Below are 114,760 nucleotides of genomic sequence, written 5' to 3' on the forward strand. Positions count from 1 at the left end.
GGATGATGAAGCGAATATGGTGACCCATATGAATGAGGATCACGCTGACGCTTGCGCGCTAATGCTGCAACACGTGAAAGACATTAGCAGTACACCGACTATGGTTGCTGTCTATGCCGACGGTTGTTACCTGCAAGCCGACCATAAGCTACACTTTATACCTTTTACTGCACTATGCCTGACCCCCACTGAGGTCAGAAAAACTCTGGCCCAGATGACAAAACAGGCACGGGTTGCAGTGGCGTAGACAGGTTTTGTGCAATTATTCGTTTTCAGCAGACCTCGGTGTTGTTGAGTCACTCTGACATGCCACTAGCCCAGATTGCCGTGGAGCTGGGGTATGCAGATCAAAGTCATATGACGCATCAGTTTTCGCGATTCTTTGGACAGCCTCCTGCACGTGCTCGTCAGCATGTCGCATTTTTACAAGATCAAAACCTAGCCAGCATCAATACTAGAGGTTCTTAGTCAAATCCCTGTTTAAGTTAATGAGGTGTGAATTATGAAATTCTGGTCGGGTGTAGTTACAGCAAAAGTGCAGGAGTCTAAAGACTTTTATGTCCGTTTATTTGGCTGCGAAGTCCTTTACGAAGGAGATGACGGTTGGTTTGTGTTGTTGCAGCTTGGCGACAGTGAACTCGGCTTTATGAAACCAGGTATGAGTTCACAGTCCAACAGATTTCGCGCTCCTTATCAGGGGGCTGGCATGTGGATCTCTGTTGATGTTGAAGATGTCGATGCAGAATATGCGCGTATTAAGAATCTTGGAGTGCCGGTAGAAGTTGAGCTTCGTGATGAGCCCTGGGGTGATCGGCACTTTGTTGTGGTCGATCCCAACGGCATAGGTGTGGATGTAGTTGAACACCGGCAGTGATCAGCTAGCAGGCGAGTGCCTGCTAGCTGATAGGTTTATTCGCCGATTACAACTTCCAGTGTCTGCCCTTGTTCTATGGTGACGTTCTGGGCGTGAATGAAGGTGAGTTCGGTTTCTTCTTCAGGATCATCGTTGGTGTCACAGGTCAGTCCGAGTGTGTACTGGCCGGCTTCGATGAAACCAATAGATAATGGATACTGAGAAACGCCATCGTAGAATACCGAGATGCTGGCATAAGGCGATACTTCATCGCTGTTACTGAACATATCTTCAATAGCGACATCCTGACCTTCGAACAGATAAACGGCTGCTACGGCTTCTTCGTTGTCAGCTGGTGCTACGCTGCATTCGTTTTCTATCAGCAGCATTTCTGCTATTTCGCCGTCCAGGTGACCTACCGAAGCGTTATCGACTAAGCGCAACCCACGAGGCTTGAGCAAGTAATTAGGGAGTCCTGGAGGAGCGACCAGGGCGCGCCGTAGATCAAATTCCAGAGTGTAATTAAATGACTGATTGGCGGTTAAAGTTACACCATCGAGACGTAGTTGATCTGAAGGAATATCAAGTGGCTGGCGACTACCATCAGTTAATTCAACGTAGCTGCCCTGGCTGACGAAGTTCAGGCGTAATTGACCGTAATTACCAGCGGGCACTTCAGCATTCTGCACTAAAGCTGCAGAATCGGCGCCTTGCAGGGTTAGCAGGTCGATACCTACAGTACCGGGAATGACATTGCCAGTTTCATCAAGACATAAGTCATTGGCGGGCACTGCAGAGTCACTATCACCGACATTGAAGTTTTGCGGCGGCAGACCGTTGCCTACGAGTTCAACACTGTCAAAACAAACAAGAACAGCATTGGCTGCATCTACGGGGGCATCACTGACATCGAATGAAACCTGTGCGGTATCGTTTGTTTCAGAGTCGCTGTTACATGCGCTTAACCCGAGGGCAATTGAAACGGCTAAAAGAGTGTATTTTTTCATGTTGTAATCCTCACCTTGTATTTAGATTCATATTGTTAACGTGCGAGGGTTTGCTTTTATTCCCTGTTATCTAAAAAAATTAATTAAATATATTTGGGAATATTATGCGCCGATGTTCCGTTATCTTCATGTCTTTTGTGGCAAAATGAGGAAACAACAATGTTCAAATTAACTACGCAACTTAAACAACTCACGCTGGTAACAGCAATTGGATTTACTTTTAGTGCCCCCGCGACGCTTGCGGCAACTGGCGATGTTGATATTGCTAATGACAGCCGGATTGCTGTGCAGGCAAGCACGGGTATAGAGACTGCGGAATCGGCGCGTGAACTGCAACAGCTGGGACGTGGTATTAGTGAAACAGCGCGCGGATCTGCGCAGGAAGCCCGACAGGCTATGGGTGCTCTGGTACGCCAGGAAGTAGGCGCTAATGTGGATGCTGCTGTAAATGCTGAAGTAGCTGGCCAGGTCGGTGCTTCGGTAAGTGAGAATGTAAGAAACACTGTGCGTGAAAATGTGCGTGGCAACGTTCGCGAGAGTGTTCGCGATGATGTTCGACCTGCTCCAGTTCGTGGTCGTGGTGGAAACTAAGCGTACAAATACCGGGCTGGAAACGGCCCGGTATTTTAATTAATGGGAACAGTATATGAAGCTTATTCTTTATAGTCTTTTGTTCGCTGGCGCTCTGCCTTTGTCGCTGTATGCTGAGGATTCTGGGGAAAGTCCGCTTTCCTGGTCTGGCAACCTGGGGGCCGGTGCTGAACAACATTCTAATGTCAGTGTCACCGAAATTGAGAGTACAACAGGTGAAGCCGACAGTGCTATTCTTTTTGAAGCAGGACTGGATGCCAGCTGGGCTCTGAGTGAGCGTTTCACACTGGATGCAGGTTACAGTTTCAGCGACCGTCGTTTTAATCAATTCAGTGAATTTGATTTGCGTATGCACCTGGCTTATTTAGATCTGAGCTATGAAGCGGGCGACTATAGCTTTGGCGCTAACCATTATTACGCGGATGCTCTTGTCGACAGCAATGATTTTCTAACACTCAACCAAAGCTCCCTGTATGTGGCACGCTTTATTGGCAGTCAGGTTTATCTGCGGGCGGCCTTGAATCAGGTTCGTAAGAATTTCAGTCAGCTGACTGAGCGCAGCGCCGATAGTCAGGGTTTAAGTACCAATATATTCTGGTTTTCCACCGATGTGCAGCGTTTTCTGTCACTGGGTTTAAGTTATACGGATGAGGACGCCAATAATAATGAGTTCAGTTACCAGGCCTGGGGCTCTCGCCTGCGCCTGTCACAGCGCTTCCAGTTGTTTTCACGGGATGCCCGGATGCAACTGAGTGGTAGCTGGGAGGAGCGCGATTACGAGGGGGTTACTACATTGCTCTCTGAAGCTCGCCAGGATACGCAGCTGTTGGCCGAAGCCAACTTTGAAGTTGCTTTAAATCAACGGTTGAGCCTGGTGGCCGAGTTGGAGCGGGGCCGTTTTCGCTCCAATCTGGCGATTGCCGATTATGCCGAAACACGGGCTGGATTAGGCTTGCGTCTGGATTTTTAATCAAGGGTGCAGTAAGCCATAACCGTAAATGGGATCCCGTCCTGGCTCCCCCAGATCACGGGTCAGCTGTTGCAAGTAGGTTTTAGTCTCATTGACTCCTGATTGACGAAAGCACCCTGCAAATGCGCTTACCACGGGCGCCGCCATCGAAGTACCTGACCGAAGAGAAAGTCCCCCATTTGCCATTAACGTTGGCATAGATACGCCCGGTGCAGCAAAGTCGACGTGCGACCCCTGAATGGCCCAGGGATAAACCTGACCACTTTGATCAACCGCAGTGACAGCTATCACCGATGAATATGCCGCCGGATACTGGGCTGGCGCATGGGGGCCGGGGTTGCCGACCGCTGCCACTATAGCCACATTATTATCCGCGGCGACTTGCACAGCTTGGCGCAGCAAATTGTTAGCGGGTCCCGCCAAGCTCATGTTAATCACAGCTACATCCTGACTCAGTAACCAGTCTATCGAGGTGAGCAGGTATTCTACTTTACTGCCTCGATGCGCACTTTGTTGTTGATAAAAAGCGCCGGCCTGAAATACATGCGCGGCGGGCAATAGTGGGTTTAAATCTGAGTATTCACCGACAAAAATGCCGCTAACGGCGGTTCCGTGTTCGGTGGGTAGATGGTCATACCCCTCCAACGCTGAAAATTCAGTTAAACGACCTTGCTCACGGGCTTTGCTCAGGCCCGGATGACCTGTTTGTAAGTGGGTATCTATAATGCCAATACGTAAATTTTCTTCGCATACGGCTGGCATGGGATACTGAAACAAAGGCGAGGCTGAAGCGCCTTCCTGTAACTGATAAACATGTTGTCGGTCCAGAGCCTGGTGCAGATGTGAGGGTAGCAAACGCTCTATACTCTGCTGATTATCCAGGCTATCCGGCACGCGGAAAGTAACTAAGTGCTGTTGCAGACTCTGCAGTTCCCGGGACTGATGTATATAGCTTAAAAGTTCACTGTCTGATTGGCGTAAGTTTTCCATATCAGCAGCGCTTGCTAACAAAACCCATTCGCGCTGAACAATACGGATATGAGGTTCAAGTTGTATTTCCCGAAAGCGGCTGGCTCCCTGAGCACTGGTTATATCCAGAGTTGCCGGAAGTGACGTACCAACATGCGATGGCACCTGCTCAGGAAGTTGATTGGCGCGACGTAACATGGCTTCGGTTATATTTGCCTGCACCCGCTCTTCCGCTCTTTCTGCGGCTTGCGGCAGTTGACGCTCAAGGCGTTCCAGCTGGCGCATAGCTTGCTCGGCACGGCGCTCCATAGCTTTCTCGACCGGTAAGGGAGGAACTGGAGGTCGCTCTGGGGGGCCTTGCTGAGCCAGCGAAACTGGAGTGATAAGGCAGGCACTGAGTAAATAGAGCCTGGTAAGGCCTCTCTGCATGATCATAACGGTACCCTGAATAGTGACTGGACGTTCGTGTATGCAATACTAACGGTTCAAAGGGGCAAAAAATTCCCTGATGGCAGGGAATAAATGACTACCTCTGTTCGTTAGTATACCAGAGTTCAGGTTTTAGCAGATAGCGAGGCATATATTGAAAACTGATAAAGCAGAACTGATGGCTACGTTACCAGCGTTACGGCGGTTTGCGTATTCGTTAACCCATTCCGTTCCGGATGCTGATGACTTAGTTCAGAATACAGTTGAACGGGTGTTGACCCGGGATATCCCAGCGGACGTGGAAATTGCTAAATGGGCATTTCGTATCTGCCGTAATTTATGGATTGATGAGTATCGGGCGCAGAAGGTTCGTGAAGCGGCTGTACATAATCCGGAGTTTCATCAACGCCAGACATTTGAAGGTGAGAAACAGGTTATGCAGGAAATGAACCTAAGCTCGGTAGGCAGTGCCATGCAGCAACTGCCTACCGAGCATTTGACGGTTTTAAGCATGGTCGCGGTGCAGGGTTGCAGTTATAAAGAGGTGGCCGAGGCACTCGATATTCCTTTGGGTACTGTAATGAGCCGTCTGGCGAGAGCGCGCACCGGGCTACATAAAATTATTCATGCACAGGATATTATGGATTCAGGTTTATCATCCCGGGAGGTGCACTGATATGCAGATTTCAGATCAAATACTGTCTGCCTTTTTAGATAATGAATTACCGGCTTCTGAGATGGAGGCGGTGCGCCAGGCAATGGTGGAAAACCCAGAATTAGCGGAACGTCTGGCTGAACTGGTGTTGGTGGATGAACAGGTACAGGCTCATGCATCCCAGATAGATAAACAACCCGTACCCGGCCGTACCCTGGAACTGCTCAATGCCAGCGAAGACACTACGGATAGCCGTTGGTGGCAGAGCGCCCGTCAGCGTTTTTCTAATGGAGTCTCTGAACATATGGCAGCGGCCGCAAGCGTATTGATACTGGTAGGTGGCTTTTCTGGATACTGGCTGGCAATGCCTGATCCCGAGGCAAGCCCCTGGCAACTGGTGCAACAACAGTTATCGACAGCAACCAGCGGCCAGACTGTTGAATTGGCGGATGGACAGGTTTTTTCCAGTCAGTTCAGCTTTAGTGGTGCGACTGGTGAGCTGTGCCGTGTGTATCAGTTGGGCGGGACTCAGGCATCCGAGAATATTGCCTGCTATCAGTCAGACTCCGGTTGGCAGAATATGCTGACGGTATATATAAATACCACAGGTGAAGGAGAGTATTCACTGGCCTCAGGCCCTGAAATACTGCGAGAACAGGTCAGTATGTTACAGGACGGGCCTGTCTATTCGCTGGAACAGGAACGTGAAGCACTGGAAGCGCTGGCCAGTGGAGATGAGTTATCAGGTGGCCGCCTCTCGTTTTAATTGCGCGATACAGGTGTATCGCGCTTATAGGTCGTTCATTTGGAGTCCTGGCTGCGCTGTTCTGGCGCTATCTGTTTGTCCGCTTGGTTGTGCGTGCCATGGGTTTGATCCGGGCGTCGGTGATCCTCGCGGCTTTGATTTTGCTTGTCCTGCTCCGACTGCTGTTTGCGGCGCTCCGCTTCTTTCTTAGACTCTTCATGTTGTGATTTTGGGTCGTTGCTGTTACTCATCGTAACCTCCTGTCTCACAGTGGGCTTACCTTTTAGCCTAGCTTAAACAGACACGACTTCCAGTGCTTTACGTGACGGCATTGCGCTGTTGTCAGGTGGTAACTGTTTTCAGGACATTGTTTTCAGAATTTAATACCCTCCTTATATTGATATAATAAGCTTTACTATGTAATGTTAAAATCTATGATGAAACATAAGAATGACAACGATCAGATTCTGAAAGGTCTGTTGGACACGCTCGTACTGAACGTGCTGCGTGATCAGCCAAACTATGGTTTTGGTATTAAAGAGGCCTTACAGGTACAGCTCGGTGACGATGCTGATGTGCTTAAAGAAGCTACTTTGTATCCGCTACTACATAGGCTTGAACGACGTGGCTTATTATTATCGTACCGGCAGCCCGGTGCGCGAGGCACGCCACGCAAATATTATCAGGTCACTCCAGAGGGTTTGACGTACCTGAAAGTGCGCACAAACGAATGGCGAAAAGTAATGAGCCTGCTGAAGCGCACTATTTTTTAAACACCACATAAAAAGAACTACAGGAGGGAATCTTCATGATGATGCACAAGTTAACACGCTTTCCGTCAGGGAAATTTCCACAACAGCTGCTAACCGGTGATCCTATTATTGATGCTTACTTAAAGTCACTTGACCTGGAGCTGGCTGGAAGTAAGAAAGTTAGGGCTGATACTCTGCAGGAAGTCAGTGAACACTTACTCGATCATAAAGCCAAATTAGAAAAACAAGGGCAGCATGAAGATAGCGCCGCGCATCAAGCGGTTTCGAGCTTCGGTGAGGTTGCTATGCATGGTCGTGAACAGCGCAGGGAGCTATCTCGGTCATTTTTTAAGAAGTTTTTTATCATGGGTTCTGGGTTTGCCACACTGATGTTTTTCATACAGGGTTTTAGCAATGAAGGTTTAGTCAGCGAGTGGCGAGTCTGGGCGGTAATGTTTGCTTTCAACTTTCTTCTTTTTGGCGCCTTGATGAGTTTCTGGTCTACCTTCATGCTAGCAGGTGACAGGTCTGATTCTAGCTGGTCATCGGCTAATAAAGCAGAAACTGAGCTGAAGGTGTATTCCGGAAGATCAAGTAAGTGGGCAGCTATATTTCTTGTGATTGTTATGTCGGCCCTGTCCGGACTTTTTCTTGCCGGGTTATTAGGGTACGGCTTAATGCAGAATACCTGGATTGGTGCCAGCCTGTTGCTGGTCATTGTCGGTATACGTAATGCCCTGGCAGCATTAACAGCCTGGACGAGGTATCGACTATCACCTTCATCTTTTTATATTTGTTCGGTTTGGGGTAAGACGGAAATTCCGCGCAGTCAAATAACTGATATTCGCCGTTTACCAATATGGATGAGCCTTGTAAGAATAAGCATGGGCTGGCAATACTTGCTTTGCTGGTGTGATGACAACGGCCAGAAAAAGCAAAAAGTAGTCGCAATCAACGATGAAATGAAGCATTCGAATCAATTGTTGGCTGTATTAAATGATGACGTCATAGTGAATAAATCGAATACGCCGGCAGAAAGCTAGTTGGCTTCATCTCCTGCGATGAAGCACCACATTAGGTAATTATCGAATACTTTGTAAACAGTTGGATTTATTGGTATAACAAAATTTAACTGGTAATTAGGGAAAGCGGTAATGATGAAAGGAAACATAGCGTTGAGCTGTATTGCACTGGCAATGTTAGCAGCCTGCGACAGCCATTCAAAAACCGATGATGAAGTTTTGGCTAGCGGCGGCTATATACTTGAGTATGAATTGGACGGCCAGAATTATGAAGTGCGCCAGGAAAATGCAGGTCAGTTTGAGATTAGTTGTCCCGTCAATGTAACTTGTGACGCGGACTTTAATTACCGGGCGCATACGTTTAGTGATGATAACCTGTCGATGTATATGTCTTTTTCGTCTGAGTTAGTGGGCAATTACTCGTATAGCAATATTGTAGAAAACTTCAGCTATACATATATGCGCATTGAAGTTCCTTCGCTTGATTCTGACAACAGCGAGGTCTACTTTCAGCCTTTGGAGGTGCTTCGTGATCTGAGCTTTGATGCCGATATCCATCGTACTTCCAGCTTCAGGTTGGACCTTCATGACTTTGAGGAGGGATACCTGAGTGGTACCTGGACAGGCATAATTACTGAGTTGACTGAGGAAACGGAAGACTTAAGCGATGATGACTGCCATGCGGATGACATTATGGGTGAGTGTTATGAAGTTATTCCTGTGACCATGCCATTTACGCTGCGTTTTAATTTTGAGGTTGTTCAGTAAGGCAGTTTCTGTCACCCAATACAGGGTGAAAAAGAGCTCGCATTTTCTAGGAGGATACGATGGAAATTTTCGGTATTTTAGGTATGGTTTTTGGGATTTTGGGTTTCTCGTTTGCGCTTTCGACTGCTGATAAAGTTAAGAAACTCGAAGCGCAGCTGAAATCCTCTGGAGTTCTTAGTGAAACGGAAAAGCAATAAGGGGTAGTTAAGGCGTGCCTTTTGTAAACAGTTTTGAACTTAAAATCCCGCCAGCCTTGCTGGTCATTATAGTGGCGGTTGGGATGTGGATTTTGGCTTTATTATTTCCACAATTGAATGTCCCCTTTACCGGTTCGGTCGGTGTAGCGACCGTTATTGCCTCCATAGGCATCGCAGTGGCAGTGCTGGGAGTTCTGGAATTCAGGAAGGCAGATACCACCGTTGATCCGCGCTTTCCCGATAGGTCCTCACAGTTGGTGGCGAGCGGCGTTTATCGTCTTAGCAGGAACCCGATGTACCTTGGATTTCTTCTTATATTGTTTGGATGGGCATGGTACCTGATGAGTTTGCTGGCATTTTTATGGCTGCCTTTATTTGTAGTCTATATGAACCGCTTTCAGATCCAGCCTGAAGAAAGGTATATGGTGCATAAATTCGGCGAAGAATTTCATGCTTATACCGCCCGGGTGCGGCGCTGGATATAAAAGCTGGCTGCTCATTGTCGATTTTGCTCTGCCTCAGTCGACTACCAGGTATGGGGCAAGTGCTCCATTATAAATAAACCTGGGTAATAGACCTTGAAGGGAGATATGCAATGACCGCGACCAGACAAAAGATAGTTCCGCACTTGTGGTTCGAGACCGAGGCAAAAGAGGCGGCGGATTTTTACTGTTCTGTTTTTCCGCAATCAACCATTACGAATACGACGACACTACACAACACGCCCTCAGGCGATTGCGATCTGGTGTCGTTTTCGTTGTCGGGATATTCATTTATGGCAATCAGTGCCGGACCTTTATTTAAGTTTAATCCCTCGGTATCTTTTATGGTCAACTTTGATCCGTTGCAGGATGCAAACGCGAAGCAACGAATTGACGAGGTATGGGAGAAACTTTCCGAGGGCGGCAAGGTTCTGATGCCAATAGACAAATATCCATTCAGCGAACGTTATGGCTGGATTCAGGACAAATATGGCTTGTCCTGGCAGTTGATTTTAACTAACCCTGACGGCGAAGTGCGGCCCTTCATTATTCCATCGCTGATGTTTGTTGGCGACCAGTACGCTAAGGTGGAAGAAGCTTCTGACTTCTATCTGGCTACCTTTAAGGACAGCAAGCGCGGTGAAATGGTGCGTTATCCTGCTGGTATGGAACCGGATAAAGAAGGCACTGTGATGTTCACTGACTTTATGCTTGAAGGACAGTGGTTTGCGGCTATGGATAGCGCACGCGAGCATGATTTCGCATTTAACGAAGCGGTTTCTTTTATGGTGAATTGCGATAACCAGGAAGAGATAGATTACTACTGGCAGAAACTCTCTGCGGTTGCCGAGGCAGAGCAATGTGGCTGGCTTAAAGATCAGTATGGCCTTTCCTGGCAGGTAGTTCCCAGAGTTTTGAACGAAATGCTGCAGGACCCTGAAAGGGTCGATCAGGTAACCCAGGCATTGCTTCAAATGAAGAAATTTAACCTTGCGGACTTGCATAAGATCTATGATGGTGAGCCTGCATAGCAGTCGCTGTTCAGTAGCCATTCTGCGAGATCAGCGATGCGGTGAGCCTGGGGATGCAAGCCTGACAGGTTAGAAAGCACGATCACGCCTTTAGGTTGTTCGGGTTGGATAAGCACTGCGGAAGTAAAACCTCCAGTGGCACCGGTTTGTTCAAGCCAGGTGTTAGTGCTTGTTTGTTGAATAGACCAGGCAAATCCGGAAGTCGGTTGATGGGGTTTCTGCATCAGGCTGGCTGCTAAATTTGAAGGCATTAACTGGGCTTGAACGAAGCGGACCACGTTATGCAGCGAGCTGTAAATACCCCCTGAACTCTGGAAAGCGGCGAAATCCCAGTACACAGTTTCGCTGCCATCCAGGTTCTGTCCGGTTACGAGATCAGGTTGTAACTTGCGGCGTTGTAAACTTGTGCGGTTAAGTGCGTAGGGTTGAATAATATGCTTTCGCAGCAGTTCCCCGTAGGTTTGTCCGCTGGTGTTTTCCAGAGCGAGCCCTAGCATGGCATAACCAAGATTGGAGTAGCGATAGCCGTCTTCGGGTTCGCTTCGTGTTACTTCATATTGAAGGTAATTAAGCAGGCGTTCGGCGGTATAATCCTGAAATGGGTTGCTGTTAATGACCGGCATGTCGGTCAGGTCTGAAGGTAAAAAGGGAAGGCCAGAGCTGTGGGTAAGTAACCCCTGGAAAGTGATGCTGGCAGTATCACTGCTGAGACCTTCGAGATAATTACCTACAGCATCGCTGAGTTCTAATTGCCCCTCTATCGCGAGGTGCGCGGCGATATAAGCGGTATAAAGCTTAGTGACCGAACCTATCTCAAACACCGCGTTTTCGTTTTGAATTGACTCCCAGTCATTAGAGGTTTTGACGAAACCACCCGTTACTTTTTGCTCGGCATTGAAGCAGGCAATAGCCAGTTCAGTACCCGTTGGAGCCTCAATAAGAGTAGAGGTGGTCCGCTGCTCCCAGCTGGGGGCAGCGCAGCCTGATAAAAACAGGGTAAGAAGTAGTGTGACGAGAAAACGCATCATACTCTGTAATATAGGCAATCAGGCATTCTGTGGTAAAGCTTCATGTCTTAGATATTGCCGCCGGGTGCCGCCTGGTTCACTCCTGTGGTTTGTGGATTTCAGAAGCAAGGCTAATACTTAAACCTTTGTTTAAGTCAAAAGGTAAATTAAGGTATGTTAATAGTTCAGCGTTAAATACTTAGGAGCCACTCATGCATGATGAAAATTATTACAAGGTTGAAGGTGCTGTATTAACTATCGGGCAAGTGGGAAAACGCAGTGGCGTAGCCGCTTCTGCATTGCGTTTCTACGAAAAAAAAGGGCTGATCAAAAGCATTCGTAATGCAGGGGGGCAACGGCGTTATTCTCGTGAGGTGTTGCGCCGGGTCGCTGTCATCAAAACAGCACAGCGTCTGGGCATGCCGTTAGGAGAAATCGCGGCTGCTTTCTCCGATTTACCAGAGCGGCGAACGGCCACTATGGAAGACTGGCTCCAGCTGTCGAGTAACTGGCGCAAAAACCTAGATGCGCGTATCGAACGCCTTTCATTGTTAAGAAACCAATTAGACGACTGCATAGGCTGTGGCTGCCTGTCACTTAAATGCTGCCCACTACGCAACCCCCATGACGTTGCAGCAGAGGAAGGACCCGGTGCATTATTATTTGAACAGCCGCCTGCTAAGGAAGATATTGCAACTTAACATTTCCAGTACTTACATTCCCTTTAATAAATTTACGCTGTGTTTTCTTTTTCTTGTCGGACAAAAATTAACCAGTCATTAATACTTAAGTTATATCCTGTTTAAGAGTAAAGAGTATGACTGACACACCGCAAGTTGAATTAGCAAAATTGCACGAAGAGTTTCCCATTCTCAATGATCTCGAAGGCACGCTGATTTTTCGTATCAATGAGGGAGAGTCGAAACCTGAAAAAATGGTATGGAATCTTGATGCAATGTTTCAGCGACACCTGGCCAGGCTTGGTATAACAGAACGTTTGCAACATTTTTTGGCGTATCTGGTCAGGTATCAGGAGGGTTCCAGCTGCGAAGGTAAAATTGAGTTTGAACGCGGCCGTTTCCGGGTGAGTTTCTGACGCTAACACCAGCATTTAGCTGGGGTGGTACCTTTGCTGAAACTGAAGACGGTTTGCCTTTTTTTGGTGAACATCCGCAGTATGGTTCACGAGTGCAGTTCGCAATGGCTTATGGTGGCAACGGTATCAGTTACAGCATGATAGGTGCGGGTTTATTGCGAGCTAATATTGAAGGCCGGCCGCATGCGCTGGCCGAGTTATTTAGCTTGACGGGCTGACAGTTGTTGTCGAAAAGAATGCTCGCCATCCGACTAAGGTATGGATGCCGTTTTCATGAGAAGGATCTGAATCATGGCGCATGTGATTTATTCGATAAACACGACTGTAAATGGCTTATGTCATCATCTGGATAGTGTGGTTGACGAGGCTCACCTTGAGTATGCTATCAACCTGACTTTATCCGCTGAAGCGTTAATACTTGGGCGCACTACTTTTGATTTGTTTATGGAGTTCTGGCCTGGTGCTGTGGAACGAAGTGAATTGCCAGTGATGACGCAGGCCTTAGCCAGAGCTTTTAACGCTATTGCAAAGTTTGTGGTTACAAGTCGGACCGCTGAATTATGCTGGAATAATTCCCGTCTGTTATCTGACCTGGACCAGGTGGCTTCATTGCTGCAAAAGTCGACAGGCAGGGTAGTTGTCTTCGGCAGCCCGGGCCTAGCTACCAGTATGCTTACTAAAGGGCTGGTGAACGAAATCCACATTTTGGCGCAACCCTTTATTGGGGTCGCCGGGCCTCAGGTTTTTAAAGGTCTGGCGAAACGAACGAACCTGAGCCTTCTAGGCTCAGACTCGCTGCCGGCAGGTTCCGTGTTGCTTCGTTATGGCGTTAATAACGGCTAACCCTGCAGCCATAGATTAATACTGGCTCTTAAATCCTTTCAGTCTTAAGGCATTGGTTAACACAAAAATACTGGATAAGGCCATAGCCGCTGCTGCGAGCATGGGGGATAGCAAAATGCCGTACCAGGGATACAGAATGCCAGCAGCGACCGGAATTAATGCCGTGTTGTAAGCAAAAGCCCAGAACAGGTTCTGGCGTATATTACGTAAGGTGGCGCGGCTGATAGCAAAGGCATTCACCACACCGCGTAAGTCGTCACGCATGAGCACCACATCTGCAGACTCAATAGCAATATCAGTGCCGGTACCTACGGCAATGCCGACATTGGCTTCGGCCAAAGCGGGTGCGTCGTTAATGCCATCACCAACAAATGTAATGTCCCCATATTGCTGACGAAGTGTTTTTACGGCTGCTACTTTGCCGTCGGGCATGACTTCGGCCATAACCTCATCTATGCCCAGGGTGTCTGCGATAGCTTCTGCAGTACGGCGGTTGTCACCAGTTACCATAGCGACTTTAAGGCCTAGTTTATGAAAAGCTTTGACCGCGTCAACGGAGCCTTCGCGCAGGGTGTCGGCGACGGTTATAATAGCGACGGTTTTACCATCCAGGGCTACATACAGGGGCGTTTTACCCTGGTCAGATAATTGTGCGGCGGTGTGCTTAAACTCGGCTAAATCGTAACCCAGCTTTTGCAGATAACGATCAGCCCCTATTTCCAGACGATGTCCCTGCGTGCTGGCCTGCACGCCCATACCCGCGTGAGCATTAAACTCAGTCACTTCAGGTAATTGCAGTTGGCGTGCTTTAGCCGCTTTGACGATGGCCTGGGCAATCGGGTGTTCGGAGTTATCTTCAACGGCTGCGACCATGGCCAACAACTCATTTTCATTAATACCCCCAGTCACCTGATAATCGGTCATTTCCGGTTTGCCTTTGGTCAGGGTGCCGGTTTTATCCAGGGCTATCACCGAAGCATTACGCAGGGTTTGCAGGGCTTCTCCTTTACGAAATAGCACGCCTTGTTCGGCAGCACGACCAGTCCCCACCATGATAGAAACCGGCGTTGCCAGCCCCATGGCGCAAGGGCAGGCGATAATCAATACGGCCACGGCGTTGACAACCGCGAAGGTAAGGGCTGGCACAGGTCCAAACCACAGCCAGACAGCAAAGGTCAGCAATGCCATTAGTATTACTACAGGAACAAATACGGCGGTGACTTTATCGACCAGTGCCTGTACGGGCAGACGTGCGCCCTGAGCCTGTTCTACCATGCGAATAATCTGTGCCAGCACACTATCAGCACCCACTTTACTGGCGGTAATGGTTAATAGGCCGTTTTTATTCACAGTGCCGCCCACCACGTCATCGCCTGGTTTTTTCTCAATCGGTATGGGTTCGCCGGTGAGCATGGACTCGTCTACCCAGGAGTTGCCGTCGGTAACCTTGCCATCGACGGCAATGCGTTCGCCGGGCTTGACCACTACCTGATCGTTTTCTACTACTTCGTCCAGAGAAATGTCCTGGGTTTTTCCATCGCGCCGTACTCGAGCGGTTTTTGCCTGCATGCCCATGAGTCGTTTAATGGCATCGCCGGTGCGGCCTTTTGCCCGGGCTTCAAGGTAACGCCCGAGCAATATCAGCGTGACAATAACGGCTGCGGCTTCAAAATAAACGTGTTGGGTGCCTGCGGGTAGAACCTGTGGCAAGAAGAGCGCGACAATCGAAAATAGCCAGGCAGCGGACGTGCCTAATGCCACCAGCGAATTCATATCGGGTGCGCCTTTAAAGAGTGCCGGGAAACCAATACGATAAAAGCGCCGTCCAGGGCCTGCTAAGACAGCAGTGGTTAAGACAAATTGCAGCGTCCAGCTCGCGGTCTGTCCAAGGTTTGCCATTAACCAGTGGTGCATGGGCGGAATAAAGTGACTGCCCATTTCAATAATGAAAACGGGTAAGGTTAATAAAGCGGCTAACCAGAAGGAACGCTTGAGATCCTGTTGCTCCTGCTCTTTGTGGTTGTCAGCTTCCTTTGTCGAACTGTCATGGGTTTTGGCGTCGTAACCGGCGCCACGTACCGCTGCAATCAGCTGCTGGGAAGTGATTGCGCCTTGAATGAACTCTACAGACGCCTGTTCGGACGCCAGGTTGACTGAGGCGTTAATTACGCCGTGTTGTTTTTGCAGGGATTTCTCTACCCGGCCAACGCAGGACGCGCAATTCATACCAAAAAGATCCAACCTGAGGGTGCGGGTCCGGGCCGGGTAGCCGGCTTTTTTGAGGGCATTCAGGGGCCCGTTCAGGTCGCCGCCTTCAGCCAGGGTGACAATGGCACTCTCGCTGGCCAGATTGACGCTGGCGCTCTGTACTCCCGCTGTTTCTCGCAGTGCTTTTTCAGCACGCCCGACGCAGGAAGCGCAATTCAAACCGCTGAGTGAAAGACGAACTTCTGTATTGGCTGACTGTTTACCCGACATTCTAACCTCCCGCAATGACTTCAGCCGTCAGTATCATCCTTACCATAGTGTCAGGGTCAAGCCATTATGGTGGAGGATTTTCCAGCGAGTGCAGAATAGGGCAGGCCGGGTCGTCATCGCCTTTGCAGGCTTCAATCATGGACTGCAGAGTGCTTTTCATTGCTTCCAGTTCGTGCAGCTTGTTATTCACTTCATGCAAATGCTGCTCCGCAACCTGTTTAACTTCACGGCTGGAACGGTTTGAATTCTGCCAAAGCTGCAACAACTCAGCAATTTGCGGAATTGAAAAGTCGAGCAGACGAGCCTGGCGAATAAAACAAAGCTGCTCAATATTATGCTCGTTGTATAGTCGGTAGCCCGCTTCACTGCGACCTGCTGGGCTAAATAACCCCTGCGCTTCGTAGTGGCGGATCATTTTACTGCTCAGCCCGGTACGCTGAGCTACTTCACCGATATTCATTGTGTGATTCCTTGTAGTCGCCGGGCGGTGCGAGCAACCCGCGAACCTAAATAGGCAGCGGTTTGCAAGTCAACAGTATGCAGACGGCCATCCTCAGACTGAGCTATGAGGCCTGACTGAGCGCCCAGCCGGTTAATGCTTTCGCCATTGAACTCGCCGGGCAGATCCAGGTTGACCCATAACATGCCATGCTGGCTGGCCAGGATCTGAAAATACTGCAGGGTATGCAGCTGGTCGCCGCTCAGGTTCAGGCCTATGGTAAAACCTGCTGCCAGTTTATCCGCCCAACTTTTTTGACTCCATTTTTCACTGCTGGCGTCGGCGAAAGCTTTAAACTGAGCGGATACACTGCCCATGTATGTGGGTGAACCCAGTATGATGGCATCGGCTTTATCCAGAGCATCAAGATGCTCTGGATTTCTGTAACGGCCTGCAATAATGTCAGCATCGGTGATTTCAATCCTGCTGACCTCAACGCCAGGCTGCGCGGTGGCACCTGCGATGACCTCGTCAGCCAGTTGCCGGGTGGTGCCTGTGGCGGAATGATAAACCACTGCGATCCTGACTGTAGCTGGCATTGATGGCTCCTTAGCTTGTGGCTGCCTGGCGATCACGGGCTATATACAGATAGACCGCTGGCAAGACAAAGAGGGTGAAGAGCGTGCCTATAGTCATACCGGCTGCGATGATGAGGCCCATGGCGAAACGTGACGCGCCACCTGGGCCACTGGCAACAAGTAGTGGGATCATGGCAAGCACGGTTGCAGCTGTGGTCATTAAGATGGGGCGCAAACGAATTGCTGAGGCCTCTTCAATAGCCTCTCGTTTGCTGCGTCCTTCTTCCTGCAACTTATTGGCAAACTCAACAATGAGAATCCCATGCTTGGCAATCAGACCTATCAGAGTGACCAGACCCACCTGAGTATAAATATTCAAAGTGGTAACCCCCAGGGACACAAAGATTAAGGCTCCGCATATGCTCATAGGCACAGTGACCAGTACAATAATGGAGTCGCGGAAGGACTCAAACTGGGCTGCCAGCACTAAAAAGATAATCAACAGCGCAAAGAAAAAGGTGACTAACAACTGTTGCCCCTCATTCATAAACTGACGTGATTCACCGGCGTAGTCGACTACGAATCCGGCTGGTAATACGTCAGCGGCAATATCTTCCAGTAAACCCAGGGCATCGCCCAGAGGTATGCCGGGACGCGGAATACCGGAAATAGTGACGGCATTGAGCTGTTGAAAGCGTTTTAGTTGCTGTGGCTGCACCGATTCCTCAAGGCTTACCAGTGTGGATAAGGGAACCAGTTCGCCATCACGGTTGCGGGTGTAAAACTCTTTGAGCTGGTCAGGGTTCAGGCGTTCGCTACGTTGTACCTGAGGAATCACCCGATAGGAGCGATTATCCATAGCAAAGCGTCCTGCATAAGCACCCGCCATCATCGCGGCCAGATCGGCAGAAAGCTGGTCCATAGCAACGCCCATTAACGCCGCTTTTTCGCGATCTATCTGTACGCTCTGACGCGGACGGTCAATACGCAAATCTGTATCCAGCATGATGAAACGACCGCTTTGCATAGCCTGATTCATGATTTCCCCCGCTACTTCCTGCAGGTTTTCCATGGGCTGGGTCGAACTTATAATGAACTGAACCGGCATGCCGCCGCCAGGAGAGGGCAAAGACGGCGGTATCAGCGCAAAGATTTGTAAGCCCGGGACTTCATCAATAAAAGGCTGTACAGATTGTTCCAGAACCTGTTGAGTTGAACGTTCACGCTCTCCCCAGGGCGCCAGTCCCAGACCTGTTCCGGCTGTGCCTGGCCCAAGCATACCGTTGATTACAAAGGCCATGTCAATCTCGTCAACCTCTTGCTGTAACTGGCTCAATCTGGCGGTATTGCGCTCCACATAATCTAGCGTGGCGTAGCTGTCCGCCTGACTGATAACAAAAACGAAACCGGAGTCTTCCTGTGGTTCCAGTTCGGAAGAACTGGTAATAAACAGAAAATAGCAGGAGACCAGTACGATTAAGCCAAAAACCAGCAACACCGAGCGGGTATCCAGCGCGCTGTGCAGGCGTTTCTGATAGGAGATGCGCAGATTGTGGAAGCGTTTGTCCAGCCAGGCTTCCAGCTTTGGACGTTTGTCGCCGTTAGTGCGCGAGCGCAGCATGCGGGAGCACATCATAGGCGATAAGGTGAGAGCTACCACACCGGATAAAATCACAGTACCGGCAAGGGTGAAGGCAAACTCAATGAACAGGGTGCCGGTCAAACCGCCAATGAAACCAATAGGAATAAATACCGCCACTAGTGTGGTCGACATCACTATGATGGGGCCTGCTAATTGCCGGGCTCCAAGCAGAGCCGCGTCCATCCGTGATTTTCCTTCCTCTACATGACGCTGAATGTTCTCCAGCATGATAATGGCGTCATCCACCACAATGCCTATGGCCAGTACCATGGCGAGCAGAGTTAGCAGGTTAATTGAAAAGCCCAGTATCAGCATCATCATAAAGGTGCCAATGAGCGACAAAGGCACGGCGACGGCCGGAATAATTACCGAGCGCAATGAGCCCAGAAATGCATAGATAACCGCAAGGACAATGACCAGTGCCAGCACTATGGTCATTACCACTTCGTCGATAGCATTCTCGATGTATTCGCTGGAGTCATAGGGAATATTGGCATGCAGTCCCTCAGGTAACTGCGGAATAATATCGGCATACCAGGTATCGCGAACCATTTGCAGCACGTCCAGTGCATTGGCATCCGGGGCGATCTCTACGCCAATAAAGGTTGCCTGCTGTCCGTTGAAAGTGGCTGAATTGTCGTAGCTTTCAGAACCCAACTCGATATCGGCTACATCCTGCAAGCGCACTATGGCACCGTCCTCTGAGTGCAGGATAAGTTGTTCGAATTCCTCAACGTTTTTAAGATCGGTATCGGCCGTTAAATCAACCGCTATCATCTGACCTTTAGTGCGACCGACCGCCGACAATACATTATTTGCTCTGAGTGAACGCATCACATCAGCGCCGGTTACGTCCAGAGCTGCCATACGTTCGGAATCCAGCCAGATGCGCATAGCAAAGGTTTGCGCACCGAGAATTTCAGCGCGCTGTACACCCGCTATGGTGGAAAGCTGTGGCTCAACCACACGGACGACATAGTCAGAGATCTGGTTGTTATCCAGAATATCGCTGTAGAAGGACAGATACATGGACGCTACATCCTGGCCGACGGACAGGCTGATGACTGGGTCCATGGCATCTTCTGGTAAGTCAGAGCGAAGCTTGTCGACCTGAGCAGCTATCTGGGTCAGCGCTTCGTTCGGATCATAGTCCATGCGCAAGAACGCCTGTACGGTGCTGACTCCTGCGGACGAGGTGGAAACTATATAGTCGATGCCTTCAGCGGCGGCGACCTCGCGTTCAAGCGGCGTGGTTATAAAGCCCTGAATCAGATCCGCGTCAGCACCTATGTAGGTCGTGGTCACTGTAACGGTCGCGTTTTTAATTTCCGGAAACTGGCGCACGTTGAGGTCAAAAGCTGCACGCAGGCCGATAAGCAGGATCAGCAGACTGATGACCGTGGCTAAAACCGGTTTGCGAATAAAAATATCAGTAAATTTCATAATCTGGATTCAACTTATTGTTTGTTAGCCGGTTACTGGTTAGCTGGGCGTGGCGCTGAATCTGCAGGAGGTTGCAGAGCCGGGTCCGTATTAATTTTCACGGCCGCTTCGTTACGCAGTTTCAACAGGCCGGAAGTGGCTATCTGTTCGCCCAGTTCTAGTCCTTCTGTCACTTCAATCAAATCGCCCTGAGTGCGTCCGGTGCGGATAAGTCGTTGTTGCACAAAAAGGCCGCCGTCGTCATTTTCATTAATGACGTAGACCAGGTTACCGTAAGGATTAAACTGCACTGCGGTCTGCGGAATAACTTTCACTGACTTGCTGTCGCCTAAGTCCATTTCGACACGACCAAACATGCCTGGCCGCAGATACTCGTCGTCATTGTCAAATAATCCCTGAATTTCAAAGGTCCGTGTTGACTGGCGCACGCTGGGTTCAATTGCGGTTATGCTGCCTTCAAAGACGCGATCCGGATAAGCATCTACCCGCACACGTAAAACATGGCCCAGGCGGATTTCTGACAAACGTTGTTCCGGCAGACTGAAGTTAAGATACACAGGGTCTAAGGATTGAATGGAGACCACCGCCTGGCCTGGCGACAGGTATTGCCCCAGATTGACTTGTCTGAGGCCTACCACACCATTAAAAGGCGCTTTTATCGTTTTTTTACGAATCTCTGCTTTGCGCGCATCGACAGCCGCTTTCGCTTGTAAAGCTTCGCTACGTGCCCGCTGCACTTCCGATTCGGAAATATTACGGTCGGTTTGTAGTCGTTCCAGACGCTCAGCGTCCAGCTCTGCTATATCTAGCATGGCTTTTAAACGCGCCAGCTCAGCTTCGTCAACTTCGGTGTCCAGTGACACCAAAGGTTGCCCTTCAGTGACCTGTTGTCCGTTTTCAAAGTGAATGGCCGTCACTATACCGCTTGCCTGACTGGTCAGTTCGGTTCCCTGGACGGCGACGAAACTACCTACAGCGCGTGTAGTGGGCGTCCAGTTGCTTTCAATAACTTCAGTAGCAGTAATAGATGCAGCGGGCATCGGCATATTGTCAAAAAACTCGTTCATAAAATGGTTGCCAATGGCTTTATAACCAAATATGAGTCCTAAAATCACAGTCACGGCAACCAACATCAGAATCATTCTTTTAATCATTTTGTCTTTTCTCTCAGCGCGGGGTTCATCTATGGGCAGTAGTCGTTTCAACAGGCAGGGAATCGACATGCTCAATCAAAGAACGAACTATAAAACTTAAACCTAAGTTCAGGTCAATAGTCAGTAAAGCTTTGTTACAAATATCTGTCGGGTTGCATGTTGCGAATGCGTGTTGGATATCGAATCGCAGCTTGTGCCAACTCAATATACTGTTGACGAATGAATTACTTATCAGTAAGTATCGGTTATGGGGTAACCCTGAATCGAGTAGTACAACTTATAATAATAGTGAAATGCAAAGGAGAAAATGCATGAATTGGTATCTTCAGGTTTTACAAAAGTATGCGGTATTCAGTGGGCGCGCGCGACGCAAAGAGTATTGGTTTTTTGTACTGTTCAATATTCTGGTAGGTCTGGTGCTGTTACTTCTGGACAACCTTACCGGAACATATAATGCGGAACTTGGGTTAGGTCTGCTGGGCGGGATATATAGCCTGGCTGTTATTATTCCTAGCCTTGCTGTCGCCGTGCGCCGTTTACATGACACCGGGCGAACTGGCTGGTGGATATTGATTGCGCTGATTCCAATTATCGGGGCTATAGTGCTACTTATCTTCCTGGTTCTGGAAGGTGAGCAGGGCGAAAATAAATACGGTTCTAATCCAAAGGCTTAAGAGCCTGGATATAACCTTTCTAAAAAATAGTTCCGACCATCAGTAAAGTTAGATAATAGCGCTCCGATATAACCGATATAAAGCATTAAGAATAAAAATACATATCAGGTTATTTGTGAGGGCAGATGAAGAAAACTTTACGTATCATGCTGGCAATCGTTCTGATTGCCAGCTGTTTTCCGCTTAACGCAGCGGATATACAAATCTATGGCCGCGCTCATTTGTCGCTGGATCGTTTAGGTGATGGAGAGAACACGGGTAATAACGTTTCCAGTAATTTAAGTCGTCTTGGTTTTCGTGCCACTACCCAGATCAATCATGATCTGGAGGCTTTTGTGCAACTGGAACAACTCATTCGTTATGGTCAGCGCGGCAGTGAATTTGCGTCGCGAGACTCATTTGCTGGTGTTCGGGGGAACTTTGGTTCTGTTCGTGTTGGTTACTTTGAGCCGCCGGGAACCGTATTAAGGGCGACGGTCGATTTATTCAATAGCCGGCTGGGAGACTCGCGAAATATAGGCAGTGGCAATGATATGGCTTTCGATGTGCGTTTTCGTAACGGCATCCATTACCAGAGCCCCAGGGTTAACGGCTTTACTTTCGACCTTCAGTATACACCTCACGATGACGTAGGCGCGACGACGACCAATGATCAGGAAGGCCTGGGTGCAGGTGTCAATTATCAGACCGGGCAATTTTTTATTGGTCTGGCCTATCAAAGTTATGAAACCGAATTTAACCGACCTGAGGCCTGGCGTTTAGGGACGACCTACTGGCTTACGGAGCATTGGATGCTGACTGGTTTCTTGCAACATGCTTCCGATTTAGTTGGGGGAGACCGCAGTGTAGCAGGAGCTGGCGCTTTGTATCGTTTTGGCGACTATTCAGCAAGAGGTCAGGTGTATCAGTCGAGTGCCAACGACATAGATGAAACCGGTGCCCGAATGCTGGTGCTGGGATTGGATAAAAAAATGGCACCAACCTTTACACTCTATGCCAGTTATGGCGTTACGGATAATGAAGAAGAGGCGAACTTTAGTGTTTCAGCCGGTGGCAGAGATACCGGACTGACGCCTTTGAGAGGACATTCAGCAACTGGGCTTTCAGTTGGCATGATTTACGATTTTTAAATAATAAAAAAAAACAGCATATGAGCACAGCAACCTGTGCAAGGGGATTAAGTATGAAAGCAATATGGCAGAACCTGGGGTTCGGCGCTCGTCTTACTCTGATGATTGTGTCACTAGTGGTCATTTCGGTGATAACAGTAGCAAGTATCGTTTATGTGGAATACCGCGCCGCTACCACTGAGGCTACGTTAAATCAGGTTGCAGGAACCAGTCAGTCGGGCACTCAGTCTTTTATGGATTGGTTATTGGCTCGTCAGGACGAAATGCGCTATCTGGCACAACTGGACGCTACCCGCGGTCGGGATGTTGACCAGGTGAATAATCTATTAGCAACGCTGGCTGACGGGCAAGGGTATTGGGATACTATTTATTTATTGGATACTTCGGGTGTGGGGCAGATTGGAGTGTCTTACGATGGTAACACCCAAGTGCTGTCATCTGGCGAGGCAGCTGAATTTCAGGTCCAGGATCGTACCTGGTATCAGCAGGCTTTGCGTGGCAATGATGTGTTCTCCGAACCACTAGTGTCACGTGCCAGTGGTAATCGTGTCAGCACTGTCGCCATTCCGGTGCGTACTAACGGCCAGATTACCGGGGTGATGCGCGGTGCGGTTATGCTGGATACCATTTTCGAGCGGGTGCAGCAACTGAGTGTTGACGGATCCGCTGAAATTTATCTGATTGATTCAGATCGCCGTTCTGTGACTACCGCAAACTCAGTGCCCGACGTGGAAACCCGGATTAATACACAGGCCGCCGAGGGTATTGCCAATCAAGACAATGGCGTTGGTATTTACCGTAATCACGCAGGTGTGGAAGTCGTTGGTAGCTACAACTATATTCCATTGCTCGGCTGGGGATTAACCATTGAAGTTCCGGTTAGTGAAGCACTGGCTAACGTTCGCGCTATGTTCTGGAGCCTGGTGCTTATTGTGAGCATTATTGTAGTGCTAAGTGTGCTTATCTGCCTGGCTATTATCCGTAACGTGGTCAAAACCATTGGTGGAGAACCTAAGTATGCTTCTGAAGTAGTGTCTAAGGTTGCTAGTGGTGATCTGACGTATTCGATTAAGCTGAAGCCCGGTGACAAAACCAGTTTGTTGTATTCAATTTCTGTCATGCAGAATCAGCTTAAAGAAATTATGAGCGATATCAGCAGTTATGCTGAACAGGTTGCTTCGGCGTCTACTGAATTGTCGCAAATTAATGGGTCGACTGAGCAGGGTATCCAGCAGCAGAATGAGCAACTCAGCAACGCGGCTACTGCGATCAACGAAATGAGTGCCAGTGCTGAAGAAGTTGCACGCAATACTCAGGATGCGGCGGATGCGGCGAAAAATACCAATGATGAAGCCGAAACTGGTCAGCGGGTTGTGAGCGAAGCGATACAGACTGTTGAGCAACTGGCCGATGAAATTAAGAAGGGCAGCGAAGTGATTGCCCAGCTTAAGTCGGATAGTGATCAGATTGGCAGTGTATTGGAAGTGATTGGCGGCATAGCCGATCAGACTAATTTACTGGCATTGAATGCCGCTATCGAAGCCGCTCGCGCTGGAGAAAGTGGTCGTGGTTTCTCAGTAGTGGCTGATGAAGTCAGAACCTTGGCCAGCCGAACTCAGGACTCAACTACTGAAATCCAAGGCGTAATTGAGAAATTGCAAAAGCGCGCAGATGAATCGGTAGCCGTGATGAATGGTAGTGCCGCTCGCGCTGATGAGACGGTGTATAAGGCGACTGAAGCCGGAAGTTCATTACAGAAGATAACGCTGGCAGCTACCAAAATTAATGAGATGGTGCAGCAGATTGCCAGTGCGACTGAAGAGCAGACCACAGCGGCCAAAGATATAAACCAGAGCATTCATCAGGTCAATGATATCGCCGCGCAGACTGCGACCAGTGTGGAAGAATCAACGCAAGCGAGCGACTCGCTGGCACGGTTGGCAGAGCATCTGCAAAGCATGGTGCGTAAATTTAAAGTATCGTGATTTTATAACTCCCATTGTTTGTTCTAAAACGGCCGTCGGCGCTTTGCAGCCCACGGCCGTTTTTTTACTCTAATGTCACAGATATGAATTAAATCCTTTAAAAAAACTTCATGGTTGTAATATAAGCGTCACAAAAGCTGGGTAGAGTGAGCATCCAGTAATTCAACTATTAACTTTTACTGGAGAAGGACTTTGAAAACCAAACCTTTATTACTGGCTGCTGTTATTGCCACTTCAATTGCGCTGCCAGCAATGGCGGCTGACCTGGAAGTATATGGACGAGCAAACCTTTCAATTGACGCCTTAGGTGACGGTGAAGATACCGGACTTAATGTGTCCAGTAACGCCAGTCGCCTTGGTTTTCGGGCGGTTACTGATATTGAAGGTGGGATGCAGGTCTTTGTCCAGTTGGAGCAAAATGTACGCTTTGATCAGCGCGGTGGTGACTTTGCAACCCGCAATTCTTTTGCGGGTATTCGGGGTGACTGGGGCCAGCTGCGTGTCGGTTCCTTCGATACGCCTGGTAAACTAGTGCGATCCCAGGTCGATGTTTTTAACGATCGACTGGCTGACGTGAGAAACATTGCCAGTGGCAACGATATGAGTTTTGACCCCAGATTCCGCAATGGTATCCACTACCGTGCTCCTAGTTTTAATAATGTAACTTTTGACGTGCACTACTCCCCTCATAACGACGTGGGTGCTACCACTACCAATGACCGGGAAGCTATCAGTACTTCCATTACTTATAACAATGGCGGCCTGTACCTGGGGGCTTCTTATGAAAGCTATGAGACAGAAATTGACAATATGGAATTGCAGCCTACTGCTGTTCGTCTGGGTGCCAGCTTTCCGCTGAACGATAACCTGACGTTGCTGGGTTTTTATCAGCACGCCAGCGACATTCCTGGTGGCGATCGTCATGTATACGGTCTGGGTTCGAAGTATCGTCTGAGCGACAACTACTCTCTGATGGGCCAGGTGTATCAGTCTTCTGATAACGACACCCCGGATACTGGCGCGACCATGTTCTCGTTGGGTATTGATCGTTATTTGGCTGAGTCCACGACCTTGTATGCAATTCTTGGTATTACTTCGAATGAAGATCAGGCAGATTTCAGTGTCTCTTCAAGTGGCCGTGATACCAGGTTAGTGCCGGTAGTAGGGAAAAATTCTACGGGTCTGTCGGTAGGTATTGTGCACAAATTTTAAGGAAAATAATGTGTTGTCATAAAGCTGTCATTTAGTGTCTTTAAGATGACATCGAGTTCTAAATTAAGTCCCACTACTTATCGGGCAACTGGAGAAATATGATGAAAAACCGTTTACTTACATTGTTTGGAGCTGCTGCTTTGACCTTGAGTGTACAGGCCTCAGCTGACGTAGACCCTAACCTGCCAGATTATGAGCGTGCTTCCGGTATTTCCGGCAATCTGAATTCAATAGGTTCAGATACCTTGAATAACCTGATGACGCTTTGGGCCGAAGAGTTTAATAAATTTTATCCGAATGTAAACGTGCAGATTCAGGGTGCGGGTTCTTCAACAGCACCACCGGCTATCACTGAGGGCACAGCCAGTTTTGCTCCGATGAGTCGTGAAATGCGCCAGTCTGAGATTCAGTCTTTTGAAGATCGTCATGGTTATCCTCCTTACGCGTTACCGGTAGCTGTGGACATGCTGGCGGTTTACGTAAACAAAGATAACCCGATTGAAGGCATGACTTTACCTCAGGTAGACGCGGTATTTTCAGCTACTCGCCGTGGTGGTTACCATGAAGATATCACGCGCTGGGGACAACTGGGTCTGACAGGCTCCTGGGCGAACCGTGATTTTGCTCTGTATAGCCGCAACGCCGTATCAGGTACTTATGGTTACTTTAAAGACAACGCGCTTTTTGGTGGTGACTTTAAATCCAGCATCAACGAACAGCCGGGTTCATCTTCAGTAGTGCAGGGTGTGACTGAATCTATCAACGGTATTGGTTATTCAGGCATTGGTTATGTGACTTCAGGCGTTCGCGCTGTGCCCCTGGCCCGTGATGAAGGCGATGAGTTCTTCGAAGCTTCTGCTGAGAATGCTGCATCTGGTGATTACCCTCTGGCGCGCTACCTGTATGTTTATATCAACAAACATCCAAACCGCCCCCTGGACCCTATGACTCGTGAGTTTGTCAAAATGCTTTACTCAAAAGTAGGTCAGGAAGTGGTTCATCGCGACGGCTACGTGCCTTTACCAGAGACCGTTGCATCCCGTGTTCGTTCTGAGCTGGGTGTAGATTAAAAATTTGCTTAGGCAAGGAAAAGAGACACTTCGGTGTCTCTTTTTTTACATTAAAATGACCGTTTAATGTCATCGTCACATTACTGTCATATTGCGACGCTAGAATGGCCCCACTAAATATCTGCGACTTTGAGTAAAAGGTATTATGACAGATTCACTAAACTTCAATAACGCCAGGCGTAATTCACGATTACCGAGTGCGGAACTGCGTGCAAAGCGACGCCGCATTCGCATGTTTAAGAATGGTCTATCACGTTTTGGCATTACTGCGGCTGGTTTTGGCGTAGTCTTTTCGCTAGCTCTTATTTTTATCTACTTGTTTTATGAAGTAATGCCGGTTTTTAAAGGCGCCAGCGTTACTGAACAAACCAGTTATCAAGCCCCTGGGGTAAGTCCTGATACGCAGGTTCTGCATCTGGTCATGGAGCGTTACGAAGAGCTTGGAGTTGTTTTTACGGATGACCGTCAGGTTACTTTTTTTGAGGCAGGCACAGGGCTTATACGTAATCACGAGGCTCTGCCACTGCCTGCAGATGTAGAAGTTACCAGCTTTGCCAAAGCAGAAGAAATCAATGGTCTGGTAAGTTATGGTTTGAGTGATGGCCGGGTTGTATTAACCAAGCCCGAATACCGTATTACCTATCCGGATGATGAGCGCCATATTGAGCCTTCTCTGGCGTTTCCTTTTGGCGCAGCTCCCGTTGAAGTGGATCCTGAAGGGCAGGCATTACGCCAACTCGCGGTGCAGCAAAGTGCTCGTGGTGGGCGCACTACCATGGTGGTGGCTCAGACTGATGACAACAGATTGGTGATGGCCGAGCTGAGCACGCGTGAAGATATGTTCAGTGGGGAGGTGCAAACCCGGGCGAACTTCAGCAAGTTGCCTGAACTGAATCAGGAGATTGTACAGATTCTGGTCGATAAAGAGCTACGCAGTGTTTTTATCGCGGATACTGCAGGTTATGTGCATTATTTTGATATACGTAATTTTCGCCAGCCAGAGCTGACATTCTCAGCTAACGTGGGGCAGGGCGAACCTGTTACCGCAATGGAATTTCTGGTCGGTGCGGAATCCCTGATAATGGGTACTGGGGACGGTCAACTGAGCCAGTGGTTTCTGGTACGGGATGAGCAGAATAACCGGGTGTTAGAGCGTATTCGTGACTTTCGTTCGCATGGCAGTGCGATTACCCGCATTGCTCCTGAATATACACGCAAAGGTTTTGTAGCAGGTGATAGCGCCGGCCAGATAGGTATTCACTATGGCACATCGGCGCGTACTCTGTTGTTACAACCTACCGTAGATACCGAAGTTACAACCCTGGCTATTTCTCCGGTAAACCGTCGCTTGTTTACCCTGGATGCGAATAATCAGTTGCATGTTGCCGAAGTCTGGAACCGCCACCCGCAAATATCCTGGAGTGCGCTTTGGAACAGGGTTTGGTATGAAGGTCGTTCTGACCCTGAATATATCTGGCAGTCTTCTTCAGCCAGCGATGAGTTTGAGTCCAAGTTCAGTCTGGTTCCTTTATCCATAGGTACGCTGAAAGCTGCTTTCTTTGCCATGTTGTTTGCGATGCCGTTGGCTATTATGGGCGCGGTATACACAGCTTACTTTATGACCCCTAAATTGCGCGGCGCTGTAAAACCCACCATAGAGATCATGGAGGCCCTGCCTACGGTTATTCTGGGTTTCCTGGCGGGTTTATGGCTGGCGCCTTTTATGGAAAATAACTTACCTGCTGTGTTCTCGCTATTGCTTGGTTTGCCATTGGTCATGTTGCTGACTGCTGTGGGCTGGAAGTTTTTACCTAAGGCCATACGTAACCGTGTACCGCCTGGTTGGGAAGCTGCGATTCTGTTACCTGTTGTATTGTTGTTCGGTTGGTGGATGGTCAACCTGAGCCCCTGGATCGAGATTGCTTTCTTTGACGGCAGCATGCGCCAGTGGTTTACCGAGATGGGCATTACTTACGATCAACGTAACGCTATGGTGGTGGGTGTCGCCATGGGCTTTGCCATTATTCCGACGATTTATTCGATTGCCGAAGATGCGGTTTTCAATGTGCCTCGCCATTTAACTCAGGGCTCACTGGCATTGGGTGCCACCCCCTGGCAAACCGTGCTGGGTGTAGTCATTCCAACGGCCAGTCCGGGAATCTTCTCTGCTGTCATGATCGGTTTTGGCCGTGCAGTAGGTGAGACCATGATCGTGCTGATGGCGACAGGTAATAGCCCGATAGTGAATTTCAATATCTTCGAAGGTATGCGTACGTTGTCTGCCAACATTGCGGTGGAATTGCCAGAGACAGCGGTCGGCAGTTCGCACTTCCGCATCCTGTTCCTGGCGGCACTGGTATTGCTTACGTTCACCTTTATTCTGAACACCATTGCTGAAATCGTACGGCAGCGCTTGCGCCGTCGATACAGCAGCCTGTAAATCGAGGGTTAGAGAAAATGAGACAATGGTTTCGTAGTGGTACTCCCTGGATCTGGTTAACCGGCGGTGCAGTTACTCTTAGCATCATCATGGTGATTGGGGTTCTGGGGCTGATAGCGGTGCGTGGATTAAGTCATTTCTGGCCAGCTGATATCGCTGAAGTACAGGTGCAGAACCTGGAAACAGGCATACCAGCAGTTGTCATGGGTGAGGTAGTTCGTGCTCAGACGATTACTGCAGCGGCTGCCGAAGAAGGCGGTAACCCTGTGCCTGAAGGTGCAGAGTTAATGACTCGTTACCTGTTTAAGCAGGGTAACCGCGATGTCTATGGCCGTGATTTTATCTGGCACTTTGGTAACCTGCTGGGAGAATTTGAATACCCGACCGGTGTTTATGCTATTGAACGCCGTGAGTGGGGCAATTTTTACGGCTACCCGGTAGCTCTGAGTAAAGATGGAGAGGCTTACCTGAATGCCGACAGTGCAGGTTTTCACGATGCAGTGCAGGAAGCGGTAGCCCGGGCTGTACGTTTAAATGATGAGGCCGAAGTAATTGAGCGTCGTGACATCGGGCGCATGAATACGGCTCTGGAGCGACTTCGTTTGCGTGAACGCGAACTGGACCTGAACGAAGTTACAGGCCAGGAGCGGGAAGTTGCTGAAGCTGAAATAGCTGAGACTCGGGCGCAGCTGGATGAAGACTACGCAGAACTGCGAGCTGAGTTGGATATTCTGCAATATGAACGTGGTCGGGATAGCCTGTTGATGCGCACTGCAGATGACCGGGAAGTGAATATTTCACTGGCACAAATCGTAGCTGTTACTCAGCCCAATGACATGTCGGTGTTGGCTAAGTTTGGCGAATACTTCTATCAGGTATGGATATTCCTGACGGGTGAACCGCGTGAAGCCAATACTGAGGGCGGCATATTTCCGGCTATCTTTGGCACCATAACCATGGTCTTTATTATGTCGATTATGGTGACGCCTTTTGGAGTGCTGGCAGCCATTTATCTGCGCGAATATGCTAAACAGGGCCCGGTTACCCGCATGATCCGGATCAGCGTTTATAACCTGGCTGGCGTGCCTTCAATTGTATTTGGTGTATTTGGCTTAGGTTTCTTTGTTTACTATCTGGGCGGCAATATTGATCGCATCTTTTATGAAGCGGCGTTGCCTTCACCTACCTTTGGTACCCCGGGCTTGTTTTGGGCCTCACTCACCCTGGCCTTGTTGACCTTACCTGTGGTGATAGTGTCTACAGAGGAAGGTCTGGCGCGTATCCCAAGTACGGTACGTCAGGGCTCGCTGGCGCTCGGTGCTACTAAGTCTGAGACCTTGTGGCGAGTCGTAGTGCCGTTGGCTACGCCAGGCATGATGACAGGTTTGATTCTGGCGATAGCACGAGCGGCCGGTGAAGTGGCGCCGCTGATGTTGGTCGGGGTAGTGAAATTAGCACCTAACTTGCCGGTGGACGGAGAGTTTCCGTTTATCCATTTAGAGCGCAAGATTATGCATCTGGGTTTTCATATTTTTGATGTTGGCTTCCAGAGCCCCAACGTGGAAGCGGCGCGACCTCTGGTTTATGCCACGGCGCTGACCCTGGTGTTATTGATTGTAATACTCAACCTGACCGCGATAGGCATTCGTAACCGCCTGCGTGAAAAATACCGCAGCGACTCGGATTAACAAAATGAATTCACAGCAGAGTAAAGAAGCAGAAACTATGCAAAATGACGCGAATAAACAAACTAACCCAGGTATTAAAACTCAGGTTAACCTGAATACGTCGGCGTCCGACACAGCGAGTGCGCGGACTAAACTTAAAGTTAATAATCTGCGCCTGGCTTATGGCAAAGATGAAGCTTTAAAAGGCATTGATCTGGTGATACCAGAAAAACGGGTCACGGCATTCATCGGACCCTCAGGTTGTGGTAAGTCGACCCTGTTACGCTGTTTTAACCGCATGAATGATCTGGTTGATAACTGCCATATCAAAGGAGAAATCCTGCTCGATGGCGAAAATATATATGCTCCTAAGGTGGATGTCGCTGAATTACGTCGCCAGATCGGCATGGTATTCCAGAAGCCCAACCCCTTCCCTAAGTCAATATACGAAAACGTGGCTTATGGATTACGACTACAAGGGGTTAATGACCGCCGTACGCTGGATGAAGTAGTGGAAAGTTCATTGCGTGGCGCTGCCCTGTGGGACGAGGTCAAAGATCGTTTGAAAGACAACGCTTTTGGTTTGTCCGGTGGTCAGCAACAGCGTTTGGTAATTGCCCGTGCCATAGCTATAGAGCCAGAGGTGTTGCTGCTGGATGAGCCGGCGTCGGCATTGGATCCAATTTCAACGTTGAAAATTGAAGAGCTAATTAACGATCTGAAAGAAGACTACACTATCGTTATTGTAACTCACAATATGCAACAGGCCGCGCGGGTTTCTGACCAGACGGCATTTTTGTACATGGGCGAATTGATAGAGTTTAGTGAAACCAATACGCTTTTCACGACCCCGGCGAAGAAACAGACCGAAGATTACATTACTGGGCGTTACGGTTAAACCGGCGCGTTAGCGGAGCAACAGAATGGAACATACAAATATTGGTAAGCACATTTCAGAGAAGTTCGATGAGGAGCTGGAGGGGGTGCGTAATGCCGTGTTGTCGATGGGCGGCATGGTCGAGCAACAACTGACGGATGCTCTGAAAGCTATTCAAACTACGGACGTTGAACTGGCTGAAAAAATACTCAGGAAAGATAGTCAGGTGAATGATCTGGAACTGGAAATTGACAGCGCCTGTACTCGTATTATTGCCAAACGCCAGCCCACTGCCAGTGATTTGCGTTTGATTGTAGCGACGTTAAAAACCATAGCTGATTTAGAACGCATTGGTGATGAAGTGAAACGTCTGGCACGGGTGGCACAGGAAACCTTTAACAGTGAGCAGCAGCACTTGCTGGTGAACCTGGAAAACCTGGGCCAGTTGGTGGTTAATATGTTACGTCAGGCGTTGAATGCTTTTGCCCGCATGGACGCAGAAGCAGCACTGGAAGTACACCGTACGGATTCGAGCATAGATCGCCAGTACGAAGCTTTGTTGCGCCAACTGATGACCTACATGATGGAAGACCCGCGCAGTATCCCGAAAATTATGGACGTAGTCTTTTCTGCACGTTCACTGGAGCGTATAGGTGACCGTTGCCAGAACATAGCGGAATACATTATTTTTAATGTACATGGTAAAGATGTCCGCCATACCTCTGCTGATTCGATGGAAGCGACCATCAAAAATAAGCGCTGATTGTGGTAAGGAAGCATGAAGGCCGGAATTTCCGGCCTTCATTCAATTACTGCTGCTTTTCGCTACTCCATGTTTTTTCAGGATCTTCCTCGACATCCAGTTCTTCGTCATGTTTCGCCATATCCCAGGGTAAGGTGCCTGGACTCACCTGCAGGAAAGCCAGATAGTTTTCAAACTGGTTTAATACATCGTCGATAACATCTTTCTCCGGGTAGCCGTAAATATCATAAGCCTGACCGCCCTGACGCAGAAATACTTCGGCAGTAGCAAATTTCTCGCGTGTTTTAGGGCTGCGATGCAGCACTGGATATGCATAATCCGGTAGTGGGTGTTCCCGTAATCTGACTTCGTAAAAGAAATCCAGCTGCCCTTCAAGCTTCACTTCAAGATAGGTGCGCTGGTTGTTCTCATCCCAGATAACGTCGGCAGGCCATTTTTTCTCGACCAGTTTGTCTTTAATTTTAAGCAGGATTGGATGCACCTCCTTTTCAATATACTGCTGGATCTGATCCTGGCGTGGAAAGTCAATCAGTCCAGACAGCCGGGTCTCCCAGGAACCCTTGCCCTGGCCGCTGTTTACGCGGGCTCCTTTAGTATGCGCTTTCAGGCTACCGTGTTGCAGACCCTCTATTCTTAACGCCTGCAGCATACCAAAAGCAGCTATGAGCAGAATCACTGCAAAGGGCAGGGCGCTGGTGACCGAGGCGGTTTGCAGTGCCTCCAGGCCGCCGGCTAACAGCAGTACGGACGCGACGACACCTTCGACAGAAGCCCAGAATACGCGTTGCCACACCGGCGTATTCATGACCCCCCCAGAGGCCAGGGAGTCAACCACGAGAGAGCCTGAATCAGAAGATGTTACGAAGAAAGTGATAATTAATAGCACAGTGAGCATGGAAATGATGGTACTGAATGGCAGCAGGTCATACATACGGAAAAGCGCCACGGCATGATCGGCCTGAACTTCATCAATTAACGAGGTATAACCTTCCACCATAATCAGGTTGAGCGCAGTATCACCAAAGACGCTGAACCATAAAAAAGTAAACATAGTGGGTACAAACATAACCCCAAAAACAAACTGGCGAATAGTACGGCCGCGGCTTATCTTGGCAATAAACAGACCGACAAAGGGTGCCCAGGAAATAGTCCAGCCAAAAATGAACAGGGTCCAGTCACCAATCCAGTCACTGCGCTCATAAGCCTGCAAACTGAAAGTCCGTTCGACGATATTATTCAGATAAGCGCCTGTGTTCTGAAGGAAGGTTTCCAGCAATAAAACACTGGGCCCCACGATAAATACAAAACCCAGCAAAAAAAGTACCAACGTCATGTTGATAATAGACAGGCGCTTAATGCCTTTATCCAGGCCCGCAACCACAGAGGCGATAGCCCCCAGCGTAATGCCGGCAATAAACATGATTTGCACGCCGGTATTTACCGGGACCCCCCATAATGAATTAACCCCAGCGTTGATTTGAGTAACCGACAGACCTAAGGTAGTGGCTATGCCAAACATAGTGCTGAGAATGGCGAAAGTGTCTATGGTATGCCCTAAGGGGCCGTATATTTTATCGCCAATTAACGGGTATAGGGCCGAGCGCATAGAAAGCGGCAAACCGTGACGGAAGGCAAAATAAGCCAGCACCAGACCGGTCAGGCCATAGATGGCCCAGATATGAAAGCCCCAGTGGAAAAAGGATATCTGCATAGCTTGCTGCGCTGAGTCTAATGTTTCAGCGGCTCCTGCCGGCGGGTCGGCATAATGCAGAACCGGCTCGGCGACGCCGAAAAAGAGTAAAGCAATGCCATAGCCAGCGGAGAAGAGCATGGCAAACCAGGCGGGGAAACTGTATTCGGCTTCTGCATGATCAGGCCCTAGTTTGATACGACCCCACTTGGTAAGAGCAATGCTGATAATGAAAACCAGAAAAATAGCCACGGAGAGCATGTAAAACCAACCAAAGGTATCGGTTATGAAGCTCAACGTATCAGCGAAAATTTCGCCGGCTAGTTCAGGGCTGCTGATGGTACCTATAATGATCAGGGCAATAACGGTGATGGCTGGCAGGAAAACAGGCAATAACAATGTAGACTTAGCAGCAGGGGATGCGCGGCTCATGGGCTAACTCCCTAATCATGAAAGAAAAATCAGATAACTTTACAGATGCTAGCAGCTGGCTGGCTGAATACAAGGCACTAAAACAAAGCTGACAATAAGGAAAAGGTACATGTTTCAACTGCGAGTGGTTGATCGTTTAAAGTATTATCTGGAGCGTCAGCTGGCTAAAGGGGCCCTGTATCAATTACTGGTGGTCTGGGTTCTGGTCGCTATTATTTCTGTAATTGGTGGATTGTTGGTGATGTGGGTCCGGGAGCCCGGGCAGACCGCCTCAGAGATTATCTGGTGGTCCTTTTTGCGCTTATCTGATCCCGGTTACCTGGGTGATGACGAAGGCATGTGGCGTCGCTTTATCTCCACTATTCTGACAGTCCTTGGCTATGTGCTTTTCATGGGTACGCTGGTGGCTATTATGACGCAGTGGTTGTTTCGCAAAATGCGCACACTGGAGCAAGGCCTGACCCCGGTTGCTTTGCAACAGCATCTGGTTATTCTTGGCTGGAACTCACGCACTTTGCCCATTGCGACTGAGTTGATGAGCACCCGGGGCGGCGCATATCTGGATATTAAAGGCAAAAAAACCAAACCCAAGCTAGCCATTCTGGCGGATGATATTACGCTGGGGCCGAGCGCTGAGTTATTCAGCAACCAACTGCTGTATAAGCAACGGCGTCGGGTGGTCATGCGTTCAGGATCCATACTGAATCCTGTGCACATGCATCGGGTAGCCGCTGGCAAGGCGCGGGCAGTCATTATTCCCTCGCGTAGTGACTTTGGCGGCAGCCTCTTAAGTGCTGATGCCGAAGTGGTGAAAATCTTGCTATCACTGAATATGCAGGAACATGAGGCGGGACGGCCTGCGGTGGTCGCCGAATTGCAAAGCGTGGACAAAATCCCATTGGCACTGCACTCCTATCATGGCCCTTTGCAACTGGTTGCCAGCGATATTGCGATTGCCCGCATGGTGACTCAAAGCCTGCTCCACCCCGGCGTAGCTGAAGTACTGAATAATCTGCTGGTCGATCCTAAAGGTTGTCAACTGCACCTTGCTCAGCCAGGAATGTTGCAGGGACGTACCTGGAAAGAGGTTGACGGGCATTTTGAGGCAGCGATTCCAATCGGTCTGGTACGCGCAGAAGAAGGGCATTGGGTACCTTTATTGAACCCGGCTCCAGAGACGCGCATTACCGCTCAGGATAAGCTGGTGCTGCTGGCTGATCATAGTCAGGACATTGTGCTGCTCCCACCTAAACATAAAGTTGAAAAGGCATTACCTGAGAGCCTGAAACTCACCAGAAAAGTAGCGAGAAGTGGTAAGCGTATACTGGTCTTAGGATGGAATAACAAAGTTCCGACTTTTGTGCATCAGCTGGCCAGTTTCCGGGAACATGATTTTGAGCTGACTCTGGTTTCTTCTTTGGCGGTGGAGGAGCGGCAATCTTTACTGGTAGACGCAGATATTCGTTATCAGCTGCAACAACTGGATTATACCATTCCTGGTAATATGCAAAAGCTGCAACCAGCAAGCTTCGATACGGTGATTTTATTTGGTAGTGACCGCTTACAGACCGGTGAAGAAGCGGATGCCCGCAGTATAGTGGCGAATCAGTTACTGGACTACTTACTTAAGTCCAGTTCACGTCGGCCGCAGATCCTGCTGGAACTTACCGATCCTAATAACGTGGGTTTCGTACACACAGCAGGTAGTGAAGTGTTACAAACTTCGTCTATGATCAGTCACGTACTGGCTCAGCTGGCGGTTTACCCAGAGTTACGTGCCGTTTACGATGAGTTATTGGCGGCTAACGGTAATAACATGATATTGCTACCTGTCCCTGATGAGTGGTTCGGCGTGCATAGCTTCCGTCAGTTACAGCGGGCAGTCAGTGAGCAGGGCGCTGTTTTACTCGGGCTGAAAGAGGAAAATCAGCCCTTGGCGCTTAATGTTGAACCTGCGAAGGTAATTGATATCGCTCAGGGTCTGCAGCTTGTGATTATGCAGAGTAACCTTGATGGATAGCTAATATATGCAGTGGGGTTATAAGTCAGGCAGAACCGTCGCATCTAAGAAGCCACTCATCGAAGGCGGCGCTGGAACTTCCGCAAAGGGCGCGACAATATGGTAAGCATAAGAATGGAACAAGGCTATAAGGGTTTTATCGAGTGATTAAATTATTGATGGTATCGCTATGTACAGCAATGCTGGCTGCCTGTAGCGGTGAACCAGAACATGATGAAGACGTTGGCGAAGAGCGACGTACCCCTATTGCCGCTTATGAAGTTGTGCCCCGGGACCTGTCACGGCAGGTAACTTTGTCAGCCACGGTAGAGCCACGCATTTTGATTCACCTGAATAGCCGTACTCAAGGCACAGTCCAGCATGTTCACGTTGAAGAAGGCGACGCTGTGGAAGCGGGTCAACTGTTGGCTGAGTTTGATGTTTCCGAACATGCAGTGGAATTACGTCGTGCTGAAGCCAGAGAGCAGGAAGCCCGGCTCGAATACGAGCGAGTGCAGCAGCTACGTGATAGCGACTCTATTAGTGTTGCAGAGCAACAACGTGCTGAAGCAGCGTTTAAAGTCGCTGAAGCAGAACGTGAATTGTGGCAGACACGAATGAATTTTGGACGAATTCTGGCGACTCAGGATGCGGTTGTTGTGGAACGGCATATCGAGCAAGGAGAATCGGTTGAAAACCAGGAGCCCTTATTTGAGCTCGCGGTTATGCGCGAGCTGGTCCTGCGGCCCGGTGTATCAGAACGTGATGTTCGCTATCTGACCGTTGGTCAGCGAGTACCTGTGAGGCTGGATGCCATGCCAGGTGAGTTTATCGAGGGCACGATCCGACGGATTTTTCCTATGGCAGACCGTTCCAGCCGGTTGGTTCAGGTTGAAATTTTACTGCCGGAGAATAGTTTTGAAGAAGGTATTCGACCCGGGTTTCTGGGCCGTATTCCTATGATCATTGATGCTCGACCGAATACTCTTGCAGTGCCCGCCGCAGCTATTGGTGATGGTGACGGCGAGCGTTACATATACCTGATACGGGATGAGCGACTGCATTATCAGTCAGTTGAAACGGGGATCACTCGTGGTCAGTGGACTGAAATTACAGCGGGCATTGAAGCCGAAGATGTGGTGCTGGCGACGAATCCAATAGATATGAGCGAAGGAACCGCCGTGCGCATTGTAAACTGGCGGGGTTGATATGAGTAAGGATAGCAGACGCGGTCTCGCAAGCCTGGCTATTCGCCGGCCCATAGGAACACTGTCAATTGCCTCTGTGATTATTGTACTGGGCCTGTTCTTTGTGCAGCGCTTACCTGTCGATCTGCTTCCGCATATTGAGTATCCGCAAATTACCATAACGGTCAATTACCCAGGGGTAGCACCTGAGGTCATGGAAGAGCAGGTTACCCGGGTGATTGAGCGCAACATGGCGGGCGCAGAGAACCTTGTGCTGCTGGATAGCCGTGCCTCTGAGGGGCGTACCAACGTTAATTTACACTTTGAACTGGGTACTAATCTGGATCTGGCCTTACAGGATGCGGGGCGTCTGCTTGAGTTAGCCCGCACTCAGTTACCTGCGGATATTGAACCGCCACGCCTTTATAAGCGTGACCCTTCGCAGGATCCAGTATGGCAGGCAGGCTTCAGTTCCAGTATACGTTCTGAGGTCGAGGTTCACGACTGGGTTATCAACCAGCTTACTCCACAATTAAATGCCATTAATGGGGTCGCTTCGGTAGAAGCCGCGGGTGGTCAGGAACGGGAAATACAGGTTGTTGTTGATCAGCATCGGCTGCGCGCTTTTGGCATTACCATGAATGATGTGAACGATTTACTGGCCGCAGAAAATGTAGATATAGCCGGTGGCTGGATGACTTCGGAAACTTTTGATGTGATGGCCAAAACAGACGGCATGCTGACTTCAGCTGAGGATGTTCGAAACCTGCTGTTGACGGTACCAGACAGCGAGCAGCGTATAAGATTAAGTGAAGTCGCAGAGGTTGAAGACGGTCATCGCGAGCAGCGTTTATTTGCGCGACTGAATGGTACCCCGGCGGTTCAAGTGTCGGTGACTAAGCAGCCTGAATCCAATACTGTGGATGTGGTAGAGCAGGTGCAGGCGGTCATGGCGCAGCTAGAACGTTCAGGTTTTTTACCGGAGGATATTGAATATCAGGCTATTGATGACCCTGCCTATTTCATTCGTGGCGCTATCACCAGTGTGGGTACGGCTGCTTTATTGGGTGGGTTGCTTGCCATGCTCATGGTGTTCTTATTCCTCGGGAGTCTGCGCAAAAGTTTTGTAATAGGGCTGTCTATTCCTATTGCGATTATGGCGACTTTTAGTCTGATGGGATTAAGTGGCCTGACATTGAATGTTATCAGTTTAGGGGGGCTGGCGTTAGGTGTGGGGCTGCTGCTGGATAACGCTATTGTCATGCTGGAAAATATATTCCGCCATAAAGAACAGCTGGGTAAAAGCGCGGATGAATCAGCACATGCGGGCGCGCGCGAGGTGACTTCGGCGATCACTGCCGGTACGTTGACTAACTTAGCGGCGGTGTTGCCTTTTCTGCTGATTACAGGTTACGCGGCAATGATATTCCGTGAACTGATTTTAACCATTTCATTCGCCATTCTTGCAACCCTGGCTGCGGCTTTGACCGTAGTGCCTATGCTGGCTGCGTTGCTAGCGCGTATTAAATGGCAAAGTGGGCTATCGGAGTCGCGGTTAATACGTGGCTTTGATCAGATTATTGATGTTGTTCGTCATGGTTATGTTAAAGCGCTTAAACCGGTATTACGCTTTCATTATATGACTATTCTGGTAGCTGCTTTGGCAGTGTTTGGCATTATTCGTATTGGTGGTGAGTTAGGTAACGAGTTTCTACCTCAGGTAGACGATGGTGGTGTTGGTGTTCGGCTTAGCCTGCCCAGCGGCACGCCTCCAGATGAGACTGACAGGGCCGCGCGGCAGATTGAAGAAGTGATTATGCAAATGCCTTATGTAGAATCTGTTTTCGCTCTGGTGGGAGGGCACCTGGGAGGTGGTATTGTCAATCCACGACCAGGCACCAGTAATTTGAGAATCCAATTGGAACCTGCCTCTCAGCGCCCTGATATGAGCGCAGGCAGATGGGTTAATGAAGCGCAGTCGCGTCTGGATGAGTTGGATTTACCTGGTGCCCGTATCAGCGTGCGGCCGCCGTCTATTTCCGGTCTGCAATTCAGTCCGGGTGGCAGCGATTTTTCAATCAGCATTGTCGGCGAAGATTTAATGGGATTACGTCATACCGCCAGGGACGTAGCGGCCAGGCTGCAGGGCATTGAAGGTCTGGAAGGCGTTGAAGTCGGGCGGGAAGATCAAAGCCCGCTGATGCGTATTTTGGTGGATCGTGAACGCGCGGCTGACCTGGGGTTACGGGTTTCTGAAGTAGGGCGAGCCGTTCGTGATGCTGTGGATGGCGCTGTGCCAACCCGCTTTATCGATGGTTCTTACGAGTATGACATTCGGGTACGTTTGCCGCGCGATCAGGTCGCCGACGAAGAAGTACTGGGTAATCTGATTCTGTTTCGGGTGCAGGGCGAACCTGTTTTGCTGCGCGATGTGGCCGAATTTCAACTGGGCGAGGGACCCGCTCATATTGAACGTGAAAATCAGAATCGGGTAGTGCGTATTAACGGCGATATTAATACGGAAGCTTCTGACGTCGGTACTATCATGGCGGAAGTGGAGCGGCGCATGGCCGATTTTGATTTACCAGAAGATTTCAGTCTCATTTATTCTGGCCAGTGGGAAACTATTCAGGAAACCAATCAGGAACTGCAAACCGTCGTTCTGTTGGCGCTGTTTCTGGTATTTGTGGTATTGGCAGTACAATACGAACGTCTGAGCAACCCACTGGTTATTCTGACCGCCGCGCCTCTGTCGCTGCTAGGTGTGGTGGGCATTCTGGGGTTAACCGGTACAGCCATGTCTGCGCCAGTACTAATAGGCGTCGTACTACTGATCGGCATAGTAGTCAACAACGCTATTTTACTGGTCGAGTACATAGAAGTGGGTCGTCGTGAACAGGGCCTGAGCGTTTATGACGCTGTATTAGGAGCCGCCAGTGTGCGTCTGCGGCCAATTTTGATGACTACATTAACCACCGTACTGGGCATGTTGCCATTGGCTATTGGGCTGGGTCAGGGGGCGGAAATTATGCACCCACTGGCACTGGCTGTGGTGGGCGGACTGAGCGTGTCTATGTTTTTGACCCTGTTCTTAGTCCCCGCGTTTTATATGATAGTCAGTGGCATTGCGGAACGCATTAAGGCCTTACTTACTGGGCAAAAAGATACTGGGCAAAAGGCATAAAAAAAGGTCGGTTTACACCGACCTTTTATGAATCTCTTAGCGTGCAAGCCAGAGTGTCCTTTAGATTATAAAGGAGTGACGTTCTCGGCTTGAGGGCCTTTTTGACCTTGAGTCACAGAGAACTGCACCTTTTGGCCTTCAGCTAGTGAACGGAAACCGTCCGCATTGATAGCGCTAAAGTGAACGAATACGTCCGGACCTTCTGCGCGCTCAAGAAAACCAAAACCTTTAGATTCGTTGAACCATTTTACGGTGCCAGTGATGACTTCAGACATAACTTATCCTGATTTTTAACTATTAAATTGCATAGCCTTTCGGCTGATTATCGCTGGAAGCAGCAAGGACTTATGTGGAACAGGACGAGATTCTACCAAACGGGGAAGGTCGTACGTGTCTATAAATTCGAGCTGATATTCAAGCTTCTATCAGTATACATCTGAATAGCAGGGGGTCAAATTAATTTGTATATCTATATGCAGATTCTTCAGGTGAAGCCTTTACTGAGCTGCTTTATACTGGACTCAATTATGTAGGCTATTAATTCCATCAGGAGTAAATAATGAGGCATTTGAGAAGCGCACAGCGGCAGGCTGATTTGATTGGGCAAACCGATATGTTACGGGTGCCTTCATTGTCTGCACTGAGTGGTTGCGATATTTTTCTGAAATGCGAATTTCAGAATCCTGGAGGTTCGATTAAGGATAGAGCGGCCTTGCAGATGGTTACCGACGCTATGCAGGATGGAGCTTTAAAGCCGGGCATGACGATTGTCGAGGGAACCGCCGGCAATACTGGCATCGGCCTGGCCGTGGTGGCCCGTTCACTGGGCCTGGATTTGCTGGTTGTTATGCCAAATGACCAGACGGCTGAGAAAACCCGCATGATAGAGATGCACGGAGCGCGCCTGAAGGCTGTTGATCCGGTGCCTTTTAAAAATGAAAACCACTTTTATCATACGGCGCGGCGACTGGCTGAGGAAAATGCTGCTTACTGGTGGGCTAATCAGTTTGAGAATACCAGCAATATGCGTGCGCATTACCTGCATACAGGGCCGGAAATCTGGCAACAGATGGAGCAGAATATCGACATTCTGGTATCGGTATCCGGCACTGGCGGCACCATCGCTGGCAACTCTCGTTTTTTGAAAGAGCAGAACCCTGAACTGGAAGTCTGGCTGGCAGACCCTGATGGCTCCGGTAGTTATCATTTTCTTAAAACCGGCGAATATAAAGCGGAAGGGGGTTCAATGACCGAGGGCATTGGCATCATGCGCCGGGTAGAGAATTTCCGTCAGGCAAAAATAGATTATGCGCTGAACCTGCCGGATCAGGATCTGGTGAGCATTGCTGAATATGTACGTAAGCAGGATGGCATTGTATTGGGGAGTAGTTCAGCTTTGAATCTGGCCGCCGCTTATTTTGCCGCGCTGCAGCGTGGTCCAGGCAAACGCATTGTTACTTTTGCCTGTGATCTGGGGGAGCGTTCGGCATCTAAATTGTATAATGACCAGTATTTAAAGAGTCGGGACTTAAATCCGGAAGCCGAAGCGATCGACAGTCTTAGTGCACGTTATCGTGCCGCTGAAGGGCAGGTGCTTCAGGTTACCCGAGACTACAGTAGTTAACAGACAGCAGCGGTGTCAAAACTGAGCTGCATTTTGTAACCATCACTGCCGTCTTCATAGTAGTTCGGCAGTAACTCGGTCACTTCAAATCCGTGTCGGTGGTAAAGTCTCACGGCGGCCTGGTTGTCGCACTTTACTTCAAGTCTGACGCCTGACTTACGCTCTTCTTGAGCCTTCCGCAAAATATGCCTGAGCAGTTGCTGGCCTATGCCTTGTCCGCGGCAGTTTTCGCTGATAGCCATAGAGTAGAGGCGCCAGTACTGGCTATTCTGACGATGCAGAACAATAGCATAACCAGCGAGTTGTTCGCCGTTCAGTGCCAGCAGGCAATAGGCAGACGGGCTTTTGAGGAGTCGGCGAAAGCTGCGCATACCTATCTGGTCATAACTAAAGCTTTGTTGTTCCAGCTGATGCAGAGCACTGGCGTCAGTCACCAGCGCTTCCCGTAGAGTGATCATTAACGTTCCAGTCGGCGCACAAAATCAGCCATGATAATACGATAAAGTTCGTCACTCAGGTGCTGATCTTCCACCCCTTCATCAATGGAAGGGTTGTCATTGATTTCGATAATAACAGGGCCTTTAGCGGTTTCTTTCATATCAACACCATAGAGGCCGTCCCCAATCAGGCGGGTAGCCTGCAGAGCGACTTTGATGACCTCTTTAGGTACCTGGTGCACGCCCATGCAGGCAAAGTCACCACTGCGATTTTTCACGCTTTCGCTGTGGTTATAAATCTGCCAATGATTGCGCGCCATGAAGTATTTACAGGCATATATAGCCCTGTTGTTAAGTACGCCGATACGCCAATCAAAATCAGTCGACAAAAATTCCTGCGCTAACAGAATAGTTGATGTCTGAAACAGCTTATTGGCGGTATCTTTCAGTTCGGTCTCGTTGCTGGCTTTTTCTACGCCAATAGAGAATGAGCCGTCTGGAATTTTGAGCACCACCGGATACCCCAGGCGTTCTCCAATAGCCGCGTAGTCAATGCTGTCACTACTGATGAGAAGCTCAGCACGGGGCATAGGCACGTTGTGTTTTTCCAGCAGTTCATGCAGAAACACTTTATTGGCACATTTTAAGATAGCGTCCGGGTCGTCTATGACTACCATGCCGTTGGCTTCTGCTTTTTTGGCAAAGCGGTAGGTATGATGATTAATGCGTGTGGTTTCACGAATAAAAAGCGCATCAAACTCAAGTAGCCGACTGTAATCTTTGGCAGTAATGAGTTCTGCGTCCATATCGTTGGCGCGTGCTGCCTGAATGAATTTTTGCAGCGCTTTTTTATCGCTGGTTGGAATGTGTTCGTCCGGATCATGCAAGATAGCCAGGTCATACCGGTATTCTTTGCGCGCGCGGGCTTTACGCCATACTCGTTTACTGAAATTATCCAGAGCGTTGGCGAACAGAGTTTGCTCGGCGTCATCGAGTTGTGGCAGTGCACGGTTTTGCAGGTCTTTGATCTGCCAGTCCTCATTGCGCTGGAAGGTCACCTGTAAAACTGGACAGGGATAAGCTTCAAAGAGCTGGCGCGCAAGCAGCGACAGTTCACTTTCCTGAGTCTGGCCGAAGCAAATCAGAATCTGCAACTCAGTTGCATCTGACTGGCCGATTTTAGCTGCATACTTGTTCAGCTGACGGGTCATGTCACGCAAAAACAGCTGGTAATGCGGTAAGTTGGTTAAGTCATTCATCGCGCTGGCGGCCGGCAGTGCCCGCTGACCACGGGCCTCAGCCAGCAAACTGACATAATAACCAGTAGACAAATAGGATAAATCAGCACACAGGTTGATAATAGTGCCGCGATGACGGGCACCAGATTGCTGCATATATTCCTGAGCACTCATCACTGCCTGGCTTGGGTGGTAGGGTTGCCAGTCAGATAAATCATCCAGAATAATTAGAGCGGTATTGCGCATTGGTGCCTCAGCTTGAAAGACTAAGCTTAGTTGAACTAAAAGGGGCGAAAACCCGTAGGTTACCCCCATACTAACCAGTATAATGGCGCACATTTCATTAAAAGGACAACAGAATAATGAAGTATCAGGGCAGAGATGATTTCAAGCATAGTGAAGTCGGTAAAATCGGGGTATTGATTACCAATCTGGGCACTCCACAAGCCCCTACAGCAAAGGCATTACGGACTTATCTGGCGCAGTTTCTGAGCGATCCCAGAGTCGTAGAAGTACCCCGTTTGTTGTGGCGTATCATCCTGCATGGAGTGATACTGCGTATACGTCCTGCGCGTTCGGCCGCGGCATATAAAACCGTGTGGACAGACAAGGGCTCGCCGCTGGCTTTTCATACCCAGGCTCAGTGTGAAGCCTTAGCGGAAAGTTTGCATAAACATTACGGTGATGACGTAGTGGTAGACTACGCAATGCGTTATGGTAAACCCGCGGTAAGCGATGCCATTGAGCGTCTGATGCAGGCTGGCGTACGTAAATTAGCGGTGTTGCCTCTGTATCCTCAGTATTCAGGTTCAACCAGCGGTTCTACTTTTGATGCCATAGCTGATGACTTTACTCAACGCCGCTGGCTACCAGATTTTCGTTTTATCAGTCATTACCATGATTACCCGGCTTATATTGCAGCTGTGGCTGAGAAAATAAAGGCGCATTGGGACAAGCACGGGCGCACCGATAAGCTGATGTTCTCTTATCATGGAGTACCCAAGAAGTATCTGCTTAAAGGCGACCCCTACCATTGCGAATGTTATAAAACGACCCGGCTGGTTGCAGAATATCTGAATTTAGCTAAAGATGAGTACATGACAACTTTTCAGTCGCGTTTTGGTCGTGAACCCTGGTTACAGCCCTACACCGATGAAACCCTGAAAAGCTTGCCTGGCAAAGGCGTGAAGTCAGTACAGATGGTCTGCCCTGGATTTTCCTCCGACTGTCTGGAGACCATTGAAGAAATTGGTGAAGAGAACCGTGAATACTTTATGGAAAGTGGCGGTGAAGATTATCAGTACATTGAGTGTCTGAATGCGGATGCAGCTCACATAGAAATGATGACCCAGCTATTGCTGGAAAATATGCAAGGCTGGCAGGCTCAGAAAGCGGCTGAAGCACAACAAACGGAAACCCTGGCTAAAGAGCTGGGGGCGAAGCAATAATAAGGGAAGGATCATGCTGACAATGCTGGCGCGCTTTTTAAAAGCGCTAAATTCTGAAGCAGGACCCTGGGCAATAGCCTGGGCTTTTGTGCTGGGTATGATTATGGGGTTAACGCCTTTAATCAGCCTGCATAATTTAATTATTCTGTTTTTGGCGCTTTCCCTGAGAATTAATTTTGCCGGTTTTTTACTGGCTTTCTTATTCTTCTCTGGCCTGGCTTATCTGTTTGATCCTATCGCTGATTATATCGGCGAGTCTTTGTTGCAGGCGGAAGCACTGGCGCCACTGTGGTACAGCCTCTATGAAATGCCGGTCGCCCGTTTGTTCCAGTTTAATCACACTATTACTTTAGGCAGCCTGGTCTTTGCGTTGCTGATTTCCCCTCTATGGCTGTATGCCAGTTATTATCTGGTGGTTAACTATCGTACGCGGGTTAAGGCCTGGTTTGTGAAGCTGAAAATTGTGCAGGGCCTGAAGGGCAGTAAGTTCTACGGCATTTACCAGCGTGTGGATGGTTTTCGTCGGGGGACCTCGCTATGAATAAGATTATTCGCTGGCCCGGCCTTATTACCTTCGTCGCCATTGTAGGCGGCCTGGTTGCTATTGTGTTGTTATTTACTGAACCCTTATTGCGTTGGGGGTTGGGTACTGGTTTGACTCGGGCGAATGGTGCTGAAGTTAATATTAATGAGCTGGATCTGCGTTGGTCGCCTTTTGCGATTGAATTGCGCGATGTGCAATTTACCGATCCGGATACTCCAGAGCTTAATCGCTTACAAGCAGATCGCATTAGTTTTGGCATGAGTCTGGGCGAAGCTATAGTCGGGCGTATTCATATCCATGAGCTGACAGCGACTGGAATTGCTATGGGCGTCGAACGGGACAGCCCGGGCCGGGTTCGGACGGACTATATTGCTGAGCGTGAAGCCGAGCGTGATGGGCCAGGCTGGCGCGAGCGCATCGCTGATTTGGATATCAGCTTACCGTCTACAGACGAATTACTGGCACGTAGTGAGATACGTACTCCCCAGGTCGTAGATGAAGTTACTGAACGCACCCGGACAACACGGGATGAGGTCAGTAACAGACGGGACGATTTGCCCAGCTCAGAGCGTGTGCAGGAATATGAAGAGCGGCTGCGCGAGTTACGTGAAAAACGCCCTCGCAGCCTGGAAGATTTTGAACTGGCACGACAGGAGCTAACGCAGCTGCGAGATGATATCCGCTCTGATCGCGATGCCGCGGTGGCGTTTCGCGATAGTGTAGATGAAGCGCAATCGCAGTTGCGCAGTGATTTGGACAACCTGCGCCAGGCACCGACCGATGATATTCAGAGGGTCAGCCGCTTGCTGGCAATGGACAGTGATGCTCTTAGTGATCTGACCGGCATATTTTTTGGTCCTCAGGTTCAGCAATGGACAGATTATATTCTGATCGCCTACGATTTTGTCGGCCCTATGCTGCAGCAGTTTGCCGAAGATGAAGAGCAGCCCAGCCGCTGGGAAGGTCGTTACATAGACTTTGACCGCGAGAATCGCCCCAGCTTTTTGATCGACCTGGCTCATACGGAAATCACCTTTGCTGAAACCAGCCTGGATATACGTTGGGACAATATTACCTGGCAGCATGAACGATTAGGCGAATCAACAACCTATCGGGTAGCGGCCAGTGCCAGTCCTTACTGGCAAAGCCTGAGTGCTGATGGCGACTTCTTTATTGATGAAGCGATCGAATTCAGTGGTAATCAGGAGTGGTCACTACAGGGCGCTGAACTGGCAGCACAGACTTTGCTTGAACAATCTGATCTGACAGCCCGTATGACGGGAGCCATGCTCAATAGTGAAGGCCGTATTTCTTTATCTGAAGGTGCTTTTAGTGGCGGTGGCGGCATTCAGCTCAGCGAAGTCGGACTGAGTGCTGAAGGCGACCGAACCTGGGTTCGTATGATGAATGATGCGTTAAGCCAGATTCAGTCTTTTGATATGGATGTTGGCATACGGGGTCGAATGGGTTCGCCGCGACTGAGTCTGAGTTCAGATTTGGATAATCAACTGTCGGCGGCTTTCAGTGGGGTTATGCAGGAAGCTGCTGATGAGCGCATGGCTGAAGTCCGGGCTCGTTTACAGAGTGAAGTGGATGCAGCGTTAACGGATGTGCAGCCACGCCTGGATCAGGTGAATGAGTGGCGCGAACTGGCGGAAAACCGTGAAGGTGCGCTGCAGAACCTGCTTGACGAGGAAGTTGAGAACCTGCAGGACAGCGCTCGGGAAGCATTGGAAAACCGTTTGCGTGATGCGATTCGTGGCCATTTAGGGCGAGGTTAATCAGGTAGAGGTCAAGCAGCAAATAGTGGAGCAATGTCCGCATGTTCAGAAGCGGACATTGCTTTAGTTAACAGTCGATATTTATTGCAGGAATTCTTTCAGCTCCTGTGCCCGGCTTTCAATGCTCATGATGCCATCCAGATGTCCCCAACTCCCTTCAATTTCCAGATATTGACTCTCTTTACCTAATTCCTGCAACAGCTCATGAGCTTTGCGTGCCATTGCCGGTCGCAATAGCAGGTCATTAGTGGCCGGCATGAAAAGGCTTCGGGCTTGAATAGGTTCCAGCCCGCTACGCAAGTCTTCTTGCATACCAGCGATAAATAACTGATTGGCACGTACCAGATAGAGAACATGGTTAGCATCCGCATATAGCGCGCGCTCTGCCGCCCGTTCGCGCAACCAGTTCACCTCACTGTGATAGCTCTGTATATTGTGCAGAGGCCCTTCAGCCAGGGTCTCGTGATCAGGGAAAGTAGCGTTGATAATATCCGGGTGCATGGCCTGCAAACTGATTTGCATCAGCGCTTGTTGCAAGCCATTAAGTGGTGTTTCGGCGTCATAATAGTCACCTTTATTCCAGTTGGGGTCGGCCAGAATCGGCTCAGCCCATTGCTGCAAATTGAGCACTGTCCAGGGGTCGGCCTGGGCCATGCCAATAACAGACACCATACGTTCCACTTTTTCCGGGTAGGCGGCCGCCCAGTCAATGGCCTGCAAGGAGCCCATGGAAGCGCCAATTACTGCATGCAGGTTTTCAATGCCCAGCTCATCCAGCAGTGCTTTCTGTACATTGACAAAATCACGAATGGTGACAACAGGGAAGTCCAGCCCATAGGGCGCGTTGGTTTCTGGGTTTATTGTGGCAGGCCCCGTAGTGATAACTTTAGGATTATGCGGTTCCTGATTGACCAGAGTGTCGACACTAATGACGTAGAATCGGTCAGTGTCGATAGCTTTTCCCGGACCTACAATAGCGTCCCAGTAACCAATAGCTCCGTCGGCTTCGTACTGACCGGCGACATGGCTGTTACCGGAAAAGAAATGGGTGATTAAAATGACATTGTCCCGCGCTTCGTTAAGTTCACCGTAGGCTTGCCAGCCAACTTTAACCTCGGCCAGTGTCTGACCATTAAATAACTCGAAATCCTGGGTGGTGAAGCTGCGTTTTTCTACCCATTCTGCATGGAGAGAAAAGCTCATGAAGAGCAACATAAGTCCTGCGGTTAAGCCGCTTTTCAAGTTGATAGTCATGTTGTTTTTCCTTGCTCGATTAAATAGTTGATGTACTGATCACGGAGCTTATTTTTGAGTAATTTGCCGGTGCCAGTGTGGGGTAACTGGTCGACAAATATAATGTCATCGGGGGTCCACCATTTGGCAATTTTGCCTTTGAGAAAGTCATACAGACTTTGCTTATCGGCTTCATAGCCGGGGTTGGTAATTATCAGTAGCAGAGGGCGTTCATCCCACTTGGGATGCTTCACACCAATGACACAGCTTTCGTTAACCATAGGATGCTGGCTGGCAAGGTCTTCGATTTCCAGCGAACTTATCCATTCACCGCCGCTTTTTATGACATCTTTTTTGCGATCGACAACGCGCATGTAGCCTTGTGGGTTGATCACGGCAATGTCACCAGTGGCAAGCCAGCCATCAGGAAAAGAGCTCAGGTCTTCGTGCTTGAAGTACTGACTGCAAATCCAGGGACCCCGTACGCGAAGTTCACCACTGCTTTCACCATCATGAGGCAGTGGCTGATTTTCAGCATCGAAAATGTCCATTTCGACACCAAAAGCGGCGCGGCCGGCTGTGGTTTGCAATTCAAAACGCTGTTCCAGAGGCAGTGCCATGATATCCGCTGTTGGTGGGGTAGAGGTTGCCAGAGGTCCGGTTTCTGTCATGCCCCAGATAGGTTGCCAGTACACGTTATAATATTCATGGTAAGCCCTCACCAACCCCATAGGCGAGGCAGCACCGCCAACACAGACTCTTTGCAACGGAACATCAGTAATCCCTTTATTCTGCAGGTAATTGTGCAATGTTAACCAAACGGTGGGTACGCCAAGGCCGATATCCACCTTATGCTCGCGTATTAACTCCCAGACCGCATCCCCCTGCATGCCACTACCGGGCAAGACCAATTTGCAGCCCGCCAGGGGTGCCGCATAAGGCGCACCCCAGGCGCCAGCATGGTACATAGCAACCATAGGCATAAGTACGCTGTGGCTACGCAGCCCAAGCAAACTCTCAGACACGGTCGCCTGGGCATGCAAGACCATAGCCCGGTGAGAATATAAAACCCCTTTTGGATTGCCGGTCGTCCCCGATGTATAGCAGAGCAGGGCCGCCTGGTTTTCGTCAAATTCTGGCCAGGCATAGGTGTCACTGTACCCCGCAATTAAATCTTCATAACAATGCACGTCAGGCAAGCTGGTTTCTGGCATGTGCTGACGATCGGTTAACACTATGTAGCCTTTGACGTGAGGCAATTGGGGGGCTATGTGTTCAAGCATACCTACGAAATCAAGGTCGACAAACACATAGCTGTCGTCTGCGTGTTGAATAATATATTCAATCTGTTCGCTGAAAAGTCGTGGATTCACTGTGTGCAGCACTGCACCGTAGCCGCTGACACCATAATAGAGTTCGACGTGACGGTAGGTGTTCCAGGCCAGACTGGCAATACAGTCGCCCTGGCGAACGCCTAAGTCCTGTAGAGCACGGGCAAGCTGCGCACTGCGCTTCCAGGTGGCGGCATAGGTAGTGCTGTGAATATCGCCTTCCTGCCGCCGACTGATAATTTGCTGTTGCGGATAGTTAGTCGCGGCATGGCGTAGTAAGTCGATAATACGCAAAGGGGTGTCCATCATGAGTGCTTGCATAATCGTCTCCTAAAACAGGTTAAATAAAGCAATGGCCATCGCCAGGCCGACCAGCGGCACGACCACAGTGACACAAGCTACAGGCCCATAGGCCGCACTGTGTTTTTCGCCACAGATAGCGCGAATAGTGGTTACTACGTAGCCGTTATGAGGCAAGGAGTCTAAGGCGCCTGAGGAGATGGAGACAATACGATGCAACTCATCGGGATGTACTCCCGCGTCCAGATAGTGAGGTCCGATTTCCGGCAGAGCAATGGCCTGGCCCCCAGAGGCAGAGCCTGTTAAACCGGCAATCACGCTAACGGCAATGGCAGCGCCCACAAGCTCGTTACCCGGAATAGAGGTCATCGCCAGTACGGCGGCTTCAAAACCCGGTGTCACCCTGGCGACTGAGCCAAAACCCACTACCGCAGCGGTATTGCCTATCGCAATCAGTGCCCCGGTAGTGGCTTCGCCCATGGCATTCTGGATATCGTTAAAGAATTTCCAGTTGATAATGCAAATGGTGAGTACCCCACCGAGTAAAGCGACTATCAATGCCATTTGCTGAAGCTGTTGATGAAAGGTGAAGGACAATCCAAGCACTACAAAAAGCGGAATAATACCTGTTATCGGATGCGGACGGCGGCGGTTAACCAGCACTGGGTCGCCTGCTCTTTCTTCAAAATGCTCACCACTGGCTACTGCCTTCAGGATCATTTTGCGCAGCCACCAGTAGCCCACAATCGCCATGAAAATAGCAACCACCAGGCTGACTTCCCAGGCAGCATAAGGTGAGGTGCCTAAATAGGCGATAGGTATCCAGTTCTGAATTTCAGGCGAACCGGCTGAGGTCATAGTGAAAGTAACAGAGCCAAACGCCAGTGCCGCGGGTATAAAACGGCGCGGTAAGTTAGCATCTTTAAACAGGCTCAGTGCCATTGGGTAAACCGAGAAGGCCACCACGAATACACTGACGCCCCCGTAAGTTAAGATGGCGCAGGCCATGACGACTGCCAGAACTGCGTTTTTCATACCAATACGTTTTACAATCCAGTCAGCCACGCTGTCAGCTGCCCCGGTATCTTCCATGAATTTACCGAACATAGAGCCCAGTAAGAACATAAAGAACCAGGCGGCGACAAAGCTGGCAAACCCGTCCATGTAGTTTTCTACAAAATTAATATCACCCTGAAATACCGGGATGCCACTGGTCAGAGCGACCAGCAAGGCACATACAGGGGCGCTGATAAATAAATTCCATCCGCGCAGTGTCATTACAATCAGCAACACCAGGCCACCGACCAGTCCTATTATGCTTATCATGCATTACCTCGTAAGCGCATTAAGTGATTAACTGTCCTGCCATGACGTTAAGAGCACCGAACTACATTGTGCGGCAAGCTTGAAAATGACCCTATAGTACTATCGTACAGATCACAAACTGATAACATTCCGCTACAGTGTGTTGGCCATGACTAATTAATTGAGTACCAGACAGCAGAATCTGGACATCTAATAATTTGAGGAACAACACATGAAAAAGCAGACTTTTAAACACTCACTCTGTGCGCTCGCCGTCAGTGCGGTGTGCGCAGGTCTAAGCACTTCCGCCCTGGCACAGCAAAACGATGAAGTTGAAGCTGAAGACGAGGGACGGTTGGAGCGGATTCAGGTAACAGCGCGACGTTCGGTCGAAAATCTGCAGGAAGTGCCGGTAGCCGTAAGTTCTTTCAGTGAAGACGACATGCAGCGCGTGGGCATGGATGATATTACTGAACTACAACAGCGGGTACCCAATACGACTTTGCAGGTGAGTCGGGGGACAAACTCAACCTTAACCGCCTACATCCGCGGTATAGGCCAGCAGGATCCGCTGTGGGGTTTTGAACCTGGTGTCGGTGTATATATTGATGATGTATATATCGCTCGCCCTCAGGGGGCGGTATTGGAAGTGTTTGATGTTGAACGGGTAGAAGTCCTGCGAGGACCCCAGGGGACCCTATACGGCAAGAACACCATTGGCGGCGCCATGAAATACGTCACTAAGCCGCTGTCAGGAATGAACGAGCTGAGCGTGCGGGGCGCTATTGGCTCCTATAATCAACGTGATCTTAAAGTGTCAGGACAAACTGCGCTAACCGATGATTTTTATGTTGGCGCTGCTTTTGCGACGATGAACCGGGACGGTTACGGCGAATTTATTAATACTGGCGATGATAATTACAACAAAGAACTAATGACCGGTCGGGTAAGTGCCCAATGGACACCAACTCAGGATCTGACATTCCGTTTTTCCGCCGATAAAACCGAAGACAGCTCCAATTCGCGTGGTGGTTACCGTTTGACCACCAGTCAGGTAACCGGAGAAGAACCTCTGGACAGTGTTTATGATTCGCAAACTGCGATGCCTGTGCGCAATCGGGTAGAAACCGAAGGTTTGTCTTTATCCGTAGACTGGGAGCTGGATGAAAGCTGGACGGTCCGTTCAATAACGGCTTATCGGGAAGGTTATACGGATACTAATATTGACTTTGATTCCACTGCTGAGCCTACGCTCAATGTGCCCGCTATTTATGAGGATGACCAGTTCACTCAGGAGTTCCAGCTCAATTACCGGAGTATGAACTTCGATTTCGTCAGTGGCCTTTATTTCTATGAAGGGGAAGCGTGCGGACTCTTTGGCACCATTCTGGGTGGCCTGGGGGTTACCGTTGAAAACAGTGGCTGTGTTGATACTTCAAGTCAGGCTGTGTTTGGGCAGGGTACCTATCGATTTACTGACCAGTGGTCTTTAACTCTGGGGGGACGTTATACCCAGGATGATAAAGACGCTAATGTTTATCGCGCACTCTATGCAGGTATAAAATACCCAGATGACGAAGCTCCGCTGTTGGCAGTGAACTCTGACTTCGAAACACAAGCGGACTGGAGTCGATTCTCTCCGCATGCCAGCGTGCAGTATAAAGCTACTCGTGATCTCATGTATTACGCCAGTTATAGCAATGGTTTTAAATCTGGCGGGGTCGACATGCGTGCGGATCAAAGCCTGAATCCGGATGCGGACCAGCCGTATGATCCTGAGATTGTTGACACCTTCGAAGTCGGTTTGAAAAGCGAACTCTTTGACCGCCGTGTGCGCTTGAATGCGGCGCTGTTTTATTCTGACTACCAGGATATGCAGGTTACCGTGCAACGGGCAGTGGACGCCGGGGTTGCTTCGCAGGTCCTGAATGCGGCAGATGCAACTATTCAGGGGTTTGAGATTGAGTCAATCCTGTCAGTTACTGACAGCCTGTCGTTGAATGCAACTGTGGGTTATGTGGATGCAGAATTTGATGAGGTGGCTTTTTTCAATCCGGAAACTGGCCAGGTAGAAGATGTTTCGGACCTCTGGTCATTTGCAAATACACCAAAATGGAGCGCTAATCTGGGTTTCACTCAGGAGCTTCGTTCAGCCTGGGGGGATCTGGTTTGGTCGGGTAACCTGTCGTACCGCAGTGCAACACAGATTTTCGAGGTGCCTTCTATGCTCGATATGGGCGGCTACAGTCTGGCCAATACCAGTCTGGTTTGGTACTCAGATGATGGCCATTGGAACGCCGGTCTGCACATAAAAAATCTGTTTGATAAAGAACATCGTCTTTCTGGTTATAACTTTGCTGCACCACGAGATGCTGATGGCAACGTGGTTGGAGCAGGCCTCGGCGGTGAAGATACTATTGTCGGCTACTACGGTGCGCCACGGACGATATCTCTGACTGTAGGTTATCGTTTTTAACTGACTCCGCGTATTGCTATTGGTGTTAGTTTAGCCACCTGTTGCAGCTATGCGCAGGTGGCTTTTTTTATCCGCTTAAGGTACAAACGATGGCAGGAATTAACGGGATGCAAAAAATGGCACGAGCAATTATAGCTGATGATCACCCTTTGTTTCGGGCTGCCTTACGCCAGGCTTTAAGCAGCAGTCTGGACAGTGGGATTTTAGAAGTTGCCAGTTTTTCGCAACTGGAAAGTTTGTTACATGAAGCCCCTCAGGTCGAGTTAGTTTTTCTGGATCTTAATATGCCAGGTAATCAGGGTTTGACCGGACTGACTGCAATTCGCAATCAGTTTCCTGACGTACTGGTGGTAGTGGTTTCGGCGAACGAACAGCTGGATGTTATCCAGCGCGCGCTGGATTTTGGTGCCAGTGCGTATATTCCGAAGTCTGTGCCGCTGGAGTCGCTAAAGCTGGCCGTGGAAACTGTGTTAGCTGGAGATACCTGGATTCCTCCTCACTTGACGGATGCGGTAAAGGCTGGGCAGCAGAGTGAGAAACAGAGTGAGGAACAGAATTTTGCACGTCAGCTGGAACAGCTGACACCGCAACAGTTTAAGGTTTTGCAATGTATTGCTGATGGTTTGTTGAATAAACAAATTGCCTATCAACTCAATGTTCAGGAAACCACCATTAAGCAGCATGTGTCTGCTATTTTGCGGAAATTGGGTGTTATTAACCGCACTCAGGCGGGCATTATATTCCGCCAGATGCTGCGTGCTGAAGAAGAGTGAAAAATTACAGATAACGTTTTAGCAGGCGTCGGAGTGCTGCCGTTTTTACCGGTTTAGGAATGAAGTGGGCTTGCTCGGCAATGACAGCCTCGCGTATTTTTTCACTGTGATCGGCCGAATTAATAATAGCCGGTATTGCTTTCTGCCATTGCTCACGCAACCTTTGAATTACCTGGATGCCGGTCTCACTATGGTCGAGATGATAATCGACCAACAGTAAATCTGCTATTTTTTCAATTTCAGTCGCTTGTTCGACCGAACTGACGGCGCTTACTTCAGCTCCCCATTCACGCAAAATCTGGCTGATGGCATTAAGTACCTGAGGATCGTTATCTACGGTAATAATATGTGTTCCCTGCAGGAATTTGTCGCCTTCGTTTTGTGCACGTATGCTCTTCTCGGGTTGAGTATTAAGCTCCCAGTCATATAGTGCTATTTGCAACGAAAAGCAGGTTCCCCGGTCGAGCTTTGATTGAATATGAACCGGAATACCGAGCAGACGTGTCATGCGGTCTACAATAGCCAACCCAAGTCCTAGTCCAGGGTTATCTCCATCATCCTCTAACTGCTGAAATTCATCAAAGATGATTTCTAATTTATCTTCGGGGATACCAGACCCCGTATCTATAACTTGCAACAGAATATGATCCTTTCGGCGTCGCACTCCACACAAGATACGACCATTGCGGGTATAACGAATAGCATTGGAAAGCAGATTTTGCAGTACACGCTGTAATAACCGGCGGTCACTTAATACGATTGCGCTGGTGGGCCGAATTTTGAGCGTCAGTCCTTTATCTTCCGCCATGACTGAGAAGGTGCTATCCAGGTTGTTGAAGATATCCTGTAGCGGCAGCGGGGCTATTTGTGCTTTTAAGTGACCGGATTCCAGTTTAGTCATTTCCAGCAACATAGTAAGCAGTTCTTCAGCATTATGGAGCGACTGTCGAATTTGATTGAGAAGTTGTTTCTGACTACTGTCTATTTGCTGTGCCAGCATGTCACAAAGCAGGGTGGCGGCATTAAATGGCTGCATCAAGTCGTGACTGGCTGCGGCGAAGAATTTGGTTTTGCTTTGATGCGCGTCTTCGGCAGCCAGTTTTGCATGGTTGAGTGCCTGGGTGCGTTCTTCTACTCTGGCTTCCAGCTCCTGATTAATACGTTGCAGCTCCTGCTGTGCGCTGACCAGTAAAGTTATATCGGTATAGGTGGTTACAAAACCACCTTCCGGCATGGGATTCCCCTGCAACTCAATAATGCTGTCAGCATGGGCCCGCTGATAACGATAGGCGCTGCCTTGTTTGAGGTACTCAAGGCGTTTATCGACCTCTTTCTGCAGCTCATTTTGCGCTTTGTTGCCAAATAAACCGCGCTCGGCGTTAAAGCGCAAGAGGTCAGCTACTGGCATGCCAGCGCTGATAAAACCGTCCGGGTAGTTGAATATTTCCAGGTAACGGCGGTTCCAGGCAACCAGCCGCAGGTTATCGTCGATAACGCTGATGCCCTGGGGGATATTTTCAACCGATGCCTGTAACAGTTCGCGATTAAATTTATACAGCCGGGAGGCTTCGGTTGCCCAGTTGACCACCTGTGCAATGGGTAAGTTAGGTTGATGCTCCAGACTTTCAAACATCAGCCGACTGGCGGCGCTGCCGATGGCACCCGCCAGCTCGCGTTCGACTTGTGCAATTAAACCTGATGGCGCCCATTCATCGGCAGGTTGGGTTAATAATGGTGTGTTGAGACGTTTTTCCAGTTGTTGAATATCATCCTGGTCGACAAAGCGTGCTAATAGCTCGCGCAAACGGCCCCAGGTTAGCTGGGCCTGGTGCGGGCCTTCATGGTAATGGCCTTCGGGGTCGGTAAAGCTGAGACTTTGTACTTGCTCACGCGGGCTGTGCCGGGTGAGCAGAGAGACCAGCACATAAAGGGCCAGGTTAACTCCCAGGCTAAGCAGTATGCCGTTGCTTAAACGGGCTTCCAGCTGGCCGCTGATGGAAGGCGCGGATTCCTGTAAGGAGGGTAGTAACAAGAAGATCACCCAGCATAGAGTGCCAGCGATAAGGCCAGCAATGACACCGCTGTGAGTGGCTCTTTTCCATAGCAACCCGCCAAGCATAGCTGGGGCTAACTGAACCAGCAGCGCCATGGCGATTAAACCATTACTGACCAGTGGTAAGCCAGCCTCAGTCAGCTGATGGTAGCCGTAAGCCAGTGCAATAATTGCGGCAATGGTGATACGACGGATGAGCAGGATTTTATCGGATGTCAGGGTGAGCAGAGGCTTTTTGGCCTGTTCTTTGCGTACCAGGAGCGGAGTAATGACATCATTTGCGATCATAATACTGAGTGCCAGAGTTGCCATAATAACCATGCTGGTCGCGGCACTTAAGCCACCAATAAAGGCAATCAGGCTTATTAGTGGTTGTTCTGCAGCAATGGGTAGCGCCAGCATAAATGTATCGGTACCACTGAACTCGGGAACCAGAAGACCGCCGGCAAGGGCGATGGGTAAAATGAAAAAGTTGATAGCAAAAAGGTACAGGGGAAATGCCCAGCGCGCGGTGCGGAGTTCGCTTTCATGGCTGTTTTCAATAAAGATAACCTGAAACTGGCGCGGTAAAACAAACATAGATAAAGCGCCCAGCAGCATATGGGTGATATAAACATAAGTACCATTGGGCACCCCTTCTAACATGATGCGGGTATCTGTCGATGAAGCGGCTTGAATAAACAAGTCATTCACGCCATCAAATAAAAAATAGGTGCAGAAAATACCCACGAGCAGAAAAGCAGCCAGCTTTACGATGGATTCAAAAGCAATGGCGTCCATTAACCCCGGATGTTGTTCCGACAGGCTTAATCGGCGAGCACCGAATAAAATAGCAAATCCCATCATAGTTAAGGCGACCAGCGTCGACACATCATTAAACCAGGGCAATTGCTGGGCATCGAAACCGGTGACAGCGGCGAAGCTGGCCGTAACAGCCCGCAGCTGTAATGCTATATATGGGATCAGTGCCAACAATGAAATGATAGCTGCCATAGCCGCGAGTGACTGCGACTTGCCGTAGCGGGCACCAATGAAGTCAGCAAGGGAAGTAAGGTTTTGTGCTTTAACAACGCGAAGCAATTTTATCTGCAGTTGGTGCGCGACAATGAACACCAGAATAGCCCCTGCATAGGTGGGGGCAAACCACCAACCATAATAGGCAGCCTGAGTAATGGTGCCGTAAAATGCCCAGGTGGTGCAGTGCACACCTAGTGCCAGCGTGTAACGCCAGGGCCGTGCCTGACCATGGCGGGGATTTCGTTCTCCCCGTGAGGCAATACTGAAAAGGAGCAACAGATAGAGACTGGCGACCAGAAGGACAGTACCTACCCCTAACATAAGATTATCTCGGTTCCTGATGGTCGCTGAACACCGGCAGTGACCATTTGTAACGAATGGCTCCCATCCGTAAACCGAAAGTAGTGACTAAGGCAGCGATCATGGCCAGCGTGTCGTGTATCGGATACAAAATAACGAAAACACTGGCGCCGGCAATGCACGTAGTGGCGTAGAGCTCACTTTTCAGCACCATAGGTATATCGCGTGCAAGAACATCCCGGATCATGCCGCCAAAAACTGCTGTCATGGTACCCAGAATGATAGCGGTAAAGCCGCTGACTCCGGCTTCGAGAGCCTTCTCGGCACCCAAGACGGTAAAAAAGGCGATACCCAGCGCATCGGCAAACAGCAGTCGGTTGACTGGAATGTAGGCACGGAAGCGAAGCCATACGATAGTAATAGTGGCGGCTGTAAGAATCACGATAAAATAGGTAGGGTCATGCAACCAGAATACCGGTAAGTCCAGTATTACATCGCGGGTTGTTCCTCCTCCGATGGCTGTGACTGAAGCGAGCACGACAACTCCAAAGCCATCCATTTGCTTGCGGAAAGCGAGCAAAGTGCCTGCAATAGCAAACACTGCAACACCTAGTAAATCAGTAATATAGAACCAGTCGAACATGAATTAGGCCGCACCTTGAAATAAATCCAGTCTGCCAGCAAATGGGCTGGTTTCCAATTACTTAACGTTTTACTATGTCAGTTATTACATTCGACACAAAAATAAAAGGAGCCGCCTGGTGAACAGTGAGTATGACGCTCCAACCCAACTTTACCCCAATTGGAGCGGTGATAGTGCTTTAGGTGATGAACCGATATTGTTGCCTGTGCTTATTATTGCCTGTCATCCAGATGCGAACCGCTTGGGTGAATATGCAGTGCTCGACAGCTTGTGGCAGCATGGCAGCCAGGAACTAAGTCGGCACTGGCCAGAATTTATTAATCCCCAGGATAGCTTTGGCAAAGGCCTTAGCATTGCTCATATCAGCCGCAAATCGCTACTTTTGGAACGTAGCGGAGCTATGCAGATAAAGCTGTCGCGGCAGCAGTATTCTGCTCCAGTGCGGGTAGACGGTAAAGCTCTGCAGGACAGCCTGCTGGTAGGCAAAAAAGAACTGCAACAGGGAGTGCAGCTGTGCCTGAGTGAGCGGGTGTTACTGATCCTTAAATACATTCCTGTGCCGGCATTGCACAACAATAGTTACGGGCTGCTGGGCTTAAGTCAGGATATAGAAGCGGTCCGTGAACGTATTCGTAAAGTCGATGGTCTTAATGAACCTGTATTGATCCGTGGAGCGACAGGAACGGGCAAGGAGCTGGTTGCTCAGGCTATTTATCAGAATAGCGCTCGTGTTGGTAAGCCTTTTATTAGTGTTAATCTGGCTGCGTTGCAGGAATCATTAGCGGCAGCAGAGCTCTTTGGTGCGCGCAAAGGCTCTTATACCGGCGCAGTGCAGGAGCGTCAGGGCTATTTTCAGGCAGCTAATGGTGGCACTCTGTTTCTGGATGAAATCGGCGAGGCATCGGTTGAAGTGCAGACCATGTTATTGCGTGTACTGGAGACCGGTGATGTCATGCCGGTGGGGGCGAATCAATCTGAAAAGGTTGATGTACGTATTATTGCGGCCACGGATGCTAACCTGGAAAAGCTGGGTGAAACCGATGCTTTTAAATTGCCCTTGCTGCATCGTTTGTCGAGTTATCAGATATTTTTATCGCCCTTGAAAGAACGTTGTGAAGATATTCCTTGCCTGTTGCTACATTTCTTTTTGCAGCAATGGGAGCAGGTTGAGAAACAGCAAGGCGCCGTTCGCTTACCTACTGATGATGACATCCCATGGTTATCACCAGACCTTGTTTCAGTATTGTTGAGCTGTGACTGGCCTGGCAATATTCGACAGTTACGTAATGTCGCACGACAGCTGGTTATTGATGGACGAGGACAAAAACAGTTAAGACTGGATGCCCAGCTACGCGATATGCTGCATAATCAGGTGGAGACTCCTGGTGTGGCTGAAAGCCGCGGGCAATATAAAGGGTCTGAAGTTTCGGTGAAGAGAAAGCCCAGTCAGGTAAGCCGTGAAGAGCTGGCTCAGGGACTTCGCCAACATCGTTTTGACTTACAGGCCACGGCTGATCATTTAGGCATTGCACGAGCTTCGGTGTACAAACTCATTGAGCGTCACCCGGAGATGAGACAGGTCGCGGATATCAGTGATGAAGAATTAATTGCCAGCTATGAAAAGCATGCGGGCGACCTGGAAAAAATGATGTGGCAACTGGAAGTATCCCAGCTTGGGCTCAGACGTCGGCTGCGTGCGATGGGTTTTGACGCATGAACGTTTAGATTTGTAGCGGCTTTAGGTACAATGCGGCGCTATTTTTAAGATATTTTACAAAAACGCTTGTCTCAGCGGTAGATTAGCCCAATAACAGGTTAATGCTTTTTTGCTGAACTTATACCAATTATACCAAAGAGGAACATTGTATGGATTTTTTAATTGCCAATGCACACGCTCAGGACGCCGGCGCTGAAGGTGGTGGAGCTTTTTCACTGATCATTATGCTGGTGCTGTTTGGCCTGATCTTTTACTTCATGATTTATCGTCCACAGGCAAAACGGGTAAAAGAGCATAAGAACCTGGTTACGGCACTGGGCAAAGGCGATGAAATCCTGACTCAGGGTGGCCTGGTAGGCAAAATCGTGAAAGTAACTGAAGATAACGATTTTATGGTTGTGGCTGTGGCTGACAACGTAGAGATGACAGTACAAAAAGGCTCGGTGGCTGCCGTCTTGCCAAAAGGTACTATTAAAACTCTGTAACGCCTGAGTTGGAAGGACGTACTTGTGTTAAATAAATATCCTCTATGGAAAAACCTGATGGTGATCTTAGTGATCGCCATCGGTGCTTTATATGCCTTACCTAATCTGTATGGTGAAGACCCGGCGATTCAGGTGTCGGCAACGCGCAGTGGTGAAGTAACCACAAGTACGCTGGAACAGGTAGAGCGTGCTTTAAATGCAGGAGGGTTAGCACCGCGAGGTATAACTCTTGAGAACGATCAGATTCTGGTACGCCTGAATAGCGATGACGAGCAGTTGCGGGCCCAGGATATACTGACTAGTGAACTGGGTCGAAACTATATTGTTGCGCTTAACTTAGCTCCTGCGCAGCCAGCATGGCTGGCAAGCATCGGCGGTGAACCGCTGAAGCTGGGACTTGATTTACGTGGCGGTGTGCATTTCCTGATGGAAGTAAATATGGACGAAGCCATAGATACTATCCGTGAGCAGATGGCTACTGAAGTTCGTAGTCAGTTGCGTGAAGAGGGTGTGCGCTACCGGAGCGTCGAGGAAGACGGCTCTGATATTCTGGTCACATTGCGTAATAGCGATGATCTGCAGGCTGCAAACAGCGCCTTGCGCAATACTTATGAAGGCTATCGAACAAGTACCAGCGCTGACACTAATCAGCTGCGTTTGTCGATGACGGACCAGCACTTGCAGGAAACCCAGGCTAATGCGATTTCACAGAATATTACGATTTTGCGTAACCGGGTCGATGAGCTGGGTGTTGCTGAACCCCTGATTCAGCGTCAGGGTCAGGATCGCATCGTAGTTGAATTGCCAGGTGTTCAGGACACGGCTCGTGCGAAAGAAATTCTGGGCGCTACGGCGACGCTGGAGTTTCGTTTTGTCGATACTGAAAACGATTTACGGGACGCCCAGCAGGGTCGTGTGCCTTTTGGTAGCCGTTTGTATGACCGACGTGGTGGCGGACAGGTATTGCTTGAAAACCGCGTTATTCTGACCGGTGACCATATAGTTAATGCGAATGCCGGTTTTGATGAGAATAACCGTCCTCAGGTTTCTATCAGCCTCGATTCGGCGGGTGGTAGCATGATGTCCCTGGCCACCCGTGACCGCATTGGCGATCCTATGGCAACTGTTTTCATTGAATTCATTGCTACGGGTGAACAAACCGAAGACGGTAGCGTTGAATTTGAACGGGTAGAAGAAGTTGTTAGTGAAGCGACCATTCAGGCGCGTTTAGGTTCTAGCTTCCGTATTACCGGTGTTGGTGGTATGCAGGAAGCCCAGAATCTAGCGCTATTGCTGCGCGCTGGTGCTTTGATAGCACCTATTCAGATTGTCGAAGAGCGTACCGTAGGTCCGAGTTTAGGGGCTGAGAACGTGCGTTCAGGTATGACCGCTATTCTGGCCGGTTTTGTGCTGATTCTTATTTTCATGGCTATCTATTATCGTAAGTTTGGCCTGATCGCCAATATGGCACTGGCAACCAACCTCATTATGATAGTGGGTGTTATGTCGATGATTCCAGGGGCTACCTTAACCATGCCTGGTATGGCCGGTATTCTGCTGACTGTAGGTATGGCGGTAGATGCCAACGTGCTTATATTTGAGCGCATACGGGAAGAGTTAAAGGATGGACGAAGTCCGCAGCAGGCGATTTCCAGGGGCTATGATAATGCTCTGTCATCGATTGCGGATGCCAACATCACTACACTGATTGCAGCTTTCATACTCTTTGCAGTGGGTACGGGTTCTATCAAAGGCTTTGCGATTACGCTGGGCATAGGTATCGCAACCTCCATGTTTACCGCCATTATTGGTACACGCATGATAGTTAACCTGGCCTGGGGTCGTAACAAACGACTCAAGAAGCTGTCAATTTAGGGGATAGGCAATGTTTGAACTGACTAAAGTAGACGAAAATCGTCCCCTTGAATTTATGTCCATTCGTAAGTGGACGAACTGGTTGAGCGCAGTGCTCATTGTGTTGTCGTTGGCTACGCTAATGACCAATAAGCTGAACTGGGGACTGGACTTTACCGGGGGCACGCTGATTGAAGTGGGCTTCACAGAGCCTGCAGATTTAGCTGAAATCCGCAGCCTGTTAGAAGCCCGTGAATACGGTGATGCAGTGGTACAGAACTTCGGCTCGTCGCGGGACGTGCTAGTTCGTATTCCGCCGCGCGGCGAAGCCGATGCTGAGTCCATAGGCAACAATATGTTTAACCTGCTACGTACCGAGCTGGATGAAAATCTGGACATGCGTCGGGTTGAATTTGTCGGGCCTAATGTTGGCGAAGAGCTGGCGGAAGCAGGTGGCCTGGCCATGATAGTGGCCATTATCTGTATCCTTATCTATGTCTCTTTCCGCTTTGAGTGGCGGATGGCGTTGAGTGCGGTAGCTGGTTTGGCGCAGGATATAATTCTGGTACTGGGTCTCTTTTCTATTCTGAGGCTGCAGGTTGACCTGACCATTCTGGCGGCACTGCTGGCGGTGATTGGTTACTCCCTGAATGACAGTATTGTGGTTTCGGACAGGATACGGGAAAACTTCCGTAAATTACGCAAAGAGCTACCGGAAGCCGTTATTAATATTTCACTGAGCCAGACCCTGAGCCGGACCTTGGTGACCTCATTAACGACCTTAATGGTGCTACTGACGCTGCTTTTCTTTGGCGGTCAGATGGTACAGGGTTTTGCTATTGCGATGTTGACAGGTGTGATTGTGGGTACTTACTCATCTATCTTCCTGCGTAGCTCCCTGATGCTTGCTCTGGGCATTAACCGAGAATCCCTGATGCCACCTGAAGTTGAAAAAGAAGGTGAGGATCAGGATCCCGTGATGTAACCCTTTGCACATTTACAAAAGCTCCGGCGCCTGGCGTACGGAGCTTTTTTTATGGCTGCGAAAAGGCTAAAACTAGGGTACAGTGATGGAGTTGACGGAACCATAGGTCCGTATTCAGACTCATAATGAAAGCTATGATTAGTAAGCAATAATCAGACGATTTTAAGTAGAAGGATTTCAGATGTTATTTGTGGTTTCTCCGGCCAAAAACCTGGATTACGAAACACCTGCGCCAACGGACACCTATACCCAGCCGTCCATGTTGGATCAGGCTCAGTTACTGGTAGAGCGTTGCCGGGAATTATCGCCGCAGCAGTTAGGTTCGTTAATGAAAATCAGCGATAAGCTGGCGGGCCTCAATGCCGCCCGTTTTAGTGAGTGGGAGCGGCCTTTTACGCAGGATAATGCCAAACAGGCAGTGTTTGCATTTAACGGTGATGTTTATACCGGGCTGGATGCACAAAATCTGGAAAATGATGATTTGCAATATGGCCAAAAGCACATGCGTATCTTGTCTGGCTTGTATGGTGTGTTGAAACCGCTAGACTTAATGCAGCCGTATCGTTTAGAAATGGGCTCAAAACTCGATAATCAGCGCGGTAAAGACCTGTATCAGTTTTGGGGAGACCGCATTACTGAAGTGTTAAATGAGGATTTAGCTGGGCTGAAGTCAAAGACTTTGATCAACCTGGCTTCCAATGAGTATTTTAAAGCCGTCAATAAAAAAGCTTTAAACGCTGACATTGTGACTCCGGTCTTCAAAGATACTAAAAACGGTCAGCTTAAAGTGATTAGTTTTTATGCAAAAAAAGCGCGTGGCATGATGGCGCGTTTTATATTGACGCAGAAACCGGCTTCGTTAGATGCATTGAAGAAATTTGATGAAGCAGGTTACCAGTATGACGACAAGTTATCATCAGCCGGCGAGCTGGTGTTTTGTCGGGCAGAGCAGTAGTAATTTGAGGATCCAAGCATGAGTCAACGTAACGCAGTAAATGAAGATGAAATCGCAGCGCAACAACGTCGGGCGACTACTAGCATAGTCATTGCTATTGTAGTTATTCTGATACTAGCGGTGTTGGCCTGGTTGTGGTTACGCGAAGCGGACGAACCTCAGGCACCGATTGCACCTGAAACACCGGTGGTAGAAGACGCTCGTGAACAAGTAGAGCGAGAACCTGACGTCGATACAGAGCCCCGTGCTGAACCTGAGCCTGAGCGTGAAGCGGAGCCAACAGATGAACCGCCCGAAGTACTGGTGCCAGAGCGCGAAGAAGAGGTAGAAGCGGAACCATTACCTGACCTGAACGAAAGCACTTCGCCATTATTGTCGGAACTTTCAGAGCAGAATATTAATACCCGTCCGGTACGGAGTTCCCATGTTATTCGTGACCTGGTGATTTTTGTTAAGAACCTGAGTGAAGGTGATGTAATTCGTGAAAGTGCCACTATTGGCGGGCCTGACGCGCGTTTTCAAACTCAGCGTATTGACGAGCAGCTGTATATTGATGAGCGCAGTTATGCACGATATGACGAGCTGGTCGACTGGTTTGTGAACATGGATACGGCAGTTCTGGTGGATACTTTTGAACGTTATTCGCCGTTATTTGAGCAAGCCCATGCTGAAATAGCGCGTCCAGACAGTAACTTTCATGACCAGGTTATGCAGGCAATTGAACTGCTACTAGAAACGCCTGAACCCGAGGGGCTACTGGCGTTAAGCGATGACCGCGTGATGTATACGTATGCGGATCCTGAATTGGAAGAATTGCCCGCGGCGCAAAAACAAATGCTGCGTATGGGCCCGGATAATCAGCGTCGGGTAAAAGAGAAGCTACGTGATATTCGCGAGGCTTTAGCAGAGCGCACAAATTAAGTTTATGGCAGAGCAGGACAGTTTAATCTTACCGCGAAGAGGGAATGGTTTGATGCGCGGTATAGGACAGTTAGGTATGCGGGTGTTGGGGGGCTGGCAAATTAATGGTCAGTTGCCGGAAGTTCCCAAAGCAATTATTGTGATCGCACCGCATACCTCTAACTGGGATTTTTTTGTGGGCTTGTTCGTAATGTTTAAATTACGTTTGAGATTGTCCTTTCTGGGCAAGGATTCTCTTTTTGTCTTTCCTGTTAACCGGCTATTGCGCTGGGTAGGCGGCATACCGATCAAACGTAACTCCAGTGCCGGATCGGTTGGGCAAATGGTTGAAGCCTTTCAAAGACATAAAGAGCTGGTACTGGTTATTACACCAGAAGGTACTCGTAAGAAAGTAAAAAAATGGAAAACGGGCTTCCTGCACATGGCGAAAGAGGCCAAAGTCCCGGTTATCCCCGTGGCGATGGATTACGCCAGACGTTGTGTTGATATCCTCCCCGCATTAACAATTGAGGGGGAAGTAGACGAGGAACTTAAACGGGTACAGTCGTGCGTATTTCACGCACAAGGAAAAAACCCGGAGAATACCTGATGCGCCTATTACTGATGACCAGCGTTACCTTACTAATATTCTGGCAAAATCCCCTTGCAGCTTCCTGGCAGGATATTCAGCCTGCTGACAGTTATCATAATGTCTGGTCTATTGAACCGTTACAGGAAAGACATAGTTATGCTTATTACAGTGCTTATCAAAGTTCACAGTCCATGTTGGAGAGCACGCTCGGCTGGGGTTGGCCGACGGCAAAAATATCCCGGGAAATGAATCAGGATACCGTACAGTATCACCGTGAACAGCATGTGAACGGAGCTACTTACAGTTATATTATTCGTGACTCCGAGCATGAGCAGATTATGGGTGCTGTGTTTGTTGCACCGGTGCAGAACCGTCGGGGGTTGCCAGACTTTGATGGCTCTTCTTATCAGGCGGAAGTCACTTTCTGGATGAATGAAGCGGGCCAGGAGCACGAGCAAGGTCCGGATTTTGTTGCTGATTTATTGCTTTGGCTGGAAGAGAACTGGGGATTCAGCCGTGTGTTATTACCTGCTTATGAGGATAATGACTTTGCGCGACAACAGTTTGAAGCCCATAATCTGGGACTGGTGATCAGAGATCCTGAGAGTCAGGAGTTGCTCTATCGCTTTCGTGCGCGTTAATCTTATTTATGCTACAATGCGCGCCATTTTCATAGTCGTCGGCTTTACGCTGAATCTGCTACAGTAGGATAAACACATGAAGACCATTGAAGGGGGCGTTGCAGCGCCAGGCAAGAAATTTGCTATTGTTGTTTCTCGTTTTAACAGCTTTATTGTGGAAAGACTTCTGGAAGGCGCGTTAGAAACCTTGCAGCGTATTGGTCAGGTTAGTTCTGACGACATAACAATAGTGCGGGTACCAGGTGCTTATGAGCTTCCTATTACCGCGAAAAAACTGGCCGCCAGCGGTGACTATGATGCGCTTATTGCTATTGGCGCCGTGATTCGTGGGGGCACGCCACATTTTGATTTTGTGGCTGGTGAATCGAACTCAGGGTTGGCTCAGGTAGCTATGCAAAGCGAGGTTCCGGTCGCCTTTGGCGTTATTACTACCGATACTGACGAACAGGCGATAGATCGAGCCGGCGTCAAGCATGGTAACAAAGGTTCGGAAGCCGCATTAAGTGCACTCGAGATGGTTAACGTTCTGCAACAGTTGTAAGGAATTCAAGTGAAACCAGCAGCACGCCGCAAGGCTCGTCGCCTTGCCATTCAGGCTATATATTCATGGCAGTTATCGAACAACAGTATCACTGATATTGAAGCCGAATTTCTGACCGACAATGATGTGGCTAAAACAGATGTTGAATATTTTCAGGATCTGGTCCGTGGTGTGGCCGCACAGGCTTCAGTACTGGATAATGCCTTGTCGCCATTTACCGACCGTCCTTTTGCAGATCTGGATCAGATTGAAAGAGCCATTTTGCGGGTTGCCGCTTATGAGCTTAAGCTGCGTATTGACGTGCCTTATAAAGTCGTCATGAACGAAGCTATCGAACTGGCTAAAGCCTTTGGTGCTGATGACAGCCATCGTTTCGTTAATGGTGTACTGGACAAAGCCGTTGATACTTTACGCGCGGCTCGTCAGTAAGTTTTCTTATGAGCAAACGGATGACAGAGTTTGAGGTAATAGCCTCTTATTTTAACGCCGGTCAACAGTCGCGTGGTGATGTCATTCTGGGACAGAGCGACGATTGCGCGATCGTTAGAACAACTCCACAAACACATATCGCGGTCACTACCGACACTATGGTGGCCGGTGTTCATTTCGATGAAAAAGTTCCTCCCCGAGCCCTTGGTCATAAACTGGTTGCTGTGAATTTAAGTGATTTGGCAGCTATGGGCGCTGAACCCGCCTGGCTCTCTCTGGCCATTACTATGCCTGAGGTGAATACCTCCTGGCTTGAGGAATTCAGCGCAGGTTTGCATGAGCTGGCTAATTATTATAATTGCCAGCTGATTGGTGGAGATACTACCCGGGGACCATTGACTCTGACCTTAACCGCGCAGGGATTATTGCCGGAAGATCAATTGCTGACCCGTCGCGGCGCTAATCCCGGAGACTGGATTTATGTTAGTGGCACGCTAGGGGACGCCGCCGCAGCACTGGCTGCTCAGCGTGGAGAAATTTCCGTTTGTCCGGTGCAGCAGCAACAGCTGGAAGAACGCTTATTTTATCCAACTCCCCGTATCACACTGGGGCAGGCACTGCGCCCTATTGCTACCAGTGCGATTGATATTTCTGATGGCCTGGCAGCGGATTTAAGTCACATCCTGAAACGCTCAGAAGTGGGCGCCCGTTTGCAAGTTAATAACCTGCCGTATTCTAATGCGTTAAACGGCAATATAGCGGTTGAACAGCAGCGTCACTTCGCCTTGCACGGGGGGGATGATTATGAACTCTGCTTTACCATTCCAGAAGCCAGCCGGGGCACCCTTGAAACGGCTCTTGCGCATATTGGTGTGGATGTAACCTGCGTTGGACAGATAGAGGCCAACGGGGGCCTTCGGCTGTTTGATGGCGATAACGAATTGCCATCTTCGATTGTCGGTTATCAGCACTTTGGAGTGAACTTATGAAATATGCACAGTTATTAAAAAATCCGATTCATTTTCTGGCTCTGGGTTTTGGTAGCGGCCTGTCGCCTAAAGCTCCGGGTACTATGGGTACTGTGGCTGCAATTCCGGTGGTCATACTGGCAGCGATGCTTGGTGATGCGGCTTTTGTTGTGCTGACAGCTGTTGCCTGCGTGCTAGGTGTCTATATTTGTGGTTATACGGCTAAGGCTATGGGTGAGCATGACCACCCGGCAATTGTCTGGGACGAGATAGCGGGTTATATGGTGGCTATGATTCTGGTACCAGTGACCTGGCAGACACTGCTCTTAGCGTTTGTGCTCTTTCGTTTCTTTGACGTGTTAAAACCCTGGCCGATTAGCTGGCTGGATAAACATGTCAGTGGCGGCTTCGGAATTATGATCGACGATATACTGGCAGGTTTGGCCTCGCTGGCTATTATCCACATCCTGCTACAGTTTTTCTAAACGACGCTCTATCTGAGCCTGAATACCGGCACTGTCTAAGCCTAGCTCGGCACGAATTTCCTGCTGGCTACCGTGCTTAATGAAACTATCCGGTAACCCAACCATTAGCAATGGTGTATACACCTGCTGTTGTTGTAGCGCTTCTGCAACACCGCTACCCGCACCGCCGGTAGTGACGTTCTCTTCCACACTGACCAGTAGTTCATGACTGCCCGCTGCTTTGATAAGAGCTTCGGTATCCAGAGGTTTAACAAAACGCATGTCGATAACAGTTGCGTTAAGGGCTTCAGCGACTGTCATGACCTCAGGCAGCAGAGTGCCAAAATTCAGAATAGCGACTTTTTTACCTTCACGTTTAACCTGACTGGTGCCTGGTTTTATAGCCTGCAAGGGCTCTAAATCGCAACCAGTGCCACTTCCGCGAGGATAACGGACAGCCGCAGGCTGATTCAGTTTATAACCCGTATACAGCATTTGACGGCATTGATCTTCATCGCTGGGTGTCATTATTACCAGATTAGGTATGCAACGCAGAAAGCTAAGATCATAGGCACCCTGGTGAGTGGCGCCATCTGCACCTACTACACCTGCGCGGTCGATAGCAAAAAGCACGGGCAGGTTTTGCAGGGCGACATCATGAATAAGCTGATCATAGGCGCGCTGTAAAAACGTCGAATAAATAGCGACCACAGGGTGGTAACCGGCAATGGCCAGGCCAGCGGCAAAGGTTACGGCGTGTTGTTCGGCAATAGCTACGTCATAATACTGTTCCGGAAAACGCTGCGAAAAACCGACCATGCCAGAACCTTCGCGCATAGCTGGCGTAATACCCACCAGTTTTTTATCCTGCGCCGCCATTTCGCACAACCAGTCACCAAAAATAGCCGAATAAGAGGGCAGTGAGGCTTTGCTGGCCGGAAGCGAATTTATCTTAGGGTCAAATTTAGGCACCCCATGGTAGCCGATAGGATCCTGCTCGGCAGGGGCGTAGCCTTTGCCTTTGCGGGTGATCACATGTAATAACTGGGGGCCTTTCAAAGAGCGCATATTTTCCAGCGTATCCACTAGAGTGTCAACATCGTGCCCATCGACCGGGCCGATGTAATTAAAGCCGAGCTCTTCAAAAATAGTGCCTGGCATCACCATGCCTTTGACATGTTCTTCAGCTTTACTGGCCAGCTCGCGTAATGGCGGTACGCTGCGTAGCAACTGCTTACTGCCTTCACGCAGTGAGGTATACATTTTACCTGATAACAAACGCGCGAAGTGGCTATTCAGTGCGCCCACATTCTCAGAAATGGACATATCATTGTCATTCAGAATAACCAGCATGTCGGGATCTATATCACCCGCATGGTTCAGGGCTTCAAAGGCCATGCCGGCGGTCATAGCGCCGTCGCCAATAACAGCGACTACTTTACGGTTGGCTTGTTCTTTTTTAGCTGCAACCGCCATGCCTAATGCCGCACTGATTGAGGTACTGGAGTGACCGACAGAGAGCACGTCGTATTCACTTTCTTCGCGCCACGGAAAAGGATGCAGGCCGTCTTTCTGGCGAATGCTGGAGAGCTGCTGGCGGCGGCCAGTTAATATTTTATGCGGATAAGCCTGATGGCCCACATCCCAGACCAGATGGTCGAAAGGGGTCTGGTAGACTTTATGTAAAGCGACGGTGAGTTCTACTGTGCCTAGACCGCTAGCCAGGTGGCCACTGCTTTGGCTGACAGATGTTAATAAATACTGGCGTAATTCGGTGCATACCTGACTCAGCTTCTGTCGTGGCAAGGCACGCAGATCGGCGGGTGAGTCAATCAGGCTCAACAAGGGAAACTGAGCTGAAGCAGAGCTTTGAGTCATGAATTATCGGTCTCGCGTAATCAGGTAATCAGTGAATTGTTCGAGTAGCTGAGTATTGTACGGGATAGCAGCCAGTGCTTGTAGTGCTTTTTGCTGCAAATCGTGCAGCAATTGCTGCGCTTGCGTTAACCCCAGTAAAGCTGGATAGGTCGATTTATGCAACTCCTGGTCAGAACCTTGTGGTTTGCCTAAGGCTTCAGTGGCACCGGTTTCGTCCAGAATGTCGTCCTGCACCTGAAACGCCAGACCTATGGTTTGCGCCCAGCTGAGCAGGGCCTGCTCGCTTTCCTGACTCACTTGAGGGCTGCACTGAATGGCCATTTGAACAGCTGCGACGATAAGCGCACCGGTTTTATGACGGTGGATTTGCTCCAGAGCTGAGAGCCCGATCTGGCGGTCAGTCGCGGCTAAATCTAATGCCTGACCACCGCACATACCGGCCTGACCACTGGCCTTAGCTAACGTGCGCACCATTTGTAATTGTTGCCTGTCGCTGACAGCCGTGTAAGGGTGGCTGGTCAGTATTTCAAAGGATAGAGTCTGCAAGGCATCACCAGCCAGAATTGCAGTGGCTTCATCAAACGCGATATGGCAGGTGGGCTGACCACGACGCAGGGAGTCATTATCCATCGCCGGTAAATCATCATGTACTAAAGAATAAGCGTGAATACATTCAATCGCTGCTGCTGGAGCGTCAAGGTCGTCTGCGGAGGCTCCCAGTAATTCACCTGTGGCGTAAACTAAAAAAGGGCGTATACGTTTGCCACCGAGTAAAACGGCATATTTCATTGCGTCTAACAATACGGGGGCGATCTGAGGCTGATTATCCAGTAACTGATGTAAAAAATCGGAATGACGCTGACGATGGCTGGTCAGTGCATGCTGCAAAGAAAGTTGCTTATCCACGTTTATTCCGTAGTCTGGGTAGGGCCGTTGTCGGCGAGTGGTTTGAGTTCTTCTTCCTGTCCCTGGCGTAGCAGCATACTGACTTTTTGTTCAGCCTGTTGCAGTTTCTGCTGGCTCAGGCGAGACAGCTCGATAGCTCGCTCAAACTGCTGCAATGATTGTTCTAGTGGAAGATCGCCCTGTTCCAGGTTACTGACGATTTTTTCCAACTCGTTCATTGCTTGCTCAAAGGTAGCTTCTGAAGTAGCTTGTTGGTCGCTCATGACGGTTCTCTCAGGGATCTTTGTGGCAACCTTACCGAACCTGCATGTGAAGATCAATTACTCAGATTAGATAAAGAAATATCGACAAAGGTCGATGTATAACAGGTAAAATAAAAAAACTGCGGTTGTCAGTCGTCTGCAGATAATGAAAAATAGCGATTCGCAAGTCGTCACACAAGAGCAACGGGGAGAACTGTGTGGATATAGCAACAATCATTGGCATCTTAGGTGCATTCGCATTTATTACTATGGCCATGCTCTTTAATGGGGACCTTGGTTTATACGTCAATGTGCCAGCGATCTTTATTGTTTTTGGCGGTTCTATGTTTGTCGCTTTAGCCAGTTACCCTCTGGGGCAATTTCTGGGCGCTGGTAAAGTTGCGGTAAAAGCCTTCATGTTTAAAATTGAACCACCACAGGACCTGATTGATAAAGCTGTTGAAATGGCTGATGCGGCGCGCAAAGGTGGCTTTCTGGCGCTGGAAGAAACTGAAGTTCCTAACCCGTTTTTTCGCAAAGGCATTGATATGCTGGTGGACGGACACGATGCGGAAGTTGTGCGTACGACGCTGCAAAAAGATATGGATTTAACGTACGAGCGACATGAGCGCGGTGCTAATATTTTTAGCACGATCGGAGACATTGCACCGGCAATGGGTATGATGGGCACACTGATTGGTCTGGTGGCCATGCTGGCAAACATGGACGATCCGCAGGCGATAGGGCCGGCCATGGCGGTTGCGCTTCTGACCACCTTGTATGGTACTTTCCTGGCGAATGTGGTCTGTATTCCTATTTCCAACAAGTTAAAATTGCGCATGGATCAGGAGAAAATGAACCATGATCTCATGCTGGATGCCATTCTGAGTATTCAGGACGGCCAGAACCCTCGTATTATCGAAGGTCTGTTGAAAAACTACCTGGCAGAATCCAAACGCGTTCCTGAGGACATCTGATCGATGAGTGAAAAGGCACTGGAACGGAAAATAAAAAGAAGACACAAGAAAGGTCTGGCGCCCTGGATGGCGACTTTTGCTGACCTGATGGCGTTATTGCTGTGCTTTTTTATATTGTTACTTTCTTTTTCCGAAATGGATGTTCTTAAATTCAAGCAAATTGCAGGCTCCATGCAGTATGCCTTTGGCGTGCAGAACCGCATAGAAGTGGAAGATATTCCACGCGGCACCAGTGTTATAGCTCAGGAATTCCGGCCGGGGCAGCCAACCCCAACACCGATTGAAACCATACAGCAACAGACCGCCGATATGACTCAGCAAACCCTGGATTTCCAGGCTGGTGAAGATGATTATGTGGGCGGTCCGGAAAGGGATGCTGGCGGCGAGACTGACGCGGCTGAGCAGGCTGCTGAACAGGCTATGGATTTGATGATGCAGGAGCAGATTGAGCAGGCAATGAATCGTATTCGCGAAGAAATGGAGCAGGAAATTGAAGACGGAGCTTTGGAGCTTGAGCAATTAGGGCAGCAAATTATTATTCGCGTGCGTGAACAAGGCACCTTCCCGGAAGGTTCTGCTTTCTTGCAGCCTCAGTTCCGCCCGGTTATTCGCCGTATTGCTGAAGTGCTTAATACTATTCCGGGTGAAGTGACTATTTCTGGCCACACTGACAACCGCCGTATTCGTTCTGAAATGCACAGCTCTAACTGGGATTTATCCAGTAGTCGTGCGGTATCGGTGGCTGAAGAAATGCTCGGTGTGGAAAATTTCAATGAATCACGGTTAACGGTGCGAGGCCTGTCAGATACCCGGCCTTTAGTACCTAACAATAGCGCTGACAACCGGCGCCGTAACCGTCGTGTAGAAATAGCTGTGATGCAGGGCAGTGCCCTCGAATCCTCACCAATAGAAGCTACTAACGGCGACTTAAACTAACCGCAGAGCTGGTTGCAGGCGTGCTTTTTTAGTATAATCGCGCGCTTTTACGGCTGTTGGTGGTGTTATGAAGTTTATTGTTCGATTACAGGCTGAAATCACGGTAAAGAGTAAATCCGTGCGTCGGCGTCACGGTAAACTTCTCACGGCTAATCTGCGTAACCAGCTGAAAGCTATAGATAGTCAGAATAAAGTTAAGTGGATGTGGGACCGGGTTGAGGTTCAGCTCGCTGAAACCCCTTCTGCTAAAGACGCTAAAGCTGCCATTGAATGCCTTCAGTCGACCCCCGGTGTAGCCCACTTTGAACGTGTTATTGAACACCCGCTAACGGATTTTGAAACGCTGCTGAACCTGGTTCTGGCTTATAAAGGTGATGAACTGACGGGGCAAAGCTTTGCCGTTCGGGTTAGGCGCAAGGGGCATCACGACTTCTCTTCTCAGGACTTAGCCAAATATATAGGTGCCGGTGTCCTCGCGCGCGTTGAAGACTGCCGGGTACAACTCAAAAAGCCGCAGCAGGAAGTGCAGCTGGTAGTCAGTGATAAACAGGTATTTTTAGTAGAGCGCCGCTTTCAGGGGCTGGGGGGCTTTCCTTTACCCAGCCAGGAAACTGTATTGTCGCTAATGTCGGGTGGCTTTGACTCCACAGTGTCTAGCTATCAGATGATTCGTCGCGGTGCCCGCACCCATTTCTGCTTTTTTAATTTAGGTGGTGATGCCCATGAAGCTGGGGTGCGTGAAATTTCTTATTACATATGGAAGCGCTTTTCATCAACACACCCGGTTAAGTTTATCAGTGTTGACTTTGCACCTGTCGTCGATCGCATTCTGGAAGACGTCGATAATGGTCTGATGGGCGTGGTACTTAAACGCACCATGCTGCGGGCAGCCGGTCTGGCAACCCGTTATGTAAATGCTCAGGCGCTGGTAACAGGCGAAGCTATGGGGCAGGTGTCCAGTCAGACACTTACCAATCTGGCGGTTATTGATAAAGCTTCAGAGCGTATCGTGCTACGACCCTTAATCGCTATGGATAAGCAGGATATTGTCAACATTGCACGGGCGATAGGTACCGAACCTTTAGCTGCAGTCATGCCTGAGTATTGTGGTGTTATCTCTAATAAACCGACGGTGAAAGCGGATCTGGCGGCGGTAGAGGCTGCCGAGCAGGTATTGACGGACGAACTGTTGGAAGAACTGGTCTATAATGCTCAGGTCATAGATATCAGAAATCTGCATGACGCCCGTATGCAGGTGGTTGATCTGGATATCAAAGATGAGCAGTCGTCGGATAAGGTTATTCTGGATATTCGTAGTCTGGAAGAGCAGGAAGAGGCTCCGTTGCCCGAACAGCCCTGGCCGATACAATCTTTACCATTTTTTAAGCTTGAATCACAGTTCCCGACTCTAGCCAGGAATAGCCATTATCTGCTCTACTGTGATCAGGGTGTAATGAGTCGCATGCAGGCGCTTCATCTTCGCGAAATGGGCTTCAGCAACGTCGGTGTGTATGAAGCAAAAGATAACTCAAAAGAAGGGTAGTTGCAGTGATCGCAAGACTGGCGTTTATTATTGTATTCCTGGCGGTATCGGCCTTATTTTTTACTCAGAACCCTCCGTCGGGACCATCAATTCAGCACCTGGATAAAGCCGTTCACTTTACCTTGTTTTTTGTCCTGGCCGCCAGTATGCATTATGCCTTTCGCCTGCACTGGAGCTGGTCGATGCTTCTGCTCACCGGGTACGGTATTGCCATTGAAGTTATTCAGCATCATCTGCCGGCGCGGGGCGCGGATGTCTGGGACGTGGTTGCCGATGTTGCAGGCGCTGCGACTTTTTATATTCTGCTGGGTTTATATAAGAAAAAGCGCCGGGGTTAACGGCGCTTTGCTTTTTTCGCTTTCTTCTTTTTAGTGCTTTTATGAGGATCCGGAAACTTAAACTGGGGACGTAAATCCTGCATTACCCGGCGCTCCAGTTTTTCTCCAGTATAACGTTCAATGCGACCCAGCATAGCGGCATCATGAGCTTCTACCAAAGCTACTGCATGGCCTTTACGGCCAGCGCGACCGGTACGGCCAATACGGTGAATATAGGTATCGGCATGGCGCGGCAGGTCATAATTGATAACCAGCTCGACATCTTCTACATCAATCCCCCGGGCAGCTACATCGGTGGCTACCAGTACTGCATTTTTACCCGATGAAAAAGCGGCCAGAGCCTGCTGCCGATCAAATTGTGGCATCTCTCCCTGCAGTGCTGAACAACGGATACCGGCGGCACGCAGCTGTTGGTTGATTTCCATTACGCGTTCCCGCGTTTTCACAAATACCAGTACCGATTTACTATGCTTGGCTAATAAAGCCAGCAATAATTTGTACTTATGTTCGGCATCGTCTGCTGTATACATCCACTGTGTGATTTTTCCGCGTTCGCGTTTCGGCGGTTGAGCGTCAATATAAGCGGGTTCATGCAGATGTTGCGTGGCAAAACGAGTCAGGTGCTGGCCTTCCATAGTCGCAGAAAAAAGCAGGCGCTGACGAACGTGTCGTGCTTCTGCAAGAATACTGCTAACGGCACTTGCAAAACCCATATCCAGCATGCGATCGGCTTCATCCAGAACCAGCACTTCAATGTCTTCAGCACTGAAATTTTCCTGCTCAAGATAATCCAGTAAACGTCCAGGGGTCGCCACAATCAGGTCAAGGCTGCTGTCCAGCACCGACAGGTGGCTACCGAAGTTGACGCCACCTGTGATCAGCAGTGAACTGTGCCCGGTCGACTTACAAATATGGGCGGCCTGTAAATGAATCTGCTCAGCCAGCTCACGGGTTGGCGCTAATACCAATACCCGGGCACTACCTGGTTCTCTGCGTGGAAAATCAAGTAGGTGCTGAAAGGCCGGTAACAGGTAAGCCAGCGTTTTGCCGGTACCCGTTGGCGATGACGCCAGGATATCCCGCTGCGCCATGGCTTCAGGAACCACCTGCTGTTGAATCAGGGTAGGTTTTTTATGACCGAGTGAGAGCATAGCTTCACTCAGTTGAGGGGCGATTTCGAGTTCTTCCCAGCTAGGTGTCATAGTGCCATAGTGTGTCGAGGTAAATGAGCGCCTAGTTTATCCTGTTTTTACAGGCGTCGCGATGCTTGCGTTACTGCTTATTTACAGACACACTATTATGTAAATTAAAAAAGGTCGACAGAGCATAGACTTATGACAAACGAGACGGAATTGTTCAGTCTGGTCGCTGATGAGATTGAAAACGATACCCTGGCATTGCCTGGCATGCCGGATATTGCTGTGCGTGTGCAGGAAGCCGTGGCAGACCCTTTAATGACGTTACCCCGACTAAGTCGGATTATCAGTCAGGACCCGGCATTAACGGGGCGCCTTATTAAGATCGCTAACAGTGCCTGGCTGGGCCGTGCGGTAAAGGCTGAGAACCTGCCCCAGGCATTAACACGCCTGGGCTTCTGGCAAATCCGCAATGTCGCCCTGGGGGTCGCTCTGGAAAGTTTATTTAAGGCAAAAAACAAACTGGTGCAGCAAGAGTTGCACCATAACTGGCGCAACAGCCTTGAACTGACAGCTGCCGCTGTGACTTTGCTTAATCATTATAAAGGTGAGCGTAAGTTGCATACTCATACGTTGGCGCTGGGTTGCATGACCAGCCGTATCGGTATGTTACCGATACTTTCGTTAGTCGAGCGTGAGCCTTCTACTTTTTGCGAACCTGAATTTTTACGTCAGGCGGAAAAGTCTCTGGCAAGCTCGTTAGGTGGTAAAGTTTTACGTAATTGGAACTTTAACAGTGAGTTAGTTGAGGTGCAGGAAAACTGGCGCTTGGGTATTGCCAGCTTTAAGCCAGGATATCTTAGCTTTATGCAGCTGGCAGCAGTACTACTGGGTCAAATCAAGGTCGCCCGGCCCGACGAAGTGATTAAAATGTTTGCCGACGCCGGTACTATTTCACGCGCGCGTTTCTGGCAGCAGCCGGCTGTACAGGCTGACTACCAGGATATTCTAAGTGCGTTAACTGACTGATTCTTCCCAGGTTGCCTGCAGGGCGTCGAGCAATTGATTGCACTCCAGGCTCATTAAGGCAAAGTCAGCGTCGATCTGTTCGGCTTTAGTGCTGGTAGCCATATCATCGTTCTGCTCTTTAATGATATCGCTGAACTTCAGGCGTTTAATAGCGAAGTCATCTTCCAGCACCAGACTCATGTGTTCTTCCCATTCCAGTCCCAGCTTGGTTGCGACCTTGTCATGTTCCAGGTGTGACTGAATCTCGGCGCTTACTAAGTCTTGCTGTTTCAGACGTACTACGGCGGCTTCTTCGCCCGTGCCTTTCAATTCAGCATCAGTGCCCAATACAAAAGGGGTTGGAGCTGATTTGTCCTGTAACCACTGAGTAAAGTACAGATCGCCAGGTTGAGGAGCTCCCCATGGCTTCACCGGTAAAGACCCCAGAGCGCCACGCAACAGTGCGGTGAAATCTTCGGCTTTACCACTAGCGGACGAGTCAACAATCAGGCGCTGGCCCTCAACATCAATATAAGCCCACATTTGACTAAAACGACTGAACGCCTGCGGTAACATCTGATGAATAATATCTTCTTTTAGTGCCTGTTTTTCCTTTTTCGGAAGCGGGCGCCCATGTTCTTCCGCATACTTTTCCGCATGCTCTTCAATTTGCGCCTGAATGGCGCTGGCCGGCAATACTTTTTCTTCTTTACGGGTGCAAAGCAGAATATTGCTGCCGGTTTTATGGTGCAGTACTTCACTGCCGTCGCCAAAAGGGGAAACGAAACCAAAGCTGGCTGACTGATGTCGCTGGCAGGGTGAAAACGCATAACTTGCGAGCTGGCTGTCAAAATCAGCAGGCGCGGTAAATGGCTGGGAAAAGGTATAAACGCGCAGGTTTTTAAACCACATGAGAAACTCCGGTAATTCAGTGAGCGGGCATTGTAGCTTAGTGGTTCAGCACTGCAACGGGAAAGTGGAAGTCATAACGTAAACCTTTGCCGGGAGCACTATTAGCGGTGATATCGCCTTGCAGTGTCTGAGTTACCAGGTTACGTATTATATGGGTTCCCAGCCCGCTGCCACCCTGATTTGCCTTGGTCGTAAAAAATGGGTTAAAGAGTTTATCCAGCGCTTCCTGTTCCAGTCCATTGCCGTCGTCCTGATAGGTAAAGTACAGGTGCTCATTCTGTAGATAAGCTCTGATATGAATATTACCTTGTTCAATACCCTCGAAAGCATGCAGCAGCGAGTTGAGGATCATATTAGTCAGAATCTGCGCAAGTGCCCCGGCCAGACAACGAAGTTGTATTTCTTTAGGGCAATCAATAATAATTTCATGCTGGGTGAACTTAAGTTTGGGCTGTAGGGACTGCACAACTCCTTCGATATAATCGCATAGCCAGATATCCCGCAACGCGTCTGATGTCTGGTCTACTGCAACCTGCTTGAAGCTTTCAATAAGATCTTTGGCGCGATTAAGGTTGCTGTCCAGCAAGTGAGTGCTTTCCCGGGTATCTTTTATAAATTGTTTTAGCTCACGTTGGGTAAGGCTTTTGTCATCCAGAGCAATCGCCAGCTGTTCAACCCGATCAGCAAGAAAAGAGCTTGCAGTTACACCAATGCCAATTGGCGTATTAACATCATGTGCAATGCCTGCCACTAAGCCACCCAACGACGCCATCTTTTCGGACTCTATCAACTGACTTTGCGCCCGCTGCAAGGTTTCTAAAGACTCTTTCAAGCGCTGATTGGTGCGCTTCAGTGTGCTTTCTGTAAGTTTGCGCTGGCGTATTTCCTGTTCCAGTTTGTACTGCCGTTGTTCAAGGTCCTGACGACGGCTTTCCAGGTCCATCATTAACTTGCTAAGGCGGGAGGTTTTGCGTGCGACTTCCTGTTCTAACAGATTATTCTGTTCGTCCAGCTGTTGGTTCGCATGACGTAACTTCTGTTCTGTTAAGCGCAGGTCGTCCTGATGCTCCTGTAAATTATCAATAAGGCGATTGTACGCCTCTTCTACCTGAGTGAATTCATTGTTGTCCTGATCGGCGAGGTGAATTCTGGAGTCATCCAGATCATCAATATGGAAACCGTCAATTTGTTTGCTGAGCTCACGAAAAGGCTGGGTTAGCATACGATTGAAAGCTACTGAAAACAGTAAAAACAGCAAGGTACTTTTGATAATGGCATTGCCCACTAAGAAGAACAGGCTGACTTTCAGACGCTCAATAGCAACATCCCGGTTAGAAAATACTGCAACATCACCGACTCGGGTGGACTGGCCGGAAAACTCAAATATTAAAGGGCTGTAATGACCAAATACGCCGCGTTGTTCGGATAAGGAAACCGAACTGTTGCTTTCTGGTAGCTCCTGAGGCAGAAAAGTTTCACCCATGTGAACCAGAACTTCGCCGTTATCATCCCGGATGATAACGCCGCCAATGGAAGGAATATTAATGAGCCCTTCAGCCAGGGCATTTATTTGCTGTGAGTTAAACTCCCAGAGTGCGCGCGTAAGACTGGCAGCAAAGGTGTGTTGCTGGTTTTCCAGTTCCGATACCAGGTAGCGTTTGGTATTAAAGTATTCTCCCGCGATGTGTACGCAGGTAACCATAAACGTCAGTAAAAAATAAACTGACAACACACGGGTAAGCAAAGAGCGGGAAATACGACTGGTTTGCACCGTCACTCCTGACTTTGTATACAGACTGGTGGAGTTAACATTGCTGGTCCCTTTGCCTATTATTATTTTGTTAATTTAGCGTTAACAATCTAACTCTACCAAGTTGCACAAGTCGCGCAACTGATTTTTACCGCTTTTTGGTGAATAGATCAAAGTACTGGGCTTGCGATGTGCAGGGAACAGGCTACGCCTTGTTTTGCTGAAAATGACGGAAAAGAATAATTTAGCACTTGATCCTGATACCCACAGGTTATAAATTGATACCCATAGGTATCAGTAATTACATTTAAATATCAAGGAACAGATATGAAACATTCATCCTCCTCAACCTCAAACCCTTATGACGCATGGACCCCTGATCTCCAGGTACAGGCACTGAAGCGAGTGGCGCAAAGTATCTTCATGCTGGCGGCAGGGGTGGCTTTCTTCGCCGTGTCCAGGTGGTTTAGTGCTCCTTTATTGATAATTATGCTGGGGTATATTGGGCTTATAGTTTCGACTGTTGTTGCACCTTTAGTATTTATGACAAGTGGCCTCATGGCAGGAGACCAACCTTACGCGAAGAGGCAGAGGTTCAGTGATGAGTTTTGTTTGTACGCCATTGCAAGCGGGTATAAAGCGGTTAGCTGGGTCCTGGTAATGAGTTCAGTAGCTTTATTTTTTTTCGCTGGCGGGTTTTCCGGAACTGCCCTTATTAACGAGATAAGTGTGCAGCACATAGGGGGTGTCTATGTACTGCTGGCTGGACTGACATGGGCGATCGCTATTATACGACTGGTTAAAGAGGAAGCTACTGACGAGCAGGAAGAGTATGACTGACGCAGGTTACGGGAGAGCTCATGGAAGCTGTTTATAATCGCATTGCGATGGAACGTAAAATGCGCGGCTTGTCGCAGCAGCAACTGGCGGACGCTATTGGGGTTTCGCGTAAAACTATCAGCACCATAGAAACGCGGCGTTTTACCCCGTCAGTGGTGGTGGCGTTAAAACTGGCCTATTACTTTGAGTTGCCGGTAGAGGTGTTATTCAGTTTAACTTGACGCTGGTCAAAAATAATACAAAACCTCCTTGAGTTATCGTTGAATACCTCTATATAAATAGTTGCCTGATAGGTAATTTTAATTTATCAACATAAAGGAGGTCCATCATGAGCAACAAGTCTTGGTCGGAATCAAAACTTGCGCCGTGGAACTGGAACAAGCATGAAGAGCAAACGCCAGCGCTTACCGAAGACAAAGACAGCCATCCGATCGCGCGTTTTCATCGCGACATTGATCGTTTGTTTGCCGATACCTTTCGTGCATTGAATGTGCCTGATTTGCTTGATCATGGTGCCAAAAACGAGTCTATTTGGGGCGGTTCGGCGATACTGCGACCTAGCCTTGATATTAAGGAGCATACGGATAGTTACGAGCTGTCGGTGGAATTACCTGGGGTTAACAAGGACGACCTGAAGCTGAACCTTGAAGGTAATCTGTTAACCATCAGTGGTGAAAAGAAGAACGAGTCGAAGTCAGATGAGAAAGGCAAGTATCACCGCGTAGAGCGCAGCTATGGCAGCTTTAGCCGAACGTTAACCTTGCCTGAAGATATCGACAGTAAAGATATTAAGGCTGCCTTTAATGAAGGTATCCTGAACATAGAAATTAAGCGAGTTAAAGGTAAAGAGAGCCCCAACTCGGAAATTCCAATTACTTAATAGCTAAGTGAACGAAAAACGCCGCTCCTCAGAGCGGCGTTTTAGCCAAGGACTTCAGGTTTATTATTTGATTTCAGTAAAACGCAGGTAGGGGCGTAATTCATCCCAGCCCTGTGGGAACAACTTCTCTGCTTCTTCGTTGCTTACGGTTGGCTTGATAATCACTTTTTCACCCGGGCGCCAGTCAGCAGGGCAAGCCACATTGTGTTTATCAGAAAACTGCAGTGCGTCGATAACACGCAAGATCTCATCGAAGTTACGGCCCACCGCCATTGGGTACGTCATGGTAAGCCGGATTTTGTGGTTCGGGTCAATAATGAACACTGAGCGTACCGCTGCAGTGTCGCTTTCGCCAGAGTGAATCATGTCGTAGAGTTCAGCTACTTTCTTGCCTTTATCTGCAACGATGGGGAACTGCAGATCGGTATTCTGTGTGTCGTTAACGTCGTTGATCCAGCCTAAATGCTCGTCAACGGTATCTGTTGATAAACCCAGTGGCAGTACATTGCGCTTCGCGAACTCACTAGCAAGCTGCGACGTGCGGCCCATTTCTGTTGTGCAGACAGGGGTATAATCGGCCGGGTGACTGAAGAAAAAGACCCAGTTGCCCTTGGCCCATTCGTGGAAGTTGATTTTGCCTTTGGTGGTTTCGATGTCGAAGTCAGGGGCGATGTCGCCAATACGTAAACCCATAATTATTACCTCGTTGCTGGTTTGTGATTTTCTGGAAGAAACAGACAGTCTGTGTCTTCCAACGGAGGGTCTTGCAAATATTAGCAAAACCGCTTAAGTTTTATGGTTATAATGATATTCCATTTAAGAATATAAGAAAGTAAATCAAACCGATTACAAGGTTCGCTAAATCCGATTGAGCTGCCTGGGCAGCTCTGTTAGGTGAGTGTAGATGACTTTACAGTAGCTGCGAGAGACGCAAATCGAATAAGTTAGAATCATATTATTGGCTACAAAATGGAGAGCTGGAAATGAATCAGTGGGATGAACGCTACAATAAGAATGAATACCACTATGGAACTGAGCCCAATGAGTTTTTACGAGAGCAGGTCGCGCCTTTGCTGGCCAGGTGGAGCGCAAAACAGCCCGCGCGTATTTTATGCCTGGCCGATGGAGAGGGTCGTAACAGTGTTTACCTAGCAGAGCTTGGTGCAGAGGTAACCTCGCTGGATATTTCCCAGGTAGGACTGGATAAAGCCCTGCGTTTAGCCGAATCACGCGGTGTGACCATTCAGACTCAACTGGCTGACCTGACCGAAAGCGAGCTTCCGGTGAACCATTATGATGGAGTCGTAATGATTTTCTGCCATCTACCCAGTGCTGCGCGACCTCGTTTGTATCAGCAGATTGAAAAAGCACTCAAACCCGGTGGCTGGTTATTGGCGGAGTGTTATACCGAAGCTCAGTTAGGTCGTGGTACAGGGGGCCCTCCCTCCGCAGATTTAATGCTTAGCCTGAATGAGTTGAAAAACGCATTCAGCCACTTTGCGGTCGAGCACGGCGCTGAGCTGGTGCGTTCGGTGACCGAAGGTGAAGGCCATAGTGGAGAGGGTGCTGTTTGCCAGTACCTTGGCTACAAAAGGCCGTTAATGGAAAGTGTTTAGTCGGTTTCGGACTCAGGTAATAAGTCCCCTCATCTCATGACTTCCTGTACAGTGCAGATAGCGATATTGACAGTTTGGTGACAAGCTTAATAAAACTGTCATAATTTGCTTGCATAATGCTGCTATCAGAAACATTACAGGTAATGACTATGGCCAGAAAAATTCTAATTGTGGAGGATGAAGCACCTATTCGTGAGATGCTTTCTTTTGTCATGGAACAGCATGGTTATCAACCGGTGGAGGCTGCTAACTTTGAGCATGCGTTGCAACAAATTACAGAACCCTATCCGGATATGATATTGCTTGACTGGATGTTACCTGGCGGTAGCGGCATTCAATTTGCTAAACAAATTAAGAGTCAGGACCATACCAAACATATCCCTATTATCATGCTGACCGCCCGGGGCGAGGAAGAAGATAAAATCAAAGGCCTGGAAGTAGGGGCAGATGATTATATTACTAAACCATTTTCGCCCAAAGAACTCATGGCTCGTATGCGTGCTGTGTTTCGCCGGGTGTCGCCAACCAGCCTGGACGAACCGCTGGAAATTGAGGGCTTAAAATTAGACCCGGTATCACACCGCATTACGGCGAATGATGATTCTGTGGACATGGGGCCTACTGAGTTTCGTTTACTGCACTTCTTCATGACCCACCCGGAACGAGTTTACAGTCGTGAGCAATTGTTGGATCATGTCTGGGGTACTAATGTTTACGTAGAAGACAGGACTGTGGATGTGCATATAAGACGTTTACGCCAGGCCGTTGCAAATCATGGCCATGACCGCTTAATTCAGACCGTGCGCGGTGTCGGCTACCGGTTCTCAGCGCGCTAAATGGGTCGCGATTATACTCTCTATGCAATTTTTAAGGGGCTGGTTATTTACCTGCTCCCTTTTGCTGTATTGGGCTGGCTGCTAAATATTTTCTGGCCTGCGCTGGCGATAGCTCTGGCGCTAAAGCTGGCCTGGCATTATTACTTTCAGTTCCGTCTCAGCCGCTGGTTGTGGGACAGTCGTACTATGTTGCCGCCAAAAGCGCTTGGGCTTTGGACGGATATCTACGATGGCATTTATCGCACCCTGAGGCGCAATCAGTTCCGCCGTCGTGCGCTTACCACCTTATTAAAACGTTTTCGGCAGGCTTCTGAAGCGCTGCCAGATGCGGCGATTGTGATGCAGGAAGACGGTACGCTGATCTGGAGTAACAAGCTGGCGCAGATTTATTTTGGTCTGCAGTGGCCAAGTGACAGCGGTATTCGTATTACCAACCTGATTCGCCAACCACGTTTTGTTGATTACTTTAACGCTGCCGACTTTAGCGAAAGCATTATTTTAGGTTCACCGGCCCACAGCAGCATGGAGCTGGATATCCGGATTATGCCTTATGCAGATAACCAGTATTTGCTGGTGGCCCAGGATGTGACTCAGCTACGTAAACTGGAGCGTATGCGCAAAGATTTTGTGGCGAATGTGTCGCACGAGCTTAAAACGCCGCTCACAGTTATGCAGGGCTATCTGGAAATGCTCGAAGACCCGGAGCGCATGCCGGTAAAACAACTACATAAAGCCATTGGTGACATGCAATCGCAGACCGAGCGTATGCAGAATATGGTTAGTCAGCTTTTGGAACTGTCCCGTATAGAGTCGAGCAGCCCGGATAGTTTTTCTCACGAAGTTAACGTAAGCCAGCTCATTGCTACCGTGTTGCGTGAGGTGGAATTACTGAATGCAGAAAAGCAACATCATATCGATCTCGACCTGGACGCCGACCTCAGTGTCTACGGTAGCGAAGAAAAACTGCGCACGGTGATCATGAACCTGGTCAATAATGCCATCAAATATACGCCATCCGGCGGTGAGCTGCGGATCAGCTGGAAACGCAAACGCTTAGGTGCTGAGTTTGCTATCAAGGACAATGGGCCGGGTATCGCGGCCAAACATCAGCAGCGTCTGACTGAGCGTTTTTACCGGGTCGACAAAGACAGAAACAGTGCCACCGGTGGCACTGGTCTGGGCCTGTCTATTGTCAAACATGCGCTGGACTACCATCGTTCACATCTGCAGCTATACAGCATCGAAGGGCAGGGTAGCCGTTTTAGTTTCCTGCTACCCAGTGAACTGGTGGTTAGTGCAAAACCCGACAGCGAATAGTGCCGCTAATAGCCTTTAAACGACCCAGGGCCTGCTCCGCCAGTTCGCTATTAATGTCTACCACCACATAACCAATATCACTATCGGTTTGCAGATACTGAGCGGCAATGTTGATATCAAGATCAGCAAAAGTCTGGTTGACCTGCTGCAACACACCCGGCTGATTTTTATGGATATGCAGCAGTCGGCTGCATTCTTCATGCACTGGCAGACTAACTTCGGGAAAGTTAACCGCAGACAGGGTAGAGCCGTTGTCGGAATATTTTGCTAACTTACCGGCTACTTCTACGCCAATGTTCTCTTGTGCTTCCTGAGTTGAACCGCCTACATGAGGGGTTAACAGAACATTATCGAGACCACGCAGCGGCGAGATGAATTCTTCATCGCTGGCTTTGGGTTCAACAGGAAAAACATCAATGGCGGCGCCGCCAAGCTGACCGCTACGCAGGCGCGCATTCAACGCTTCGATATCCACCACAGTGCCGCGTGAGGCATTAATCAACAATGCGCCATCACGCATACGCGATAGCTGTTCGGCACCTATCATATTCTGGGTTTCACGGGTCTCAGGTACATGCAAAGTGACCACATCACTACTGTTTAGCAGCTTATTTAAATCATTCACCTGATAGGCATTACCCAGGGACAGCTTCTCTTCCACATCGTAATACTGCACCTGCATACCCAGCTGCTCAGCAAGTATGCCAAGCTGGGTGCCGATATGGCCATAACCGATAATGCCTAAAGTTTTACCGCGCACTTCATGGGAACCTTTGGCGCTTTTATTCCACTCCCCACGATGACAGGCGGCATTTTTTTCCGGCACCCGGCGCAGCAGCATAATGATTTCAGCCAGTACCAGCTCGGCGACACTGCGGGTATTGGAAAAAGGTGCGTTGAAAACAGGAATGCCCAGTTTTTTTGCCGCTTCAGTGTCGACCTGATTCGTACCAATACAAAAACAGCCGATTGCCGCTAATTTCTTTGCCGCCTGTAATACATTAGCGCTAAGTTGGGTACGCGAGCGGATACCGACAAAATGCGTGCTTCGCAGTACCTCAATCAGCTTGTCTTCGGGCAACGCAGTGCTTATCTGCTCAATATTGTGATATCCCTGGCGGTGCAGACATTCTACAGCGCTGGGGTGAATGCCTTCTAAAAGTACGATACGTATTTTATCTTTATCCAGTGATATGAGCGGCGGCATGCTGTTGTCCTGTTAGTTTTTTAAAGTGGTGACTGTTTTGCCATCGCTGATAAGCGCAATATCGGCACTGCGGGCAGCAAATAGCCCATTGGTAACTACCCCGGTAATTTGATTCAATTTCTCTTCAAGCTCAATGGGTTTTCCGATATTCAGATTATAAATGTCGAGAATGACGTTGCCGTTGTCGGTTTTAAAGTTTTCGCGCAGCACGGGATCGCCACCCAGTTTAACTATCTGCCGGGCAACATAAGAACGCGCCATCGGGATCACTTCGACAGGCAGTGGGAAGTCGCCCAGAGCCGTTACCTGTTTGCTGTCGTCCGCAATGCAAATAAAGGTCTTAGCAACTGCTGCAACAATTTTTTCCCGGGTCAGGGCACCGCCGCCGCCTTTGATCATCTGGCGATGGCGGTTAATTTCATCAGCACCGTCGACATACAGTTCCAGCTCAGGTACGCCATTCAGGTCAAACACCGCGATGCCATGTTGACGCAGACGCTCAGTTGAGGCTTCCGAGCTGGATACAGCACCATCAATATCGTGTTTCATACTGGCCAGTGCATCGATGAAAAAATTCACGGTAGAGCCGGTGCCTACACCAACCACAGAACCCGGTTTGACGTATTCAAGTGCGGCTTCAGCCGCCATTTTCTTTGCGTTATCACTACTCATAATATTTATTATCGATGTAATCGGTGAGTGTTGCCTTCATTATAAGGAGCTGTGCCTGAAGCGCCAGCACCTTGTCGCAGTTATTACCGCAGGTAACGGAACATCCCAGGATTGCACTGGTATATGCCCGGCCTGCTGACAGTCATGGGCCAGCCCCATCACCTTCAGCTGAGGATAGCGACCAGCATGCCACCCGGCCAGGGTCCGGTCGTAGAAACCACCACCCATGCCCAGGCGATTGCCTTGACTGTCAAAACCAACCAGGGGCACCAGCAGGGTGTCCAGCTGCGCAAATGGCACCACGTCGGGGCAGCGCAGAGGTGGTTCTGGAATAGCAAACTTGTTATTGATTAGCGGGCGCTGGGGATCGTAGCGCAGCATCAGCAGATGCCCTTTAGCAAAGGGATGCAAGACTGGCAGGCAAACCTTTTTGCCGGCATCCAGCAATGCCTGCAATAAAGGGGCTGTATTCAATTCGGCAGCAAAAGAAAAATACAGGGCTATAGTTTCGGCCTGCGCAACTTCCGGTTGCTGCATGGCAGTATCCACCAGTTGCAGCGAGGCAGATTTTTGCTCTGCCTCGGTGAGCGCCCGACGCTGCTGTTTTAATTGTTCACGCAGTTGTTGCCTGGAATTCTGAATACGCGTTGCTGAGTTCATAGATTGACGCTCTTAGCCGGGCCTGCGACACTTACAGGCTGTTTTTGACTGAAGTTTATCTAGGATACCAGTATGCGACTTTTAAAGTATAGCCGGGCACTTTTATTCACTATGGCGTTAATTCCTGCGCTGGCTGTGGCCTCGGCGCCGCCAGCGGCGCCTGATCGTGACCGTGGTGACGGCCCCTATGAGCGCCTGATATTGCGCGGTGGCACTTTGGTTAACGGTGAAGGTGCCCCTGCTGTAGGGCCCGTCGATATTGTTATTGAGCAGGATCGCATTGTTAATGTGGTAGCAGTCGGTTATCCAGGGGTGCCTATTCGCGAGGGAGGCCGGCCCCAGGCCCGCGATGGGGACCGTGAAGTTGATGTCAGTGGCAAATATATTTTGCCAGGTTTTGTGGATATGCACGGCCATATAGGTGGTTCTGCGGACAATATCCCGGCCGAATATGTACTTAAATTGTGGCTCGCTCATGGTATTACCACAGTACGTGAACCTGGTAGTTTTAACGGTCTGGAATGGACCCTGGACCATGTGCGCCGTTCTGAAGAAAACAGCATCGTAGCGCCGCGTATAGTGCCTTATGCCGGTTTTGCTGAAGGTGGCGAACCTATTATTACCGGTGAACAGGCACGTCAGTGGGTTCGTGATATCAAAGAAGCTGGTGCCGCTGGCATTAAGTTTTTCGGTGCACCACCACGGGTGATTTCAGCCGCTTTGGATGAAGCTGAGAAGCAGGGGCTGGGCACTATGATGCACCACGCTCAGCTAAACGTTGCCCGTACTAATGTGATTGACTCAGCACGCATGGGCTTAACCACCATGGAGCACTGGTACGGTTTGCCCGAGGCATTATTTACCGGCCAGACGATTCAGGATTATCCGCCTGAATATAACTATCAGAATGAGCAGGATCGTTTCGGTGCGGCTGGTCGACTCTGGAAGCAGGCGGCTGAACCTGGCAGCGAACGCTGGAATGCGGTGCGTGACGAACTGATTGAAATGGATTTCACCATTAACCCAACCCTGAATATTTACGAAGCCAGTCGCGACTTAGCACGCCAGCGTAATGCGGAATGGCATGACGAATATACCCTGCCTACGTTGTGGGACTTTTTCACCCCCAGTCGTTACGCCCACGGTTCGTACTGGTTTGACTGGACCACCGATGATGAAATCGCCTGGCGTGAAAACTATCGCATCTGGATGGAGTTCTTAAATGACTTTAAAAACCAGGGCGGACGCATAACTGCAGGTTCAGATTCTGGCTATATTTATAAAATTTATGGGTTTGGTTACATTCAGGAACTCGAACTGCTGCGCGAAGCGGGCTTCAATGCACTGGAAGTGATTCAGGCGGCTACTTTAAACGGTGCTGAAGCACTGGGTCTGGAAGCCGATATTGGTAGCGTAATTCCGGGTAAAAAAGCAGATCTGGTGATTGTCGACGAGAACCCGTTGCGTAACTTAAAAGTACTGTACGGAACCGGTCATTATCGCCTGGATGATAACAATCAGCCTATGCGCACCGGTGGCGTTACCTACACGATTAAAGACGGCATCATTTATGATGCTCAGGAACTGTTAAGCGATGTACGTCAGATAGTGCGTGACGCGAAAGCGGCTGAACATAACTAAGAGCAGAGAGTAACGAATGAGAGTACAAGGTCTGGATAAAATACATAGTTCCAGAGTAGACAACTGGTTCCTGCTGCTGGTCGTTGCCGTAGCCATCTTCAGCCTGCTGGCAGCGACTTTGTTGTCGCTGCGTGGGCTGAGTCTGTTAGGTCTGATTCTATTGTTACTGGGTGCAGTGCTGCCGATGTGGGTCGTGATGAGCACCCGCTATCATATTACGGAAGAAGATCTGCTGGTGCGTGCTGGCCCTTTTCGCTGGCGCCTGGCTTTAAGCAGCATCAGTAAAATAGAGCCTTGCCACAACGGGGTGATAGCCCCGGCGTTATCCCGTGAGCGAATAAAAATAACGTATCAGGGCAGTAACAGCCTGATGGTATCGCCTTCGGATCGCTATAGTTTCATTATGGATCTGGGCGTTGCTGAACCTGATGTAGATTAGTCGTTGGCCGGGGTTATTTGTTCGCTGCCTTGCTCTTCTACCGGATCAGACGAGCCGCAGGAGTTCATGATTACGGCTCCTGCCAGGAAAAGAATAATGGCCAGGATGATTTCAAGTTTTCGCATAAGTGATATTCAGCTCAGTCAGACAGTAGAGGTAGTATAACCAATGTTTATGGGGTCAGAAAAGCGCCGTGGTCAAAGAGACGAGTTTGATAAACATAAAAATGCCGCGCTGGCGCACTTAGCGACAACGCCCATTAAAAGCGGTAATTATCAGCCGCTGGTCACCATTTTGTTATGGTGGCTGGGTGCCCGGGTGAAACCACCTCATTTTCAGAGTTTTGCCGCTAATATACTAACCAGTGGTGGTTATTTTGCCATGGTATGGGGCATTCTGATGTGGTTTATTTTATTTTCCCCACGGGGTGCTTCAGGCCTGGCAGTGTTGCAGTTATCGGTGCTGGTAGGGTTAATTTATGGCGTTATTATGGCGCTGTATTATCGACGTAGTGCACGTAAGCATAATTTGCCGGACTGGCATAGCCTGCGTGTGCAAAAACAGGAAAGTAATAAATAGGGTGTCCCCCAGGGTGCCGCTGCCGCGTGGTCGCCCTTGAACCCTTGGTTCAAGGCGGGTGCTGAGTTAATGATCTCAGGCTTCCCGGTACACGCCGGGCTTGCACACTGACCATCAAGCAGGACCCTTTTCTGGTAGCATCGGCTCAGGGACATTCACCGACTGGCGAACACCCCAGGGAACATTGTTAGTTTGTGTTGCTGCTGCCGCGTTTTTCGCCCATGGCTTTTTCAATTGTAGCCTGAAGCAGGCGGATTTTATCTTCTAAAGCCGCCGTGTACTCAGCCTGCTCCTGACGACTCTGGATCCATTCATGGCATAAGTTTAGTGCTGCCATGACGGCAATTTGTTCCACATTTGTCAGCTTAGTAGCCGTTTTTGTGTCGGCTAGCCGCTCATCCAGCTGGCGAGCTGCCTCGCGCAAGGCACTTTCCTGCCCGTCGGGGCACATTACGCGATAGCTTCTATCGAGCAACTTAATGTCCATTGCCTGACCACTCATGACCCGGTTCCTTCGTTAACTGTTTGCCGTCTTTGATTAGCTTAGACTAGCTTATAGGGCGGAGCATAGCCGCCCTGCTATTATTATGCAACAGTCGGCATTGCTTGTCAGCCTGCTGGCTCAGGGCTGGCGGCAATGATAGGATAATGCTATTCACAAAGAGAGGGTTCACGTAACCCGTTCATATATAGAAAAGATGGTAAGCATACAATGACAGAATCTACTGCACGCGCCTATGATGCGCTGAATCAACACCTGCAGCGCGAAGACATGGTACTTTGCGCCGCAGAACTGCATGGCATGCTCACCGGACTGATAGCTAGTGGCGCGCCCGCCGAATCAGAAAAGTGGCATGATGTAATGGCCGATCTGGCGAATGAAGGCAACGCTTTTAGCGTCGGCATGAAGTCATTATTACGTGACTTAAGTGCTGAAATAATCAGCGAGCTGGAAGACCCGGAACTGGGCTTTCAATTACTGCTACCAGGTGATGAAGAGGCGCTTAATGAGCGTTTAAAAGCACTGACCCAATGGGTGCAGTCTTTCCTGGCTGGCTTTGGGGTGAATCAGCAGAACCTGGCGAAAGCTTCTGCCGATTTACAGGAAGCTATTAATGATATGGCTGAGATTGCTTTGTTGTCTGATGATGTAGAAGCAGATGAAGAGGGTGAACGTGCATTTTATGAAGTCAGTGAATATGTGCGCATTTCCTCCATTATGTGTTTTAACGAGCTGGGCCAGTTAAAGTCAGCCGCCGCACCGCACAATAAAACTATCCATTAAGCAGGTTCTGAAGTCGATATGAGCATCCCCTTAGCGGAGCTTCGTGCGCGACGCGAAGCGTTTAAAGCGAAAATGCAGTCAGACAGCGTGGCGGTGTTTGCTGCGGGACATGAAGTGACTCGCAGTAACGATACCGAGTACCCTTTTCGTCAGGACAGCGACTTTTATTACCTGACCGGCATCAATGAGGCCGAAGCGGTATTAGTATTAATACCCGGACAGGCAGACAGTGACCTGTTGTTTACGCTGCCCCGTGATGCTGAGCAGGAAGTCTGGCATGGTCGCCGTCTGGGCGTCGATAAGGCGAAACAATTAAGCGCTGTTGATGCTTGTTACCCATTGCCCGAACTGAACGAAAAGCTACTGCCCTTATTAAGTGCTAACTCTGCGGTGTACTGGTCTGCGACGCCTGGCGATAAGTTTAAAGCGCAGCAGCAGGACTGGTTGAGTCAGCTACATAACAATCGTAAGTTAAAGGCCCCGGTGACCCAGCATGACAGTCACTCGATTGTGCATGAACAACGGTTGTTTAAATCAACGTATGAACAGCAGGTGATGCGTGAGTCAGCCGCTATTGCGGTTGTTGCCCACAAAAGGGCCATGCATTACACCGCCGCAGGTAAATATGAATACCAGGTCGCAGCAGAGCTGCACCACGAGTTTGCCTTGCATGGGGCCCTGCATCCGGCCTATGGCACCATTTGCGGTAGTGGTGATAATGCCTGTATTTTGCACTACACCTCGAACCTGAGTCGGCTGCAGGATGGTGACTTGTTGTTGATTGACGCCGGTTGTGAATATCAGGGTTATGCCAGTGATATTACCCGTACCTTTCCGGTCAATGGCCGTTTTACCGAAGCGCAAAAACGTATGTATAACTGGGTGTTAAAAGCCCAGCGCGCAGCGCTCGAAGAAATAAAACCCGGCGCCACCTTACCCGGCGCATACAAAGTTGCGGCGTCGATACTGACCGAAGGATTAATAGATCTGGGTGTTCTGAAAGGATCGCTGGCAGACAATTTAAAAGACATGACTTATCGCCCTTATTTCATGCACGGACTGGGCCATTGGTTAGGTTTAGACGTACATGATGTGGGTAACTATCAACAGGACGGCAAGCCGCGGCCTTTGCAGGAAGGCATGGTTCTGACCATAGAACCCGGTTTGTATATTCCGACTGATACCCCCTGTGCTGAAGAATACCGCGGTGTCGGCATACGTATAGAAGACGACATTCTGGTGACAGCGGATGGCTATCAGAACCTGACTGCAGCATTGCCAGTCACCACTGATGATATTGAGGCTTTAATGGCGGGCAAAGCGTGAAGGGCATGAGTCAATGAAAGCAGACATTGCGATAGCAGGCGGTGGCGTCGTCGGCGCACTCGCGGCTCTGATGCTGAGTAAACGCTTACCCCAGAGTCGGATTGCGGTAGTCGATGCAGCGCCCGCTGATGGCCGCGACCCGCGAACGCTAGCGCTGGCTTATAAAACACAGCAGTTGTTTGACCAGGAAGGCCTGTGGCAGGGGCAGGCGGCAAAACATGCTGCAGCGATCGAACATATTCATGTTTCTGACCGGGGCGGGGCAGGTAGTAGTACCCTGCACGCACCTCGGCAACAGGTGCAGGCGCTGGGTTATGTAGTAGGTGCGCATTATATCCAGCAGGACTTAATAGCGGCCTGCCAGCAGCAAGCCAACATTAGCTGGCTGAGTGAGACCCGGGTTGCGCAGGTGCAGCAGCATCAGAACGAAGTGCAGTTAAACCTGCAGGGAAAAGAAACGGGCGATTTATCTGCTAAATTGTTAATTGCTGCTGATGGTGCAAACTCAACCACCCGTGAACAACTGGGCATCAAGCTACAGAGAACGGATTACAATCAGGTAGCCCTGATTGCCAATATCGAATTAGATAAACATCATCAGCAGTGGGCCTGGGAGCGTTTCACTGAAGCAGGCCCCATAGCGCTGTTGCCACAACCAGGTCGCGAAGTGGCTTTGGTCTGGTGTGTCTCGGCAGAAGACGCGGAAGCTATCACCGCTTCAGATGATTCAACGTTTGTGCGTCAGGTACAGCAGGCTTTTGGTTATCGTGCGGGCCGTTTTTTAAAAGTGAAAGACAGAGCCAGTTATCCGCTTTCGTTGTTACTGGCAGAGCGCACCGTGCATCACCGCGCGGTAGTACTGGGCAATGCCTGCCATACTTTGCATCCGATAGCGGGCCAGGGTTATAACCTGGGAGTACGGGATGTTGAGTCGCTGGTTCGTGTGCTGACTCAGAGTCATAGTGAAGACCCCGGCAATTATCAGCAGTTACTTGATTACGAAGAAGATCGCGCTGACGATTACCGGCGTATTATAGGTTTAACGGATGGCCTGGTCAGAGTGTTTTCGAATACATATCCCCCTCTGGTGGCGGCTCGTAATCTGGCATTATTAGCCCTGCGCGGTTGTCCGTTATTTAATTACCCACTGGCCCGATTGGCCATGGGGTATCGTGATCTGAGTGCTATAAAAGGCACCATGCCAGAAAAAAGAGGATCCTGATTATGGCATTGCACCGGACACAGGTAGTCATAGTTGGCGGCGGTATGATCGGGCTGTCGCTGGCGATTGCTTTACGCCAGCAAAAGAAAAACGTAGTGCTGATTGAACGCCGGGCAAAAACGGCTGATATTCCAGAGCAGCTGCAGTTACGGGTAAGTGCTATCAGCGAAGGTTCCAGAAACTGGTTGCAGGCACTGGGTGTCTGGTCGCAGCTTCCCGCCGATCGTCTGGGCCCATACCAGGGCATGGAAGTGTGGGACAAAGACAGTTCCGGGCGCATTAGTTTCAGCGCTGAAGAAGCGCAACTGCAAAACCTTGGGCACATTGTTGAAAATGCCGTGCTGGAAGCTGTGTTATGGCAGCAGGCTGAAACCCTGGGTGTGCAACTCATTAGTGAGGTAGAACATGAAGCGCCGGAACTCTCGGCGCAGGACGTTTCTTTAAGCTTAAGCAACGGCGATATCGTTCTGGCGCAGTTACTGGTGGCAGCCGACGGCGCGCAATCTAAATTGCGCGAGCAGGCCGGCACACCTGTTACTTTTAAAGATTACGAACAACAAGGCCTGGTGGCCACCATACGCACAGCACAGCCGCACAATGGCATAGCGCGTCAGGCTTTCATGCCCGGCGGACCTCTGGCCTTGTTACCTATGGCTGACCCCCACCTGTGTTCTATTGTCTGGAGCCTGCCTACTTTAAAAGCACAAAGCTACGCGGAAGAAAGCGAAGCCGATTTTGTAAAACGACTGGCGGTAGCCAGTGACTCGATCTTAGGTATTCCGGAGCTGGTTAGCGAACGGCAGAATTTTCCGCTACGGATGCGTTATGCCGAGCGTTGGGTGAGCGGGCGTCAGGTGTTAGTTGGCGATGCTGCGCATACCATACATCCCCTAGCAGGCCAGGGCGCCAACCTTGGGCTGGGCGATGTAGAGACCTTAGCCAATATGCTGGGCCAGTTGGGCACTTTAAATGGTGTCTGGGATGATGTGGAGTTAAAACGTTGCCTGCAAGGTTTTCAGCGTGCGCGTAAAGCCGCCGCCGTGCAGCAGATAGCCACTATGGAAGCTTTTCATCAGTTATTCCGAACGGCGAACCCGGTGCTTAAATTAATGCGGGGCATAGGTTTGAAAACCGTCAACGCACAGCCATTATTAAAACGTTTCTTTATGCAGCAGGCGAGCCGTTAGCTTAATGCTGCAGTGCTTCCTGTATATACGAAATTAAATGATCGGCGGCGAGGTTTCCGGCGTGGCCATGGCGTTCAATATAAATACCAATCTCACCTAATTCAGGTAACGAACTGAGCCGTAACTCGTGTAGCTCCATAGGCACACTGGAGCGTGCCAATACGGTGATGCCCAGATTACTGCGCAACGCACTGCTGATCCCAGCCAGATCGCTGTTGGTATAAGTAATACGGAAATTATCGTGTTTAACACCAGCGGGGTCAGCGCTCTGACCCCGTTCTTGTAACCGCAGGCTTTGCAAAGCGCGGCGGCGGTAGATACAGCCTTCCGGGGCAAGCACCAAAGGTAAAGGGAATTGGGTTTTATAATCAGGGTTGCCCGCCACCCACACCAGTGAGTCATTTTTAATTAACACAGCATCTTCCGGCGCGCTTTCAGCGACGCTCAGAATGACATCGAAGTGACCACGGCTGGCACCAAGGCGTAAGTCCCGGCTCAGACCCGAGGTCACCTGTAGGGTTACCTGCGGATAACTGGCAGCGAACTGACCCAGAATACTGGGCAGTAAAGTGGATGCAAATTCACTGGGAATACCCAGCCGCACTTCACCGGTCAGTGCCGACTCACTGAACTGAGCTATGATTTGATCATTCAGACTCAATAACTGCTGCGCACTGGGGTACAGTTCCTGGCCTGCGGTAGTCAGCCGGATACGATTGCCCTGGCGTTGTAACAGTCGGGCATTCAGCTGCTGTTCCAGGCGTTTTAATTGCAGACTGATAGCCGGCTGAGAGCGGCCCAGACGTTCACCGGCCAGGGTGTAGCTTTGCAGGTCAACGACAGTAACAAAGGCACGCAGATTGTCAGTAGAGATATGTTTCATGCTACTTATTCTATTTGCTTCAGTAATAAGTGGCCAGCCTTTATTAATTTTAATTATGCGGTTATTTGCCATTTTAATTTGTTGCCCGGTCGGGCAGGCTTTATAATCCGCATTAAATCTAAACAAACATTAGGGTAGTTATGGCTAGTAAAACTCCTTTGTATGACGCGCACGTCGCCGCTGGCGCCAAGATGGTCGATTTCCATGGCTGGGATATGCCATTGAATTACGGTTCGCAGATTGAAGAACACAACGCGGTGCGCCGTGATGCCGGGGTTTTTGATGTTTCCCACATGACTATTGTTGATGTCACCGGACCTGAAGCCAAAGCTTACCTGCGTCACTTGCTGGCCAACGACGTAGCCAAGCTGCAAAAAAGCGGCAAAGCATTATATACAGGTATGCTGAACGAAGAAGGCGGGGTTATCGACGACCTGATCGTGTATTTCTTCAATGACGAGTCGTACCGTCTGGTGGTTAACTCAGCCACTCGTGATAAAGACATGGCCTGGTTAATGAAACAAACCGTTGAGTTTGACGTAGCCGTTACCGAACGTACTGAATTTGCAATGGTGGCCTTACAGGGTCCGAAGGCAAGCGAAAAAGTTGGCGCGTTGCTCAACGACGAGCAGCATGCTGAAGTCAAAGAAATGAAGCCGTTTTTTGGTGTGCAACTGGAAGAGCTTTTTGTGGCCACCACAGGGTATACCGGCGAAGCAGGCTACGAAATTATTGTACCTAACGAGCAAATCGTTAAGGTATGGGACAAATTACTGGCCGCTGGTGTGGCCCCTTGTGGTCTGGGTGCCCGTGACACCCTGCGCCTGGAAGCAGGTATGAACCTGTATGGCCAGGATATGGACGAAACCGTGTCACCGCTGGCCGCTAACATGGCCTGGAGCGTTGCTCTGGAACCTGCCGATCGTGATTTTGTGGGTCGCAAAGCACTGGAAGCGCAAAAAGCAGCCGGTACTGAGAAGTTAATTGGTCTGGTCATGGAAGACAAAGGCGTATTGCGTGCTGGCCTTAAAGTGAAAGTAGAAGGTGGTGAAGGGGTGATTACTTCAGGTACTTTCTCGCCAACCCTGGGCTTTAGTATTGCGCTGGCACGAGTACCTAAACCTGTAGGCGATACCGCGGAAGTGGAAATGCGTAAAAAACTGGTTACAGTGAAGGTAGTCAAACCTGGATTTGTACGTAACGGCGAATCAGTGATCAAAACCTATTAATTTGATGCGTGGTGGTGTCTGTAACGGACCACCCACAACAAGGATATAAAAAAATGAGCAACGTACCAAAAGAATTAAAGTATGCACCGAGTCACGAGTGGGTTCGTAATGAAGGCGACGGCGTATTTACCGTAGGCATCAGTGAACATGCGCAGGAACTTCTGGGTGACATGGTTTTTGTTGAATTGCCGGAAGAAGGCGACACGGTTGCCCTGGGCGATGATTGCGCCGTAGCTGAATCGGTAAAGGCGGCTTCTGATATCTACGCGCCGCTGACCGGTGAAGTGGTAGCTATCAATGAAGATCTGGAAGACTCGCCGGAAATGGTTAACAACGACCCTTATGGCGACGGCTGGTTATTCAAAATTAAAGCGGAAGATGAAAGCGAACTGGCAAACCTGCTGGACGCTGAAGCTTACAGCGCGTCGATTGAAGACGAGTAATATGCAACTGCAGTAGCCGCAGGGCCCCGGTATTAACCGGGGCTTTGTCATTATTTAAGTTCTCGCTGATGAACTTAAACGCCTCATTCAGGCGGTACATTTAGCTAATTACAGGTACCTTTCATGAGCAGTAAAACCCTGGAACAATTCAAGCAAAACGACGAATTTGTGCAACGCCACATCGGCCCCAGTGTAGAAGAGCAGGCAGTTATGCTGGAGGAACTGGGTGCGACGTCGCTGGAAGATATGACGTCACAAACAGTACCCAGCGCTATTTTGCGCGACCCTTTCTTAAAGATTGGCGATGCCATGACGGAGCGCGATGCACTCAATAAATTGCGTGGAATTGCGAGCAAGAACCAGGTGTTTAAAAGCTACATAGGTGCCGGTTATTACGACACTCTGACGCCGAATGTCATTTTACGCAATGTCCTGGAAAACCCAGGCTGGTATACCGCCTACACGCCGTATCAACCGGAAATTGCCCAGGGTCGCTTAGAAGCCATTCTGAACTTCCAGCAAATGACCATGGACCTAACGGGTCTGGATCTGGCCAGCGCCTCACTGCTGGACGAAGCCACTTCTGCCGCGGAAGCCATGGCCATGGCCAAACGGGTCAGCAAGTCGAAGTCCAATGCTTTCTTTGTTGCCAATAACGTATTTCCACAAACCATCGACGTGGTGCGTGCCCGTGCTGACATGTTTGGTTTCGACATTATTATTGGTGACTGGCAGCAGGCTGCTGACCATGATGTCTTTGGTGCGCTGCTGCAAAGCCCGGCCGATAACGGTGAGATTCTAGATTTAACTGACACCATCGCTGCCGTGCAAAAACAAAAAGCCGTTGTAGCTGTAGCCAGCGACCTGATGAGCCTGGTCGCCACCAAATCACCCGGTGAAATGGGCGCTGATATGGTGTTCGGTTCGGCCCAGCGCTTTGGTGTGCCTATGGGTTACGGTGGTCCACACGCCGCTTTCTTTGCCACCCGCAGTAAATTTAAACGTGCGTTGCCAGGGCGTATCATTGGAGTGTCTAAAGACACCCGCGAAGCGCCGGCGCTGCGTATGGCCATGCAAACCCGCGAGCAGCATATACGCCGCGAAAAAGCTAACTCGAACATCTGTACCGCACAGGTACTGCTGGCCAATATGGCGTCTTTCTACGCGGTCTACCATGGCCCGGAAGGCTTAAAAAATATCGCCGGGCGCATTCACCGCCTGACCGACATCCTGGCCGCCGGTCTGCGCAGCAAGAATGTCGAGATTTCTAACCAAAACTGGTTTGACACCCTGACCCTTAAAGTACGTTCGACCAAAAGCGATATCATTGAACGTGCACAGCAAGCCGAGCTGAACTTACGTCTGGATCACGACGGCCACGTTGCCGTAAGCCTGGACGAAGCCAAAACTGCCGCCGATGTGGCGGTGTTGTTTGACGTTATTCTGGGTGAAGGTCATGGCCTGGAGGTGGATGCGCTGGACAAACAGGTACGTGATGCCGAAGCTACTATTCCAGAAGCACTGCAACGCACCAGCGAGTTTCTGACCCATGAAGTGTTCAACAGCTATCATTCAGAAACTGAAATGCTGCGTTACATCAAGCAGCTGGAAAACAAAGATTTAGCCCTGAACCACAGCATGATTTCACTGGGTTCCTGCACCATGAAACTAAACGCCACCGCCGAGATGATTCCGGTGACCTGGCCTGAATTTAACTTACACCCCTTCTGCCCACCAGAGCAGGCACGTGGCTACGCGCAAATGATCGCCGGCCTTTCTGACTGGTTGCTGGAAATTACCGGTTATGACGCCCTTTCTATGCAGCCAAATTCAGGTGCCCAGGGCGAATACGCGGGTTTGATGGCGATTCAGAAGTACCATCAAAGCCATGGCGAAGGCCACCGCAATGTGTGCCTGATCCCAAGCTCAGCCCATGGTACTAACCCGGCATCGGCGCAAATGGCGAGCATGAAAGTCGTGGTCGTGGATTGCGATGAGAACGGCAACATCGACGTGGAAGACTTCCGCAAAAAAGCCAGTGAAGTGGCTGATAAGCTTTCCTGCGCCATGGTGACGTACCCGTCTACCCACGGCGTCTATGAAGAGAAAATCAGTGAAGTGTGTGACATCGTGCATGAATTTGGTGGCCAGGTGTATATGGACGGTGCCAACATGAACGCTCAGGTTGGGGTAACCTCGCCAGGCTTCATCGGCTCTGACGTATCGCACTTAAACCTGCACAAGACTTTTTGTATTCCACATGGTGGCGGCGGTCCGGGCATGGGCCCTATCGGTGTTAAAGAACACCTGGCGCCTTTCTTACCCGGCCATGTCATGATGGACGGCGAAGGCCTGACACCAGGCAACCACGCGGTTTCAGCCGCGCCTTATGGCAGTGCCAGTATTCTGCCGATTTCCTGGATGTACATTGCCATGATGGGCAGTGCCGGTTTACGTAAAGCCAGTGAAGTGGCCATTTTGAACGCCAACTATGTAGCGAAGAAACTGAGCGACCATTACCCGATTCTGTATACCGGCCGTAACGGTCGCGTCGCGCACGAGTGCATTATCGACCTACGCCCGTTAAAAGACGCTTCAGGTTTGGCCGAAATTGATGTCGCTAAGCGCCTGCAGGACTATGGTTTCCATTCACCGACCATGTCCTTCCCGGTAGCCGGCACTTTGATGGTAGAGCCTACTGAGTCAGAAGCCAAAGCCGAGCTGGATCGTTTCATAGAAGCTATGATCAGCATCCGCGAAGAAGCGCGCAAGGTAGAAAAAGGCGAATGGCCAGCAGACAACAATCCGCTGGTAAACGCGCCGCACACCCTTGCCGATATGGTCGACAGCGACTGGAACCGCCCTTACGATCGCAAGCTAGCCGCGTACCCAGTACCCGCAGTAGCTGCCGATAAGTTCTGGCCCAGCGTCAACCGCATCGACGATGTTTACGGCGACCGTAACTTGATTTGTAGCTGCCCGGATATTGATAGTTATCGGTAAGAGCTAAATTAAGTGTTTGTAGTTAATAAGATGCTTAATTGATAATCTAAGCCCACTTGATAGTGGGCTTTTTTATATGTCAGAACTAAGCTCTTAGCCAAAAGCGCCTTTTACAACACACTGTGTTATTGAGGCAGTAAGAGAAATAGAGCACTTCATATATTTGCCTTACTCAATCCAACTTAGAGGTATCAGTGCTTCGTCTCCTCTCCATTTCTTATCTCTTACACATTCTTGGAACCAATCTTCATCGATATCAGCATGATCTGTCACAATAACTTGGAAGCGACCTTCAAACTCATGCTGAATTAAATCATAAAGCCATCTGAACATTTTCTTGACTGCTCGTCTGTCTTCATCGACAGGAATCTCCTCAATATTTCCTGTGCTATCGATATCTGTTGGAAAATACACCTGTGTAGGTTGATCAAAGAACACGAAACTAGGAACAGGCCTCTTTCTTTTAATAAACCATTTGGCTAAAGCCATATAAGTGACCAAATGATAGCCAACCCAGTTTTCACCGCTCCCCATCTGATAAAGAGGCACTTTACCATCCGGGGTGTCAGCAACAACGGTCAGGCGTTTCAAATCTAGCTTAATCGGATGATTACTATGTTCCAATTGTAATTCCTGTGCCCATTTACTCATATCACTACATGACGCTTCTATTATGAGTTTCTACAGCGACTATTTGTGTGCTCCTAGAGGAAATAAACCTGCTTTACGAAATGATAACCCTTATGAAGATGGGCTAATCTCAGGCGCTGCAAAATCACGACTCGTTGAAATGTGCAGTGTCGACGAGCTTATAGCTCTCTTAGAGAGTTCTGATAGCGAGCGAGAGAGAGCGCTATTGCAGTTTATGTATGACTCTGGGGTCCGTAGGAGTGAGGTTTGTAAAATTAACAGACAACAGTTTAAAGACTCACTGGATTTCGAACGTAGGTCCGTAATAATAGATGATCGGACACTTCAAATTCCGGGGGTATACAAGCCATTTTACGTTGCAGGCGTTAAGGGACGAAGGCGGGAAACTAAGGAAAGAAACACAGTTGTAAGTGAAACTAGTTTGGTTAGAGTTAAACGATACCATTCCTCCCCTCTTTACCGGAAATCAATTAAAAAATACGGCAATAATGGCCCCGCCTTTTTAAACGCCGAAGGTAATCCATATACACCATCATCAATTAGCAAGCTCCTCAGACTCAAACCCGCAAGCAAAGGCCTCATCTCGCAAGAACGCTGGGTTCGCCTCCCGACCCTTGATAGCATGAAAATATTTCGTCCCACCTTCTTCATCAGTAATTACAATCCAATAATTCATGACTTGTTACCCACCCATACAAAGAAAAGCAATAATAAACATACCACGGCTAGGCCACCTGCAAACGGATGTGCATACAAGATCAATGCGTACAAACCCATTATTGCACCACCACCAATAACTGTAATTTTAAGCACCCAGACCATAAAATCCTTTAAGGGCTCCCAGTTTTGCGAGTAAATACCTTGAAGAAGCCCTACTACAAAGAAAAAGACAAGTAAACCTATAAGGAGAGTCATAATCGTGCCCTGTGTTTGTGTGTGTTCATTATCATATAATAACGATTTTTAGGCAATAAAAACGCAGTTTCTAAGCTGCGCTTCGAGTGTTACTTTCATTTAGTCTATATTTATTTTCATTTAGAAACTCTTATATTTCGATTAAATCTTGAGCTGAGCGCTTTCTTATTAGTACAATAAAAGCTAATTACATCACACACAAACCGATCACCCAATCACAAGGCCCCCTATTATGTCCAGAGAAACTGAAGATGGGCGCAAACCCGCTACCATACTTGACGGCGAAAACCACCCAGCAATTGAAGGAGCCACCTGGGCGGGATTAACTATGCCTTTTATATGGCTCCTTTTTAAAGGGCCTAGTGAAGGGTATATGTTTTATTACAACATTTGGGTGTGGTTCCCTTTTTTCATCTGGTTGTTTACAGCCTTCACCATTGGGTGCTTATCTAAGGGGAATTCAGAAAAAAAGGGGACTGTTGCACTTTATCTAGGAATGACTGTGTTAACTGTATTTTTCTGGACAACTCGTTTGATCGTAGGCAAAGAGGTAGACATGACCCCTCTCCTTTACATTTGGTCATAGTGAATTTCCAAGCCATTTTCTTAACCATGGTATTTAACACTTATGAGCGAATCAATAAACAAAGACCACCCCCTAGCTATTCATAACGGCAAAAAAATCATGCCTGAGTACAATCGTGACCTTTTCATGCTGACTAGCAATTAGCGTTCACAGTCAGTGCTGAATCAATATATGAGCACCCCAATCCCAGCTACTCAAAGAAACAAACGCTTTGCCGTGCAAGAAAGAGGAAGAGGGGCGCTTATCATTGAGGATGATGGGCAAGTTCGGTATTTGCAGAAACGTTCTTCCTTAAAGATTCAAATTGAAGTTAAAGAGATTAAAGGGTTCACCCAGGTACGTTTTCCCGATCTCTTAGATGAACTATGTGAAAAGGGGATCGGTTCCGCCCTACTGAACCTAAAAGTCCTCGCCGGGAATATGACACGCAACTATGGGAAGATTATAACGCCCTGTCCATGTACAAAGCGGGTTGCGCCATGCAAGAGCACCTCTACAATAGAGAAGAACACAGCCCTTTACTAATCAAAGCAAGTCTCATTCCAAAGTAACCCGTTTTGTGTGAGTTAATGCAATAAAGCCTTCAAAAAACACACAAAATGAATCGCCACTGATTTGCTAGACACCTCGTAGCCATAGATAATGGCATATAAAGAGGTGCTTATGACCAACAAACGATACCCCGACGAATTTAAAATCGAAGCAGTCCGCCAGATCACCGACCGAGGTCATTCGGTTGCTGATGTTTCCAAGCGGCTGGATGTTTCAACTCACAGCCTTTATGCCTGGGTTAAGAAATTTGGCCCGGACGCTGAGGCAAATAAGAGCCGTAATGAAGAGCAGGCCGAGTTGAAGCGACTACGCAAAGAACTCCAGCGCGTCACAGAAGAGCGTGACATTCTAAAAAAAGCCGCGGCGTACTTCGCGAAGCAGTCCGACTAAGGTACGCCTTTATCAAAGAGCACAAGGACTGCTGGCCAGTACGTAAGCTGTGCCGACTTCTGGAAGTGAATCCGAGTGGGTTCTATGCGTGGGTCAAGAACCCTCGCTCAAAGCGCCAGAAGCGTGATACGCGTTAGGCAGGCCTGATCAAGCAGTTCTGGCTTGAATCAGGCGGCGTGTACGGCTATCGCAAAATATACAGCGATATGCGTGAATACGGTGAAAACATTGGGATTAACCGTGTTCATCGCCTGATGAAACTCAGCAAAATTAAGGCGCAGGTCGGCTATAACAAACCGCGTCATCAAGGAGGCGCTGTGCATGTTGTATCGCCGAATAAACTTAATCGAGAGTTCAGCACTGACAAGCCCGATCAGGCCTGGGTAACTGATGTCACGTACATCAGAACGCACGAAGGCTGGCTGTACCTGGCAGTGGTGGTCGACTTGTTCTCACGGCGCGTCATTGGTTGGTCAATGCAACAGCGGATGACCAAAGAGCTTGTGTTAGACGCATTGCTGATGGCCGTGTGGCGACGAAACCCAAAAGAAACGGTTAGCGTCCACTCTGATCAGGGCAGCCAATATACTAGCCACGATTGGAGTACATTCCTTAAAAGTAACAACCTGGAAGGCAGCATGAGCCGTCGCGGCAACTGTCACGACAATGCCGTTGCTGAGAGCTTCTTCCAGCTGTTAAAGCGAGAGCGAATTAAACGAAAAGTGTACTCAAATCGGGATGATGCAAGGCGCGATATCTTTGATTACATCGAGATGTTTTACAACGTAAAACGCCGCCATGGTTTTAATGATCAGTTATCGCCAGTAGAGTATGAAAGACGATTTGAAAAAGCGGCTGCTGAGTGTCTAGTGAACTAGTGGCGATTCAATATCCAGGTTAATGTTGCGTTGTACAACGGGATCAGTGAAGGTGGTATTGAGTTGCTCACGGGCACCGACATTTTTTAGGTTGACCTTGTTGGGCGGCAAATTGTACTGGCTGGTGGTGTTTACGACATGGGCTTTCATCTCAGCGCCGTGGCGTACCAGGTTGGTTCGGCGACGCAGTAAGTCACGAGTTGCCCGCATATTGCGCGGATAGACATAGGCTAGTGGAAAGTTTCCACCGCGCATTAAGGCAGCAATTTTGAAGGAGTCCACGCGGTCATTTTTGGTTTTGCCGCCATGAATAGCCTTCATATATAAGGCGTGGCCGAGAATAAACTCAATATCATGGTCGTCGCAAAAGTCAGCGATCCAGTACCAACAGTGCATGCACTCAACGCCGAGGACAAGATCATCTAGGTAAGGCGTGATAAGTTCAATCAACGCGTCTGGGTTAGCTGGAATCTCCTTATGCAGGAGCGTCTCACCTTGCTGACTGATGATGCAAACATAAAGGCTGCGGGCATGAAGATCGATTCCACAATAATGCTGATGGGTGCTATTGTAAAAATTCATTGGGTCTCCCCTTTTTGGTTTCGTCGCCTTCCAGTTTAGCCAAGCTGGCTAGACTGGGGAGAAGGATCAATGAGTATCAAACGGCTGCACCGGACAAACTTTCGCTGTCACCTTTTGTGCAAAAACACGCACAAAAGCCGCCATCAAAAATTTGCTCGGTGAGCCGGGCGATATCTCAGGAGGTTAGATGGATAGCTGGTTTGTAACAAACTCAGTGCAGAAATGGCTTAAGGCGGTGGTGAGCATCGGGAATACGCTTATCGAAATGTCCGGGACACAGGCCGATATTCACCTCTCTAGTACCTATGAGCATTTCTTCGTTATCGCTGTTGGGAAGTCTCTTGAGTGGGGTGAAGAGCTCAATGGAATGGATGGCCAGAAATATCGGGAATTCTGCCACTATCGTGACCGCCTGCCGGAGGCTCGTTTGGTAAGGAATATGAGGGAACATGATGTTGCTTACCTGAAGGGTGACGGGAGGCGCCAGTCAGAGTTCGTAAAAGAACTAGATGTGAATGGCGGCAGTATGAGCGCTTCCGTCGACGGCACCTCTACCATAGTATGTGACGAGGGTTATCTGATTGGTGGGCGACTCAATGTCAAGGAGGCTGTGCGGTCTGCTTCAGAGGCGTTGCAAAAGATATAACAATTTGCAGCACACGGATAAATTACTCGCTGCGCTCCTAATTTACCGGTGAGCAAGGCGTTAGGCGCAGAGCTTTAACTAGGAGAGTCGATGAAGCACTTATGTTCTATTACTCTGATACTTCTAAGCTTGATGGCCTTGAGTGCGTGCAGTAAGGGTCCCGGGGACTTAGGGGGTACGTGGCGTTTGGAAGGCGTTGTTTCAATGACAATTGTGTACCGGCATAACGAAGAAGAAGCTATGGGTATCATAAGCAGGGTCTCATACAAACATCATGGGAATGATGTGTTAGTAAGTTATGAAAGTGGGATGGCGAAAGGCCACACAATCCGATTAACTAGGGTCGACCAGAATACGTATCGCTCGGAAATCGGCACACTGAAGAGAGTGCGTTAATGCAGCCTAACCAATCGTTCAAGCCGACGCCGATAATCGGCGCAGTTTAACTTAAGCGTTAGAGCAGTCAGTCCAAAGAGGAGAAAGACGATGGCAGATAGAAAGGTTACAAAAACAGGAAAAGGTGATGGGAACGTAATCACGAAGCTGTGCAATTCCGGCGAATGGTGGTCACCAAGGTCTAAAGATGATGCTATTGACGATATTGATAGCGGCCGACATTCCTACTATGTCATGGTAGGGAGTTCAAAAGTTAACATTCATGTTGTAAACGTTGGTGGCAAGAAACACCTGAGAACTGACCGTGACGGAAAAGGCAAAAATAACCTGGAAGAGCTACCGGACTGCTAAAGTTTAAGGTCCGGTCCGCTCTAACAATCCAAGGCAAGGGACATATTTTGCTTCGCTGCGCTCAAAACGCAAAATATGCCCCTGCTTGGGGCGTTAGCTTTTAAAGGGAGATTCATGTCATCTTTAATCTTTTACACTGATGAGTCACAGGCCCTAATAGCAACAGATTCTTTAGCTGTTGATACTCAGGGAAACCCTGCATTTTTTTGCTCAAAAGCAAACTATATCCCTCATTTGAAAATGGTAATTGCTGGTACTGGAGCAGGAGGATTTTCAAATGAATGGGCGCTAAGTGTTTCTGCTAGAATGATTGTCAAAGGCATTTATAATCTTGACTATCATACCCCAGAAGGATTGCGTGGTTTATGGAGTGAATACAAAATAAAGTATTCACTCCCAGAAAGTTTTACAACTACCCTGTATCAATTTGGTATATCCGAAGAAACTGGAAGAATAATTAGCTTTGTGTATAGATCAACCAACAACTTTATATCTGAAGAAATTGGTTATGGTACCGGAGTAAAGCCCGAGTGCGACGTTTTGGAAGGAAACGTGCTTGAGTTAATACCTAAAATGATGGAACAACAACGATCAATTCAAAGCTCCTTTCCTAAGAGTAAGCGCATTCACATAGGAGGAGAAATCATCGCGTTTCATTTAACTAATAATGGCTGTAACACATTCAAAATTAGTGAGTTCGATGATTTTTCCGAACAAACAGATTTTATAGTTACTAACTATGAACGTAACCATAGCTAACAAGCAAAATCAGCATCGCCCGCGAGCGGGCTGGACTCGCTTCGCTCGCCGCTGTTTTGAGCGTTATACCTAAAGAGGTTAATATGCTGATTCGCGATGAAATAATGGAAGAGCGGTTTGTTGCATTCATTGACATCCTTGGATTTAAAGAAATCGTTCGCAATATCGAAGCAGACAATACGCCTGACATATATCTAAGAACAATCAAGTCTGTTTTAAATTTTATGGATGAAGAAGCCCATGAGCCAAACTACTGTTCTGACCTACCTATATACGAGAAAACTGAAGATGGGTTTATGGAGAAAGAGCTTGGGGATCCACGACTCACATATGTTTCCGACTGCATAATAATTTCGTCAGAGCCAACCATTGATGGATTCAAAGGGCTATCGAGAAAAATCCACAAAATCACAGCCGACCTAGCTTGTGATGGTATTTTTTGCCGAGGAGCCATAACAAAAGGAAAGTTATTTCATAGGGGCCGCATACTTTTCGGAAGCTCATACATTCGCGCATTTACGCTTGAAGAAGAAGTAGCGATTTATCCAAGAATAATTATTGACCCTGAAATCATAGAATTTTTTGAGCTAAAAGAAGGCGAAATGCCTCTAGCTCCTGCATCTTTCGGGCTTGACAAGGACGGATTTTATTACCAGCGGTACTGGACATGGTATCTATCCCCGCCGCATGCAGGCTCATTTGAGTCTTACTTACATCAAGTTTATACCCATATCGAAAAGAAGATTAATGAGTTCAAAGATACACCTAGAATCTTAGAAAAGTACAAATGGCTTGAACAAGAATTTAAAAGCCTAGTTTCTTGGTGGCAAGATCTAGAGTTTATGGAGCTAGAGGAGAATGACTTATGGCTGGTATAACAATCGCAGTCACAGTGACGTCTTTTTCGTTGCGGCTTCGCCTCCACTACAAAGCCGCGCGTGCTACGGGCGTTAGGCAACAGAGTTTTAACTAGGAGAGTCGATGAAGCACTTATGTTCTATTACTCTGATACTTCTAAGCTTGATGGCTTTGAGTGCGTGCAGTAACGGTCCCGGGGACTTAGAGGGTACGTGGCGTTTGGAAGGCGTTGTTCCAATGACAATTGTGTACCGGCATAACGAAGAAGAAGCTATGGGTATCATAAGCAGGGTCTCATACAAGCATCATGGGAATGATGTGTTAGTAAGTTATGAAAGTGGGATGGCGAAAGGCCACACAATCCGATTAACTAGGGTCGACCAGAATACGTATCGCTCGGAAATCGGCACACTGAAGAGAGTGCGTTAATGTAGCCTAACCAATCGTTCAAGTCGACGCCGATAATCGGCACGGTTTAACTCAAGCGTTAGCCGTACAAGGAAATTCATGAGCAAGCCTGAATATTTATATCATTACACAAGTATCGAGGGGCTAGCTCATATATTAGAATCCCGTCAAATTCGTTTTTCTAGATTAGATCTTCTTGATGATGTAACCGAAGGGCAATCTCAAGATGCAGTTGATTGGCGAAAATATTATTTTGTTAGTTGTTGGACTGCAGAAGAAGAAGAGTCAATACCGTTGTGGAGTATGTATACACCAGACATGATGGGAGTGCGGATTAAATTACCCCTGAGTATGTTTAAAACTCACATAATAGATCACTCAGAATTGCCAAGATTTATTCAATTGGCGGATACAAGTAAGGCACCTCCTGGGGCAAAAATACAAATCAGATGTTTAATGCCGTATGAGAAGCTCCATGGTGAAGATTATTTTGTTATGAATACTTGTTTTAGAGATGAAGTCTGGCCTTCGAAGGTTGAATATACTGATGATCCAACTTTATTAAATCAGAACTTAATAAAGTACAACAAAGAAACTGATACAACGTCTATTAGCTCAGATGAAATTGCTAAATATAAAAAGAAAGTTTGGTCATTTCAATATGAGTGGAGATTCAAAATACATTGTTTTAATGCGGCACCTAGAAGTCTAAAAAGTAAAATGCCAAATGACTCTTATAATGAGCTAATGCTTAGGGAGCTACGTAATTTTGAAAAGGGCGTTTCTCAAGAGTATTTCTTCATGGATCTCGATGATTTAATATTTGATAGTTTGGAAGTTGTGCTTGGGCCTAAAGTTGATTCTGCACATAAAATAATAGTTAACTCCTTAATCCAAAATTTCTGCTCTAAAGCTAAAGTAAGTCCAAGCAGATTAACTGGGCAAATAAGGTAGCGGCTAACAAACTGTTAAACAAGGACAAGAAACAGTTGGCTTTGCTCCTTCGTCGCTAATTTTAACCAGCTATTTTTTGCCTGTTAACAGGGCGTTATGTGAACCAAAAGAGTCAGAGATAATGAATCTAAAGCACATAAGAATTGGCCAATATCTATTCGTTTCTAAGACTGGTAGCTCATATGACGGCGAAGAAGGTAAGGTCATATCCATTTTTAGTGACTACGGGCTAGATTCGAAACTTGTTTCAATAAGGCTCCTGCTTGATGATGGGACTGTTATAGGTGGATTCAAGGCAGAAGAAGTTTCTCCTTAATCAGGCTATCACATAACCAGACCATACTGACGGACGGCTTACGAACGCGCTTCGCGCTAAAAACGCTCCAGCCGCCGCAGATGGCGGCGTTGGTATGACTCCCTTTGTCAACTTTAAGCAAGCGTTATCCTGGCATTGTTTCAGCCCATAATCAGTTCTGTCTGGCTTAATTAAAATGAGCTAACGCACCAGATGAGGCAGTAATGTCGTCGGTTGCTATGCTGGTATCCGTGGGTTATTCATCTTGCGATGAACAATGCCAACCTTAATCACTCCGCCTTAGCACCCCGTTGCTCTTAACAATAGGCGACTTCGTGAAACTCTTTATGAGTATCTAATCCGAGAAAAATCATGCTATGTTTGTTCATGCTAGCCTCCAAATGCTTTAGTCTTGAACAAACTAATTATGGCACTGGCTGTTAGCTAACCCATGAAAATGCGGAGGCTAGCCCTTTCACAGGGAGTCAGTGTGTCTAGGCGCCAAGGGGCAAACGTGTACACTGAAAGGCAGATGGTCGAATTTGAGGCGAGATATCCGGAAGTCATGGCGCGCCTGGACGAGCTTCACATCTTGTGCGTCACCAACGCTCATGCCTTACCGCACGACTCTCGTGCAAGAGAATATTTGCTCTTTGGAGCGGGCAGGCGAATTAGTGTGCTGCGGCGAGCCATGTCACGCATCTTTGAAACGTTCCCACTGCGTCTTGAACGCCCGCTCCCTCTAGTCGGAATACACGACGTACAGATCTATCTACAAGCATATGTAATAAACTTGTTTGGCCTTTTCGACAATTTGGCCTGGGCCTTCGTTCTCTTCCATGACCTAGAAGACCAGGTCGGAGGAAAATTTGGTGTCGGCTTTCAACGCCGCGGAACACAGAGATTTTTGCCTCAGTCGCTACGCGATTACGTAACTAATGAGCAGCACCGGCAATGGAACGAGAATTATCTCAAAAGCTATCGTGACGCTCTTGCGCACCGTATACCACTGTATATTCCTCTTGCGCAGTTCACACCAGAAGAAGGGGAACGGTTCAATGAGTTGGAGAGCGAGAAAGCCCGATGTATTCGCGAGCACGATTTCGAAAGGCTAGAGCAAATGGAAGGTGAGCAACGTAATCTGGGTAAACCAATGCCAGCGTTCCTACATTCGTTTGAAGAGGATGGGGCTCGCAGCCCAGTGCTACTGCACCCGCAGCTTCTAAGTGACGCCATGGCGGTTTCCGAGTTTGGCGAGTTGTTTTTTGACAATTGGCAGCAAGCGAACCGAAGTTAGTGGAGTTGGCGACTAACACCTATGAGCCTTCGTCTTGTCAATAGGCACTATTTTTTTATTGGCCGCCGCGTTAGCGGCCAATACCAAATTTCTGAGCCAGTGAGCCTGCTTCGTCTGTCATCGTTGGCTGTTGGTGGCTTACAGCAAACACCTATTGAGGCTCTCTTAGTGTGGTGGTTAACCACTACCAAGCCGGATTGCTCCTTGCAGGTTGGCTTGGGGCACTAGACATTCATCGGTTAACCGGTATCTGTCCTAGTCAAAAAGCGGGTTACAGTTTCGTCCCAGTTAGTTTCAGGTTCAGCACCGGTGTAAGCGTACTCGCTCAGAGTACTGATGCACGCCAGCAGGATGGATAATCAAGGCGGCGGGCTTCGTAGTGGGTGTAGAAAACGGGTTTGCGGGTTGTATATCCAGTCAGCAGACGCCGGTTTTCAGCACACTCCGTTATGATCCAGTTAGACGTTGATCATCATCCTGCTGCGTGACTAACTCGTTAAAAAGCGTTGTTCATTGAATATTTTCTCGTTCTTTAACATGAAATAGACGGCGCGGCCTAGCTTGTGGGCTAAAGCCGATAAGGCTTTGGCCTTGTTCATGCGCTTTTGGAAGCGTTGTAATAATTGCTGAGCACCCGGATTGCCTCTGAGGTATAAAACTGCGGCTTCAGAGAAAGCCCATTTGAGGTGAGCATTGCCAATTTTGTTGCCTTGAGTGCCATAGGTTTTACCGGCAGATTCAGCTTTGCATTTGATGAGCCTGGCGTAAGAAGCAAATTTTTGAACGGACTCGAAGCGTTGAATATCCCCGATTTCATAGAGAATGGTCAGTGCGAGTATTCGACCGATGCCTGGGA

The 114,760-nt window shown here is 49.0% G+C and carries 109 protein-coding genes, 1 other RNA gene and 2 pseudogenes (2 of these 112 only partly in view); 77 read left to right on the plus strand and 35 right to left on the minus strand.

The annotated features are described in order from the left end of the window. The 3 genes in view from CWE09_RS10800 to CWE09_RS10810 are tightly spaced (at most 34 nt apart) and all read left to right on the plus strand, a layout consistent with a single transcriptional unit that may run on beyond the window. On the plus strand, positions 1–247 hold the 3' end of the coding sequence (locus CWE09_RS10800) for a HugZ family pyridoxamine 5'-phosphate oxidase (protein ID WP_126804063.1). 482 nt of this gene lie to the left of the window's left edge; 247 of the gene's 729 nt are visible here — the last part of the coding sequence; the start codon falls outside the window, past its left edge; the stop codon is at positions 245–247. Between the two features lie 17 nt (positions 248–264). Then, positions 265–468 (plus strand): helix-turn-helix domain-containing protein, encoded by a 204-nt coding sequence (locus tag CWE09_RS14360; RefSeq protein WP_420807999.1) that lies wholly within the window; start codon positions 265–267, stop codon positions 466–468. 34 nt (positions 469–502) lie between these two features. After that, complete coding sequence (locus CWE09_RS10810) at positions 503–874, plus strand: VOC family protein (RefSeq protein ID WP_126804064.1); 372 nt, start codon at positions 503–505, stop codon at positions 872–874. Between the two features lie 35 nt (positions 875–909). On the opposite strand, the gene CWE09_RS10815 is transcribed toward CWE09_RS10810, so the two are convergent. Continuing rightward, entirely contained in the window at positions 910–1,860 is a 951-nt protein-coding gene (locus tag CWE09_RS10815) for a DUF4382 domain-containing protein (protein WP_126804065.1), read from the minus strand. Positions 1,861–2,019: 159 nt separating this feature from the next. On the opposite strand from CWE09_RS10815, the gene CWE09_RS10820 reads away from it, so the two are divergent. Next, on the plus strand, positions 2,020–2,451 hold the full coding sequence (locus CWE09_RS10820) for a hypothetical protein (RefSeq protein WP_126804066.1): 432 nt from the start codon (positions 2,020–2,022) through the stop codon (positions 2,449–2,451). Positions 2,452–2,506: 55 nt separating this feature from the next. After that, entirely contained in the window at positions 2,507–3,421 is a 915-nt protein-coding gene (locus CWE09_RS10825; RefSeq protein WP_126804067.1) for a surface lipoprotein assembly modifier, read from the plus strand. On the opposite strand, the gene CWE09_RS10830 is transcribed toward CWE09_RS10825, so the two are convergent. After that, positions 3,422–4,825, minus strand: a complete 1,404-nt coding sequence (locus CWE09_RS10830) for a S8 family serine peptidase (protein ID WP_126804068.1) — start codon at positions 4,823–4,825, stop codon at positions 3,422–3,424. Positions 4,826–4,997: 172 nt separating this feature from the next. Here CWE09_RS10830 and CWE09_RS10835 point away from each other — a divergent pair, with 172 nt between their 5' ends. Together CWE09_RS10835 and CWE09_RS10840 are read left to right on the plus strand one after the other, a co-directional pair. Then, complete coding sequence (locus tag CWE09_RS10835; RefSeq protein WP_126804232.1) at positions 4,998–5,495, plus strand: RNA polymerase sigma factor; 498 nt, start codon at positions 4,998–5,000, stop codon at positions 5,493–5,495. A gap of 1 nt (position 5,496) precedes the next feature. Next, positions 5,497–6,240: an anti-sigma factor family protein gene (locus tag CWE09_RS10840; protein WP_126804069.1), complete on the plus strand. Its 744-nt coding sequence runs from the start codon at positions 5,497–5,499 to the stop codon at positions 6,238–6,240. A gap of 35 nt (positions 6,241–6,275) precedes the next feature. Here the strand turns inward: CWE09_RS10840 and CWE09_RS10845 are convergent, their stop codons facing one another. Further along, entirely contained in the window at positions 6,276–6,470 is a 195-nt protein-coding gene (locus CWE09_RS10845) for a hypothetical protein (protein WP_126804070.1), read from the minus strand. Between the two features lie 183 nt (positions 6,471–6,653). Here CWE09_RS10845 and CWE09_RS10850 point away from each other — a divergent pair, with 183 nt between their 5' ends. The 6 genes from CWE09_RS10850 (at position 6,654) to CWE09_RS10870 (ending at position 10,471) form a co-directional block, all read left to right on the plus strand. Then, entirely contained in the window at positions 6,654–6,992 is a 339-nt protein-coding gene (locus CWE09_RS10850; protein ID WP_157982853.1) for a PadR family transcriptional regulator, read from the plus strand. 35 nt (positions 6,993–7,027) lie between these two features. After that, positions 7,028–8,014: a hypothetical protein gene (locus tag CWE09_RS10855; RefSeq protein WP_126804072.1), complete on the plus strand. Its 987-nt coding sequence runs from the start codon at positions 7,028–7,030 to the stop codon at positions 8,012–8,014. 111 nt (positions 8,015–8,125) lie between these two features. Beyond that, complete coding sequence (locus CWE09_RS10860; RefSeq protein ID WP_126804073.1) at positions 8,126–8,761, plus strand: hypothetical protein; 636 nt, start codon at positions 8,126–8,128, stop codon at positions 8,759–8,761. Positions 8,762–8,820: 59 nt separating this feature from the next. Further along, positions 8,821–8,958, plus strand: a complete 138-nt coding sequence (locus CWE09_RS14210; RefSeq protein ID WP_198679760.1) for a hypothetical protein — start codon at positions 8,821–8,823, stop codon at positions 8,956–8,958. A 14-nt stretch (positions 8,959–8,972) separates the two neighbouring features. Then, on the plus strand, positions 8,973–9,443 hold the full coding sequence (locus tag CWE09_RS10865; protein ID WP_241974360.1) for a methyltransferase family protein: 471 nt from the start codon (positions 8,973–8,975) through the stop codon (positions 9,441–9,443). Between the two features lie 110 nt (positions 9,444–9,553). Further along, entirely contained in the window at positions 9,554–10,471 is a 918-nt protein-coding gene (locus tag CWE09_RS10870; RefSeq protein ID WP_126804074.1) for a VOC family protein, read from the plus strand. On the opposite strand, the gene CWE09_RS10875 is transcribed toward CWE09_RS10870, so the two are convergent. Continuing rightward, complete coding sequence (locus CWE09_RS10875) at positions 10,450–11,517, minus strand: serine hydrolase domain-containing protein (protein ID WP_126804075.1); 1,068 nt, start codon at positions 11,515–11,517, stop codon at positions 10,450–10,452. The two genes, CWE09_RS10870 and CWE09_RS10875, sit on opposite strands and share 22 nt — an antisense overlap. A 173-nt stretch (positions 11,518–11,690) precedes the next feature. Between CWE09_RS10875 and soxR the strand changes: the two genes are divergently transcribed. From soxR to CWE09_RS10895, 4 genes are all read left to right on the plus strand, one after another. Then, positions 11,691–12,179 carry a redox-sensitive transcriptional activator SoxR gene (soxR, locus tag CWE09_RS10880; RefSeq protein WP_126804076.1) on the plus strand — a complete coding sequence of 163 codons (489 nt, stop codon included), beginning with the start codon at positions 11,691–11,693 and terminating at the stop codon, positions 12,177–12,179. A gap of 116 nt (positions 12,180–12,295) precedes the next feature. Next, positions 12,296–12,574, plus strand: coding sequence for a hypothetical protein (locus CWE09_RS10885; protein ID WP_126804077.1), 279 nt, complete (start codon positions 12,296–12,298; stop codon positions 12,572–12,574). A 92-nt stretch (positions 12,575–12,666) separates the two neighbouring features. Beyond that, positions 12,667–12,792, plus strand: coding sequence for a hypothetical protein (locus CWE09_RS14305; protein WP_275541095.1), 126 nt, complete (start codon positions 12,667–12,669; stop codon positions 12,790–12,792). A 73-nt stretch (positions 12,793–12,865) separates the two neighbouring features. Then, a complete protein-coding gene (locus tag CWE09_RS10895; RefSeq protein ID WP_126804078.1) occupies positions 12,866–13,417 on the plus strand; it encodes a dihydrofolate reductase family protein in 552 nt (183 codons plus the stop codon). Positions 13,418–13,432: 15 nt separating this feature from the next. On the opposite strand, the gene CWE09_RS10900 is transcribed toward CWE09_RS10895, so the two are convergent. The 5 genes from CWE09_RS10900 to CWE09_RS10920 all read right to left on the minus strand — a co-directional run bounded on the left by CWE09_RS10900 (position 13,433) and on the right by CWE09_RS10920 (position 21,151). Next, entirely contained in the window at positions 13,433–15,895 is a 2,463-nt protein-coding gene (locus CWE09_RS10900) for a heavy metal translocating P-type ATPase (protein WP_126804079.1), read from the minus strand. 64 nt (positions 15,896–15,959) lie between these two features. Continuing rightward, positions 15,960–16,355, minus strand: a complete 396-nt coding sequence (cueR, locus tag CWE09_RS10905) for a Cu(I)-responsive transcriptional regulator (RefSeq protein ID WP_126804080.1) — start codon at positions 16,353–16,355, stop codon at positions 15,960–15,962. Further along, positions 16,352–16,933: a flavodoxin family protein gene (locus tag CWE09_RS10910; protein ID WP_126804081.1), complete on the minus strand. Its 582-nt coding sequence runs from the start codon at positions 16,931–16,933 to the stop codon at positions 16,352–16,354. Before CWE09_RS10910 ends, cueR begins: the two co-directional genes overlap by 4 nt. Before the next feature lie 10 nt (positions 16,934–16,943). Next, complete coding sequence (locus tag CWE09_RS10915) at positions 16,944–19,997, minus strand: efflux RND transporter permease subunit (RefSeq protein WP_126804082.1); 3,054 nt, start codon at positions 19,995–19,997, stop codon at positions 16,944–16,946. A 32-nt stretch (positions 19,998–20,029) separates the two neighbouring features. Beyond that, complete coding sequence (locus tag CWE09_RS10920) at positions 20,030–21,151, minus strand: efflux RND transporter periplasmic adaptor subunit (RefSeq protein ID WP_126804083.1); 1,122 nt, start codon at positions 21,149–21,151, stop codon at positions 20,030–20,032. 311 nt (positions 21,152–21,462) lie between these two features. Between CWE09_RS10920 and CWE09_RS10925 the strand changes: the two genes are divergently transcribed. From CWE09_RS10925 to phoU, 9 genes are all read left to right on the plus strand, one after another. Next, the gene (locus tag CWE09_RS10925; RefSeq protein ID WP_126804084.1) at positions 21,463–21,825 is read left to right on the plus strand and encodes a DUF805 domain-containing protein; all 363 of its coding nucleotides are present in this window, start codon (positions 21,463–21,465) and stop codon (positions 21,823–21,825) included. Between the two features lie 125 nt (positions 21,826–21,950). Next, positions 21,951–22,955, plus strand: a complete 1,005-nt coding sequence (locus CWE09_RS10930) for a porin (RefSeq protein WP_126804085.1) — start codon at positions 21,951–21,953, stop codon at positions 22,953–22,955. Positions 22,956–23,008: 53 nt separating this feature from the next. Continuing rightward, entirely contained in the window at positions 23,009–24,940 is a 1,932-nt protein-coding gene (locus CWE09_RS10935; RefSeq protein WP_126804086.1) for a methyl-accepting chemotaxis protein, read from the plus strand. A gap of 192 nt (positions 24,941–25,132) precedes the next feature. Continuing rightward, positions 25,133–26,152, plus strand: coding sequence for a porin (locus tag CWE09_RS10940; RefSeq protein ID WP_241974361.1), 1,020 nt, complete (start codon positions 25,133–25,135; stop codon positions 26,150–26,152). A gap of 98 nt (positions 26,153–26,250) precedes the next feature. Then, positions 26,251–27,222, plus strand: coding sequence for a PstS family phosphate ABC transporter substrate-binding protein (locus tag CWE09_RS10945; protein ID WP_126804087.1), 972 nt, complete (start codon positions 26,251–26,253; stop codon positions 27,220–27,222). A 145-nt stretch (positions 27,223–27,367) separates the two neighbouring features. Beyond that, positions 27,368–29,662, plus strand: coding sequence for an ABC transporter permease subunit (locus CWE09_RS10950; protein WP_126804088.1), 2,295 nt, complete (start codon positions 27,368–27,370; stop codon positions 29,660–29,662). A 17-nt stretch (positions 29,663–29,679) separates the two neighbouring features. Continuing rightward, entirely contained in the window at positions 29,680–31,350 is a 1,671-nt protein-coding gene (pstA, locus tag CWE09_RS10955) for a phosphate ABC transporter permease PstA (protein ID WP_126804089.1), read from the plus strand. Positions 31,351–31,387: 37 nt separating this feature from the next. Beyond that, positions 31,388–32,227 (plus strand): phosphate ABC transporter ATP-binding protein PstB, encoded by an 840-nt coding sequence (gene pstB / locus CWE09_RS10960; RefSeq protein WP_126804235.1) that lies wholly within the window; start codon positions 31,388–31,390, stop codon positions 32,225–32,227. 25 nt (positions 32,228–32,252) lie between these two features. After that, on the plus strand, positions 32,253–32,969 hold the full coding sequence (gene phoU, locus CWE09_RS10965) for a phosphate signaling complex protein PhoU (RefSeq protein WP_126804090.1): 717 nt from the start codon (positions 32,253–32,255) through the stop codon (positions 32,967–32,969). A gap of 46 nt (positions 32,970–33,015) precedes the next feature. Here the strand turns inward: phoU and CWE09_RS10970 are convergent, their stop codons facing one another. Then, a complete protein-coding gene (locus CWE09_RS10970; RefSeq protein ID WP_126804091.1) occupies positions 33,016–35,091 on the minus strand; it encodes a BCCT family transporter in 2,076 nt (691 codons plus the stop codon). Positions 35,092–35,200: 109 nt separating this feature from the next. Between CWE09_RS10970 and CWE09_RS10975 the strand changes: the two genes are divergently transcribed. From CWE09_RS10975 to CWE09_RS10985, 3 genes are all read left to right on the plus strand, one after another. Then, on the plus strand, positions 35,201–37,111 hold the full coding sequence (locus CWE09_RS10975; RefSeq protein ID WP_126804092.1) for a CASTOR/POLLUX-related putative ion channel: 1,911 nt from the start codon (positions 35,201–35,203) through the stop codon (positions 37,109–37,111). 143 nt (positions 37,112–37,254) lie between these two features. Further along, the gene (locus CWE09_RS10980) at positions 37,255–38,298 is read left to right on the plus strand and encodes an efflux RND transporter periplasmic adaptor subunit (RefSeq protein ID WP_198679761.1); all 1,044 of its coding nucleotides are present in this window, start codon (positions 37,255–37,257) and stop codon (positions 38,296–38,298) included. Position 38,299: 1 nt separating this feature from the next. Continuing rightward, complete coding sequence (locus CWE09_RS10985) at positions 38,300–41,461, plus strand: efflux RND transporter permease subunit (protein WP_126804093.1); 3,162 nt, start codon at positions 38,300–38,302, stop codon at positions 41,459–41,461. Positions 41,462–41,526: 65 nt separating this feature from the next. On the opposite strand, the gene CWE09_RS10990 is transcribed toward CWE09_RS10985, so the two are convergent. Further along, entirely contained in the window at positions 41,527–41,736 is a 210-nt protein-coding gene (locus CWE09_RS10990) for a cold-shock protein (protein WP_126804094.1), read from the minus strand. Positions 41,737–42,020: 284 nt separating this feature from the next. Between CWE09_RS10990 and CWE09_RS10995 the strand changes: the two genes are divergently transcribed. After that, entirely contained in the window at positions 42,021–43,085 is a 1,065-nt protein-coding gene (locus CWE09_RS10995; protein ID WP_198679762.1) for a cysteine synthase A, read from the plus strand. Here the strand turns inward: CWE09_RS10995 and rimI are convergent. Then, positions 43,082–43,543, minus strand: a complete 462-nt coding sequence (gene rimI / locus CWE09_RS11000; RefSeq protein WP_126804095.1) for a ribosomal protein S18-alanine N-acetyltransferase — start codon at positions 43,541–43,543, stop codon at positions 43,082–43,084. The two genes, CWE09_RS10995 and rimI, sit on opposite strands and share 4 nt — an antisense overlap. Beyond that, positions 43,543–45,006 carry a RimK family protein gene (locus CWE09_RS11005; RefSeq protein WP_126804096.1) on the minus strand — a complete coding sequence of 488 codons (1,464 nt, stop codon included), beginning with the start codon at positions 45,004–45,006 and terminating at the stop codon, positions 43,543–43,545. The genes rimI and CWE09_RS11005 overlap by 1 nt, the downstream gene beginning before the upstream one ends. A 116-nt stretch (positions 45,007–45,122) precedes the next feature. On the opposite strand from CWE09_RS11005, the gene hemH reads away from it, so the two are divergent. The 3 genes from hemH to CWE09_RS11020 are packed head-to-tail and all read left to right on the plus strand — an operon-like array spanning position 45,123 to position 48,533. Then, the gene (gene hemH / locus CWE09_RS11010) at positions 45,123–46,208 is read left to right on the plus strand and encodes a ferrochelatase (RefSeq protein WP_126804097.1); all 1,086 of its coding nucleotides are present in this window, start codon (positions 45,123–45,125) and stop codon (positions 46,206–46,208) included. Between the two features lie 13 nt (positions 46,209–46,221). Next, on the plus strand, positions 46,222–46,749 hold the full coding sequence (locus CWE09_RS11015) for a TIGR03546 family protein (RefSeq protein ID WP_198679764.1): 528 nt from the start codon (positions 46,222–46,224) through the stop codon (positions 46,747–46,749). Continuing rightward, positions 46,746–48,533 (plus strand): TIGR03545 family protein, encoded by a 1,788-nt coding sequence (locus CWE09_RS11020; RefSeq protein WP_126804098.1) that lies wholly within the window; start codon positions 46,746–46,748, stop codon positions 48,531–48,533. Before CWE09_RS11015 ends, CWE09_RS11020 begins: the two co-directional genes overlap by 4 nt. A gap of 81 nt (positions 48,534–48,614) precedes the next feature. Here the strand turns inward: CWE09_RS11020 and CWE09_RS11025 are convergent, their stop codons facing one another. The 3 genes from CWE09_RS11025 to CWE09_RS11035 are packed head-to-tail and all read right to left on the minus strand — an operon-like array spanning position 48,615 to position 52,723. After that, complete coding sequence (locus CWE09_RS11025; RefSeq protein ID WP_126804099.1) at positions 48,615–49,787, minus strand: E22 family MetX-like putative esterase; 1,173 nt, start codon at positions 49,785–49,787, stop codon at positions 48,615–48,617. Continuing rightward, complete coding sequence (locus CWE09_RS11030) at positions 49,784–51,418, minus strand: long-chain fatty acid--CoA ligase (protein ID WP_126804100.1); 1,635 nt, start codon at positions 51,416–51,418, stop codon at positions 49,784–49,786. Before CWE09_RS11030 ends, CWE09_RS11025 begins: the two co-directional genes overlap by 4 nt. Positions 51,419–51,427: 9 nt before the next feature. After that, positions 51,428–52,723 carry a GntP family permease gene (locus CWE09_RS11035; RefSeq protein WP_126804101.1) on the minus strand — a complete coding sequence of 432 codons (1,296 nt, stop codon included), beginning with the start codon at positions 52,721–52,723 and terminating at the stop codon, positions 51,428–51,430. Positions 52,724–52,934: 211 nt separating this feature from the next. On the opposite strand from CWE09_RS11035, the gene CWE09_RS11040 reads away from it, so the two are divergent. Both CWE09_RS11040 and CWE09_RS11045 read left to right on the plus strand, forming a co-directional pair. Then, complete coding sequence (locus tag CWE09_RS11040) at positions 52,935–55,178, plus strand: TonB-dependent receptor (RefSeq protein ID WP_126804102.1); 2,244 nt, start codon at positions 52,935–52,937, stop codon at positions 55,176–55,178. A gap of 116 nt (positions 55,179–55,294) precedes the next feature. Next, positions 55,295–55,951 (plus strand): response regulator, encoded by a 657-nt coding sequence (locus tag CWE09_RS11045; protein WP_126804103.1) that lies wholly within the window; start codon positions 55,295–55,297, stop codon positions 55,949–55,951. Positions 55,952–55,955: 4 nt separating this feature from the next. On the opposite strand, the gene CWE09_RS11050 is transcribed toward CWE09_RS11045, so the two are convergent. Together CWE09_RS11050 and CWE09_RS11055 are read right to left on the minus strand one after the other, a co-directional pair. Beyond that, a complete protein-coding gene (locus CWE09_RS11050) occupies positions 55,956–59,342 on the minus strand; it encodes a PAS domain-containing hybrid sensor histidine kinase/response regulator (protein WP_126804104.1) in 3,387 nt (1,128 codons plus the stop codon). Between the two features lie 4 nt (positions 59,343–59,346). Continuing rightward, a complete protein-coding gene (locus tag CWE09_RS11055; RefSeq protein WP_126804105.1) occupies positions 59,347–59,964 on the minus strand; it encodes a trimeric intracellular cation channel family protein in 618 nt (205 codons plus the stop codon). 118 nt (positions 59,965–60,082) lie between these two features. Here CWE09_RS11055 and CWE09_RS11060 point away from each other — a divergent pair, with 118 nt between their 5' ends. The 12 genes from CWE09_RS11060 (at position 60,083) to CWE09_RS11115 (ending at position 70,516) form a co-directional block, all read left to right on the plus strand. Further along, positions 60,083–61,681 carry a sigma 54-interacting transcriptional regulator gene (locus tag CWE09_RS11060; RefSeq protein WP_126804106.1) on the plus strand — a complete coding sequence of 533 codons (1,599 nt, stop codon included), beginning with the start codon at positions 60,083–60,085 and terminating at the stop codon, positions 61,679–61,681. Positions 61,682–61,830: 149 nt separating this feature from the next. Continuing rightward, complete coding sequence (yajC, locus tag CWE09_RS11065) at positions 61,831–62,166, plus strand: preprotein translocase subunit YajC (protein WP_126804107.1); 336 nt, start codon at positions 61,831–61,833, stop codon at positions 62,164–62,166. Between the two features lie 24 nt (positions 62,167–62,190). Next, positions 62,191–64,041 (plus strand): protein translocase subunit SecD, encoded by a 1,851-nt coding sequence (gene secD / locus CWE09_RS11070; protein WP_126804108.1) that lies wholly within the window; start codon positions 62,191–62,193, stop codon positions 64,039–64,041. A gap of 10 nt (positions 64,042–64,051) precedes the next feature. Further along, positions 64,052–65,005: a protein translocase subunit SecF gene (secF, locus tag CWE09_RS11075; RefSeq protein WP_126804109.1), complete on the plus strand. Its 954-nt coding sequence runs from the start codon at positions 64,052–64,054 to the stop codon at positions 65,003–65,005. A gap of 181 nt (positions 65,006–65,186) precedes the next feature. After that, positions 65,187–65,960: a peroxide stress protein YaaA gene (gene yaaA / locus CWE09_RS11080; protein WP_126804110.1), complete on the plus strand. Its 774-nt coding sequence runs from the start codon at positions 65,187–65,189 to the stop codon at positions 65,958–65,960. A gap of 18 nt (positions 65,961–65,978) precedes the next feature. After that, the gene (locus CWE09_RS11085; protein ID WP_126804111.1) at positions 65,979–66,881 is read left to right on the plus strand and encodes a DUF3014 domain-containing protein; all 903 of its coding nucleotides are present in this window, start codon (positions 65,979–65,981) and stop codon (positions 66,879–66,881) included. A gap of 52 nt (positions 66,882–66,933) precedes the next feature. Next, complete coding sequence (locus tag CWE09_RS11090) at positions 66,934–67,470, plus strand: lysophospholipid acyltransferase family protein (RefSeq protein ID WP_241974362.1); 537 nt, start codon at positions 66,934–66,936, stop codon at positions 67,468–67,470. After that, the gene (locus CWE09_RS11095) at positions 67,470–68,093 is read left to right on the plus strand and encodes a hypothetical protein (protein WP_126804112.1); all 624 of its coding nucleotides are present in this window, start codon (positions 67,470–67,472) and stop codon (positions 68,091–68,093) included. Before CWE09_RS11090 ends, CWE09_RS11095 begins: the two co-directional genes overlap by 1 nt. Positions 68,094–68,169: 76 nt before the next feature. Then, positions 68,170–68,634, plus strand: a complete 465-nt coding sequence (ribH, locus tag CWE09_RS11100; protein WP_126804113.1) for a 6,7-dimethyl-8-ribityllumazine synthase — start codon at positions 68,170–68,172, stop codon at positions 68,632–68,634. 9 nt (positions 68,635–68,643) lie between these two features. Continuing rightward, on the plus strand, positions 68,644–69,063 hold the full coding sequence (gene nusB / locus CWE09_RS11105) for a transcription antitermination factor NusB (RefSeq protein ID WP_126804114.1): 420 nt from the start codon (positions 68,644–68,646) through the stop codon (positions 69,061–69,063). Between the two features lie 20 nt (positions 69,064–69,083). Beyond that, positions 69,084–70,052, plus strand: a complete 969-nt coding sequence (thiL, locus tag CWE09_RS11110) for a thiamine-phosphate kinase (RefSeq protein ID WP_126804240.1) — start codon at positions 69,084–69,086, stop codon at positions 70,050–70,052. Further along, a complete protein-coding gene (locus CWE09_RS11115) occupies positions 70,049–70,516 on the plus strand; it encodes a phosphatidylglycerophosphatase A family protein (protein WP_126804115.1) in 468 nt (155 codons plus the stop codon). Before thiL ends, CWE09_RS11115 begins: the two co-directional genes overlap by 4 nt. Here the strand turns inward: CWE09_RS11115 and dxs are convergent. Genes dxs through CWE09_RS11130 form a run of 3 tightly spaced genes read right to left on the minus strand, consistent with a single transcriptional unit; the run spans position 70,502 to position 73,542 of the window. After that, a complete protein-coding gene (dxs, locus tag CWE09_RS11120) occupies positions 70,502–72,373 on the minus strand; it encodes a 1-deoxy-D-xylulose-5-phosphate synthase (RefSeq protein WP_126804116.1) in 1,872 nt (623 codons plus the stop codon). The two genes, CWE09_RS11115 and dxs, sit on opposite strands and share 15 nt — an antisense overlap. A gap of 3 nt (positions 72,374–72,376) precedes the next feature. Next, positions 72,377–73,279 carry a (2E,6E)-farnesyl diphosphate synthase gene (gene ispA, locus CWE09_RS11125; protein ID WP_275541096.1) on the minus strand — a complete coding sequence of 301 codons (903 nt, stop codon included), beginning with the start codon at positions 73,277–73,279 and terminating at the stop codon, positions 72,377–72,379. Between the two features lie 2 nt (positions 73,280–73,281). Further along, entirely contained in the window at positions 73,282–73,542 is a 261-nt protein-coding gene (locus CWE09_RS11130) for an exodeoxyribonuclease VII small subunit (RefSeq protein WP_126804117.1), read from the minus strand. 197 nt (positions 73,543–73,739) lie between these two features. On the opposite strand from CWE09_RS11130, the gene pomA reads away from it, so the two are divergent. The 4 genes from pomA to CWE09_RS11150 all read left to right on the plus strand — a co-directional run bounded on the left by pomA (position 73,740) and on the right by CWE09_RS11150 (position 77,315). Next, positions 73,740–74,498: a flagellar motor protein PomA gene (gene pomA, locus CWE09_RS11135; RefSeq protein WP_126804118.1), complete on the plus strand. Its 759-nt coding sequence runs from the start codon at positions 73,740–73,742 to the stop codon at positions 74,496–74,498. Positions 74,499–74,501: 3 nt separating this feature from the next. After that, complete coding sequence (locus CWE09_RS11140) at positions 74,502–75,434, plus strand: flagellar motor protein MotB (RefSeq protein WP_126804119.1); 933 nt, start codon at positions 74,502–74,504, stop codon at positions 75,432–75,434. A gap of 67 nt (positions 75,435–75,501) precedes the next feature. Then, entirely contained in the window at positions 75,502–76,977 is a 1,476-nt protein-coding gene (gene thiI / locus CWE09_RS11145; RefSeq protein WP_126804120.1) for a tRNA uracil 4-sulfurtransferase ThiI, read from the plus strand. Positions 76,978–76,982: 5 nt separating this feature from the next. After that, positions 76,983–77,315: a VanZ family protein gene (locus tag CWE09_RS11150; RefSeq protein WP_126804121.1), complete on the plus strand. Its 333-nt coding sequence runs from the start codon at positions 76,983–76,985 to the stop codon at positions 77,313–77,315. Here CWE09_RS11150 and srmB read toward each other — a convergent pair. Further along, the gene (gene srmB, locus CWE09_RS11155; RefSeq protein WP_126804122.1) at positions 77,312–78,517 is read right to left on the minus strand and encodes an ATP-dependent RNA helicase SrmB; all 1,206 of its coding nucleotides are present in this window, start codon (positions 78,515–78,517) and stop codon (positions 77,312–77,314) included. The genes CWE09_RS11150 and srmB overlap by 4 nt on opposite strands. A gap of 132 nt (positions 78,518–78,649) precedes the next feature. Between srmB and CWE09_RS11160 the strand changes: the two genes are divergently transcribed. Next, entirely contained in the window at positions 78,650–79,480 is an 831-nt protein-coding gene (locus tag CWE09_RS11160; RefSeq protein ID WP_126804123.1) for an HDOD domain-containing protein, read from the plus strand. On the opposite strand, the gene rdgC is transcribed toward CWE09_RS11160, so the two are convergent. Beyond that, positions 79,469–80,371 (minus strand): recombination-associated protein RdgC, encoded by a 903-nt coding sequence (gene rdgC / locus CWE09_RS11165; protein WP_126804124.1) that lies wholly within the window; start codon positions 80,369–80,371, stop codon positions 79,469–79,471. The two genes, CWE09_RS11160 and rdgC, sit on opposite strands and share 12 nt — an antisense overlap. 37 nt (positions 80,372–80,408) lie before the next feature. Further along, positions 80,409–82,142 (minus strand): sensor histidine kinase, encoded by a 1,734-nt coding sequence (locus tag CWE09_RS11170; protein WP_241974363.1) that lies wholly within the window; start codon positions 82,140–82,142, stop codon positions 80,409–80,411. 306 nt (positions 82,143–82,448) lie between these two features. Between CWE09_RS11170 and CWE09_RS11175 the strand changes: the two genes are divergently transcribed. The 3 genes from CWE09_RS11175 to CWE09_RS11185 all read left to right on the plus strand — a co-directional run bounded on the left by CWE09_RS11175 (position 82,449) and on the right by CWE09_RS11185 (position 83,841). Next, complete coding sequence (locus CWE09_RS11175) at positions 82,449–82,961, plus strand: hypothetical protein (RefSeq protein WP_126804125.1); 513 nt, start codon at positions 82,449–82,451, stop codon at positions 82,959–82,961. A gap of 20 nt (positions 82,962–82,981) precedes the next feature. Continuing rightward, positions 82,982–83,182 (plus strand): helix-turn-helix transcriptional regulator, encoded by a 201-nt coding sequence (locus CWE09_RS11180; protein ID WP_126804126.1) that lies wholly within the window; start codon positions 82,982–82,984, stop codon positions 83,180–83,182. Between the two features lie 107 nt (positions 83,183–83,289). After that, on the plus strand, positions 83,290–83,841 hold the full coding sequence (locus CWE09_RS11185; RefSeq protein ID WP_126804127.1) for an Hsp20/alpha crystallin family protein: 552 nt from the start codon (positions 83,290–83,292) through the stop codon (positions 83,839–83,841). A 63-nt stretch (positions 83,842–83,904) separates the two neighbouring features. On the opposite strand, the gene CWE09_RS11190 is transcribed toward CWE09_RS11185, so the two are convergent. Further along, the gene (locus tag CWE09_RS11190) at positions 83,905–84,534 is read right to left on the minus strand and encodes a peroxiredoxin (protein ID WP_126804128.1); all 630 of its coding nucleotides are present in this window, start codon (positions 84,532–84,534) and stop codon (positions 83,905–83,907) included. A 290-nt stretch (positions 84,535–84,824) separates the two neighbouring features. Between CWE09_RS11190 and CWE09_RS11195 the strand changes: the two genes are divergently transcribed. The 3 genes from CWE09_RS11195 to phoR all read left to right on the plus strand — a co-directional run bounded on the left by CWE09_RS11195 (position 84,825) and on the right by phoR (position 87,610). Next, complete coding sequence (locus CWE09_RS11195) at positions 84,825–85,457, plus strand: SAM-dependent methyltransferase (RefSeq protein WP_126804129.1); 633 nt, start codon at positions 84,825–84,827, stop codon at positions 85,455–85,457. Positions 85,458–85,606: 149 nt separating this feature from the next. Beyond that, complete coding sequence (gene phoB / locus CWE09_RS11200) at positions 85,607–86,293, plus strand: phosphate regulon transcriptional regulator PhoB (protein ID WP_126804130.1); 687 nt, start codon at positions 85,607–85,609, stop codon at positions 86,291–86,293. Next, a complete protein-coding gene (phoR, locus tag CWE09_RS11205) occupies positions 86,294–87,610 on the plus strand; it encodes a phosphate regulon sensor histidine kinase PhoR (RefSeq protein WP_126804131.1) in 1,317 nt (438 codons plus the stop codon). On the opposite strand, the gene serA is transcribed toward phoR, so the two are convergent. Genes serA through CWE09_RS11220 form a run of 3 tightly spaced genes read right to left on the minus strand, consistent with a single transcriptional unit; the run spans position 87,585 to position 90,149 of the window. Continuing rightward, positions 87,585–88,817 carry a phosphoglycerate dehydrogenase gene (serA, locus tag CWE09_RS11210; RefSeq protein ID WP_126804132.1) on the minus strand — a complete coding sequence of 411 codons (1,233 nt, stop codon included), beginning with the start codon at positions 88,815–88,817 and terminating at the stop codon, positions 87,585–87,587. The genes phoR and serA overlap by 26 nt on opposite strands. 12 nt (positions 88,818–88,829) lie before the next feature. Next, entirely contained in the window at positions 88,830–89,489 is a 660-nt protein-coding gene (gene rpiA, locus CWE09_RS11215; protein WP_126804133.1) for a ribose-5-phosphate isomerase RpiA, read from the minus strand. A gap of 39 nt (positions 89,490–89,528) precedes the next feature. After that, a complete protein-coding gene (locus tag CWE09_RS11220) occupies positions 89,529–90,149 on the minus strand; it encodes a 5-formyltetrahydrofolate cyclo-ligase (RefSeq protein ID WP_126804134.1) in 621 nt (206 codons plus the stop codon). A 111-nt stretch (positions 90,150–90,260) separates the two neighbouring features. Here CWE09_RS11220 and CWE09_RS11225 point away from each other — a divergent pair, with 111 nt between their 5' ends. Together CWE09_RS11225 and CWE09_RS11230 are read left to right on the plus strand one after the other, a co-directional pair. Continuing rightward, positions 90,261–91,790 (plus strand): amidohydrolase family protein, encoded by a 1,530-nt coding sequence (locus tag CWE09_RS11225; protein WP_241974368.1) that lies wholly within the window; start codon positions 90,261–90,263, stop codon positions 91,788–91,790. A 16-nt stretch (positions 91,791–91,806) separates the two neighbouring features. After that, a complete protein-coding gene (locus tag CWE09_RS11230) occupies positions 91,807–92,229 on the plus strand; it encodes a PH domain-containing protein (RefSeq protein WP_126804136.1) in 423 nt (140 codons plus the stop codon). Here the strand turns inward: CWE09_RS11230 and CWE09_RS14310 are convergent. Beyond that, positions 92,226–92,354, minus strand: coding sequence for a hypothetical protein (locus tag CWE09_RS14310; protein WP_275541097.1), 129 nt, complete (start codon positions 92,352–92,354; stop codon positions 92,226–92,228). The genes CWE09_RS11230 and CWE09_RS14310 overlap by 4 nt on opposite strands. Before the next feature lie 43 nt (positions 92,355–92,397). On the opposite strand from CWE09_RS14310, the gene CWE09_RS11235 reads away from it, so the two are divergent. Further along, entirely contained in the window at positions 92,398–92,808 is a 411-nt protein-coding gene (locus tag CWE09_RS11235; RefSeq protein WP_126804137.1) for a DUF6404 family protein, read from the plus strand. A gap of 1 nt (position 92,809) precedes the next feature. Here the strand turns inward: CWE09_RS11235 and ssrS are convergent. Continuing rightward, positions 92,810–92,992: non-coding RNA, 6S RNA (gene ssrS, locus CWE09_RS11240), on the minus strand. A gap of 3 nt (positions 92,993–92,995) precedes the next feature. Then, entirely contained in the window at positions 92,996–93,310 is a 315-nt protein-coding gene (gene zapA / locus CWE09_RS11245; protein ID WP_126804138.1) for a cell division protein ZapA, read from the minus strand. 210 nt (positions 93,311–93,520) lie between these two features. Between zapA and CWE09_RS11250 the strand changes: the two genes are divergently transcribed. The 4 genes from CWE09_RS11250 to CWE09_RS11265 are packed head-to-tail and all read left to right on the plus strand — an operon-like array spanning position 93,521 to position 97,828. Continuing rightward, positions 93,521–94,093 (plus strand): UPF0149 family protein, encoded by a 573-nt coding sequence (locus tag CWE09_RS11250; RefSeq protein WP_126804139.1) that lies wholly within the window; start codon positions 93,521–93,523, stop codon positions 94,091–94,093. Between the two features lie 18 nt (positions 94,094–94,111). Then, a complete protein-coding gene (gene pepP / locus CWE09_RS11255) occupies positions 94,112–95,419 on the plus strand; it encodes a Xaa-Pro aminopeptidase (RefSeq protein WP_126804140.1) in 1,308 nt (435 codons plus the stop codon). A gap of 13 nt (positions 95,420–95,432) precedes the next feature. Next, the gene (gene ubiH / locus CWE09_RS11260) at positions 95,433–96,641 is read left to right on the plus strand and encodes a 2-octaprenyl-6-methoxyphenyl hydroxylase (RefSeq protein ID WP_126804141.1); all 1,209 of its coding nucleotides are present in this window, start codon (positions 95,433–95,435) and stop codon (positions 96,639–96,641) included. 2 nt (positions 96,642–96,643) lie between these two features. Then, entirely contained in the window at positions 96,644–97,828 is a 1,185-nt protein-coding gene (locus tag CWE09_RS11265) for an FAD-dependent oxidoreductase (protein WP_126804142.1), read from the plus strand. Position 97,829: 1 nt separating this feature from the next. On the opposite strand, the gene CWE09_RS11270 is transcribed toward CWE09_RS11265, so the two are convergent. Then, positions 97,830–98,711 (minus strand): LysR family transcriptional regulator, encoded by an 882-nt coding sequence (locus tag CWE09_RS11270; protein ID WP_198679766.1) that lies wholly within the window; start codon positions 98,709–98,711, stop codon positions 97,830–97,832. Between the two features lie 140 nt (positions 98,712–98,851). Between CWE09_RS11270 and gcvT the strand changes: the two genes are divergently transcribed. The 3 genes from gcvT (at position 98,852) to gcvP (ending at position 103,386) form a co-directional block, all read left to right on the plus strand. Beyond that, a complete protein-coding gene (gcvT, locus tag CWE09_RS11275) occupies positions 98,852–99,940 on the plus strand; it encodes a glycine cleavage system aminomethyltransferase GcvT (RefSeq protein WP_126804144.1) in 1,089 nt (362 codons plus the stop codon). Positions 99,941–99,993: 53 nt separating this feature from the next. Further along, positions 99,994–100,383, plus strand: a complete 390-nt coding sequence (gene gcvH, locus CWE09_RS11280) for a glycine cleavage system protein GcvH (protein WP_126804145.1) — start codon at positions 99,994–99,996, stop codon at positions 100,381–100,383. Between the two features lie 123 nt (positions 100,384–100,506). Further along, positions 100,507–103,386: an aminomethyl-transferring glycine dehydrogenase gene (gene gcvP / locus CWE09_RS11285; RefSeq protein WP_126804146.1), complete on the plus strand. Its 2,880-nt coding sequence runs from the start codon at positions 100,507–100,509 to the stop codon at positions 103,384–103,386. Between the two features lie 168 nt (positions 103,387–103,554). On the opposite strand, the gene CWE09_RS11290 is transcribed toward gcvP, so the two are convergent. Then, positions 103,555–104,037, minus strand: a complete 483-nt coding sequence (locus CWE09_RS11290) for a DUF3732 domain-containing protein (RefSeq protein ID WP_126804147.1) — start codon at positions 104,035–104,037, stop codon at positions 103,555–103,557. A 22-nt stretch (positions 104,038–104,059) separates the two neighbouring features. Here CWE09_RS11290 and CWE09_RS11295 point away from each other — a divergent pair, with 22 nt between their 5' ends. The 3 genes and pseudogenes from CWE09_RS11295 to CWE09_RS11305 all read left to right on the plus strand — a co-directional run bounded on the left by CWE09_RS11295 (position 104,060) and on the right by CWE09_RS11305 (position 107,358). Further along, a complete protein-coding gene (locus CWE09_RS11295) occupies positions 104,060–104,893 on the plus strand; it encodes a tyrosine-type recombinase/integrase (RefSeq protein ID WP_126804148.1) in 834 nt (277 codons plus the stop codon). A 291-nt stretch (positions 104,894–105,184) separates the two neighbouring features. Continuing rightward, positions 105,185–105,538, plus strand: a complete 354-nt coding sequence (locus CWE09_RS11300) for a hypothetical protein (protein ID WP_126804149.1) — start codon at positions 105,185–105,187, stop codon at positions 105,536–105,538. Positions 105,539–106,201: 663 nt separating this feature from the next. Further along, a pseudogene (locus CWE09_RS11305) lies at positions 106,202–107,358 on the plus strand (IS3 family transposase). A gap of 9 nt (positions 107,359–107,367) precedes the next feature. Here the strand turns inward: CWE09_RS11305 and CWE09_RS11310 are convergent. After that, positions 107,368–107,940: pseudogene (locus CWE09_RS11310) on the minus strand (IS110 family transposase); the annotation flags it as partial. 187 nt (positions 107,941–108,127) lie between these two features. Between CWE09_RS11310 and CWE09_RS11315 the strand changes: the two are divergent. The 6 genes from CWE09_RS11315 (at position 108,128) to CWE09_RS11350 (ending at position 113,904) form a co-directional block, all read left to right on the plus strand. Beyond that, positions 108,128–108,586, plus strand: coding sequence for a hypothetical protein (locus CWE09_RS11315; RefSeq protein WP_126804150.1), 459 nt, complete (start codon positions 108,128–108,130; stop codon positions 108,584–108,586). 486 nt (positions 108,587–109,072) lie between these two features. Then, positions 109,073–109,333, plus strand: coding sequence for a DUF3892 domain-containing protein (locus CWE09_RS11325; protein WP_126804151.1), 261 nt, complete (start codon positions 109,073–109,075; stop codon positions 109,331–109,333). Between the two features lie 114 nt (positions 109,334–109,447). Continuing rightward, positions 109,448–110,092: a hypothetical protein gene (locus tag CWE09_RS11330; protein WP_126804152.1), complete on the plus strand. Its 645-nt coding sequence runs from the start codon at positions 109,448–109,450 to the stop codon at positions 110,090–110,092. Between the two features lie 83 nt (positions 110,093–110,175). After that, on the plus strand, positions 110,176–110,970 hold the full coding sequence (locus tag CWE09_RS11335; RefSeq protein ID WP_126804153.1) for a hypothetical protein: 795 nt from the start codon (positions 110,176–110,178) through the stop codon (positions 110,968–110,970). Positions 110,971–111,457: 487 nt separating this feature from the next. Then, the gene (locus CWE09_RS11345; protein ID WP_126804154.1) at positions 111,458–112,312 is read left to right on the plus strand and encodes a DUF2971 domain-containing protein; all 855 of its coding nucleotides are present in this window, start codon (positions 111,458–111,460) and stop codon (positions 112,310–112,312) included. Between the two features lie 827 nt (positions 112,313–113,139). Further along, positions 113,140–113,904, plus strand: coding sequence for a hypothetical protein (locus CWE09_RS11350; protein ID WP_126804155.1), 765 nt, complete (start codon positions 113,140–113,142; stop codon positions 113,902–113,904). 488 nt (positions 113,905–114,392) lie between these two features. Here the strand turns inward: CWE09_RS11350 and CWE09_RS11355 are convergent, their stop codons facing one another. Then, positions 114,393–114,760 carry the 3' portion of an IS110 family RNA-guided transposase gene (locus CWE09_RS11355; protein WP_126804156.1) on the minus strand. Its footprint extends 676 nt past the window's final position, so the window shows 368 of its 1,044 coding nt (coding positions 677–1,044); the start codon falls outside the window, past its right edge; the stop codon is at positions 114,393–114,395.

The organism is Aliidiomarina minuta, from assembly GCF_003987145.1.
Taxonomy (GTDB): Bacteria; Pseudomonadota; Gammaproteobacteria; order Enterobacterales; family Alteromonadaceae; genus Aliidiomarina; species Aliidiomarina minuta.

Excerpts from the sequence above, each read along its gene's own strand:
- CWE09_RS10810 (WP_126804064.1), top strand. The coding sequence starts at position 503 with ATGAAATTCTGGTCGGGTGTAGTTACAGCAAAAGTGCAGGAGTCTAAA.
- CWE09_RS10815 (WP_126804065.1), bottom strand. The coding sequence starts at position 1,860 with ATGAAAAAATACACTCTTTTAGCCGTTTCAATTGCCCTCGGGTTAAGC.
- CWE09_RS10820 (WP_126804066.1), top strand. The coding sequence starts at position 2,020 with ATGTTCAAATTAACTACGCAACTTAAACAACTCACGCTGGTAACAGCA.
- CWE09_RS10825 (WP_126804067.1), top strand. The coding sequence starts at position 2,507 with ATGAAGCTTATTCTTTATAGTCTTTTGTTCGCTGGCGCTCTGCCTTTG.
- CWE09_RS10830 (WP_126804068.1), bottom strand. The coding sequence starts at position 4,825 with ATGATCATGCAGAGAGGCCTTACCAGGCTCTATTTACTCAGTGCCTGC.
- CWE09_RS10835 (WP_126804232.1), top strand. The coding sequence starts at position 4,998 with ATGGCTACGTTACCAGCGTTACGGCGGTTTGCGTATTCGTTAACCCAT.
- CWE09_RS10840 (WP_126804069.1), top strand. The coding sequence starts at position 5,497 with ATGCAGATTTCAGATCAAATACTGTCTGCCTTTTTAGATAATGAATTA.
- CWE09_RS10845 (WP_126804070.1), bottom strand. The coding sequence starts at position 6,470 with ATGAGTAACAGCAACGACCCAAAATCACAACATGAAGAGTCTAAGAAA.
- CWE09_RS10850 (WP_157982853.1), top strand. The coding sequence starts at position 6,654 with ATGATGAAACATAAGAATGACAACGATCAGATTCTGAAAGGTCTGTTG.
- CWE09_RS10855 (WP_126804072.1), top strand. The coding sequence starts at position 7,028 with ATGATGATGCACAAGTTAACACGCTTTCCGTCAGGGAAATTTCCACAA.
- CWE09_RS10860 (WP_126804073.1), top strand. The coding sequence starts at position 8,126 with ATGATGAAAGGAAACATAGCGTTGAGCTGTATTGCACTGGCAATGTTA.
- CWE09_RS14210 (WP_198679760.1), top strand. The coding sequence starts at position 8,821 with ATGGAAATTTTCGGTATTTTAGGTATGGTTTTTGGGATTTTGGGTTTC.
- CWE09_RS10870 (WP_126804074.1), top strand. The coding sequence starts at position 9,554 with ATGACCGCGACCAGACAAAAGATAGTTCCGCACTTGTGGTTCGAGACC.
- soxR (WP_126804076.1), top strand. The coding sequence starts at position 11,691 with ATGCATGATGAAAATTATTACAAGGTTGAAGGTGCTGTATTAACTATC.
- CWE09_RS10885 (WP_126804077.1), top strand. The coding sequence starts at position 12,296 with ATGACTGACACACCGCAAGTTGAATTAGCAAAATTGCACGAAGAGTTT.
- CWE09_RS10895 (WP_126804078.1), top strand. The coding sequence starts at position 12,866 with ATGGCGCATGTGATTTATTCGATAAACACGACTGTAAATGGCTTATGT.
- CWE09_RS10900 (WP_126804079.1), bottom strand. The coding sequence starts at position 15,895 with ATGTCGGGTAAACAGTCAGCCAATACAGAAGTTCGTCTTTCACTCAGC.
- cueR (WP_126804080.1), bottom strand. The coding sequence starts at position 16,355 with ATGAATATCGGTGAAGTAGCTCAGCGTACCGGGCTGAGCAGTAAAATG.
- CWE09_RS10910 (WP_126804081.1), bottom strand. The coding sequence starts at position 16,933 with ATGCCAGCTACAGTCAGGATCGCAGTGGTTTATCATTCCGCCACAGGC.
- CWE09_RS10915 (WP_126804082.1), bottom strand. The coding sequence starts at position 19,997 with ATGAAATTTACTGATATTTTTATTCGCAAACCGGTTTTAGCCACGGTC.
- CWE09_RS10920 (WP_126804083.1), bottom strand. The coding sequence starts at position 21,151 with ATGATTAAAAGAATGATTCTGATGTTGGTTGCCGTGACTGTGATTTTA.
- CWE09_RS10925 (WP_126804084.1), top strand. The coding sequence starts at position 21,463 with ATGAATTGGTATCTTCAGGTTTTACAAAAGTATGCGGTATTCAGTGGG.
- CWE09_RS10930 (WP_126804085.1), top strand. The coding sequence starts at position 21,951 with ATGAAGAAAACTTTACGTATCATGCTGGCAATCGTTCTGATTGCCAGC.
- CWE09_RS10935 (WP_126804086.1), top strand. The coding sequence starts at position 23,009 with ATGAAAGCAATATGGCAGAACCTGGGGTTCGGCGCTCGTCTTACTCTG.
- CWE09_RS10945 (WP_126804087.1), top strand. The coding sequence starts at position 26,251 with ATGATGAAAAACCGTTTACTTACATTGTTTGGAGCTGCTGCTTTGACC.
- CWE09_RS10950 (WP_126804088.1), top strand. The coding sequence starts at position 27,368 with ATGACAGATTCACTAAACTTCAATAACGCCAGGCGTAATTCACGATTA.
- pstA (WP_126804089.1), top strand. The coding sequence starts at position 29,680 with ATGAGACAATGGTTTCGTAGTGGTACTCCCTGGATCTGGTTAACCGGC.
- pstB (WP_126804235.1), top strand. The coding sequence starts at position 31,388 with ATGCAAAATGACGCGAATAAACAAACTAACCCAGGTATTAAAACTCAG.
- phoU (WP_126804090.1), top strand. The coding sequence starts at position 32,253 with ATGGAACATACAAATATTGGTAAGCACATTTCAGAGAAGTTCGATGAG.
- CWE09_RS10970 (WP_126804091.1), bottom strand. The coding sequence starts at position 35,091 with ATGAGCCGCGCATCCCCTGCTGCTAAGTCTACATTGTTATTGCCTGTT.
- CWE09_RS10975 (WP_126804092.1), top strand. The coding sequence starts at position 35,201 with ATGTTTCAACTGCGAGTGGTTGATCGTTTAAAGTATTATCTGGAGCGT.
- CWE09_RS10985 (WP_126804093.1), top strand. The coding sequence starts at position 38,300 with ATGAGTAAGGATAGCAGACGCGGTCTCGCAAGCCTGGCTATTCGCCGG.
- CWE09_RS10990 (WP_126804094.1), bottom strand. The coding sequence starts at position 41,736 with ATGTCTGAAGTCATCACTGGCACCGTAAAATGGTTCAACGAATCTAAA.
- CWE09_RS10995 (WP_198679762.1), top strand. The coding sequence starts at position 42,021 with ATGAGGCATTTGAGAAGCGCACAGCGGCAGGCTGATTTGATTGGGCAA.
- rimI (WP_126804095.1), bottom strand. The coding sequence starts at position 43,543 with ATGATCACTCTACGGGAAGCGCTGGTGACTGACGCCAGTGCTCTGCAT.
- CWE09_RS11005 (WP_126804096.1), bottom strand. The coding sequence starts at position 45,006 with ATGCGCAATACCGCTCTAATTATTCTGGATGATTTATCTGACTGGCAA.
- hemH (WP_126804097.1), top strand. The coding sequence starts at position 45,123 with ATGAAGTATCAGGGCAGAGATGATTTCAAGCATAGTGAAGTCGGTAAA.
- CWE09_RS11015 (WP_198679764.1), top strand. The coding sequence starts at position 46,222 with ATGCTGACAATGCTGGCGCGCTTTTTAAAAGCGCTAAATTCTGAAGCA.
- CWE09_RS11020 (WP_126804098.1), top strand. The coding sequence starts at position 46,746 with ATGAATAAGATTATTCGCTGGCCCGGCCTTATTACCTTCGTCGCCATT.
- CWE09_RS11025 (WP_126804099.1), bottom strand. The coding sequence starts at position 49,787 with ATGACTATCAACTTGAAAAGCGGCTTAACCGCAGGACTTATGTTGCTC.
- CWE09_RS11030 (WP_126804100.1), bottom strand. The coding sequence starts at position 51,418 with ATGCAAGCACTCATGATGGACACCCCTTTGCGTATTATCGACTTACTA.
- CWE09_RS11035 (WP_126804101.1), bottom strand. The coding sequence starts at position 52,723 with ATGATAAGCATAATAGGACTGGTCGGTGGCCTGGTGTTGCTGATTGTA.
- CWE09_RS11040 (WP_126804102.1), top strand. The coding sequence starts at position 52,935 with ATGAAAAAGCAGACTTTTAAACACTCACTCTGTGCGCTCGCCGTCAGT.
- CWE09_RS11045 (WP_126804103.1), top strand. The coding sequence starts at position 55,295 with ATGGCACGAGCAATTATAGCTGATGATCACCCTTTGTTTCGGGCTGCC.
- CWE09_RS11050 (WP_126804104.1), bottom strand. The coding sequence starts at position 59,342 with ATGTTAGGGGTAGGTACTGTCCTTCTGGTCGCCAGTCTCTATCTGTTG.
- CWE09_RS11055 (WP_126804105.1), bottom strand. The coding sequence starts at position 59,964 with ATGTTCGACTGGTTCTATATTACTGATTTACTAGGTGTTGCAGTGTTT.
- yajC (WP_126804107.1), top strand. The coding sequence starts at position 61,831 with ATGGATTTTTTAATTGCCAATGCACACGCTCAGGACGCCGGCGCTGAA.
- secF (WP_126804109.1), top strand. The coding sequence starts at position 64,052 with ATGTTTGAACTGACTAAAGTAGACGAAAATCGTCCCCTTGAATTTATG.
- yaaA (WP_126804110.1), top strand. The coding sequence starts at position 65,187 with ATGTTATTTGTGGTTTCTCCGGCCAAAAACCTGGATTACGAAACACCT.
- CWE09_RS11085 (WP_126804111.1), top strand. The coding sequence starts at position 65,979 with ATGAGTCAACGTAACGCAGTAAATGAAGATGAAATCGCAGCGCAACAA.
- CWE09_RS11090 (WP_241974362.1), top strand. The coding sequence starts at position 66,934 with ATGCGCGGTATAGGACAGTTAGGTATGCGGGTGTTGGGGGGCTGGCAA.
- CWE09_RS11095 (WP_126804112.1), top strand. The coding sequence starts at position 67,470 with ATGCGCCTATTACTGATGACCAGCGTTACCTTACTAATATTCTGGCAA.
- ribH (WP_126804113.1), top strand. The coding sequence starts at position 68,170 with ATGAAGACCATTGAAGGGGGCGTTGCAGCGCCAGGCAAGAAATTTGCT.
- thiL (WP_126804240.1), top strand. The coding sequence starts at position 69,084 with ATGACAGAGTTTGAGGTAATAGCCTCTTATTTTAACGCCGGTCAACAG.
- CWE09_RS11115 (WP_126804115.1), top strand. The coding sequence starts at position 70,049 with ATGAAATATGCACAGTTATTAAAAAATCCGATTCATTTTCTGGCTCTG.
- dxs (WP_126804116.1), bottom strand. The coding sequence starts at position 72,373 with ATGACTCAAAGCTCTGCTTCAGCTCAGTTTCCCTTGTTGAGCCTGATT.
- CWE09_RS11130 (WP_126804117.1), bottom strand. The coding sequence starts at position 73,542 with ATGAGCGACCAACAAGCTACTTCAGAAGCTACCTTTGAGCAAGCAATG.
- CWE09_RS11140 (WP_126804119.1), top strand. The coding sequence starts at position 74,502 with ATGAGTGAAAAGGCACTGGAACGGAAAATAAAAAGAAGACACAAGAAA.
- thiI (WP_126804120.1), top strand. The coding sequence starts at position 75,502 with ATGAAGTTTATTGTTCGATTACAGGCTGAAATCACGGTAAAGAGTAAA.
- srmB (WP_126804122.1), bottom strand. The coding sequence starts at position 78,517 with ATGACACCTAGCTGGGAAGAACTCGAAATCGCCCCTCAACTGAGTGAA.
- CWE09_RS11160 (WP_126804123.1), top strand. The coding sequence starts at position 78,650 with ATGACAAACGAGACGGAATTGTTCAGTCTGGTCGCTGATGAGATTGAA.
- rdgC (WP_126804124.1), bottom strand. The coding sequence starts at position 80,371 with ATGTGGTTTAAAAACCTGCGCGTTTATACCTTTTCCCAGCCATTTACC.
- CWE09_RS11175 (WP_126804125.1), top strand. The coding sequence starts at position 82,449 with ATGAAACATTCATCCTCCTCAACCTCAAACCCTTATGACGCATGGACC.
- CWE09_RS11180 (WP_126804126.1), top strand. The coding sequence starts at position 82,982 with ATGGAAGCTGTTTATAATCGCATTGCGATGGAACGTAAAATGCGCGGC.
- CWE09_RS11185 (WP_126804127.1), top strand. The coding sequence starts at position 83,290 with ATGAGCAACAAGTCTTGGTCGGAATCAAAACTTGCGCCGTGGAACTGG.
- CWE09_RS11190 (WP_126804128.1), bottom strand. The coding sequence starts at position 84,534 with ATGGGTTTACGTATTGGCGACATCGCCCCTGACTTCGACATCGAAACC.
- CWE09_RS11195 (WP_126804129.1), top strand. The coding sequence starts at position 84,825 with ATGAATCAGTGGGATGAACGCTACAATAAGAATGAATACCACTATGGA.
- phoB (WP_126804130.1), top strand. The coding sequence starts at position 85,607 with ATGGCCAGAAAAATTCTAATTGTGGAGGATGAAGCACCTATTCGTGAG.
- phoR (WP_126804131.1), top strand. The coding sequence starts at position 86,294 with ATGGGTCGCGATTATACTCTCTATGCAATTTTTAAGGGGCTGGTTATT.
- serA (WP_126804132.1), bottom strand. The coding sequence starts at position 88,817 with ATGCCGCCGCTCATATCACTGGATAAAGATAAAATACGTATCGTACTT.
- rpiA (WP_126804133.1), bottom strand. The coding sequence starts at position 89,489 with ATGAGTAGTGATAACGCAAAGAAAATGGCGGCTGAAGCCGCACTTGAA.
- CWE09_RS11220 (WP_126804134.1), bottom strand. The coding sequence starts at position 90,149 with ATGAACTCAGCAACGCGTATTCAGAATTCCAGGCAACAACTGCGTGAA.
- CWE09_RS11225 (WP_241974368.1), top strand. The coding sequence starts at position 90,261 with ATGGCGTTAATTCCTGCGCTGGCTGTGGCCTCGGCGCCGCCAGCGGCG.
- CWE09_RS11230 (WP_126804136.1), top strand. The coding sequence starts at position 91,807 with ATGAGAGTACAAGGTCTGGATAAAATACATAGTTCCAGAGTAGACAAC.
- CWE09_RS14310 (WP_275541097.1), bottom strand. The coding sequence starts at position 92,354 with ATGCGAAAACTTGAAATCATCCTGGCCATTATTCTTTTCCTGGCAGGA.
- CWE09_RS11235 (WP_126804137.1), top strand. The coding sequence starts at position 92,398 with ATGTTTATGGGGTCAGAAAAGCGCCGTGGTCAAAGAGACGAGTTTGAT.
- zapA (WP_126804138.1), bottom strand. The coding sequence starts at position 93,310 with ATGAGTGGTCAGGCAATGGACATTAAGTTGCTCGATAGAAGCTATCGC.
- CWE09_RS11250 (WP_126804139.1), top strand. The coding sequence starts at position 93,521 with ATGACAGAATCTACTGCACGCGCCTATGATGCGCTGAATCAACACCTG.
- pepP (WP_126804140.1), top strand. The coding sequence starts at position 94,112 with ATGAGCATCCCCTTAGCGGAGCTTCGTGCGCGACGCGAAGCGTTTAAA.
- ubiH (WP_126804141.1), top strand. The coding sequence starts at position 95,433 with ATGAAAGCAGACATTGCGATAGCAGGCGGTGGCGTCGTCGGCGCACTC.
- CWE09_RS11265 (WP_126804142.1), top strand. The coding sequence starts at position 96,644 with ATGGCATTGCACCGGACACAGGTAGTCATAGTTGGCGGCGGTATGATC.
- CWE09_RS11270 (WP_198679766.1), bottom strand. The coding sequence starts at position 98,711 with ATGAAACATATCTCTACTGACAATCTGCGTGCCTTTGTTACTGTCGTT.
- gcvT (WP_126804144.1), top strand. The coding sequence starts at position 98,852 with ATGGCTAGTAAAACTCCTTTGTATGACGCGCACGTCGCCGCTGGCGCC.
- gcvH (WP_126804145.1), top strand. The coding sequence starts at position 99,994 with ATGAGCAACGTACCAAAAGAATTAAAGTATGCACCGAGTCACGAGTGG.
- gcvP (WP_126804146.1), top strand. The coding sequence starts at position 100,507 with ATGAGCAGTAAAACCCTGGAACAATTCAAGCAAAACGACGAATTTGTG.
- CWE09_RS11290 (WP_126804147.1), bottom strand. The coding sequence starts at position 104,037 with ATGAGTAAATGGGCACAGGAATTACAATTGGAACATAGTAATCATCCG.
- CWE09_RS11295 (WP_126804148.1), top strand. The coding sequence starts at position 104,060 with ATGAGTTTCTACAGCGACTATTTGTGTGCTCCTAGAGGAAATAAACCT.
- CWE09_RS11300 (WP_126804149.1), top strand. The coding sequence starts at position 105,185 with ATGTCCAGAGAAACTGAAGATGGGCGCAAACCCGCTACCATACTTGAC.
- CWE09_RS11315 (WP_126804150.1), top strand. The coding sequence starts at position 108,128 with ATGGATAGCTGGTTTGTAACAAACTCAGTGCAGAAATGGCTTAAGGCG.
- CWE09_RS11325 (WP_126804151.1), top strand. The coding sequence starts at position 109,073 with ATGGCAGATAGAAAGGTTACAAAAACAGGAAAAGGTGATGGGAACGTA.
- CWE09_RS11330 (WP_126804152.1), top strand. The coding sequence starts at position 109,448 with ATGTCATCTTTAATCTTTTACACTGATGAGTCACAGGCCCTAATAGCA.
- CWE09_RS11335 (WP_126804153.1), top strand. The coding sequence starts at position 110,176 with ATGCTGATTCGCGATGAAATAATGGAAGAGCGGTTTGTTGCATTCATT.
- CWE09_RS11345 (WP_126804154.1), top strand. The coding sequence starts at position 111,458 with ATGAGCAAGCCTGAATATTTATATCATTACACAAGTATCGAGGGGCTA.
- CWE09_RS11350 (WP_126804155.1), top strand. The coding sequence starts at position 113,140 with ATGGTCGAATTTGAGGCGAGATATCCGGAAGTCATGGCGCGCCTGGAC.